The organism is Streptomyces sp. NPDC001970 (assembly GCF_053594115.1).
This window is the reverse complement of the sequence record NZ_JBSFDW010000039.1, coordinates 1-81835: the sequence shown is the minus strand read 5'-3', so window position 1 is coordinate 81835 and position 81835 is coordinate 1. Positions and strand designations below refer to the sequence as shown.

The following is an 81835-nucleotide window of genomic DNA, read 5'->3' as shown; positions in this document are numbered from 1 at the left end:
AAGACTGCCTCGACTGCGCCGGTGGCCTCTACCTCGACACCCCCGCCTGACCGACCCCAACACCCCTCCACGAACTTCCGCGGAGCAGCACTAGTCCTCGGTCCGGCGTGCTAGGCCGCGCAGACGCTGCCGCGCCATGGGTATCCGCCCCGCAGCGAGGTCTGCCTCCACGCGAGCGAGGGTGCCCGGCCCACAAGCCAGCACCTTCCGAGAGCAGTACCCCCAACGCCGTTCGATCAACGTGGCGGAGCGTCCGGGACGCATGGGTCGAGGTCATACGATCGGCGGATGACTGATGGGGTAGTTGCCGAGTTGAAGGACGCCGAGTACCGCCGCGTCTGGGATCGCTTCTATGAGGAGTTCCGCTTCCGTCCGAGCGTGTATCCGGCCCACTGGCCAGCCATCATGGAGCCTGTGGACTCGGCCACCTGGAGCTTGAGGTCCCTCCCCGATGAGCCAGGCTATGAGCGTCTCGACCTTTTGGTCGAGGTCGTCAAACTAGGGTTGGCCTCGTCTGTCGGTCCCCATGGCCGATTGTTCGCCCTGGACTGGCAGCACCCGGCGTATCAGTTTTCGCCGCAGGACGTGGGTGGCCCCGAACAGCCGGATTGGCCACAGAGCCCCTATCCCAACGGCGACTACTTCATCTTTCTGTCCGAGGACTTCCGCGTCGGAAGCTTCGGACACCCCTGGGAAAACTCGCTGTGCCTCTTCGGGAAGCAACTGCTGGACGTCGTTTCAACCGACGTTGAGCAGATTCTCGGTGCACCTGTCCGACGTTCAGGACGACGTCTCTCCTCTCCGTAGGGAAGGTCCCTCAGCCTCGAGGATCAGTTGCTGAGGCTGACGGGTGCGACGCCTCCTGGTGAGGTGAGTCCCTGGGCGGTCAGCCTGCCTTGCCGTCCTGGGCGGTGTCGCCGCCGATCGACAACCGGTGTCGGGACTCACCGATAAAGCCATGCACCTGCAGGAACTCGAAGGCTGCGCAGAGATCTTTTAGTTCAGAGAAGGCAACGACCCGGACGTGGTGATCAGGCCCATCGAGGAGACCGGCGGCTGCCAACGCGTGGTCAAGACCTGGACGGCACAGGGCGAGGTCGAGGGACCGTAACCCTGAGCGTTCCGGAGCGCACGTGCGGTGCGGGAGCATGTGCGCCATGCCCAACACCTTGTGGACCCTTCTGGTGGCCGCCGTCACCGCCGTCGTGACCGCCATCGCAACCGGCCTGCTCGTCACCCCTCGGCTGGACGCCCGCAAGAAGCGGATCGGGGAGGCCCACGTCGCTCGCGACACCTTCAGCACCCACCTGATGACGGTCCTTTGGGCGTGCACACTCCTGCAGCAGCTCCCGGCCGACGATCCGGACTGGACGCCCGTGCTGCGGGAACGCCTGAAAGGCGAGCGGGAACGGTGGCTGCAGCAGATCGACGACGCCACTCGATGGATGTTCGACCACACCCCGGCGTACGCCGGCAGCTGGCCCGCCCGCCAGCTGATCGACTTCGCCGTCGCCTACGCGACCAACGCCCGGATGCTCGTGCTGTCGGAGCGCGAGGAGGCCACCGAGCTGGAGCTGCTGCTCGCACTGACCACCCCGGTCCAGCGCCAGTTCTTCACCTTCTGGTGGACCCGAGCGCGCCACTACTCCGCCGACCACCGGGCGTTCGCCGAGACCATCGCCCACCTCGCTCCGGAGCCGACCCCCGCACCGTAGGACCGGCCGCGCCCGGCACCCGGAAGCTACTGAATGCCCGTAATTATCCTGTGCGTTCGTTCCGGTCGCCCGGACTGCGCCCAAAGCGCCGTCGACTGCTGACGTGTCGCTCCGGCCGCGAACCGTCCGTCAAACGTCAGGATGTCCCTGACGAATTGCTACCGTCAGGGATAGCCTGACGACATGAGTGATGAAGAGAGCCTCGCCCCGCGGGTGGGCGTTACCACGTCCGAGTCGAGACCGGCGACGCTGCCTTCGCTCGACGAGGCGTACGTCGCCCACGCCGACGCCCTCAGCCGCCTCGCCGCCGACGCATTGCGTGACATCCCGCTGGAGCTACGCGCGCTCGACCGTGAGCACGGCGGCTTCCTGAGCGCGGCCCTGCACCTGCGTTACCTGGCCGACGTCCTGGTGGAGAAGGCCGTCATCGTCGAGAAAGAACGCGGCGCCAGCTGGACCGACATCGGCAACGCCGCGGGGATGACCAAGCAGTCCGCCCACGAGAAGTGGGGCACCGCGGTCGGAGCCTGGCCGGTGCTCAACCAACGCCGCCACCCCACCGAGTTCGGCTCCGCCCACCTCGCCCGCCGTATCGACGAGTGGTACGCCGAGCTGCACCCGGACGAGGAACACGCCATCACAGCCGGGCTCACGTCGACCGACCCCACGCGCGGTGTCGCCGAGGCCCAGACCGCCGCCGCCCACCGGGTCGCTGCCCGGCTGCTGTACGCCCGGCTGGACGAGCTGAAGAAGGAGAACACCGCGGCATTCAACGCCGCATTCGAGGCCACCCACGCCGCCGCCCGCCAGCGCTGGGCCGACACCCACACTGCCCAGGCCGAGGTCTACGAAGCCGTACAGTTCCTCGCCCTTGGCGGTGGTGCCGTCCTCGGCGATGGACTCGGTGAGCCCGGCGAGCCTCAAAACACACAGGTCAGTGCACCTGCCGCACAGGGACGGACGGTCCTGGACCACTCCGGATCGGCGCGCCATTGAGACCAGAAGTGAGACCGGACCGTCTCGCGCTCTCGCAGGGCCTCGGGGTCGGGGTGGGGAGCGCGCGTCGGGTTTCCGGACTGTCCGGACCAGGACCGGCTGCTCGCCGTACCGCCGCCGTCGCAGATGCGGCCGCCCGCGTGAGCGGACCGCACCACTCAGCCATGGCGGGTGGGGAGCAGCTGCTGCCGCGATGTGGCCCAGGCCGTCGTGGTCTCCGCGTCGGTGCACGTTTCGCCGGGGCTCAGGCGCGTGTCGTTCCAGCTCCGCTCACCGCAGAGGCGTCGGCGCGCCTAGCTCTCCTTGAGGAGCACGGCGAACCGCTCCAGGTACAGCGGCCAGCCCTCGTCCGAGCCCACCGCACCGGACACCGCCTCCCAGCCGGGGCCGTGCCGGTCGATGTGCCGGTGCTCCAGCTCCACCCGGGTACGGTCCGGGGTTTCGGCCACGAAGCGGACCTCGACCTCGCTGGCGTTCTCGGGATCCTGCTCGATCTGCCAGGTCGGACCGATGTCCCAGCTGAACACCATACGGTCCGGCGGCTCGTAGGCGAGCACCCGGGCCCAGCGGCACTCGCTGCCGTCGACCCCGCGGTCGTAGATGTGGCCGCCGACCCGGCCTTCGAAGACGGTCTCGGCGATGGGCGTGCCCAGCATGTTGTGCTCCGGCGGCTTGAAGTCGCCGAACCGCTGCGTGAACGCGGTGAAGGCCCGCTCGACCGGCGCGTCGACGACGATCTGTCGGCGCACCACGGCGGCTGGTGCCTGGCTCATGACTGCTCCTTGCGTTGTTCGCTCTCTTCGGCGACGTCCTGGTAGCCGGCCAACGCCCTGTTCCAGAAGGTGTCCAGCTGGTCGCGCAGGGCGGCCACGCCCGCCGGGTTGAGCCGGTAGATCCGGCGCGTGCCGGAACTCCGCTCCGCCACCAGACCGGCGTTTTTGAGCACCTTCAGATGCTGGGAGACCGCGGGCCGGCTGACCGGCAGCTCCTCGGCGAGCTCCCCGACCGCTCGCGGCCCCTCGGCCAGGCATTCCATGATTGCCCGGCGGGTGGGGTCCCCGAGGGCGCTCCAGGGGTCGTCACTTTCGTAAGTCGCCACGAACGGTAAGTCTAGACTTACGGATAACGCAAGGCAACCTGAACAGAGGGCTTTAGACAGAGACCAGCCACAGACAGTCGCCGAGACCGTGATGCCACCCACGCCCTGCTGCGGGAGAGCGCCACGGTCACCACAGAAGCGCTCGCGCGCACGCCGCCCAAGCGCCCCACCCCGCAGGTGTAACCCGCAGGCCGAGAACGTCAGGCAGCCGTGCCGAAGCCGGCGGCGGCCAGGTCCTGGTCGCGCAGCGGGGTGACGTCGACGTCGAGCTTGGGGTCGTACACCTCGGGCTGGATGCCGCCGGCCCGGCGACCGAGCTCTTGCCGGCGGCGCCGGAACTCCAACCATTCTCGGGCGACGTGAAGGGTGAGCTCGTCCATCGGGCGGGTGCGGCCGTCGATGGACAGGCGCCGATTGCCGATGTCGAGGTCGTCGAGCTGGAGGCGGCGGATCGCCGCAGATCGTGCCGCGTGGACGGCGGCGAGTGCGAGGATCAGCCGGTCGGCAGGATGGGTGACGGCGGCGACAGAACCGTTCATGTGCCCAGGGTCCAGAGGCGGGATGACGCCTTCCTCGCGCGGGCCGACCCGGATGCGGCTGGTTGGGTTCTTGAAGATGGTGCCGTTCTTCTTGGCCCGGCCGAACAGCGACCGCAGGGCGATGATCGTGGTCTGCCGCTGCGAGCCCTGCACGTTTTCGAGGTGGGCGAGCACGTCGTCGCGGGCAACCTTCCGCAGGTGGTCGTAAAGGTCGTGGTGGGCGTAGTACACGGCCATCTCGTGCAGCTCGTCCGGCAGCTGGCCGGTGTCGATCACGGCGCTGAGACGTTGTGCGGTGCGGCCGCGGTGCTCGTGCTGACGGCGCGCGAGCGTGCTCAGCAGCTTCGCGAGGGCGTCAGCGGCCGTCTGCACGCCGGTGGTCTCGCCGTCCGGGCCTGTGCGTACGGGCTGGACGAGGGGCTCCCAGACGGAGTCGCTGACGTAGGCGAAGGCCGCCTCGGTGAGCCAGCCGAGATCGAGGCGGAAGTCCCGGGCGAGAGGCAGGCCCTGGCGCAGGCATCCGACCAGCAGAGACCGGTCCCGCCCGGGACCGGCGGCCCACTGGTCACCGAGCGCTGTGAAGGCGCGCTGCGCGGCCGCGGTCCAATCGCCGGGTGAACAGCGGTCGTCTGTGTGGTCGTCGGCGGTGCGGATGGTGGAGCGGATCCGGGCATGCAGGTGGTAGCGCCACAGCCCGAAAGGGTTCTCCAGGACCGCTTGGGCTTGTAGAGGTCGCGGCAGACAGCCGGGCAAGCGTAAATCCATGGATAAGAAAACTGGCCACGAATTTCGCTGATCGTCCTGTCCTTTCCCGGCCGAGCGCGGCGAAGGGGTGAGGACATGATCTGCGATGACATACCTGCGCTGCGAGCAGTGCAAGCACGAGCACGCCCACGCGGCCGAGGGCGGCTCCGCGCGCTGCGAGAACTGCCCGAAGTGCGCGGCCGAACGCCGCGCCAAGGCTCAGTAGGTGAACGCGCCGACGCCCCGGCCGGAGGGATGGCCGGGGCGCCGTGTGCGCAATGCGTGACTCGAACCAACGGGCGCTGGGGGCCGCCCATGCCCGCCATGAGCCCGACGTGTCACCCGTCCCTCTTCGACAAGCTCACCGCGACGATCGCGCCAGCGGCAGCGATGACGACTGCGGCGATCAAGTGGAGGGGAGCCCCTGCACGACACGCTGACTCTTCGTGGAAAGCCGCGATGACGGCAGATCCGCACGAGGCGACCTCGACGCTGGAGTCGGTGGTGATGATGAAGCTCACCGGCAGCAGAGCGACGACGAGAGCCGCGGCGCCCGCGACTATGGCAACGATCTTGGCGCGGGTGCGAGGCGGCATCTGGGGTCCCCCTGTAGCGATCGGTGCCACCGGCGAGGGTGGTTGCGGCGATGCTATGCGAAAGCCGGCGCGGTATGCGGCGATCTGCGCCAAGGCTCAGTAGGTGAACGCGCCGACGCCCCGGCCGGGGGGATGGCCGGGGCGTTGTGTGCGCAATCCGTGACTCGAACCAGCGGGCGCTGGGAGCCGCCCCTGCCCGCCATGAGCCCGCCGTGTCATCCGTCCTTCTTCCACAAGCTCACCGCGGCGATCGCGCCAGCGGCAGCGATGACGACTGCGGCGATCAAGTAGAGGCCAGTCGCTGCACCACATGCTTGGTCGAACGCCACGATGAGGGCAGGTCCGCCGCACGAGACGGTCACGACGCCGTAGTTGCTGGTGTGGGTGAGGCTCACCGGCAGCAGAGCGACGACGAGAGCCGCGGCGCCGGCGGCTATGGCAACGATCTTGGCGCGGGTGCGAGGCGGCATCTGGGGTCCCCCTGTAGCGATCGGTGCCACCGGCGAGGGTGGTTGCGGCGATGCTATGCGAAAGCCGGCGCGGTATGCGGCGATCTGCGCCAAGGCTCAGCAGGTGAACGCGCCGACGCCGCGGCCGGGGGAGATGACCGGGGCGTTGTGTGCGCAATCCGTGACTCGAACCTGCGGGCGCGGAGGAACGCTGACCTACTGCACGTACGCAACGTAGCGGACTGGTGACTACGCGTGTGCGGTGAAGTGGAGAGCGGCATCCCTGCGCCAGCCGGCCGGGACCTTCAGAACGGCGTGTGGATGGCGTCGGTGATGGTCATGCCGACCGAGTAGGACAGCCACCGGCCGCGTTGGGCGAGCCAGGCCACGAACTCGTGGGTGCCACCGCCGGAGTCGGTACGGATCAGTGTCTGCCGTCCGCGCCGATACTTCTTGGGGAGCTGGGCGAGGGCCTGTTGGGCGGTGGTGATGTGGTCGGCGGCGGTGTTGCTGCCCGCGTTCCCGGGCCGCAGCAGGCCGGCGACCGGTTCCCCGCTCCCGCCGCTGCCGTGGTCGACGAATCCCATGAGGGGGTGATGTCCGAAGGTCTTCTTCCAGGGCGCGGTGGCGTCCTGCTTGTCGGAGTGGGCCAGCACGAGCACTCCGTCCAGGTCCACGATCACCTGCCCGCCCGCGTCCGGCGCCGATGGACCGGCCTACTTCCAGACGCGCTCACGTACTTCGCTCCGGGCCGAGCTGATCGCGGCCAGGGCCTTCGGTCCGGCCGAGGCGAGGGTGTCGATGAGGCGGGAGACCGTCGGGTCTGAGGCCACCGGACCGAACACGGCCGGCTCGGCCCGCAGCATGCCCACGTCGGCCAGGCAGTCCCCGCCAAGTGCGACCGCCAGGGCCACGTCCAGCAGGATCTTGCCCGGATCGTGCACCGCCCGAGGGCGTCGCCAGGGCGCGAGCGCCGTCGAGATCGCCCGGTCCAGCCCGGTCTTGTGGACGGTCTCGACCAGCAGTACACCCCCGGCCTGGGACACCACGGCCCGACCGCCGCCCTCGATGCGGACTCGCGGGTAGGACCCGATACGCCTACTCACCTGGAATGCGCCTCCGACCGGGGCGGGAACAGGGGACCTAGACAATCCTCATTGTCGCTGGTCAGAGGCCCTTTCTGTTTTCCTGACCACCCGTCGGACAGCCTGCTTCATGAGAGCGCGAGGCCAGGGTGGAGGAAGCGTCCGCGGGGAACCCGGTCCCACTCCTTACCGGGGGAGCGGTGGCCCCGGAGCCGTCGAGGCGTAGTGGTCAGGCGGACTCGCGGATTTCGAGTTCTGGGCGGGCGGCCGACAGGTTCAGGGGAGCCTCTCCGTGCAGGAGGTTCTCGATCGCGGCGGCGGCCGGATCCACGCTCCGCCCCCACCTCACCACGACCTACCTCGACCTCTCCCCCGCCGCAGACTCCGCGTCCCCGACGACATCGCCGTCATCGGCTCCGACAACCTCCCCCTTGTGCGCCGTGTCACATCGCTTGGTGTCACGTTTCGGCGGGCCCGCGGTGTCTTGGAGGCATGACTGAACACAGCTCACCAAACAACAAGGTTGTCGTGATCGGCGGTGGCTACGCCGGAACGCTCGCGGCCAACCGGCTGCGGATGCGTTCTGGCGTGGACATCACGTTGGTCAATCCCCGCCCGACGTTCGTCGACCGAATCCGGCTGCACCAGTTCGTCGCTGGCACCGGCGAGGCCGAGGTGGACTACGGCACGCTGCTCGGCGAGGAGGTCCGGTTGGTCGTCGACAGCGCCACGCGCATCGACACCGCCGCCCGCACGGTGGAGCTGGCGTCGGGGCGCGCGCTGGACTACGACTACGTCGTCTACGCGGTCGGCAGCACCGGGGCGACACCGTCAACGCCCGGCGCGGCCGATTTCGCTTTCTCCATCAGCGAGTTCGAGCTCGCCCAGCGGCTGCGCACCAGGCTGGACGAGGTGCCGCTCGACGCTCAGGTCACAGTCGTCGGCGGCGGGTTGACCGGCATCGAGCCCGCCGCCGAACTGGCCGAGCAAGGACGCACGGTCACGCTGATATGTGGCACAACCCTGGCGCCGACGTTCAGCGCGCCGGGTCGCCGGTCCATCGCCAAGTGGCTGTCCCGGCAAGGTGTCGCCGTGCTCGAGAATGACGGGGTGGCCGAGGTCCGGCCGGACGCGGTCGTCCTCGCGAGCGGTGTGGTGCGGTCGAGCGCACTCACCATCTGGGCGGCCGGGTTCGGCGTGCCCGAACTGGCCCGAGCCAGTGGGTTGAGCACCGACGTGCTCGGCCGGCTGCTCACCGACGAGACGCTGACCAGTGTCGACGACGACCGTGTCGTCGCGGCGGGCGACGCCGCGGCGCCGTCGGGCCAGCCGCTGCGGATGAGCTCCTACGCTGCCGGGCCACTGGGTGCGCAGGCCGTCAACACCGTGCTGAGTCGCATCGCCGGGACTGAGCCGGAGGTGCTCAGCATGGCCTTCTCGGGGGCGTGCGTCAGCCTGGGCCGGCGCAGCGCCGTCCGCCAACTCGCCGGCAAGGACGACAGCCCGGTGAACGTCTACATCGGCGGCCGCGCCGGCGCGGCAATCAAGGAGCTGACCTGCAAGTTCGGGGTGGGGAAGATTCGCCGCGAGGCCCGCAAGCCGGGTTCCCTGATCTGGCCCAGGGGCGGCCGCCGTCCCGAGCAGCCGGCTACCGCACCGCGGGGAGTCACGTCGCCGTGACCACCGACGAGCATGCCGAGCGGTTCACCCTGTTGCGGCCACTGCTGTTCACGATCGCCTACGAGATACTCGGCTCGGCAACCGAATCCGACGACGTGCTGCAGGACAGCTATCTGCGGTGGGCCGAAGTGGACCTCGCGACGGTGCGAGACACCAAGTCGTATCTGGCGCGGCTGGTGACCCGCCAGGCTCTCAACGCGTTGCGGGCGAGCGCACGCCGGCGCGAGGACTATGTCGGCCCGTGGCTGCCCGAGCCCGTGCTGCTCGACGAGAACGACGCGTCGGCCGACGTGGTGCTAGCCGAGTCCGTGTCCATGGCGATGCTTGTGGTGCTTGAAACACTCACACCCGACGAGCGTGTGGTGTTCGTGCTACGCGAGGTGTTCGGCTTCACCCATAACGACATCGCTGCCGCGGTGGGCAAATCCGTGGCGACGGTGCGGCAGGCGGCGCACCGCGCCCGCAAGCACGTGCAGGCGCGGCGCAGGCGCTTCGAACCCGCCGACACCGCGACGACCGCACGGATCACCGAGCAATTCATGACCGCGGCCACCACGGGTGACATGCAAGGGCTGCTCGCGCTGCTCGCGAAGGACGCCACCTTCACAGCCGACGGCGGCGGCAAAACCCCCGCGGCACGCCAGCCGGTGGTGGGCGCGGAGATGGTGGCCGCACGCCTCGTGAACCTCTTCCACAAGGGGCGGGCAGTACCGGGCCTGCGGATCGAGATGGTCAACTGCAACAACGCGCCCGCGCTGGTCGCCTACCGCAGCGACCACCTGGAGGGCGTATTCCTGATCGAGATCACCAACGACGAGATCACCAACATCTACGTCATTCGCAACCCGGACAAGCTCCTCACGTTGACGGTGCCACGCCAGCTCAGCCGGTAGCAGGAGCCGGCATCCCGTGGTCTCCGCGCCCCTTTCACCTGTCCGGCGACGCGGAAGAAATCGCACCATCACAAGATGGATGGACAGACGATGACGCAAGCACCGGAGTCGCCGCTGCAGATCCGGCGGGACGGGTTCCACCCGGTCGCCGAACTGGCGCGCGCACGCGATGACGAGGGCGTGGTGCGGGTGGCGACGCCTTACGGCATGCCCGGATACCGGGTCTGCCGTTATGAGGATGTTCGCCGGGTGCTGTCGGATCCGACCCGGTTCAGCCGTGCACAAGCGCCGTTTCCTGGGGAACCGCCGGCCATGTCGCCTTCGGTCACGGTGTCCACCACTGCCTCGGAGCGCCGCTGGCACGAATGGAGATGCGGATCGCCATCCCCGCCCTGCTGCGCCGCCTCCCCCGAACCTCGCCTGGCCGATCCGTACGAGCAAGTCGACTTCCGAGTCTTCAGCACCGTGTACGGCGTGCACTCACTGCGGGTGACCTGGCGAGTGGACGGCCATCTGAAGCCCCAACCAGCAATCGATTTGACAGGGAAACCGAGATGCAAACTCAAACGACCAACAGCCGACAGCGCGCAACCGGCGAGGAGTCAGCCGCCGCCGCACAAACCGACTGGAACCGGATCCGCCCCATCGCCTTCTGGTTCACCACCTTCGTCATCGTCTTCGAGTTGATAGCCGGATCAGCGTGGAACCTTCTGACGATCGACTGGATCGAAGCCCAGTTGGACCACCTCGGATACCCGGACTACTTCGCCTACATTCTGGGCGTGTGTCAGTTCGGTGCGGCCGTCACAATTACCGTGCCCGGGTTCCGGCTGATCAAGGAATGGGCGTACGCGGGTATCTTTTTCATGTGGTCAGGTGCCGTGGTGTCGCATCTGGCACTTGACGACGGTCTTGTGTCGTGGGGGCCGCCGCTGATGTTCCTGGCGTTCGCCGTCGCGTCGTGGGCACTGAGGCCGGCCGACCATCGACTCCTGGAGACGCGGCTCCGCCGGGACCGCCCTGCCGACGTCGGCCAGGACAGGACGGGCCGGCCGGAAACCCGTCCTAGCGCTTGGGCCGTTTCGATCGGGCTCGTCGTCGTCCTGTCTGCCGTCTCGCTCCTCGCGCTGCCCGCCGCAGAGGACATCACGGGCGAGTGGGCAGTCGAGCGCGGCTGGGTCGACGAACAGCGGCCTTGATCGTCTCTCGCCGACACCGGTGTGACGACGCAGCCGGCCAGCGTACGGCCCGCTCCCCGGCGACCCCCAGCGCTAGGAGTTGGGAAGGCGACACCCCCTGGCCCGGCCAGGGACCTCCGGCTGGTCCGGACGCTGCTCCAGGGTGCCCCTGGGAAGGTGACGCCGCGCCGATCACCGTGCACCGCCCCTCGGCCTCCGGGGGTCGGCAGGTGACCGTGCACCGGGCCGGGCACGACGAGATCCTCGGCCTGGCCCACTCCGACCACGACCTGATCGTCTGCCTCGAAGCCGCCGGCATCCTCGACGCCGCGAGAGTGATCGACGACCCGGCCTGGGTCGAATGGCGCGGCGGCTGCACCCACGAATGGAGCGCGGCCTGACACCCCTCACCAAGATCCTCAAGCCAGTTGCCAACAACTCCCGGAGCAGCCCGCCCGGGCCGGTGCACTCCGCGACCGCATCGCCGCGACCGTACGGACCCTGGCCACCCGCTACGAGGGTTGACCCTGGGCAGAGAGTTCTCCCGACCGGTGCACCGGCCGGCCGCACCCTCGCCCCCCAAGGCCCGCACACGGGTGTAGGTCCCAATGTGCTTCTTCACCTGAGAAGTGCAGCTTTCTTGACGACGACAAGACTCTGGACAAGTCGCATCGACTCAGGTCGACGGCACTCCTCATTGCTTGATCACACTTCGGACGGCCACGCTCGTGAAAGCGCGAGGTTAAGTCCACTGCTCGCCGAGCGCGTTGAAGGCTCGCTCGACGGCCTGCGCCCAGTCGTGCGGGGACCAGCGGTCATCGGCGTGGTCGCCGGCGTTGCGGATGGTGGAGCGGATCAGCCCATGGAGGTGGTACGGCCACAGGCCGAACGGGTCCTCGCGGATGAAGGGGCGCTCGATCAGCCGCATCGCGGGTGCCCGGTGGCTCGGGCTCGCGGCCCGGGTCGCCAGAGCCAGGTCGAAGCTGTCGAGCAGCGCGATCGAGCGCAGGACGTGCCGTTCGTCGGTGGTGAGGTCGCTGAGCGTGCGGGCGATCAGGGCGGGGAAGTCGTGGTCGAAGTCGGCCGGGCGCAGGCGCGACCGGTTGCCACGGCCGGTGCTGAAACGTGACCAGCGTCACGGTCCCGCTATATCGGTGAAGGGGGTGCCCCGGTCGGGATCTCGCCATTCGGCGCTGCGTTTTTACCCGCCAGAAGCACTCTGGACGTGCGGTCTTTCCCGCAGCGCTGACGGTCGCGATGATCGCGGACTCCGCTGTTCGGCGGTGAGGTGAAGGTGATGCCGCCGGGCGCTGCGCCGACCCGACGGCCCGGCCGTGGCCGATATCGCGCTGATCGCGCTCGGTGTCATCGGCCCCCTCGGCGACCTTCGTCGCCTGCTGTGAAACCGGGCATTCACGGTGTCGAGCGCCGTGATGAGCGGTGAGCGGCTGTTGGCTGGTTTTCGCCGATTCGTCAGGCCTTCCTCGTGCGGTCGAGGTGCTCGGCGGGGCTGGAGTTCCCCGTGGTGCGTAGTTGGCCGAAAGTGCACCTGAGGTGTACTGGTCAAGTCGCGGGAAGCCCTGCATGCTCTCTCTCGGCTCACCGCCGCCTCTGCACCCCCCAACCGCACGGGGCACAACTGGATATCCCGCGCACGACCCCCACATCAGGGACAGGACTGAGCGGATTGAGCGTCGGTACGGACCCCACTTCATCCGAGGAGAGTTCGTGGCTAGACGCGGAAATACCAGCTTCGGCAGACGACGGAGAACGGCGCTCGGCGCACTGACCACCGCGGTCATGGCGCTTCCCTTCGCGATCGGGGCCCAGCCGGCCCTGGCGCAGACCGACGACCCGCCCGCGCCCAGTGCCTTCACGGCCAAGAGCGAGGGCGAACTGCTCGACCAGTTCGCCAAGAGGGCCGACGGGGCCAAGGTCGCCTTCTGGGTCACGATGAAGGACTCGGCCGACCTGAGTGCGGCGAAGAAGGCGAAGTCCAAGACGGCCAAGGCGCGCGCGGTTCGCGCCGCCGAGACCGCTTTCGCCAAGGAGTCCCAGGCCGGGGTCATCGCCGACGCCAAGGCGGCAGGGGCGAAGTACAAGTCCTTCTGGATCTCCAACACGGTCAAGATCACCGGCACCGAGGCGCTCGCCGAGAAGCTCGCGGCGCGCTCCGACGTGGCGGCCCTGGAGGCCGACACCCCCGTCGAGATCCCCGACCCGATCGCCTCGGACACCGAGCCCCCGGTCAGCGGCGTCGAGTGGAACGTCGACCGGATCAACGCCCCGAAGGTCTGGCACGAGCTGGGTATCAAGGGCGAGGACATCGTTGTTGCCAACATCGACACCGGCGCCCAGTACGACCATCCGGCGCTCAAGGCCAAGTACCGCGGCCTGAAGCCGGACGGGACGTACGACCACAACTACAACTTCTTCGACCCGGCCAACGTCTGCGCGGGCGACACCCCCTGCGACAACCACGGGCACGGCACCCACACGATGGGCACCATGGTCGGCGACGACGGCGGCGCCAACCAGATCGGTGTGGCCCCGGCGGCCAAGTGGATCGCGGCCAAGGGCTGTGAGTCCGGCAGCTGCTCCCGTGACTCGCTGCTCGCCTCGGGCCAGTGGGTAGTCGCGCCCACCGACCTCACCGGCGCCAACCCCAGGCCGGAACTCGCCCCGGACGTCGTCAACAACTCCTGGGGCGCCAACGTCATCGACACCTGGTACAAGGACACCGTCCAGTCCTGGCGGAACGCGGGCATCTTCCCCGCCTTCTCCAACGGCAACGCGGGCCCGGGCTGCAACACCGCAGGCTCGCCGGGCGCGTACGTGAACTCGTACGCCAGCGGTGCCTTCGACGTGAACAACAACATCGCCTCCTTCTCCTCGCGCGGCACCGGTGAGAGCGGGACGATCAAGCCGAACATCGCGGCCCCCGGCGTCAACGTGCGCTCCTCCGTGGCCGGTGGCGGCTACGGATCCAACTCCGGCACCTCGATGGCCTCCCCGCACACCGCCGCCGCCGTCGCCCTGATGTGGTCGGCCTCGCCGGCCATCCGCGGCGACATCGCGGAGACGGAGAAGCTGCTCAACCAGACCGCCATCGACGTCGACGCCACCACCTGCGGCGGCACCGCGGCCAACAACAACGTCTTCGGCGAAGGCCGCCTGGACGCGTTCGCCGCGGTCAGCGCCACCCCGCGCGGCGCGCTCGGCGCCCTGGCGGGCAAGGTCACCTCGGGCGGCAACGCGCTGGCCGACGCCGCCGTCGCCCTCGACGGCCCGATGAAGACGACCAAGACCACCGGCAGCGACGGTTCCTTCACCTGGCCCAAGCTGATGGTCGGCGACTACAAGGTCACCGTCACCAAGTTCGGCTACCTCACCGGCACCGGTGACCTCACCGTCACCGAAGGACAGACCACCTCCCGGGACTTCACCGTGGACCCGGCTCCGTCGGCCGTCCTCAAGGGCAAGGTGTCCAGTGACGGGGGCCCGGAGGCGGGCGCGTCCCTGGTCGTCCAGGGCACCCCGGTCACGGCCACCGCGGCGGCTGACGGCGCGTACGAGATGACGCTGCCGGTCGGCACGTACAACGTGGCCGTCACCCCCACCGGCAAGTGCGCCTCGGCCACCAGCGTCACCGTCGAACTGGCCGCCGACAAGACGCAGGACATCCAACTGCCCAACCGCGCCGACGCGTTCGGCCACACCTGCCGTCTCTCGTCGGGCGGCGACTTCCCGACCGGTGAGACCAAGCTGACCCTGTCCAGCACCACCACCGCCCAGGCCAGGATCGACTTCCCGTTCCCGGTGCCGCTGTACGGCAAGGCGTACCGGGCGGCGACCGCCACCACCGAAGGCTCGCTGAACTTCGGGACCACCAGCACCAGCAGCCTCAACGGCAGCCTGCCCAGCACGTCGACACCGAACGGCTCGCTCTACCCGTTCTGGGACAACATGACGGTGGACGCGGAAGCCGGCATCTACTGGGCGGCCCGGGGCACCGCGCCGCACCGCCAGATCGTCGTCGAGTGGCGCAACGTGTACTTCTCCAGCGCCAGCGCCAACCGCGTCACCTTCGCCGCCGTGATCTCCGAGGACGGCTCGGTGTCCTACCACTACAAGGACATCGGCACCGGGACGTACGAGGGCGGTGAGGGCGCCACCATCGGTGTGGAGAACGAGACCGGCACCGAGGCCTTCCTGTACTCCTTGAACCAGAAGACCGTCACCGACGGCATGAGCATCGCCTTCCGCACCACCAAGAGCGGTGTGGTCACCGGCACGGTCACCGACGCCAACGACGGCATGGCCGTCGGGGGCGGCACCGTCACCGTCGCCAAGGACGGCGCAACCGTGGGCAGTGGCACCACCGCCGCCGACGGCCAGTACCTGGTGTCCGTCCCGGCGGGCACCGACGCTGCCGACCACGCGGTGTCCCTCACCGCCGCCCACTACTCCACAGTGAGCGCCACCCGCTCGGTGAAGGCGGGCGGCATCGAGGTCGCTGACGCGGTCCTCACGACCGGTGTGGTCTCGGCCGACACCGAGAAGTACGAGCTGGTCCTGCCGGCCGAGCAGTCCCGCATCCGCTCCCTGACCCTCGCCAACGCGGGTTCGGCGGCGCCCTACCAGGTCGCGGAGAAGGACGGCGCGGGCTGGGTGGAGTCCTCCGTGGCGAGCGGCTCCCTGAAGGCAGGCGCCAGCCAGAAGGTGACGCTCACCTTCGACACCACCGGCGCCACGCCGGGCTCGGTGCTCACCGGCACCCTCTTCGTGACCTCGGAGTCCGGTCGCAATCCGGTCGTCGAGATCCCGCTGAAGGTCGTCGTCCCCGCCTACCAGGCGGCGCTCGAAGCCGGAGCGGCCGCCCAGCAGGTGGACGCGCTGGGTGACACCTGGGCCGGCGACCAGGCGTACGCCGCTGGCTCGTACGGCTACCTCGGCAACAGCACCGCGCTGACCACCGGCAAGTCCATCGCGGGCACCGACGAGCAGCAGCTGTACCGCACCGCCCGCCAGGGCGCGTACGAGTACCGCTTCGACAACCTGCCCGACGGCGTCTACCAGGTCGAGCTGGGCTTCGCCGAGCTGACGGCCAAGGACCCGGCCAAGCGGGTCTTCGATGTGATGGCCGAGGGCACGGAGCGTGTCTCCAACCTCGACCTCGTGCTGGAGGCCGGCACCCTCACCGCCCACGACCGCACCTTCACGGTGACGGTCACCGACGGCCAGCTGAACCTGCGACTGGTCGCCGTCACGGGCAAGACCCTGGTCAACAAGGTCCGTATCTCGCACCGCCCGGACCTGAGCAGCTGACCGGAGCCCTGAGGGGCTGAGCACCACGCCAAGAGGGGCGGCGGTAACGGGCACGGTCCCGGACCGCCGCCTCACTGCGGCACCTCGGATGAGGGTTGCACCCACAGTTGCCTGCAGAGTTGTCTGCAGAGGGGCCCAAAGTTGTACCGGAGGTGTGGACCCCCATTTCGTGATCTTGAACGTCTTGCCTGGTCAGCCCTTGCGGGCAAGCCTTACTCGCACGACGACACCTCTAATTCGTTAGTAATTAGAGGTTCTGGATCTCTGATGGGCCAGGGGCGGTGTTGTCCAGCCGAGGGCAGGACGTGTGTGGTCCGGTCGGTGCCGTGGTGCCCCCTACGACACCTCCGACCGTGCGAGGTCTTTGTAAAGACTGGTGGCGCTGGGCGCCGGCCGGTCCTCGCACGTTCTGCCCCGGGGGCCCGTCGGGTTCGGGATCCTCGTTGGATGAGCTGCCGCACGGTGACGCGTTTTTCCTCACGAGCTTCGAGCTCTGGACGCGGCGTGCGCCCGTGCGGCCTTGCGGTGCCGCGCACGGCTGATGAGGTGGCGGGCCTTGGAGCCCTGGAATTAGTGCGCCGTGCGGCCCCGCGTGCTCGTCCTCGAGAACGGCACCGGAGAAGGGGCGGGATCCATGGACGTGTTCTGCGGGATCGACTGGGCGGAGGGACATCACGACGTCGCGCTCGTCGATGACACCGGCAAGCTGCTGGCCAAGTGCCGGATCAACGACGACCTGGACGGCTACCGGCTGCTGCTGGACATGCTGGCCGAGCACGGCGACACCGCTGAGACGCCGATCCCGGTGGCTATCGAGACCAGCCGCGGCCTGCTGGTCGCCACGCTGCGGCAGGGCCCCCGCAAGATCTACGCGGTCAACCCGATGGCTGCCTCCCGCTACCGCGACCGGCACGGAGTCAGCCGCAAGAAGTCGGACCCGGGCGACGCCCTGGTGCTCGCGAACATCATCCGCACCGATGCGCCGGTGCACCGCCCGTTGCCCGCCGACACAGACCTGGCCCAGGCCGTCGCTGTCCTGGCCCGCGCACAGCAGGACGCGGTCTGGAACCGGCTGCAGGTCGCCAATCAACTGCGGTCCCTGCTGAGGGAGTACTTCCCGGCGATGATCGAGGCGTTCAGGGACAAGCCGGGAACCCTGACCCGGCCCGATGCCCGCCGCATTCTCGCCGTCGCACCCACACCTGCTCTGGCGGCCAAGCTGCAGATGTGGAAGCTGACCGCCATGCTCCGGCGAGCCGGCCGCCGCCGGGGCATCGAAACGGACGCCGAACGAATCCAGCAGCTCTTCCGTCAGGAGGCCCCTCGGCAGCTGCCCCTCGTCGAAGACGCAATGGGCAAGCAGGCACGGGCCCTGCTCCTACAGCTCGACGCCGCCTGCGAGGCGGTCGATGACCTGGCGCGGGCCACCGAGGAGGCCTTTCGCTCACACCCGGACGCGGCGATCATGCTGAGCTTCCCCGGGATCGGCCCCCAGGTCGGTGCCCGCATCCTGGGCGAGATCGGCGACGACAGGAGCCGGTTCGCCACGGCCGGAGGGCTGAAGGCGTACGCCGGATCCGCCCCGATCACGCGGGCCTCGGGCAAACGACGCTACGTTGGACGCCGGTTCGTCAAGAACAACCGGCTCAACCACGTCGGCCACCTGTGGGCTTTCGCTTCCCTCAGCGGTTCATCCGGCGCGGACGCCCACTACCGGCGCCGCCGGGCAGGAGGGGACTGGCACATGCAAGCCCTGCGGCACCTGTTCAATCGGATGCTCGGCCAGCTCCACCACTGCCTCCTGGCACGCGTCCCCTTCGATGAAGCGGTCGCGTTTCCCCCTCCTGCTGCAGCAGGGTGATCACTGAGGCATCGGCCCATGACAGGCTGTCCCTTCTGAGCACGGAGGGGGAGCCATGGCAGAAGTCGGTGGATGGATCTGGGAGCGCAACCTGCGGTCGTTCCTGGAGTTGCTGTCGCACTACGTGGGCTACGGGTTCGATGCCACCGACTGGGAGACGGTGGCCCTGGCGGTCGAGGCGACCGACGACGAGCGGCCCGACGGCTGGTACTCGTATCCCTTGGTCGGCGAGCATCGACAGGTCGAGGTTCGGCTTGCCCGCGCGGTCGGCGGCGATGAGGTCAGGCTGGCCGTGAAGGGAACTCTGACGCCCGAACTGGAAGTCCGGGCGGACACCCTGCTGGCCGCCTTTGCAGCTGGATGACCAAGGTCAACTTGACCGGTTAGCCGCATGAGGTGTCCTTCTCCGCGACAGTCGGAGGAAGAGGATCTATGTTCTGACGGCCCGGCGCGGCCTTGCCCATGCCGAAAGCCTCATCCGCCCAGGTGGGAGCCGGGGTGCGGGATGCGCGGTTCTCGAGCACGGACGCTCGAATCCGTACTCTCGCGCGGCTGGCGATCACCCCGCCATGATGGCTGGTCGTGCTGCTGCGACTGGCTTACCTGACCGTGACAAACGCGTTCGCCGTGCTGCGCCTGCTGCCCATGAGCGAGCGGGACAAGGACACGGAGATCCTCGCCCTCCGGCATCAGATCACGGTGCTGGAGCGCCAACTCGATGGCGAGAAGGTTCGGTTCTCCCCGAGCGATCGCGCGTTCCTGGCGGCGTTGCTGTACCGCCTGCCCTCGGAGGTGCTGCGCAGGATACGGCTGGTGGTGCGTCCGGACATGGTGCTGCGCTGGCACCGCGATCTGGTCGCACGCCGCCACGCTGCGCGCTCCCGGCCCAAGCCACAACTCCCACCGGCCCCATCAAGGCATCGTCAACGCCCGCCCGCGACACCCCTTGCCGATGCCGGTCAGCGATCCGGAGCAGATCACCCACCTCGACATACGACGACGCCAACGACTCGGCGGCATCCTCCACGAGTACCAACACGCCGCCTGAACCGGACGAATGAGGTTTTCGGCAGGCGCAGGGTCCCCTTCGACAACAACACCAGTGAGCAGGCCATCCGTATGGCCAAGGTGCAGCAGAAGATCTCCGGCGGTTGGCGCACGATGCCCGGCGCCGAACGCTTCTTCGCCGTGCGCGGCTACCTGTCCACCGCCGCGAAACAGGGGAAGAACCTGTTCGATGTGAGCCTCTTCGACGGCCGAGGAGCCTGGATCCCCGTTCCAGCCTCACCACCAAACCAGTCACGCCGCCGATTGCAGTCAGGTTCCGTCCGAGGGAGGTCCGTTCATGCTGCCGAGGTCGCTGGCGGAGGCGAGCAAGCGTTCGCGAAGCCAGCGGTGTGCCGGGTCGGTCGTATGACGGGGATGCCAGTACATCGTCTCGTGGATGTCGGGCAGGGGGAGTGGCGGTGGCAGGAGGCGGATGCCGGTTGCCGCGGCGGCGAGCTGACGAGCCGCCCGCTCGAGGACGAGGCTGGCCAGAGATGTTCCTCGGATCAGGAAGGGCACGAGGAGGAAACTCTCCACAGTGAACTCGATCCGACGTGGGATGCCGAGCTGGGCGAGGCGCTGGTCGGCGAAGTCGAGTTGCCGGTCCGGTCCGATGCTGTACACGAGGTGCGGGAGACGCAGGTATTCGTCCAGCGTCATCTGCTGCGCCGAGCCGACCGGATTGGCGGCGTCGACCGCGCACAGCCATTGGTCGCTGAACAGTGGATACGACGGGAAGTCGGTGTCGCCGAGGAGCTCCTTTGGTTCGATGACGAGATCGGCCTCGTCGGTGTGCAGCAGTTGCCGTGGATCTCTCGATCTGGGGAGGACGTGAATCGTCACGCCTGGGGCTTCGGCGGCCGCCGCCCGGACGAAGGGGCTCAGCAATACCAACGTCGCGTAGTCGGACGCGCTGATGGAGAAGGTGCGCATGTCCGTGCTCGGGTCGAATTCGGGACGCTGCTCGATGGTCCGCTCGATCAGGTCGAGGATCTCCCGTACGGGTTGCACCAGCCGCTCCGCCTCGGCGGTGAGGGTGAATTCCCTGCCCCGCCGCACCAGGAGCGGGTCCCCGAACATCTTCCTGAGGCGGGCGAGTGACGAGCTGGTCGCGGGCTGACTGAGGCCGAGTCGTCGGCCCGCGCGGCTGACGTTGCGCTCGGCCAGCAAGGCATCCAGCGCCACGAGCAGATTCAGATCCACGTTCCGCAGGTTCATAATCCCTGACCAGCCCATATATTCGTGGTGGAAATACTGCAGATTCATTATATCTATTTGACGGATAAGTTGCGCAGTCATAGCGTCCGGATCGAGCGGTGCGGCTTTCACGGCCGAAACTGCGGCAGGTTTTCCCCTCCTTCGCGGTGGCAATTGTGCCGCCGCCGGTTTGGAGAGATCCGATGACCGAATCAGGAAATACCCCCGGCGACCTGTGCGGGGATGATGACGTGGGGGCCGACGTCGCACCGTGGGCGTTGGAGACGAAGGCGGATCCCGATACGTTCCGGGCGGCGATGGGCCGTGTGGTCGGCAGCGTGACCGTGGTCACCACGCGTCATGATGGTCGTCCCTGGGGCATGACCGTCAGCGCGTTCAGTTCGGTGTGCCTGGAGCCGCCGACGGTGCTGGTGTGTGTCAACCATCGCAGTGTCACCGCTGCGGACATCCACCGCGAGAGCCGTTTCGCGGTCAATCTGCTCAGCCAGGACCAAGTCTTCGTGTCACAGCTGTGCTCACGTCCCGGGGCTGTGAAATTCGTCGATGACTACGTCGTCGCAGGTAGCGAGCTGCCGGCCGAAGTGGCTTCGCCGGTGTTGCGGGATTCCCTGGTGACCTTCGACTGCGAGGCAGCCGAGGCACGGCCCGTGGGCAGCCACTTGGTCGTCTTGGGCAGGGTGCGCGCCGTCCTGGCGCCCGACTCCCGCTGGCCACTGCTGTTCGGGCAGGGGCGCTACCAACGCAGCGTGGACATCGAGGAGGTTGCGGCGATGACAGAGGCCATGGCATGAAGCTGACCGGTCTGCCGGCCCGCCTGTACGAGGCCTACAACCATCACGACCCGCTCGCCGCATCGCGACTCTATGACACCGGGGCCAGGCACGAGGAGATCGCGCAGGGCGGCTCTCGGCAGGGACCGGAGGCCATCGCCGACGGGCTGCGTCATTTCTTTCACTGGTTTCCCGACGCCCGCTGGGAACCGCAGACCCAGATCACCGATCCGGGCGGAGCGGTCGCGATCGCCTATCTGCTCACTGCGACGCTGCAGGCGCCGATGGGCCCCCTGGTCGCCCGAGGCCAGCGTCTGTCGCTGCGGGGCGTGCACGTGTTGCACCTGAGGGGAGATCTGATCCGCGGCAGCGAGGACTACTGGGACGCCGCCACCTTCCACCGTCAAATGAACCACCCCACCACGGGAGACACACTGTGAGGACCGGCAAGGAATACCTGGAGTCGCTGCGCGACGGCCGCAAGGTCTACGTCGGCGGCGAGCTCATCGAAGACGTCACCACGCACCCCAAGACCCGCGGATACGCCCAGGCGATCGCGGAGTACTACGACTTGCACCTGGACCCCGAGCACCAGGACATCACCACCTTCATCGACGAGAACGGCAAGCGCGAGTCGATGCACTGGTTCCTGCCGCGGTCGAAGGAGGACGCCGTCCGCCGCCGCAAGTACGCCGAGTTCCTGTTCCGGCACTTCAAGGGAGGCATCTTCACCCGTCCGCCGGCCGGAATGAACGTCGTCATGTTCACCCAGGTCGACGACCAGGAGCCGTGGGCCGAGAACTCCCGCTTCACCGGCCCCCGCCGCGACCTGACGGGCAACATCCAGCGCCAGTGGGAAGAGGTCACCTCGAAAGACCTCGCGATCTCGCCCATGTTCGTCGACGTGCAGTACGACCGCGGCCGCGAGGACGCGCTGGCCGAAACCCCCATGCTGAGCATCATCGAGGAGAACGACGAGGGCATCGTCGTCCGTGGCTGGAAGGCCATCGGCACCTCGATCCCCTTCGTCAACAACCTCCTGGTCGGCAACCTGTGGCGGCCGGGCCAGACGCCCGAACAGACCATTTACGCGATGGTGCCGGTGGCCACCCCGGGTGTGAGCGTGGTCGCCCGGGAATCGCGGGCCCAGCCCGACGCCGACCCCTACGACCGTCCGCTGGCCACCATCGGTGACGAGCTCGACGGGATGGTCTACTTCGACGACGTACTGATCCCCTGGTCGCAGGTCCAGCACATCGGCAACCCCGACCACTCCAAGTGGTACCCGCAGCGGCAGTTCGACTGGGTGCACCTGGAAACCCAGATCCGGCAGTGCATACACGCCGAACTCATGGTCGGTCTCGCGCTGCTGACCACTCAGGCCCTGGGTACCAGCCGCCAGCCGGTGGTACAGGCACAGCTCGCCGAACTCATCCGGTTCCGCGAGACCTGCCGCGCGTTCATGCTTGCGGCCGAGGAGACCGGTTTCGAGACCCCGGGTGGACTGTTCAAGCCGAACAACATCTACATCGACTTCGGCCGGGCCCACTACCTCGAGAACCAGCACGACATGGTCAACAAGCTGATCGACTTCTGCGGCCGCAGTGTGGTCATCCAGCCGACCAAGCGCGAGCTGGACGACCCCTACATCGGCCCCAAGCTCGAGCAGGCGCTGCGCGGTGCCGAGATCAGCGCCCGGGACCGGATCAAGATCTTCCGGCAGATCAGCGAGCGTTTCCTCACCGAGTGGGGCACGCGCCACGAGATGTTCGAGAAGTTCAACGGCACACCGCTGTACCTGATCAACATGCTCACCCTGCAGCGCACCGAGTACCAGGTCGACGGGCCGCTCACCCAACTGGCCCGCGACGTACTCGACTTCGGCGACACTGCGGAACTGGGCAAGCGGGCGCAGGAGGCGGAGAAGGCTTCGCACTACGCCAGCGTCCGCTTCCAGCCCGACTACGCCCGCGGCCAGGACGTCCACGAGGGCTACATCGGCAACCAGAGGAAGGAAGAGACTGGTCGGCTGTAAGACGCCGTGCCTCACCGACCGCTCCGGCCCGGGGTATCCGAGCCCCGGGCCGGACGCCCCAGCACCATCCGGAATGTTCTCGACTTTGTTGCAGGGGAGCTCATGGCAACAGACCGCAAGGTAATCGACGTGGCCGGGGAAATTGCCGCGGCCCAGCATCCGTCCGACCTGGCCGCTGACGAGGCTGCGGCATGAGGGACAAGGTGGTCGCCACGGCCGGGGAGGCGGTGGCCGATGTGCCGGATGGTGCGTCGCTGGCGGTGGGTGGTTTCGGGCTGAGTGGTGTGCCGAACGTGTTGATCAAGGCGCTGTACGAGCGGGGCGTGTCGGGCCTGTCGGTGGTCTCCAACAACTGCGGGGCGATGGAGTCGGGTCTGGCGGTGCTGCTGGCAGCGGGGCGGATCGCACGGGTGACCGGGTCCTACATCGGGGCGAACAAGGAGTTCGCGCGGCAGTATCTGGCCGGGGAGCTGGAGGTGGAGATGGTTCCGCAGGGCACGCTGGCCGAGCGACTGCGGGCCGGCGGGGCGGGCATTGCGGCTTTCTACACCCCGGCCGGGGTGGGCACGCAGGTTGCCGAGGGCGGGCTGCCCTGGCGCTACGACGGCTCCGGCGGGGTGGTGCTGGCCTCGCCGCCGAAGGAGGTGCGGGAGTTCGACGGCACCGAGTACGTGCTGGAGCGCGGTATCCGGACCGACTTCGCGCTGGTGCGGGCAGCGAGGGGCGACCGGCACGGGAATCTGGTGTTCAGCAGGTCCTCCCGGAACTTCAACCCGCTGGCGGCGATGGCGGGCGGGGTCACGGTCGCGGAGGTGGAGGAGCTGGTCGAGCCGGGTGAGCTGGATCCGGACGCGGTGCATCTGCCGGGGATCTTCGTACAGCGGGTCGTCGCCCTCACTCCTGAACAGGCGGCGGACAAGAAGATCGAGAAGAGGACGGTTCGCTGACCATGGCGTGGACGCGTGAAGAAATGGCGGCCCGTGCGGTGCGCGAGTTGAAGGACGGCCAGTACGTCAATCTGGGCATCGGGCTGCCGACCTTGATCCCCAACTGTCTGCCGGCGGGGGTGGAGGTGGTGCTGGAGTCGGAGAACGGCATCCTGGGCACCGGCCCCTACCCCACCGAGGAGCAGGTGGACCCCGACCTGATCAACGCCGGGAAGGAAACCGTGACGGTCCTGCCGGGCGCCTCCTTCTTCGACTCCGCGTTGTCCTTCAGCATGATCCGCGGTGGGCACATCGATGTCGCCGTGCTGGGCGCCATGCAGGTCTCCGAACACGGTGACCTGGCCAACTGGGCGATCCCCGGCAAGATGATCACAGGGATCGGCGGGGCGATGGACCTCGTCCATGGCGCCCGCACGGTCATCGTGGTGATGACGCACACCGCGAAGGACGGCTCGCCGAAGATCCTAAAGGAGTGTGGGCTGCCGCTGACCGGCAAGGGATGCGTCGACCGCATCATCTCCGACCTGGGCGTGCTCGACGTCACCGGCGACGGTCTGGTCCTCGTCGAGACCGCACCCGGCGTGACCGTCGACGAGATCACCGCCAAGACCGACGCCACTCTCACCGTCGCGGAGGACCTGCGGTGAAGACCGTCTGCATCGTCGATGCCGCACGCACCCCGATCGTCCGCTGCAACGGCGGCCTCGCAAGCGTCCGCCCCCTCGATCTCACCGCCCACGGTATCCGCTGACTCCTGGCGCATACGCCCGAGTTGGACTCGTCCCCGGATCGAGGACCTCTACTCCGGCAACGCCAACGGGGCGGGGGAGGAGAACCGCAACGTCGGCCGGCGTGTTCGGCTGATCGGATCTCCCGCAACACCGACCCTGACGGTTGTGACTTTGACTGAGGAGAGCTCATGGCAACCGATTTCACCGAGGAAACCGCCACCGATGCGGTGATCGAAAGCTTCCACGCGACCCCGGACCCACGCCTGCGAGAGGTCATGACCTCCCTTACCCGGCACCTTCACGCCTTCGTGCGGGACATACGGCCGAGCACCTCCGAGTGGCAGCAGGCGATCGACTTTCTGACCGCGACCGGCCAGATGTGTGATGACATTCGTCAGGAGTTCATCCTGCTCTCCGATGTCCTCGGCGTCTCGATGCTGGTGGAAGCCATCAACGACCGCAATACGCCCGCGGCGACCCCGGCGACCGTGCTCGGCCCCTTCCACGTTGTCGAATCCCCACCTCGCAGACTGGGGGACACCATCGACCTGATCGGCGGGGGCAAGCCGTGTGTGGTGACCGGACGCGTCCTCTCGCAGGACGGCTCACCGCTGCCGGGCGCGCTTGTCGACGTCTGGCAGGCCAACGAAGAGGGCTTCTACGACGTCCAGCAACCCGGCGTGCAGCCGCTCGGGAATGGGCGGGGGTTGTTCACCACCGATGAGCAGGGAGCCTTCTGGTTCCGCACGGTCGTTCCGAGCTACTACCCGATTCCGACCGACGGCCCGGTCGGGCGCATGCTCGACCGCACTGGTCGGCACCCCAACAGGCCCGCGCACATTCACTTCATCGCCGGCGCCGCGGGCCATACTCCGGTGACCACGCACGTCTTCGTCAAGGGCAGCCCGTATATCGAATCCGACGCGGTATTCGGTGTGAAAGAGACGCTGATCACAGACTTTGCACACACCGATGATCCGCAGCGGGCACGCAAGTTCGAGGTAACGAACCCGTTCGCCCACGCACAGGTGGACATCGTGCTGGAATCCGCATCCGGGGCGTGAGCGTGAGGAAGCAGGGTGCCGTGGGCGCGAAATTGCAATTCACCTACCAGGCGCTGCCGATGCGCGTGAGATTCGGTGTAGGCAGCATCTCGTTTCTGCGGGAGGAGATGGATGTTCTCGGGCTGAAACGAGTGCTCGTGCTCTGCACACCCGGGCAGCAGGACAGTGCCCGGATGATCGCAAAGACACTGGGCGACAGGACGGCGGGAATCCATGCGGGTGCCCGAATGCACGTGCCCGTCGACGTTGCCCAGCGGGCGCGCGAGGTCGCCTCCCGAGTTGGAGCCGACGGGTGTGTGGCCGTCGGCGGGGGTTCCACCATCGGCTTGGGTAAGGCGATCGCGCTGGAGTCCGGCCTACCGATCATCGCCGTTCCCACGACCTACGCGGGTTCAGAGATGACTTCGGTGTGGGGGCTGACCGAGAACGGAGAAAAGCGCACCGGCAGGGGTGCTCGGGTGCTGCCCCGCAGCGTGATCTACGACCCCGAACTCACCCTGCAACTGCCCCCCACCCTGTCGGTCACCAGCGGCATGAATGCCATCGCCCACGCCGTCGAAGCCCTCTACGCACCGAACGCCTCGCCCGTCATCTCGCTGATGGCCGAAGAAGGAGCCCGGGCGATGGTCCAGGGCCTTCCACGGGTCGCAGCCGAACCCACCGATGAGGAGGGTCGCACCGCCATGCTCTACGGAGCGTGGCTGTGCGGAGCGTGCCTGGGTGCCACCACGATGTCACTCCACCACAAGCTCTGCCACATTCTTGGCGGTGCCTTCGGCCTACCTCACGCCGATGCGCACACGGTCGTGCTCCCGCACGTGCTCGCCTTCAACGCACCGGCCGCCCCAGCCATGGCAGCCGCGCTTGGACGAGCACTCGACACCAACTCGCCGGCACGCGAACTCCACGCACTCGGCACGGCGTTGGGAGCCCCGCGATCGTTGGGTGAACTGGGCCTGCGGGAGACTGACCTGGACCTGGCCGTAGAGCTTGCCACGCGCAATCCGTACGCCAACCCCCGTCCCGTCACTCCCGAAGGCGTCCGCCACATCCTCATGGCCGCGCTCAGCGGCCGGCCACCAGCCGAATCAGGTGCCTGACGGTGGCGATGGCAGGGCCTCGCATGGTTGACGATGATGAGCCTTCGACCTGTGGCGTCCAAGGCCACCCCACCCCGCGGCCGCGTTCCCAGCACCAAGACCCCGAGGCAATCGTGACATCTAACCAACTGTCGCCGCAGAGCACCGGCCAGGTGTGGCGCAAACAAGCCGACGTCCCGGTCGACTGGACCGGTTGTGTCCTGACGATGGGCGTCTTCGACGGCTTCCACCGCGGTCATACCAAACTGGTCAGCCGCACATGCCAGCACGCCGCACGCACCGGCCTCCCATCCGTGCTGCTGACTTTCGACCCTCACCCCCTGACAGTGATCTGCCCGGACCGTGCGCCACGGATGTTGCTGACGATCCGCGAACGCATCACACTTGCTCACCATCTCGGTATTGACGTCGTCTTCGTCCTCCCCTTCACCGATCTGCTCGCGCACACCACGGCCGAGGAGTTCGCTTCGAAGGACATCGCCGAAAGGTTGCGTGCATCCGTCGTGGTCGTGGGTGACAACTTCCGCTTCGGGAAAGGCGGTCGCGGCGATGTCGACACGCTCAAACGCACTGGTGCAAGGAACGGATTCACCGTCGAAGCCGTCGGAGCCGTCGAATACGATGGCCAGACTTGCTCTTCCACCCTGGTGCGCAACCATCTCGACATCGGCGACAGAGCAAGCGCTGAGAAACTACTCGGCCGCCCTGTCACATGGGAGACGCCTGCGTGACGCCCACAGCCGCAGAACGACCGGGATGATCACAGGTGAGGGCGCGGGATGGTGTCCCACGTGATGGTCTAGAGGCAATGCCGTGACTCTGTTGGTGATGTTGGCGGGGTGCTGACGACCGGGCCGGTGGGTGCGTGTCTGGTGGGAGCGAGGCGTTGTCGGCGGTGGGGGTGGTCGCGGTGTCGCTGCGGCCGGAGAGCTATCAGCGGATCCCGATCTGGACGGTGCGGACGGCGCGGGCCGCGTGTCCGAGGGGCACGCTGTGGATTCCCGGTTCTGAGCTGTGGTCGATGAAGGCGTTGAGGTGCGGCTCCGTAGATTGAGTGAGACAAGTGGGTTCCCGCTGATCTGCGCCTTTTATCAGGGAATACTCTGCTGAGTGCTTCTTTGGTCAAGGATTTGATGCCTTGTGGCCTGCGATCCCGTTGATTGACGAGAAACGCGCATCTATCGTGAGAAACCCAAGGGCTTCGCCAGGTATCAGAAGTCACGGTCGTGCCGGGGGGTTAGCTTGCGCAGCTTCGGCTGAGCCCCAGCGGACGAAGTCCACGCTGCCTTCTCCAGCGTCGATGGCTATCGCGTACTGGGCGTAGCGCCATTCGTTGCGGGAGCGGGACTCGGTGAGGACAGCCTGGCAGGCTACGTCGGTGGCAACGTTTGCCCATCTCTCCCGCGTGGGCTGGTTCCATTCGGGCTTCTTGCCCCATACGTACATCACGGCCTCGTCGGGGGCGAAGCCGACGGACATGTTGTGGTGGTCGAGCCACTCGGGGTTGTGGGTGCGGGAGTTGCCCTGCCATTCAGAGATAATGGAATTCACGCTTTTCTCGGCCACGCGGATCTCGTTCGTGTCCGTGCTGGGGATCTGTGCCTGCTCCAGCCCGGTGTCGGTGGGTTGCCACCATGAAATCGAAGCGGGACGCCAGGGCCGCGAAGCGGTTCCTGGCCAAGCTGATGAAGAAGCAGCGGCGGGTTCCGCGGGTGCCTGGTCACCGACAAGCTCCGCTCCTGGGGCGCCGCCCACCGCGAGCTGATGCGCTCGGTCGAGCGCCCCTCGCACAAGGGCCTGAACAACCGGGCCGAGAACAGCCACCAGCCCACCCGGCAACGCGAACGCGCCATGAAGGGTCCGCACCGTCGGCGCGGCCCAGCGGTTCCTGTCCGCGTTCAGCGGCATCTCGCCCACTTCCAGCCCCGCCGCCACCTGATGACAGCCCCCGGACACCGAGCCGGGATGACCAACCACTTTGCGATCTGGGACCAGATCACCGGCGCTGTCGGCCGGTCCACCACGGCCTGAACACAGGCCCGGACCGCAAGCCCACCACGCCCCGACGCACCGTCAGACACCCGCACACCCAACAACGTGACAGCGTCGTCAGGCGGGCTGAACGCTCACCATGTCGAGATCCGCGAGGGGGATCTCATGCCCATGCGTGTCGGAGATGAGGCCGACGTGCACGGAGTGCCCGGACGAGCGTTGGCGGCGCAGGACGGCGGGTCCGGACGGGTGTGGGCAGTGGCGGTCCCCCCACTGTTGCAGGGCGGCAAGAATGACGAGTAGCTCCTCGCCCGCTGGGGTGAGGTGGTAGCTGACGCGGGTTCTGCTACCAGGCTCTTGGTAGGTCTGGTTTCGCAGGACACCGGCGTCCGCAAGCTTCTTCAGGCGGGTGGTGAGGAGATTGGGTGCGACTCCCAGCACCGACTGGATTTCGGCGAAGCGGTGCCTGCCACTGAAGATCTCGCGGATGATCAGCAGGCTCCAGCGCTCGCCAAGCACCTGCAAACTACGCTGGATGGAGCACCGCGATTCTTCGGATGCCATGTCTTCCTTCCTTATTGCCGGCCGACCGGGCCTCCGGATCAGAGGCTGACCGGGGTCCGGCCGGCACCGGTCACACTATCTCGGACAGCCGATGTCCCGGCCGGCCGAGGCCGGGAGTGCGTACGGCGGGCGACCAGCGCGGCCGCCCGGCCGACGACGCGCCCACCCCGGCGCCGGCCGAGGCTGTCATCCTGCACGGCATCCCGTGATCACAACGGATAGTCCTGGAACACTCCGGGTGCGGTGTCGCAGGCGTCCTTCTCAGTTGGTCTCTGCGACCTGCTTGCCGAGATCCAGTTCGATGCCGTCCGGCTTCTGCAGGCCAAGCTCGAAGAGGCGCCGTACGCGGTGTTCGTTCTCCGGCCGTCCTGCCGTGCGGAAATAGGCAGAGAGGGCGGTTCCGAACTCTTCGTCCGGAATCGGGGTACTCGCGTCGATGAGGGCTTTGGTCTCGGCTACGGCGACCTTGTCGAACCCTGCGATGCGGCGGGCGAAGGCATCGACGAAATCATCCAGCTCGCCCTCGGGAAGGACGCGGTTGACGTAGCCGTACTCGGCCGCCAGCTCCGCCGTGAAGTCGTCGGCTCCGAGCAGGATCTCCATCGCGCGGCCTCGGCCCACCAGCCTGCTCAGGCGCCCCGTCGGGTTGCCGCCGGGCACGGCCCCGACGCCGACCTCGAACTGCCCCAGGATGGCGTGGAGTCCGGCGAAACGGATGTCCGTGGCCAGCGCGAACTCGCTTCCCGCTCCCCGGGCTCGCCCCTTGATCGCGGAGATCGTGACGGCCGGGACCTTGCTGAGGCGGATGAGGTTGTCCGAGTACGGATGGAGTCCTGTGGGGCCTGGCTTCATGGCGGCCACACGGGCGCCGTCCGCCAGGAAGTCGAAGTGCGCCATGAAGAAGTCGGGGTTGGCGCTCTGGAAGACGACCACGGTCAAGTCAGGCGCCTGCTCGATGCGGTCCACCAGAGCGGCAAGCTGCTCGATGGTATCCACGTCGATGAGGTTGATCGGGCCGTTGGAGAAGGTCACCTTCCAGTAGGACGGCGACACTTCGTTCACATGGAACTGCTGTGCATCTGTCATGGGCAGGAGGCTAGCTGACTACAACATTAGAATCTAGCTCCTGCAGACGACGACGTTGGGGACACGGCGCCTTCGGAAGGGGCTCCGGCTCTGCCGTGCATACGTAGCCGCCTACGACGAAGTCGGCAGGTCGAAATCCGCAGTTGGGCGGATCAGGGGTTCCGGGCAACCTTCCCGCACCCGCCGCCACACCGACGAGCATCTGACTTGCAAAGCTGAATCCAGTACTGCATGCTTCTCCTGGTCCTGCGGATGGCGATCACGCGATCACCTCCTGAATGCAGGTCAAGTCCCTTGACGGCCGAGCCCAGAGCTCCCACCCCTCCCTGTTCCCCGCCTCACTGGAGTCACTGTGAGCCAGTCACCCGTTTCGCTGCCGCTCGCCACCGAGGCCTATCTGGCCGCACTGCGTGAGGAGGTGGCGGCGGTCGAGCAGTTGCTGAGCACCACCGACCCGGGCGTCCCGGTGCCCACCTGCGGCAGCTGGACCATGCACGAACTGGGCGCCCATATGGGCCAGGTGTACCGCTCTGTGGCAGCCGTGCTGCGGACCGGGGAGCAGCCCAGCGAGCAGTTCGCCCCGGCGCCCGGGGAGCAGATCGCCGACTGGTACGCCGAGGGTGCGGCCTCGCTGCTGGCCACCCTGGAGAAGACCGACCCCACCGCACCGACCTGGGCGTTCGGCCTCGAGGATGCGGTGGCGGCGCTCTGGTTCCGCCGCGTGGCCCAGGACACGGCCGTCCACCTGGTCGACGCCCAGCTGGCCACAGGGGCCCCGGTGCACGTCGATCCGCTGATCGCAGCCGACGGCGTGGACGAGGTGTTCACCCTGATGGTGCCCATGGTCTGGTCCGGCAGCGAGCCGAAGCCGCTGCCGGCGCCCGTGGCGCTGCGCACCACCGACTCCGGGCACGGCTGGCTGATCCAGCCGGGCGACATCCCGAAGGCCCGGCCGGCGGACTCGGGGCCCGCTGCGGCCACGGTGGAGGCCACCGCCGCCGAGCTGCTGCTCGCCCTGTGGAAGCGGCAGCCCGTCAGCCCGGAGTGGATCAGCGGTGACATCACCGCGGCCAACGCCCTGCTGACGGCCCCGCTGACGCCCTGACTTTCCATTACCCAGCGACCCTTCATCACCCGGCCCAAGCCGCGGACGGGGCGCACTGCACACCGGACGGCACACTCATCCGGGCCGAACAGCAGCCTCACTGCTCAAAACGCGGTGGCACTCCGATGCCCCGCACGCGCTCCCGTCTTCGGCGTGACGCCTCTCCATACAAACCGCACAACCTCAGGAGGTCTTGCCGTGTCCGACATGCTCCCGCCGCACTCTCGACGGAGATTTCTCTCCACCTCGGCCGCCGCGATAGCCGCAGCAACCGCCGGAACCCTCGGTCTGCTCCCCACCCAGTCGGCTGCAGCGGCGGAAGCAGGATCCCGCCGCGGACGGCCGGCGGGCGGCCGTGTGAAGGGCCCCGGCAGCGTCTCGCGGGCTCCGCACCTCCCGCCAGGGTTCACCAAGACGTTCACCAGCCGGTTCATCACCGCCAATGGACTGCGCCAACACGTGGTCATCGGAGGCGACGGGCCGGCGCTGCTGCTCTTGCACGGCTGGCCCCAGACCTGGTACGCCTGGCGCCTGCTGATGCCCACGCTGGCCAAGGACTTCACGGTCATCGCCGTCGACCAGCGCGGCATCGGCCTGACCGACAAGCCCGAGGGCGGATACGACACCCGCACCATCGCCAACGACCTGGTCGCGCTGATGGACGCACTCGGCCACCAGCGGTTCGCCGTGGCCGGCCACGACACCGGAATGCCGATGGCCTACGCCCTGGCCGCGGACCACCCCGAACGGATCGACCGCCTGATCGTCGCCGAGGCTCCCCTCCCGGGCATCAGCGACTCGCCGCCGCTGTTCGGCAACGCCTGGCTCAACGACAGGGTGTGGCACATCGGCTTCAACCGGCTCACCGAAGTGAACGAGCAACTCGTCAGGGGACGCGAAGACATCTTCTTCGGCTACGAGTTCGACATCAACGCCGTGAAGAAGCTGCCCGATCACGCTGTCAGGCACTACATCCGTACGCTTGCCTCCGACCGCAACGCCCTGCACGCCAGCTTCAACTTCTACCGCGCGTTCGACACCATCGTCGCCGAGAACACCGAACGCATGAAGCACCGGCTGACCATGCCCGTCCTGGCGATCGGCGGAGCGGCAAGCCTCGGTGAGGGGGCGGCGATCACAATGAGAGCTGTCGCGGACGACGTGCAGAGCCTCGTCATCCCCGACTGCGGCCACTGGGTCGCCGAGGAGGCCCCTGAGGAAATGCTGGCGGCGCTGACCGCGTTCCTGGCCCCGTACCGCGACCGAGGGTGAGGCGCGCGGCCGCGGCCGAGCACCGGCGCGTAGCCGGCCTCCCGGGATCGCGCCCGGGTGCGGCTCGTCGGCATCCACTGCCATTGGCCGCCTGTCGCACCGCCCATCGCTACACTGGGGCTTTCTCGGCGCGTGCGGGATCGAGCCGGTGACGGCGCTGAGGCCGCAACGGCAATGGAGCGGCGTTTGCAGTGGACGAACAGGCCGCAGTCCGGGCGGCGTCCGCGTTCCGGGGCACGGCGGCTTCGATGGCGCGGACCAGGACGGTGCGGTCCTCGCCGGCGGTGTCCGAGCAGCGCTCGGCCAGTTGCCCACGGTGGGGCGGACCTGGCGGCCAGACGGTGGGCCTGGTCGCCGCAATACGCCGGGGCGGGGTCGACTCCGTCGAAGACGCCGCCCAGCTGCGCCACGCTGCACACCGCCGCGCCGCCGGGCACTTCGGTGCCCGGCGGCGCGAGGGAGTCGGGGCGCCATCGCCTTCCTGCGAGGTGGTCATGGGGCCGCCCTGCCGGGCGGCCGGCCGGTCAGGGCCGTGCCTGTGCCTCCGTGAACGCGGCGGTGAGCTCCGCCGTGGTGACGATGGCATGGGCGTAGGTGGGGCCGTTGAGCTCGTGCGCGGCGTGCATCCGCTCGGGGGCGAGGGCGGCGGTGGCGTCGCGGACGAGGGTGACGTGGTAGCCGAGTTCCATGGCGTATCGGGCGGTGGCCTCGACACAGGTGTCCGCGAGCAGGCCGACGACGGCCACGTGGGTGATGCCGTGCTGCCTGAGCTGGAAGTCCAGGTCGGTGTTGGCGAACCCGCTCGCCCCCCAGTGCTCTGAGGCGACGACGTCGCCCGCCTGCGGCTGGAAGTCGGGATGGAACTCCCCGCCCCAGGTGCCCCGGGCGAAGCTGTGGTGCTCCTTCTGATGCCGCTGCCCGGACGCCAGGTGGGCCCAGGTCTCGTAGTCGCCGGGCTGCCAACGGCGATGCGGGACGAACACCACGCGTACGCCGGTCTCGCGGGCGGAGCCGACCATGGCGCGCAGATTGTCCAGCAGGCCGACCTCCTTCGCGATGGGCTCCACACGCGGCCAGACCTCGCCGCCCTCGGAGATGAAGTCGTTGTAGGGGTCGACCAGCAGAACCGCAGTGCGGCGGGGGTCATACGTCTCGGACACGGGTTCCCTCCGGAATTCGGATGATGAGCGGCACGGTCCCGGCGGGCCCCGCGCTGCGCATCCCGGCAGGGCGCCACAACGCCGCTGGCTGGCGCCACCACGCTCCCGCCACGAGCGAGGGCCTCTGCCGCGACAGCGGGCAGGTCTCCGATCCCACTGAGCAGCAATACCCTCAGCCGGCCGCAGCAGCACTCTGCCTGAAGTGTGACACCGCGCCGGAAGAAGACGAACTACAAGAACGTGTAGTTGAAGACTGCCGCGTCGCCGTCCGGTGTGGGCGGGCCGTTCGACTCGTCGCCCGTCCGTGCTCGGGGCGTTCCCTCCGCCGCTCCTGCTGCACATACACCAGCTGTGGAGGGTTGGCAAGCTCATGCGCACCGATGCCCTACAGAACTTTGTAGTACTGGGGCGATCCGGGGCATTCCGGCGGCGCGAGGGTTGATGAGTAGCGCCCCGCAAAGGGCGACAGTGCATCAATGATCGACCCCGCGGAGGGGAGCATCCCCATGACCCATACCCAGTCCGTGTCGCAGGCGACGAGTGGCGGCGTTCCGGACCGCGTTCCTGTGATCGACATCTCCGCCACCGGACCCGGTGACACGCCTGTCCTTCAGCTCATGGAGCTGGCCCGGAGGCATGGCCCGGTCTTCATCCAGCGCCTGCACGGCCGCGACACGCTCTTCGTCAGCGGACTGGACCTGGTCACGGAGCTCGCCGACGAGCAGCGCTTCGCCAAGGCCGTGACCCCGGCGCTGGTGAACGTGCGGGAGTTCGCCGGCGACGGCCTGTTCACCGCCTACAACCACGAGCCGAACTGGGCCAAGGCGCACGACATCCTCATGCCCGCCTTCGCCCTGGGATCGATGCGCACCTACCACCCGGTGATGGTCAAGGTCGCGCGCCGGCTCATCGACACGTGGGAGCGCCACGCCGCCGCCGGGGCCCCCGTGGACGTGCCGGGCGACACGACCCGGATGACACTGGACACCATCGGCTTGGCCGGCTTCGGCTTCGACTTCGGCTCGTTCGAGCGGGATGAGCCTCATCCGTTCGTCGGCGCGATGGTGCGCTGCCTGGACTGGTCGATGAACCGGCTCGCCCGCGTTCCCGGCGTGGACTACCGCGAGCGCGACGAGGCGTTCCGCGCCGATGCCGCGCACCTGGCCGCCGTGGTCGACGAGGTGATCGCCGCCCGGACTGCCGAGGCGCCCGGCGCCGAGCACAGCGACCTGCTGGCGCTCATGCTTCAAGCGGTCCACCCCTCCGATGGCACCACCCTGGACCGGGAGAACATCCGCCACCAGGTGATCACCTTCCTCATCGCCGGACATGAGACCACCTCCGGCACCCTGGCCTTCGCTCTCTACCATCTGGCCAAGCACCCGGCGGCCCTGCGGCTGGTGCAGCGGGAGGTGGACGAGCTGTGGGGGGACACCCCCGATCCGGAGCCCACCTTCGAAGACGTCGGCCGCCTGCGGCTGACCCGTCAGGTGCTCAACGAGACGCTGCGGCTGTGGCCGGCGGCACCCGGCTTCGGGCGGCAGGCCCGCCAGGACACCGTCCTTGGTGGACGGATCGCGCTGCGCGCCGGCCAGGACGTCCAGGTCATCACCCCGATGCTGCACCGCGACCCGGCGTGGGGCGACAACCCGGAGGCCTTCGATCCCTTCCGCTTCTCCCCGGAGGCCGAAGCGGCACGCTCCCCGCACGCGTTCAAGCCGTTCGGTAGCGGTGAACGGGCCTGCATCGGGCGGCAGTTCGCGCTGCACGAGGCCACCATGCTGCTCGCCATGCTGGTCCACCGCTACCGGCTGATCGACCACGCCGACTACCAGCTGCAGGTGAAGCAGTCCCTCACCATCAAGCCGAACGACTTTACCCTCACCCTCCTCCCACGCGCCGCGGACGACCGGGCCGCGAACCGGGCCGCGCTCCCCGCCGCTGACCCGGCGCAGGAAGCCGTCACCGAGGAGGGCGGCCCGGACCTGCCCACCAGGGTGCGTCAGGGCACCGGCGCGCTGCTGCTGCACGGCTCCAACTACGGCACCTGCCGCGACTTCGCCGCCCGGCTCGGCGACGCCGCCGCCGAACTCGGCTGCGACACCGCCATCGCCCCGCTCGACGCGTACGCCCAGGGCCTGCCCACCGACCGGCCCGTGGTGATCGCCGCCGCCTCCTACAACGGTCAGCCGACCGACGACGCCGCCGCATTCGTCGGCTGGCTTAAGAACGCAGCCCCGGGCGCCGCCGACGGAGTCACCTACGCCGTCCTCGGCGTCGGCGACCGCAACTGGTCCGCCACCTACCAGCGCATCCCCACCTTCATCGACGAGCGCCTCGCGGCCCTCGGCGCCACCCGCATCCTGCCCCGCGCCGAGGCCGACGCCTCGGCCGACCTGACCGGCAGCGTCAAGGAGTTCACCGCCGTGCTGCGGACCGCCCTGCTGGAGCACTACGGCGACCCGGACAGCACCGGCGCGGCGCCCTCGGCGCCAGGACAGGACGGCCCGGCGTACACCGTCACGGAGATCACCGGCGGCCCGCTCGCCCCCCTGGCCGTGCGCCACGGCATGGCGGCGATGACCGTCACCTCCGTCGGCCACCTCAGCCGCCCGGACTACCCGCGCGTCAAGCGGCTCGTCCGCCTGGCCCTGCCCGAGGGCGCCACCTACCGCACCGCCGACCACCTCACGGTGCTCCCCGCCAACGGCCCGGCCCTCGTCCAGCGCGTCGCCGACCTGCTGCGGGCCGACCTGGACACCGTTGTGAGCGTCGTTGCCGGCCGTCCGCGCGGCGACGGCCTCGCCATCGACCGGCCGCTGACCGTAGGGGAACTGCTGACGTACCACGTCGAGCTGCAGGACCGTCCGAACGCGGACCAGCTGAACGCCCTGGCCGAGCTCAATCCCTGCCCGCCCGAGCAGAAGGCCCTGCGGGCTCTCGCGCAGGACGCGGCGGCCCGGGCCGCCGACCACCGCACCCTGCTGGACGTCATCGAGGACCACCCGGCCCTGCGCGAGACCATCAGCTGGTCCATGCTGCTGGAGCTGCTTCCGCCGCGACGGCCCCGGCACTACTCGATCTCGTCCTCGCCCGCCGAGGACCCGCACCACGCCGACCTGATGGTCTCCCTGCTCGAGGCGCCCGCCCGCTCGGGACGCGGCACCCACCGGGGCACCGGCTCCGGCTACCTGAACACCGTGCGCATTGGTGACACCGTGCTCGCCCGTGTCCAGCCCTGCCGGGAGGCCTTCCGCATCCGCCACGACGACGTCACACCGGTCATCATGATCGCTGCCGGGACGGGCCTCGCCCCCTTCCGCGGAGCCATTGCCGACCGCCGGGCACTCGTCGCCGCCGACACCCCGCTCGCGCCCGCACTGTGCTACTTCGGCTGCGACGCCCCCGACGCCGACTACCTGCACGCAGCAGAGCTGCACGAGGCCGAGCACGCCGGGGCGGTGTCCATGCGCCCGGCCTTCAGCACGGTCCCCGTCGAGGGCCGGCGCTTCGTCCAGGACCGCATCACCGCGGAAGCGGACGAGGTCTGGGAGCTCCTTCAGGCCGGCGCGGAGGTCTACGTCTGCGGAGACGGCGCCCGCATGGCCCCCGGCGTCCGGGAAGCCTTCCAGGCCATGTACCTGAAGCACACTCCCGGCGCCCAGGACGCGGAGGCCCACGAGTGGCTCCAGCGGCTGATCGCCCAGGGCCGCTACGTCGAGGACGTCTACGGCGGCTGACCCCCTTGTCCCCGCGCGGGAAGGCCGCCTGACCTTCCCCGCGCGGCCCACCGCCGCCGGCCGAAGACCCCCCCCACCAAGAGACTCGAGGTCCATGCCATGGACACCATGCTTGCCGGGCGCCTCCACCTGGACACCCTGAAATTCGCTGTCGAAGAGGTCCCCGTTCCCGCCCCCGGCCCCGGAGAGGTGCTGATCGAGGTCAGGGCCGCCGGTGTGTGCCTGTCCGACGTCCACCTGATCGACGGCAGCCTCAAGCCCTTCCACCCCGTCGACGCTGTCACCCTGGGCCACGAGGTCGCCGGCGTCATCCGCACACTCGGCCCGGGCCTGCTCGGCGACTGGGCCCCGGGCATGCGCGTCGCCCTCCAGGCCGGCCAGCCCTGCGGCCACTGCGCCAACTGCACGCGCCGCCTGCGCCCGTGTCCGAAGGCCCTGACCCGCGGCGTGGACTACGACGGCGGCTGGGCCCAGTACGCCCTCGCCCGCGAGGACACCCTCGCGATCCTGCCCGACCAGCTGCCGTTCGACCAGGCCGCCATCATTCCCGACGCCGTCTCCACCCCCTACGCGGCCATCGTCGAGACCGGCCAGGTCCGCCCCGCCCAGGCCGTGGGCATCTGGGGCGCAGGCGGTCTGGGCGCCCATGGCATCCGGCTCGCCCGGCTGGCAGGCGCCGCGCCGATCATCGCCGTCGACCCGCTGCCCAGTGCCCGCGAACGGGCGCTCGCCTTCGGCGCGGATCTTGCCCTCGACCCGGCCGACCCCGGCTTCGCCGAGGCCGTCCGCCAGGCCACGTCGGGCCTCGGCGTGGCCGCGGCCTTCGACTTCGCCGGCGTTCCCGCCGTCCGCGAACAGGCCGCCACCGTCCTCGCCCGGGGCGGAGTGCTCATCCTGGCCGGCCTCACCCCGAAGCCGCTCACCCTCACGGACAGCACCCGATTCAGCTTCCTCCGCAACGAGGTCCGCGGCCACTACGGCTCCGGGCCTCAGCATGTCGAAGAGCTGATCCGTCTGGCCTCCACCGGCCGCCTCGACCTGGCCGCCTCCATCACCGCCCACATCCCCCTCGCCGACGCGGCCGACGCCGTCACCAGGCTGGAACGCAAGGAGGGAGCCCCGATCCGCCTCGTGCTGATCCCCTGAGGACGGCACCGACCGCTGCGGCACCGCAGCACGGTGACCATTTCGCCGACCTCGCGAGCCTTCGGCGTATGCGGCCGTCGCCGCGAAGTCCGGCCCCAGCCGGCCTGGGCGCTCTCCGACCGGTCCGGTCGGAAAGCGAACAACCACCTCTGACCCGAGGGAAGTCACCCGCATGCGCCACAAGCGCACCGCCCGCCATCTGGTGGGCCACCTGCTCAGCGAGCGCCATACCGTCCGCCGTGTGGTGGGCCATCTGGTCATCGCGCTGCTGATGTGCCTCGGCATGGGCCTGGCCTACCTCGGCGCTTTCCACGCGCCGCAGGCCCACGCGCACGATCTCAAGGTCGCTGTGGTCGGCACCTCGGAACGCAACCGACTGCTGGCCCAGGCGATCAAGGACGAGGCCGGTGACGCGGTGGACGTCACCACCGTGCCCGACCGGGCCGCAGCGAGGCACCAGATCATGGACCGGGATCTGGTCGGCGCATACGTACCCAGCTCCAAGCGCCCCGAGCTGCTGGTCGCCAAGGCCAACTCCAGCACCTCCGCCACCGCGGCCGAGGAGATCTTCACGGCGGTGGCCGCCAGGCAGGACGACCCGCTGAAGGTCACCGACCTGTCCCGGCTGGCCAGCGGTGACCCCGACAATCAGGGCCTGTTCTTCGTGCTGATCGCGCTGACCATCGGAGCCAACGCCGGCGCCGTGGCCATCAGCACGGCCGGTGCCGCGCTCAGGGTATGGACCCGGGCAGCCATCGGCATCACCGCCGCGCTGGCGCTCAGCGTCATCGGGGCGGTGCTGGCCGGTCCGGCTTTCCGCATCGTCGACCACAACCTGGGGGGAGTGTGGGCCATAGCCTGGCTGTACACGGCGGGAACCATCACCTTCGGTATCGGCCTGCACACCTTCCTCAAGCGCTTGACGAGGCTGGTCCTCCTGGTGCTGTTCATCATGCTCAACTTCACCACCTCCGGCGGCGTCCTCGGCCCCGAGTTGCAGAACGGCTTCTTCGGCGCGCTGCACGCCTTCTGGAACGGAGCCGGCTTCGTCGAAGGCGCTCGCAGCCTGCTCTACTTCGACTCGGCGGGACTGGGCGGCCGGATACTCTCCCTGGCGCTCTGGCTGGTCGCGGGCCTACTGCTCGTGGCCACGGCCGCGGCGGCCGAGCGGCGCAGGCACCCTGCCCCGCCGGCCGTCTCCCCGACCGAGGCGAACATCGAGGAGGAGATGAGCGAGGCCGCGGCCGTGTGACCCTCCGTCAGGGAGGCTCCACAGCCCGGTCGCTTGGGACGCCTGTGGGGGCGGGCTTGTCCGGGTGTGGGAACCACCGCGGCGATCGAGGACATTCGATGTGGGCTGCACACCGTCCGCGCACCTGTCCGGAAGATCCTCGGCGACGTATGCGCAGATCCGGACGGTGGCCTGCCGGGCCGCGTTCGAGAGCGGCGCCGTGGATCCGGGTTCGTCGATCCCACAAACCGGGGCCTGGAATTTCCGAATTTTCGCCGTAGCTTCGCTCATATCGTTGTGAAAAGCTCGAAGTGCCGGACGAACAGGGTCGGCAGCCGCAACCGTCGGAATCGAGGACTCCCTCGGCGCCGACCACCACTGCGGCAGGCGTGGACCGCGGCCCTGGGCCACCGCAGCCATGACCGGTGAGCGGCGCATAGCAAACCGCCGGGCAACCGGCAGAGGGCATCGAGGGCGACGTGATCAACGAATCCGATGAATCGACCGAGCTGCGGCAGGAGATGGCGGTCTGGCGCAATCGGTTCCTGCGACTGCTCGACCGGTCGCCGGTGCCCACCGCAATAAGCCGCCCCGACGGTTTACTGATGATAGCCAACCCGGAATTTGCCGAGTTGTGGGGATCGACCCCCGGACAGATACGGGACAGCAATCTGCTCGATCTGCTGGTCTCCACAGACGAGGATTCGTTGCTCAAGCTCACGGAGGGGCTTCGGCACGGGCGCCGCTCCCGTTACCCGATCCATGTTGAGTGGAATGCGCAGGGATCGACCCGAACCGGCCAGCTCACCGTGGAAGCCGTCAGCGATGAGGTCATTTCCTCGACACTCCTGCTCGCATTCCTGCACGTCGATCCGGTGGCGCACGGCAAGGAACCGATTCCCGCGCACACCTTGTCCCCGCTGGAAGTCCGTATCCTGACGCTGGTCGCGTCCGGAGCCACGTCCGCGCTGATCGCCCGGTCGGTCGGCCTTACAGCGGACGGCGTGAATTACCACCTCTCCCGGTTGTGCCGCGCACTCAAGGTGCCGAACAGGACGGCACTGGTCGCCAAGGCGTACGTCCTCGGATTTCTGCGTCCGACGTCCTGGCCCCCTGCCTCGCAAGAATGCCGGTGAAACCAGGCGAACCGCCGGCCCATAGACCGGCACCCAGTCGCCTGCGAGCGGGTGACGGCGGCGCGCCTGATCGCGGAGCGCTGCGCGCCGGCGCCGCCTGCGCGGGTACGGCGGAGGGGCGGACCGACGTCGGCCGGTCCGCCCCTCCGCCGCCGCCGTACCCGATATGACAGCCGTTCACTGAGTTTCAACGAATCTCAGTGATTCACCCGTTACCGGGTGAAGGTCCCCGTCTCATTCGATCCCTGGGGGATCGATGCGGGGTAGACGTTTCACGGCCACCTGCCCCGCGGGGCGGGGTCTTACGGTCGGCTCGACGTCCGTTTTCTGTCTCCGGGCCACTCCCGGCGACGTGCCGCTTCACGAGCGCGGCGAGGTTGAGTGCTGCGTTCTCGTCCCGGTCGATGACGAGTCCGCAGTGTGCGCACACCTACGTCCGTACCCGCAGAGGCAGTTTGGGTTTCACTGGTTACGCGCGGCATTGGCCCTGCGCCATCGGTTCGACGGCTTCTGCCCGGTGCGCCGGTTGGGGCCCTGCTTACGGGAGAGCGCCCGCGACAGGCGGCCGAGCTTACGCCGGGCCGTGTCGTAGTGGCGCGGGTTCTCGGCGGCCGGGCGGCCGTCGGAGAACACCGCCAGGGTCTTGATACCGAGGTCGACGCCGATGACCCCATCCGGCCTGGACGGCGTGCGGTCGGCCCGCTCGACCTCGACCGTGAAGGAAACGAACCAGCGCCCGGCCAGGCGGCGCACCGTCGCGGACTTGATCACCGCGCTGCCGACCGTGATCCGGCGGTGAAGCTTACCGGTGGACTCATGGGTGCGGATGGTGCCCAACACCGGCAGCGTCACATGCCGCCGGTCCTCCTCCAGCCGGATCGTGCCAGTGGTGAACCTAAACGACGGCGTCACCTTGGCCTTCGTCCTGAAACGGGGGAAGCCCATCCGCGGGCCCTTGCGCTTGCCGCTCCTGGAGTCCGACCAGTTCTTCAACGCACGGGCGAGCTGATCAAGACCGGTGGCGTAGGCCTACTTCGAACACTCCGCCCACCACGGCGCAACCTCCCCCTTGGCCAGGTTGAAGGCTTTGCGCAGGGAATACATCGACCACGACACAGGTGGCGTCAGCGCATCCTCAGCGATCCCGTACGAGCGCTCCGCCTCCCGCTGAGCCAGCTTCGCCTTCACCCGGGCAAGTCCCCAGTTGAACGCCACCCGCGCCGCCCCGGCATGCCGCAGCAGCGCCCCGACCTGACCAGGAGTCGGGTCCAGCGCAAACCGGTAGGCATGCGTAATGATCACCCGATCAGCCTACCGGCCCCCACCGACAACGCCCCTGAACCGAAAGGGGAGTTGAGAAACGTTGAGATCCGCTGATGAAACCCGCAGCAGTTGTGAGCCCCCTGACCCCACCGCCTCGCCGGCGCGTCATCGTGGGCGGTGTCGCCGCCCGATTCCGGGACGGCGCCACCCGTCGGCGGAGGGTTGGTCCGATCAGGTCATCCACGTCGGATCAAACCGCTGGCACAGGGCTGCGGTTCACCGGAGTCGAGCTTGCGCGCCAGACGGAGCGGGACAGGAATATCAGCGCGACGCAGGCGGCTACGTGGTTGGCGCTGCTGAGCAAGGTGTCGGGCAGCCTGCCGAGCAGGGCGAGCAGGACCAGCGTGATGGTGTAACCCACAGCCGCGGGCCGCGGGAGCACGCCCGTGCGCGCCATGGAGACTCCAAACAGCAAGGTTCCGATGATGAAGGTCGCGCCCCCACTGAGGATCGCCCACATCGACGGTCCGTCGGCCACGGCCTTGAAGACGTCCGGTTCGACGAAGAACAGCACCACGTTGTAGGTGAACGAGGCCCCGGCGAACAGCCCGAGGCCGATGATGTTGACAGCGGCGGCGACCACCCCGAAGCGGCCGGAGGCGTCCGCCTGGCGGAGATGGAAGGCGATGAGAGCCGGTACGCCGAAGGCCGCGACTCCGAGGCCGACGATGAAACTGGTCGCGGCGGTCTCCCCGGTGAACGCCTCAATCGCGCCGGGAACGCCCAGCGACAGGCCGAAGAGGACGCCGCAGACCGCGCCGAAGCGCGACAGGCATTCGAGTTTGCGATCCATGGGAGTGTCTTTCCTTTTCTTGTGACGTCGGCGAATCCCGCGTGTGTGAGCGGGTTACCGGTTCGAAAGGTGTCGCAGGCTGTGGTACGACGCGAAATCTGGATGAGAAGCACCATCCAGAGAGATGCCGCTGGGCCGGCGCGCACCCGCGGACCGGGTCCCTGCGGAGCCCTGGGTCCTGACCGGGTTACGTGTGGCGGCCGGTGGGGGAGTGGCGGATGCCTCTCCTTCTGCGCGGCGGTCCACTAATGAATTCGTGACCACTAGCAACCATGAGGCACCGATGAACCGATGTCAAGTAGTTGGTGAATCGGTGTCCAGTAGTGTGACGGTCACTTCACTGATGCCCAACTACACGTTCCTGTTAGGTTCTTTTCTCTTGGCGCGGTGTCGCACTCCAGGCGAGTACCACTGCGGCCGGCGGAGGCCACTGCTGCCGCGCAGCGGGCGCAGTTGTCGTCGGGGTCAGCGGGCCGGGTCGACGTACTCGGTGTCGGCGGGCGAGTGCGCCGTGGCCCGCAGCAGCATGTCCGGGAGGTCTGATGCGGGCACGACGGCCTCCAGGAGCACCAGGTCACCCAGATCGGCGGCGTGGGCCAGTGCCGTGGTCAGCTCGGCCGGTGTGCTTGCCCGCATGGTGGTCGCCGAGTCGCCTCCCATGGCCGCCGGGAGCAGGGTCCAGTTCCACTGGGGAATGTCGTTGTAGCGTTGCTCCCTGCCGTGAAGTGCGTTCTCGATGGTGTAGCGGCCGTTGTTGATCAGCAGCACGATCGGCGTGCAGCCTTCCCGCAGCAGGGTGCCGATCTCTTGAGCGGTCACCTGCGCGGATCCGTCCCCGATGAGCAGGATCGTGCGCCGCCCGGGCGCCGCGAGCTGGGCGCCGAGGGTTGCCGGGAGGGCGTACCCGATGGAGGCCCACAGTGGCTGGCCGATGAATGTCGCCCGGGCCGGCAGCCGCATCGCCTGCGCCCCGAAGAGCGAGGTGCCCAGGTCGGCGAGCACGATGTCGCCCGGCTGCAGGAACTCCTGGATCGCCGGCCACAACTGTGCCTGGCGCAGACTGTCCGTAGTGTCGGAGGCCGCGTCGCCGGCCAGGTCACCGGCCGCAACCGGCGGAAGATCCGAGCGTGCCCACGACCGGCCGGACTCGGCCACCAGCGCGGTCAGCGCACGGACCGCGTCGCGCATCGGCAGGGGTGCGAACACCCGGTCGCCGAGGTAGGTGGCGAAGGGCTGTATGTCGATGGTCCGGTCCGGGTCGATACGGTGAGTGAACCCGGTGGTGCTGTCGCTGAACCGCACACCGACCGACAGCAGCACGTCAGCCTCCTCGACGGCGGTGAGCACCCGCTTCGCGCTGAAGACGCCGCTGTAGGTGCCGACGAAGCTCGGGGCGCTCTCGTCGAGCACGCCTTTGCCCATGGACAGCGTCGCGTTCGGGATCTGGCCGGCGGCGACCAGGTCGGCCAACTCGGCCCGGACACCGAACCGGTCGACGAGGAAGTCGGCAAGCACACCCAGTGTGCCGGCCTCGGCCAGCATGGTGCGGGCGGCGTCGGTGAACCGGGCCAGCACCTGGGCCGAGGCCTCCGGCTCCGGCACGATCAAGGGTTCCGTCGGCGGCTCGGCCGGGCTCGCCGCCACGTCCGTGGGCAGCGCCAGGTAGCCGGGGCGGCGTTCCCTTTGACTGGTTGCCAGCACCCGGTCGATCTCGGCGATCGCGTTGCCCGCACTCAGGTACGCCTGGGCCACGGTGACCTCGGCGTGCGCCCGGACGAAGTGCCGGTAGTCGCCGTCACCGAGGGTGTGGTGAAGCAGGGCTCCGGCCTGTTGCGCAGCCGTGGACGGTGCGCCGACGATGTGGATCATCGGTACGTATTCGGCGTGGGCGCCGGCGATCCCGTTGATCGCGCTGAGCTCGCCCACCCCGTAGGTGGTCACCAGGGCGCCGGCCCCGTTGATGCGGGCGTAGCCGTCGGCCGCGTAGGCCGCGTTGAGCTCGTTGGCGTTGCCGACCCAGCTGATCCGGTCGTGGTCGATGACGTGATCGAGGAAGCCCATGTTGTAGTCGCCCGGCACGCCGAACAGGTGCCGAACACCGATCTCGGCCAGTCTGGCAAGTAGGTAGTCGCCAACGGTGTAGTCGCCCGACATGTCTGGCCTCGATTTCCGGCGGGTGCGCCTGTCTCGCACTGTTTCATCCGACGCTTTGAGCTTTTCACCACGGCATCGGGCGAAGCTACGGCGAAAGTCTGGAATTGCTAGGCTCGACTTTGTGGAATCGACGAACCCTGATCTGGCGGCGCCGCTCTCGGACGCGGCCCGGCAGGCCGTCGCCCGGATCTGCGCACGCATCGCCGAGGACCTGCCGGCGACCAGTCACGAGATCGTCCGGCGAATCCGGGCCGAGATCCCCGAGTACGCCGTCGTGCCTGCGGAGGAACAGCGCCAGTTCGTGCTGTACCAGGGCCGCATGCTGCTGGTCGGCATCGCCGAGCAGAGCCCGCCGCAGGACGAGCCCATCACGCGCGCCCGGGAACTCGGCCGGCGGCGCGCTCAGCAGGGCCTGTCCATCGAACTGCTGCTCGGTGCCTACCACATCAACTACCGCGAGGTCTGGAACATGATCCTGCGGAAGGCCACGACCGACGAACCCGAGCACGTCGGCGAGCTGGCGTATCTGGTCGCCCCCATCTGGACCTGGTTCCGGGTCCTCATGGGCAACGCCTCCGAGGCCTACGGCGAGGAACTCCGGCGCGCCCAGGTCACCCGGGCCACGCTCGCCCACCGGCTGTTCGCCGCGCTCACCGCCGACCCCCTCGAGTGGGAGCCGGCGGCCACCCTGGCCCAGGCGCTCGGCTACGAACCGGACGGCGAGTTCCAGGCGCTGTGCCTGCCGGCCGAGGACTGGCCGGACGACCGCACCGAACAACTACGGCACCGGCTGACCACCCTGCCCGGCGTACTCCACTGCGCAACCGCCGGCACCCGGCTCCTGGTACTGGGCCAGCGGCACGACCCGGACACGGTCGTCGCTACCGCCAAGGCGATCTCGCCGCCGGCGCGCGGCACCGCGGTCGGCGTCGGCCTGCCCCGGCCCGGCCTGGCCGGGGCGGTGGACAGCATCACCGACGCGACCCAGGCGCTGTCCCGGACGAGCGGGCAGCACCGCGTTGTACGCTTCGCCGACGCCTGGCTCGCCGCCGGCCTCGGCGGGCAGGCCACCCGCCTCGCCCCGCTGTTCACCAAGGCCGCGGCCACCGCGCGCACGGACGACCACCTGGCCGAGGCCGTCGTCGCATTCGCCGACCACGGCCTGTCGGTGGCCGCGGCGGCCCGCGCGCTGCACCTGCACCCGAACTCTCTGGCATACCGGCTCAGCCGGTGGCACGAACTCACCGGATTCGATCCGCGCACCGGCGACGGACTTGTCGCGTCCCTGGTCGCGCTTCGCCTCTATCCGGCCGGCTGACGTCATGGGTCGTGCCTGCCTCAGCCTCAGTGAGTTTCAGCGAATCTCAGTGATTCACCTGATTTCTCCCAGGATGCCCCGGCCTTCAGGCCGGGGAGGAATGGGTCCTTGGAGCGGAGCCGCGAAGCGGCGGAGTTCCCTGCGTACCTGTCGTGACCTGTGCTTTCGGCTGTTGCCAGTGGTGGCGGTTAGGTTGTTCGGGTGAAGGTCGTGGTGCAGGTGAAGCTGCTGCCGTCGCCGGAGGTGGCGGCGGCTTTGGCGGCGACCCTTGGCGGCGTCTTCGGCGGAGCCGACTCCGACCCCGGCGGATTGCGGCGACTCAGGCCCACCGCCTTCGCTGCCGGGTGCGACCCACCGTAGGCAACTGGCCGAGCGTTGCTGGGGCACAGCCGGCGAGGACCGTGCCGTCGTGTTCCGCGCCACCGACGCCTGCCGTATCCCGGAACGCGGACGCCGGCCGGACTGCGGTCTGTTTGTCCGCCGCAATCGCGACCCCGTTGCCGGTGTGGCCGTAAGGCCGTCACCGGAGTGATCCTGCACGCGTCGAGGAGACCCCGGTGTTGCGAGGGCCGGTGCAGTATCCGGCGGCCGACGAGCTGCCGCGGGTGTCCGGAGAAGGACGCTACGCGCTGGTGGTCGCCCGTGATGCGAGCGCGTCGTCGATAAGGGCGAGCAGGCATTTGCGGAACAGATCCAGCAGCTCGTCGCGGGCGATCTCCCGGCTCTCCAGCCAGTCGATCATGAGCATATGGCACATGAGGACCCAGCCCCGCACGGCCATGCGCAGCTTGGGTGTCTCCACCGCACCCACCGACGTGATGGTGGCCAGGATGCTGTCCTCGTGGCCGCGGGCCTGGGCGGCGATGATCGCGCGTACCTCTTCGTCGGCGGAGGCCATACCGGCGTACGCCGCTCGTACGAGGGTGGCGTTGGCCTCGTAGGCGGCGATGTACGCATCCAGGCGGGCGGTGAGCTGCTCTTCGAAGGGCAGACCAGGATCGGGATCGGGGACTTCGCTCAGGCGGTGGGCGGCCTCCTGGACGACCGCGCGGAACAGGTCGCGTTTCGTCGCGAAGTAGCGGTACATCAGCCCCCGCGAGACGCCGGCCAGCTTGGAGATCTCCTCGATGGAGACCTCCTCGAAGGGCTGCTCGGCGAACAGGCGGGCACCGGTCTGCAGCAACTGCTCCCGGCGGGTGGCCGGGTCCAGGCGGGTGCGTGCACCGGTGCGTTCGGGACTCATGCCACTCATCTTAGTAGACGGAAATTCATTAGCTGCCCGACGTGGACACGCTCCAGTAGCTCGCCGCTCTGAGGGACCGCGTCGAGCAGGCCTGATCTGACCGTGGTCGCCTTCCGGAGTGACGACCCCGACTTCTTCATGGCGCACTCGGCCTCCTGGCGGACGGGGCTCGTGTGGCGCCGTGAAGCCAGGTCCACGGGTCGTCATCCGTACTCGGGCAACCTCATCCGCCTCGGCCATGTCCCGGCCGTCACGATCTCCGCGATCAAGAGCCGCGCCCGGGAGCGGGAAGCGGGTTCGCGCTGCGTGGTCGGTCGGTGCCGCAGTTGTTCTGCGCGGTCGTCCGGCCAGTCCTCGCCCGGCAGGCACAGCGCCTGGAACTCGCCGTCCGCTTCGTAGCCGAGCGCCTGGGCCGGGGTGGCCGCCGGCTCCAACCGGATGGGATCGGCGGTGAGCTCGGCGAACAGCCGGTGAGCGAGAGTGGCCCGGGTGACCTGGGCGCGCCGGAGCTCCTCGCCGTAAGCCTCGGACGCGTTCCCCATGAGGACGCGGAACCAGGTCCAGAGGAAGACGACCAGATACGCCAGCTCGCCGACGTGCTCGGGCTCGTCGGCCGTGGCCTGCCGCAGGATCATGTGCCAGGCCTCGCGGAAGGTGACGTGATAGGCCCCGGGCAACTGCTCGATGGACAGGCCCTGCTGGGCGCGCCGCCGGCCGTACAGGTCCGGGCCATGGCCTGCCGGGCCGCGTCCGGGAGCGGCGCCGATAGATTCCGGGCTCGGGGATTCCACGAATTAGAGCCCGCCAATTCCGGCTTTTCGCCGTAGATCTGCTTGTTTCGCGGTGAAAAGCTCGAAGCATCGGACAAACAGGGCGCTTCCTCTCTTCCCGCAAGGAGCTCCGCCATGAAGAGCTGCACCGTTCCCCTGCCTCCCCGCGGCATCGCGAACCGGGCTCCGGCGCCGCCGTGGCGCGATGTCGGCACCGTGATCGGTGCCGAGTTCCTCACCGACCCGGGCGCCGCCGCGGCGACGCTGCCGTACGGCCTGAGGCCGGACCCGCAGTCCGCCGGGCGCGGCGTGGCGATGTTCATCAACCGGCAGTACTCCTCAAGCGGTCAGGAGTACTTGGAGCCGGCACGTGCGGGCTGCCGTGCGCCGCACCTGCTCGCGCGACGCCGCCTTCTGCGAATGTGGGCGGTCCCGGTCGACCCCTCACTCCCAAGGTCGGCATCTGGCATCAATTCTAGGTGACACCTTTAATCCACAGATGCCTGAGTATCGTCCTTGAACTGCTCATACCTGAGATAGAGGATGATATGGAACATCCTGAGTTGGATGTCATCCAGGCGGGAGGCTGTGGCTTCGCCCCGCGCCCTCGTCGGATTCCTGCTCTCTCCGTTGCCGCCGTGACACCGCTGCTCAACGGGAGCAGGCCGCAGCAGTCGAGGACTGCGACACCACCAGACAACAGCCGATGAGCGGCGCGCCCGCGACGGCCAAGCACCGGTCCACATCACGGGGACAGGAAGGGACGATCAATGGACAGCCCGGCAGGAGCGGGATTCACCACAGCTCAGGCGGCTTTCCAGACAGCAGGCGCGGCGATAGCCCTGCTTGACGCGGAAGGGACGGTGGTCGGGTGGACGCAGGCCGCCCAGCAGCTTGTCGGTTACTCGGCCGCCGAAGTGGTCGGCCGGCCCGGTGCCTTCCTGCTGGCGGCTACCGAAGACCGGGCGAAAGCACCGACGGTTGTGGAGGAGAGCAGTGCCCGGGGCCGTTGGTCCGGCTTTGTGAACGTCCTCCATCGCGACGGGCGCAGGCTGGATGTGCGGTTGTGCGTGTCGTCTTTGTACGGGCAGGACGGCCGGGCCCGGTGGGTCGTATCGGCGATTGACAAGGTCACGTTTCCCTCGTGGGGTGCGGACGGATCGCTGGTGCACTCGATCCCGGCTGCATTGAACCTCCAGAGCCATGTGCCGATCGGCGTCGTGATACGCGACACGCAGCTGCGCTGCACCTGGGTCAACGACACGCAGGGCCTCAAGGACGGCATCCCTCTCCACAGACGGCTCGGTTGCACGCTGTCGGAGGCGGTGCCCGGCCCGGAGGCGGAGACGATCGAGGCGCTGATGCGGCAGGTGCTCGAGAGCGGTGTCCCGGCCATCCATACGGAATACCGGGCCTTCCTGCCCGTCCATGGACGCGGGAAGCGCACGTTGGCGGCCTCCCTCTTCCGTCTTGACGACGCTCATGGCCGTGCGCTGGGCGTCTGCGCCGTGAGCATGGATGTCACCGACAGCCGGCGGGCTCGTGAGCGCCTCGCGATCCTGGGCGAGGCCAGCAAGAACATCGGAACCACCCTGGACGTCATGCGCACAGGGCAGGAACTGGCCGACCTCGCGGTGCCGTTGCTCGCGGACTTCGTCTCCGTCGACCTGGCGGAATCGGTCCCGCTCGGCGAAGAGCCCCTCGCCCGTCTCGGGCCGCAGGGAGGGGACATCCCCGCCTTCCGCCGAGCGGGCCTTGCCTCGATCCATCGGGAGGTACCGGAGTCCCTGTTCGCGCGGGGAGAGCCGGTCTTCGTCTCTCCGGTCTCGCCCTTCAACGACGTCCTGCGCTCCGGAAAGTCGCACTTCGAGCCGATGCTGGACACTTCCCCGGGCACCTGGGTGGACCGGCAACACCCCGCGCGGGTGCGGAAGATCCACGACAACGGAATGCACTCCCTGATGGTCGTCCCGATCCATGCGCGGGGCGCCGTACTGGGCGTGGCAGCGTTCGTACGCACGGAAAACGACATGCCGTTCGAGGAGGACGACCTGCTCCTGGCCGAGGAACTCGTCAGCTGGGCCGCATTGTCCTTGGACAACGCCCGCCGCTACGCGCGCGAACGCGCCGCGGCCCTCGCTCTCCAGCGCCACCTGCTGCCCCACCGCGCCACTGGCGGGTCCGCCGCCGACGTGGCCTGGCGCTACCTGCCGGCCGACGACCACCACAGCGTCGGGGGCGACTGGTTCGATGTGATCCCGCTGTCCGGCGCCCGGGTGGCCCTGGTCGTCGGCGACGTGGTCGGACATGGCATCAACGCGGCGGCGACCATGGGCCAACTCCGCACCGCCGTGCGCACGCTGGCCGACATGGATGTACGTCCCGATGAACTGCTCGCCCACCTTGACGAGCTGGTCCTCCGACTGGCCGACGAAGACGCCGATCCCCGTGGCCAGGCGGTCGCGGCCACGGGAGCCACGTGCCTGTACGCCGTCTACGACCCGGTCACCCGGCAGTGCACCTTCGCCCGGGCCGGCCATCCGCCGCCCGCGATCGTCGACCCGCACGGCGGTGTCACCTTTCCCGACCTGCCCACCGGAGCCCCACTGGGCATCGGCACGGTCCCGTTCGAATCCGTCACCCTGGAACTGCCCGAGAACAGCGTGATCGCCCTCTACACCGACGGCCTGATCGAGGACCGCGACCACGACATCGACGTCGGGATGGACCGCCTGGCCACCGCGCTGGCACATCCCGGGCTCCCGCTGGAAGACCTCTGCTCTTCCGCGATCGACACACTGCCCACCCGGGCACCGAGCGACGATGTCACCCTCCTCCTCGCCCGGACCCGCCAACTCGGCCCGAGCCAGGCCGCCTCCTGGCAGCTGCCGGCCGACCCGGCCGTCGTCAGCCGCGCCCGCGCCCTCGCCACGAGCCAACTGGACCGGTGGGGACTGGAGCACCTGGCCGATGCCACCGAACTGATCGTCAGCGAACTGGTCACCAACGCCCTCCTCCACGGCAGCGGCCCCATCGGCCTGCGCCTCATCCGGCACGAGATGCTGACCTGCGAGGTCTCCGACACCAGCGACAGCTACCCGCGCCTGCGCCGCCCCGGCACCACCGACGAGAACGGCCGCGGCCTCCTCCTCGTCTCGAAGCTGTCCCGCCGATGGGGAACCCGCTGCACAGGCGACGGCAAACTCATCTGGGCCGAACAGCAACTCGCACCCGGCTCATGAGGTCAACCGCCCAAACACAGGGACAGGCTCTCGCGCTCGGTGCGAGCGATGACATCCCGCGGCCGTCCCGGCCCGAGGCGGAGAACCCGTATCACCGTGCCTCATGGCGGTGAACCGGGTCCAGTCGTTGGAGCCGCCACCTGTGACCACCAGGCCGAACGTCGGCCCCGGCCGTCGCAGGCCACAAGAATCTTGCTGGTCAGCGACTCAGGGCGCCTTCGGCGCGCTCCGGGGGTGAGGTAGATCCGCTTGTGTGCGCCGGTCGCTACTTCGAGCCCTGTCCTGGTGATGGGAGGTTCGGGATCAAGGGGCCGGGTCGCCTGTTCCGGTCGAAACCGATGGCTGTGAGGGTCTGTCCAGTGAACGGCCCTGCCTCATATTCGGTGGTGACGGAGTGTGCCGCTATCCGAGGAGGATGCGGTGGCGAAGGAGGGTGAAGCCTGCTCGTCCGTGCATCTGGCGCGCGATCCGCTTGGTCTTGGTGTTGACGCCCTCGGTGGGGCCGTTGCTGTACGGGAGTGTGAGCGCGGCGATCATGGCGTCGCGATCCCGCTCCAGGCCCCGCGTGAAGGCGTGCAGATGGGGCAGGTCGATTGCGCGGACCTGGATGATCCAGCGCGCGAGCCCATCGGCATTTCCTGCGCGAGGCGTCAGGAGCTCGGCGAAGTCCCTGACGCAGGAGGCAAGTTGGGTCATTTCGGGGCAGGCAGTGGTGAGCCGGGCCAGGGGATCGTGATGTTCGGTCTTGAGTTTGTCGGGCCTGGTCAGCAGCATGCGGGCGAGTCGGCGTGCGGAGATGTGGCTGCGGTCGGTGTCTGCGCAGCCTTGGTTGATGTACTTGTGCAGGAGGTTGAGGCAGCCCTCGTGGCCGAGTGCCTTGATCTCTTCGAAGAGGTGCTTGACGGGGACGGCGGGGTCATCGGCCCGGCGTTTGCGCAGGTGCTCGCGGTAGGGGTCGACAAGGCTGGCACGGCATTTGGGGACGCGGAGCATGCGCTCGGGCCGGTCGGCGCGGGCGTAGCGTTTGACGGTGTTCAGGGCCAGCTGCAGTCGGCGGGCGCATCCGAGCAGGCCCACGCCCTGGTCGAGCAGGCCGTGGACCTGGTGCCGGCGTTCCTGGGTGGTCTGGGCCCGGGGCCCGTCGTAGATGGGTGCGTCCAGTACGGTGGCCCAGCAGCTGCTGTGCGCCTTCACCTCGCTCAGGGCGGCTTCGCACAGGTTGTGCCACAGATGCCACCGGTCGGCGACCTGCACCGCGTCGGGCAGGGCGCGGCGGATGGCCTCGGCGTAGGTGGCTGAGCCGTCGCGGCATACGACCCCAATGCCCGGACGGTCGCGCAGCCACGCCTCCAGCGTGTCGGCGGTGCGGTCGGGCAGCACGTCGATTCGCTCATGGGTCTCGGCGTCGATCACCACGGTGGCATAGCGGTGCCACCGGCGCAGAGCAAAGTCGTCGACGCCGATCACGCGGGGCACCCGCCCGGTGGGTAACGGGATGCGCAACAGGGTGCGCAGGGCCGTGTGACGAGACAGGCCACCGCGAGTATCGCCAGCAACCGCGCCCCCGCCCGGCCCGCTAACTCCTTGACCACGGCCTTGACCTGCCTGGTCAGACGAGCGGTGCGGCGCTGGTAACGCTCGAGCACCCCGGGCACCTGCTCGCGGAAGGTGTGGCGGCAGCCGCGCGTGGGACACACCAGACGCCGCACCCGCACACGGACCACCACCCGGCGCCCGTCGACCGGAACGTCGGCCACGATCCGCCAGTGATATCCGTGCACCCGCCCCGAAGACGCCCCGCACACCGGACAGACCGCGGCCTCCTGCGGCGTCCGCGCCCGCACCACGATCCGCTCACCCTCGTCGGCCACATCCTCCATGACCAGCGGGGAAAGCCCCGAAAACACCGTCCGCACAAGCTCGTTGACATCCTTCACATGAAAGTCAACGACCCTCACGACTCTCCGTCACCACCGAATGTGAGACAGGGCCGTTGACCGTACAGACCCCTGCGGGGTCGTTGCCCACGCAGACCGGAACGCTTCCCGCAACGTCGCCTGCAAGGGCGAGGCTGTGTGGACTGCGGGGCGTGAGTCACGCGTCTCTGCCACCCCATAGCGGTGTCTGGATGGAGGAGCTCACCCAGCAGCCAGTTGGGCGCTACCTCCAAGCCCGGCCCTTCAGGACTCCGTTGGGAAAGGCACGAACCGCTGGCCGTGGGGGCCACTTTGACTCACGGATCCGCAGGTCAAGTGATCCACTCCCAGCCAGAGTGCGAGCCAGGATGTCCGCCCCGTCCTTTTGCCAACGGAGTCCTTCAGGGCCGGGTCAAGTCGACGATCTGACCGTCCGGGCCTCGCAGCAAACGGGTGCGGAACTCGCTGAGCACGGAGAAGTCGAAGCCAGGGTGTCTTATCCGGCGGGAGCGGGCGACAGCTCACCCAGCGCACGCATGAGGGCGATCTGCCCCTGATCCCGCTTGGCGGCCATTTCCTCGATGGGCCGGTCGCCGAGGTAGGCATCGGCCTGCTCCCTCAGCAGCTCGACGGTGGTCTCGTCAAAGGTCGGGTTTCCCAGGAACTTCCAGCTCTGCTCCATCGCGGGGGCCAGATGCGAGAGGAAGTGGGCGAACCCGCCGGAACCGCCGCCGAGATGGAAGCTCTTGAACGGGCCGGCGACCGCCCAACGCGGACCGATCGAGGAGGTGACGAGCTCGTCGAGTTCCTGCTCGGTCACCACTCCCTCGGCTACGAGGTGGACACACTCGCGGAAGAAGGCCGCCTGCAGACGGTTGGCGACGAAACCGCGAACTTCCTCGTGCAGGACCTGAGGTTTCTTGCCCAGCGCGCTGTAGAAGGCGCATGCCTGCTCAACGGTCTCCTCAGAGGTGAGCCTGCCCGGAACGATCTCGACAAGGGGCACGAGGTGTGGCGGGTTGAAGGGGTGGCCGACGATGAGGCGCTCGGGCTGCTTGAGGACTGTGGCGATCTCGCTGGCCGGAAGACCCGAGGTCGAGGTGGCGAAGAGCGCATGGGCAGGGGCGTTTTCCTCGATGGTGGCCCACATCTGGTGCTTGACTTCCAGGCGCTCTGGGCCGTTCTCCTGCACCACGTCGGCGTGGGTCACCGCGGTGGCCAGGTCGGCCTCGAAACGCAGACGCGCAGTCAGATCGTCGGTTCGCATACCCAGCTCTTCCAGCGTGGGTGCGATGTCGGCCAGGCCTGAGCGCACCTGGCTCTCGGCCGTGGGCGCGGGGTCGCTGATGGTGACCTCGAATCCGCGGGCGAGACACAGTGCTGCCCAGGAGGTGCCGATGACGCCGGCGCCGACGATGGTGATGTTGCGGAAGGATTCCGCCTTCGCAGTGCTCATGGTGTGCGATGCCTTTCGGATGGTGCGCGTCGCTGCGCGACGAAGTGTGAAGTTTGAAATCCGGTGCGGAGGCCACGATGCATGTGCCGCTCCGGACAATTCCTGACGCAGGGCAGGCCCGTGATGGGCACATGACTGGAGCGACCACGGTTCGGGGAGCTGTCACGAGGATCATTGAGGGCTGTCGTGGGTCCCTGGTGCGTCCGACGATTCGTGACCGGAAATCGCAGATAAGCACGGACTGCGATTTTTCCGAGCTACGCGCCTGCTCGCCGGGGAGGTGCCGGCCTGTATTCGGCCGACACCTCCCAGGGTCACTGCGCCGTCTCCTGCATACGCCGGCTCGCGTCGATGACGGCATCGCCGTGGTCGTTCTCGACCTCGACCCCGAGCACGGTGCAGACCCGCCCGAAAGACCAGTAGAATCCGGTCACTTGCATGATCTCGAGGATCTCGCGCGGAGTGAAGCGTTCCTTGACGGCGGAGAATATCTCGTCGGAAACGGTCGGGGCGGCGACGACCGCGGCGACGAAACGGATGATCGCACGGTCGTCGTCGGGGAGCTCCGGGGCGTTGAAGTCCTTGCGCTCGATCGCATTCCGTATGGTGTCCGAAACGCCGAGGGATGCTGCCATCGGCACGTGCTGGACGAACTCGTACTCGCAGTCCGTTGCGCTGGCCGCGGTCAGAATGGTCAGTTCGCGGTTTCGCGGGGAGAGTGCCAGCCGGGTGAACTGCGCCTGACCCTGCCGGAGAAAGATCTCAATGGTGGCCTGGGAGTGCGACAGCATGTCGAATGCGGCGTGCTGCGGCAGTTGGTCGAGGAAGTCGCGCAGCTCCTTGGGGAAATCGTTCCGGTCGGGGTAGGGAAGACGAGACACAAAGGCTCCTTCTGGGAATGTGGCGGCGAAGTACCGGTGTGCGGCGGCAGCGGACAGGCCAATGATCGATTTCCGGGCCCATAACCGCCGCATTTCTGCCGCCTCCACAGCCTCGAGGACCAGACCGTTCGGAACGGTGGGGCCACCCTCACTGAACTGTGGGTCGATTGTCTACATTTGCCAGCTTAGGTATCGGATGTGGCGACTCGGTGATGTCCGACTACATATTCTTGTAGGCCCTCTCCGTCCGGCCGGGTTTCGTACTCCGATCACAGTGCTGTTGCGGCCGGACGAGGATGTGGCTTTTCAGCTGGACCGGAGATCTACTGCGAACCGACGTCACCGGACACGGCGCCCGAGGGCCCGCATTCCGCGTCATTCGGGGGTTCTGGAGGCGCCGGCGGAGTGGAGTCGCAGGCCAGGGGAGTGGGGCGCCAAGCAGGCCGAACACGGCCGGCCGACCGTGGCGACCGGGCATCCGCCCGGCACATGCCCGCGGGAGCAAGAAGCTCGCGCCACCGCGACGGGAAGGCTCGGCGGTCCCGCGAGCCGCGGTCTCCTTGCCCAGATCAGTGTGCGGGGACTCGCAAGATGCCGCTCGTAGGCGTTGCCAAGGTGAACCTTCGGCGGAGTGGAAAACCGGGCACGGCGACGGTCGGCCTCGCGTTCGTGAGGGTCAAGGTCGACGGCAGCCTCCCGGCCGGCCAACTGCGGCACCGGCGCAGCCGGGGACAGGGTTCCGGGCTTGCCGCTCACACCGGTCGAGGGCGGCATGGTCAGAGCGCACCACCGGCCGTGCAGCCCCTGCACTCGACGCTTCCATACGTCGTATGGTAAAAATTGACCCGCTTCCATACGATGTATGGAATGTGGGTGGAGTGTCGCCCGATCGGCGGCCTCTGTTTCGAACGGTGGCCGCCGGCCGACCCCACGAGGGGTGAGTCGCGCCGATGCGGCTTCGACAGTAGGTAGCGCATCGCATCACTTGCACGAGCAATCGCTGGGATTGCGCCCACCTGAAGGGAAAACCATGAGGAAGCTCACGAAGCGCATTTCTCTCGCTGCCGCCTCCGCCGCGGTAGCGGGTGGAGCCGTTCTCGGTGCCGGGGGCACTGCCGCGGCCGCGACTCCTGTATCCGACCATGGCCAGCGCTCAGTCGGCAGTGTCAAGTCCGACGACTCCCGTTCCGGCCGCAGTGGCGACTACCGGCACGACCGCGAGGACAACTGCCGCGCCCGCGAGCACAGCGATCGCTATGTCGACTGGGACCGGTGCGGCCGCCACGGTCACGTCTACCAGTGGGACGACGAGGACTGCGGCTGGAAGCACGACAGGGACTGCAGGGACTACCGCAACTGGAATGACGGGAACTTCGGAAACCACCGGGACGACCGGGACGACCGGGCTGACCGGGACGACCGGGGACCAGCGGGCTGACCTGGACCAGCGTGACGACCGGGATGACTCGAACCGGTCCGAGCATGCCGGGAGCCGCAACCGGTGAGACAGGTACCGGCCCTGCTCCGCGCGTCCTCTGAACTCGCCTGAAGCGGCCGGTAGGCGGGAGCGGGCTCAACAGCCCCTCCCGCCTACCGGCCGCCCGTGCGACGGCGCAGGTCGTAACCGACCTGGCCCACCGAAGTGAAGGACGGCCACGCGTCGCAGCCGCGCGCACGGCTCTGGCTGCCACCCCTCCCGCCGGCGCGCACAGCCGGCTCGATGAACCGTGCGGAGTGGGGCCGCGCCGCAGGGACGGCCGTCTTCATCCTCGCGGGCGAGCGCCGCAGCGACTCCGTCAACGCGCCCAGCAGGGCGTCGAGGAAGGGGTGCAGTTCCTCCTCGTCGAAGGACTGGAACCGGTGGCCGAACCCGGACAGGGCGATGGTGTCCAGGGTGAGCCGGGTGTGGTCGTCGGTGATGTTGACCGGCTGCCCCTGCTTGCGCTGCCGCCGTGGCGATCGGCAGGCGCGCCCTGGGGCACCCGATCCGGCGACGGACGGCACCGCCCCCATACGACCGGAGTGATTGTGCGGGGCATCGGACCGTCCAGGCCGGACAGGGCGTCCCGGGGCGTGAGGGAAACCGCCCCCGCATTCCCGGACCACGGACACGATCCGTGCCGCCCGGACGCGGAGCGAACGCGGTGGACCAGAACGCCCAACACCGTTCGGGGCGTCCGGCTGAGCATGGGCCCTGGCACAGGACTCACTCCCGCTCAGTCTCCACGAACGGTGAGTTCTCCCCTCTGGGAGCAGGACGGCGAACAGCGCGGGCCGCGATTCGCGGCCGCGCCGGATGTCGGCCGGTACGGCCGGCGGGATTCGCCGCGCGGCCGCCGCTGCGGGCGTCCCCCCGACGGGTTCACCAACCTTCGCGGGCCGGGCAGCGGGTCGGCCATGGGAGTCCGTCTTTGATTCCCGGGGACGCGGCTCGTCGAGCCTGCCACCGGGGTGCGGGCCCTCTGTGTCGGCGGGCCCACGACGGCCGGCAACGGGGTGGATGCCCGGGACATCCGTTGGCCGGCGGTGACTCTCCGATACCAGGTTGTGGGGGACCCGGATCGGCATGCGTGGACGTTTCCCGGTGCGGCCTTGCGCCCTGGATCGGAATGCGTCGCCCTGCCGCTGACGCTCCATCGCGGGTCTTGTGTCGCAGCATCCTCGGTTGATAGCTTCCCCTATCGGATAGGGATTCCTATCCGATTGGTACTCCTATCCTGCATAGTCGATAATCATGATGAGAAACAGGTGGGACGCATGGCAGAACGCGTGACCAAGAGACGACGGGAGACGAACGAGCGCCTCCTCAACGCGGCCGAGCAGGCGTTCGCCGAGCATGGGTTTCACGGGGTCTCGATCGCAGAGCTGTGCACACGGGCCGGCTATACGACCGGTGCGTTCTACTCGAACTACGGCTCCAAGGACGAACTCTTCCTTGCCCTGTTCACTCGGCGCTCCGAGATCGTCGTCAAACAGCTCGGTGAGGCGGTGGACCAGGCCGTCGTCTCCGAGCACCCGATCGCCACGTTCATCGAGCTGGCAAGTGTCGTGGACGATGAGACGCGCAGCTGGTTCCTCATCTCCACCGAGTTCACTCTCCACGCCATCCGCAATCCCGAGGCGGCCGAAGCGCTCGCTCGCCATGACGCGGCGATCCGGGCGGCACTCGCGGAGCTGATCGCACCGCTCCTCACCACCACACCGAGCAAGGTGACCGGGACGGATCTCGACATGCTGATGCGCTTCGTCGTCGCCGTCCGGGAAGGCGGACTCGCACAGAGCCTGGTGGAGCCGGCGGCACTCCCGCACGGCGAGCTGGAACGCCGTTTCCTGCCCGCGCTGTTGGGGGGCATCTGATGACCACCGGTATCGAGCAGTGGTGGTCCGAAGGGGATCTGGTCCCGCTCACCGTCGCCGGAGTCCGGCGCGAGGTGTTCGTCCGCCGCATCGGCAGCGGCCCCGTGATGACCCTGCTCCACGGATTCCCCAGTTCGTCGCACGACTGGGCCCGGGCGGTACCCGCTCTCGCCGCCCACCACACCCTCCTCATGCCGGACTTCCTCGGCTTCGGCGCCAGCGAGAAGCCGGCCGATCACGACTACTCGATCCACGAGCAGGCCGACCTGGTGGCCGCGCTGTGGCAGCACGAGGCGGTGGCCTCGACGCGTCTCGTGGCGCACGACTACGGCGCCACTGTGGCGCAGGAGCTGCTCGCGCGCAGGGCCGACGGGTCATTGAAGAGCCGGATCACGAACCTGACGCTGCTGAACTCCGGCGTCTACCCGGAACTCCATCGACAGCGACCGGCCCAGACGGCGCTGCTCGACCCGGAAACCGGCCCCAAGCTCAGCGCATCGCTGAACGCCGAGCTCATGGCCACCGCACTCGCACCGACGTTCGCCGCGCACTACGACGCGAGCGCCGACATGGCCGAGATGTGGAAGAGCGTGAACCGCGGTGACGGCCACCTGAACTACCACCGGCTCATCCGCTACATCGCCGACCGGGTTGCCCACCGCGACCGATGGGTGGAAGCCATGGAGGCCGGCGACCTGCCCACGACGTTCATCTGGGGCCTGCGCGACCCCGTCTCGGGTGCCCACATCGCCGAGCGGATCGGCGAACGCATGCCGGACGCGACGCTCCATGCCCTTGCGGACGTCGGACACTGGCCCCCATTGGAGGCGCCGCAACGCGTCGCCTCCCTGATTCTCGATGCGGGAGGAAGCGACTGACGTCCGCATGGGTCGATGTCACCGCGCCCAAGGCCTGACCACGTCTGCGCACATGGGGTCTCGCACACCGAGGCCGCCGTACACAGAAGTCTCCGTATATCGAAGTCTCCGCACATCGAGAGGAACGAAGACCATGACGACCACGCAGCGTTACGCCCCCGAGATGCTCGACCTGATCCGGGCCAACGTCGGCCCGATCCCCGACGACTTCGATCTGCCGCTCCCGCCCGTGGGGCTCTCGGTCGACGAGGAGCGCGAGGTGCGCAAGCGGGAACTCGCGGCCGCCTTCCGGGTCTTCGGGAAGCTGGGCTTCTCCGAGGGGGTCGCCGGGCACATCACCGCCCGTGACCCCGAGTTCCCCGACACGTTCTGGGTCAACCCGTTCGGGATGAGCTTCAATCAGATCAAGGTCTCCGACCTGATCCGTGTCGACCATGAGGGCAACCTGCTGCACGGCAGGCGCCCGGTGAACCGTGCTGCCTTCTGCATCCACGCCGAGGTCCACGGGGCACGCCCCGACGCTGTTGCGGCCGCGCACGCGCATTCCCTGCACGGCAAGGCGTTCTCGGCGCTCGGGATACCGCTGGCCCCGCTCACGCAGGACGCCTGCGCCTTCTTCGAGGACCAGGGCCTCTACGCCGACTACCGGGGAGTCGTGAGCGACTTTGAAGAGGGGCGTCGCATCGGCGAGGCGCTCGGTTCGGCGAAGGCCGTGATCCTGAAGAACCACGGCCTGCTGACCGTCGGTCAGTCGGTTGCCGCCGCCGCGTGGTGGTTCATCACGATGGAACGGTCGTGCCAGGCGCAGCTCCTGGCCATGGCCGCCGGCACCCCGGATGAGATCGACCGGGAGACCGCGGAGCAGGTCCGCGCACAGATCGGCGGGCCGCTCGCGGGCTGGTTCCAGTTCCGTCCGCTGTGGGACCAGATCGTCGCCTCGTCACCAGACCTGTTCGACTGAGGCCCGACCGAGCGAGAACCGACCAGCCGAGCGAGAACCGATCGGGAGGAGGCACGAATCCGCGTGTCGAACTTTGGCGACTACCAGTTCGATATCTACCTCAACGGGCTCTCCGGCGTCATGCCGAAGATGCCGATGACCTACGCCGAGCTGGAGGAGCGAGGTTCCCAGGCATTGGACCCCTGGCTCCTCTCCTACGTCGCCGGCGGGGCGGGCGACGAGTACACTCAGGACCTCAACGTCTCGGCGTTCGACGACTGGGGGCTGATCCCGAGGATGCTCGTCGACGGAGCCCGGCGAGACCTGTCCATCGAGCTGTGCGGGCTGTCCCTCCCGTCCCCACTGTTGATGGCCCCCGTGGGGGTGATCGGCCTGTGCGCGCAGGACGGTCATGGTGACCTGGCCGTGGCGCGGGCCTCGGCGCGGACCGGTGTTCCAATGATCGCCTCCACGCTCACGGTCGACCCCATGGAGGCTGTCGCCGCTGAGTTCGGTGACACCCCGGGCTTCTTCCAGCTCTACCCCCCGAACGACCGGGAACTCGCCGAAAGCCTGGTGCACCGGGCCGAGAAGGCGGGTTTCAAGGGGATCGTCGTCACGCTGGACACCTGGATCCCCGGGTGGCGGCCTCGCGACCTCAGCCGCTCGAACTTCCCCCAACTGCGAGGGCTGGCCCTTGAGAACTACTTCAGCGACCCGGTCTTCACGTCCCGGTTGGCCAAGTACCCGGCAGAGGACCTCCAAGCCGCAGTGGGAGCCTGGGCGATGACCTTCGGCAACCCGCGCCTGACGTGGGACGATCTCGCCTGGTTCCGTTCCATGACCGACCTGCCGCTGATCCTCAAGGGAATCATGCATCCTGAGGACGTCCGACGGGCCATCGACGGCGGTGCCGATGCGATCTACTGCTCGAACCACGGTGGACGCCAGGCCAACGGCGGCCTTGCCTCACTCGACATGCTGCCGGATGTCGTCGATGCGGCCGGCGATACTCCGGTGATCTTCGATTCGGGCGTGCGCTCCGGCGACCACATCGTGAAAGCCCTGGCGCTGGGCGCGCGGGCGGTGGCGGTGGGGCGGCCCTACGTCTACGGTCTCGCGCTGGGGGGCGAGGACGGGATCGTCCACGTGCTGCGTTCCCTCCTCGCGGAGGCCGACCTCCTCATGGCGGTCGACGGCTACCCGAAGATCGCAGACCTCAGCCCCTCCGCTTTGCGGCGACGCCCGTAGTACGTCGACGGGACACTCGACGACCCCGCTCTGCGGAGCATCGAAGCACATCGGGTTCTCAGCAGCGTTCCCGGACCGTGAGCCGGGCAGTTGCAATCCGGGGCGACCGAACCGGACTGCGCATCCGGCAGCGTGCAACGGCGACAGCAGGGTCTTCTGCTGCTCGGGTCGGCTGACGCCACCGAGCTGTTCAGGAGGCCCTGTTCCGATGCCCCGGCCGGCCGCGATCAACCGGTCGGGACACCCGCGCGACGGAAGGGGCAACAGCCCTTCAGCCGTCCCGTTCCGTCATGGGACTGTTCTCGGCGTCCTGTCCGTCCCACAGGGACGTTACGCGTGCGGCGGCGTCACGGACCAGGATGCCGTACCGGTCCTGGAGCTCGTCGGACAGCCGGTAGGTCGGCACAGAAATACTGAGGGAAGCGGCCGGCGCCCCGGCCGGGTCCAGGATCGCCGCGGCGACGGCGCTCACATCGTCGCGCCACATCCCGGTGTTGATGGCGTAGCCGCGCTTGCGGACCGCCGACAGAGTGTCTCTCAGCGCCTCGATGTCCGTCACGGTCATGGCGGTGTACCTGGTCAGCGGGTAGCGGGCGATCGCATCCGCCGGCAGGTGGGCGAGGATTGCCAGTCCGGAGGCCGACGCGTGGAGGGGGGCGCGACCGCCGACCCAGGAGACGTTCCGGACGGCGTGGGTGCTGTCGATCTTGTCCAGCAGGATCACACTGTCACCGTCCACGATCGTCAGGTGGATCGTCTCGCGGGTCTGTCCGGCGAGATCCGCCATTGCCGGCGCCGCGGCCTCGCGGAGCATGCCCTCGTGGCGCAGCACGTGCCCGGCCAGTTTCAGGGGCCTGGCCGTCAGCATCCACCGGGTATGGCCGCCGCGGTCCAGCGGCCGGATCCACCCCAATTCGGCCAGCGTGGTCAGGCTGCGCTGCACGGTGCTCTTGGGCAGATCCAACTCCCGTGCCAGCGCGCCCACACCGACCGGCTGGGCCTCGGCCAGCGCTTCGAGCACGGAGAAGGTCGTGAAAACGCTGCGCATCCGTTGACGCCTCCTGACTCCCCATCTACTGTATGGGCCGCATAGTAGCACAGGCGTGCCACGATGCGGCACGAATTTTCCATGGGAATCTCGGGAGGTGCGATGACGGGTCCCCTCGACGGCGTGCGGGTTCTGGACGTCAGTCAAGTGATGGCCGGTGCCTACTGCGCGGCGCTCCTCGCCGACCTGGGCGCCGACGTGATCAAAGTCGAGCGTCCGACCGGCGACGAACTGCGTGGCTGGGGAGCCGACTTCCCTGGCGGCCAGTCGCCGGCGTACATGGCGGTGAACCGGAACAAGCGCGGGATCGCCCTGGACCTTCGGGACGAGCGGGGCGCCGACGCGCTGCGCAGGCTCAGCGAGGGAGCCGATGTCCTCGTCGAGAACTTCAGGCCCGGGGCCATGGAGCGGCTCGGCTGCGACTATCCCAGCCTCGCCGCACGGAACCCCGCACTGGTCTACTGCTCGATCTCGGGATTCGGCCAAGACGGCCCGCTGGCCGGCCGGGGCGGGTACGACCTCATCGCCCAGGGCATGTCCGGGATCATGAGCGTCACCGGTGAGCCCGGCGGCGAGCTGGTCAAGGCGGGTGTACCGGTCTGTGACCTGGCTGCGGGGATCCTGGCCGCCAACGGTGTGCTCGCCGCCTATGTCCACCGCCTGCGCACCGGCGAGGGGCAGTACGTGGACACCTCACTACTGGAGGCCGGCATCTCCCTGATGGTGTGGGAGAGCGCCGTCCTGTTCGCCACCGGACACGTAGCCGGCCCGCTCGGTTCGCAGATGCGGCTCGCGGCCCCCTACGAGGCGTTCCGGACCGCCGACGGCTGGCTGACCGTCGGCACACCCAATCAGCGGATGTGGGAACACCTCGTGAAGGCCCTGGAACGGCCGGGGCTGGGGACGGACCCGCGATTCGCCGACCCGGCGTCCCGCCTGGCCAACCGCCCGTCACTGACGAAGGAACTGCAGAAGAAGTTCCTGGAGCACACCACCGGGCAGTGGATGGACATCCTCCTGCCGCACGGCATTCCCGCCGGACCCGTGTACGACATCGGTCAGGTCTACTCCGATCCCCAGGTCCGGGCCCGGCAGATGCTCGTCGAGGTCGCACACCCCACGGCAGGGCCGGTCAAGCACATCGGAGTGCCCGTCAAATTCTCCCGCACCCCGGCAGCCATCCACCGTCCGGCCCCGTTGCTGGGCGAGCACACCACCGACGTACTGACCGAGGCGGGCTTCGGCCCGTCCGAGATCGAGGCCCTGCTCGCCGCGGGCGTGGCCAAGGAGGAGAAGTGAGCGCGGTCCAGCTGCGATACCACACCCCGCACGTCGCGGTGATCACACTGAGCAACCCGCCCGTCAACACCCTCTCCTGGGAGAGCCGGGCGCACCTGAAGACGGCCATCGACCGGCTGGAGAAGGACCGAGAGGTTCGTGCGGTCGTCCTCACCGGAGCCGGAGGTGTGTTCACCGCCGGCGCGGACCTGCTCCAGGACCAGCGGATGAGCCCTACCGAACTGCCGGACTTCGTAGCGGACTTCGAGCGGATCGTCTACGGCCTGGAGAGATTCCGTGCCCCGGTGATCGCCGCGGTCAACGGGCCGGCCGTCGGCGGCGGGCTCGAGCTGGCCCTGGCCTGCGACATCCGCGTCGCGTCGAGCGAGGCGTCCTTCGTCGCGGCCGGGGTCAACGTGGGCCTCATGGCCAACTTCTGGCGACTGGCCAGGATCGTGGGACTGGGGCCGGCCAAGGAGATCCTCCTCACCGGCGAACGCTACGGAGCCGAGCGGGCCGCGGCCTGGGGACTGGTCACCGAGGTGTGCGCACCCGAGGCGCTCATGCATGTGGCGCTGGCGAAGGCGGAGCGGATCGCGACTCGCGCCCCCCTGTCCGTCGAGGCCACCAAGCGCTGCGTGAACGACGCCCCGGAGATGAGCCGGGACGAGGCGCACCGGCGGCAGGTCGACGAACTGTCCGAGTTGTTCCTGAAGGACGACCACAAGGAGGCACTGCGTGCCTTCTTCGCCAAGTCGTCCGGCGAATACCACCGGCACTGATCCAGAGGAGAAGATGTTGCACAGCTCTGTCCTGACCACCGTGGTGTTGCCGCTCGCCCTGGCGGTCATCATGCTCGGCCTCGGACTGTCCCTCACCTTCGCGGACTTCGCCCGCGTGATCAGCGTGCCGCGCGCCGTGGGCACGGCACTGGCCTGCCAACTGCTGTTGATGCCCGCGCTGTGCCTGGCCCTGCTCGCACTGACCGGCGCCGACACCGACACCGCTGTCGGGATGCTGCTCCTGGCCGCATCGCCCGGCGGAACGCTCGCGGCCGTCTACAGCCACTTCGCCCGCGGTGACATCGCGTTGAACATCACCCTCACCGCGGTCAACTCGCTGCTCGCCGTGGTCACGCTGCCGCTCGTCATGTGGGGCGTGACCCGCCACTACCTCGGCCACGCCCACAACATCGGCCTCCAACCGCACGGCGTCCTCACACTGATCGCCACCGTCGTGCTGCCCGTCGCCCTGGGCATGACGCTGCGGCGCCATCGTCCGGGCCTGGCGCAGTCCCTCAAGCGTGCCGTACGGATCGTCGCGCTTGTCGTGTTGGTGGTGGTCGTCGTGGGTGCGATCCTGCACAACTCCCGCGAGCTGGGCCGGTCCTTGAGCTCCGTCCTTCCGCTCACGGCGGCGTTCAGCGTTCTGAACCTGGTCATAGGCTACTGGGTGCCCCGTCTCGTCCGCGTCGAGCGGCCCCAAGCCGTCGCCTCGTCGATGGAGATCGGCATTCACAACGGCGCCCTCGCCGTCGCCATCGCGCTCAGCCCCGCGTTGCTGAACATGCCGGCTGCCGCAGTGGCACCCGCCATCTACATCCCGGTCTCCCTCCTCACCGCGGCCGTGGCCGTCCTCCTGCTCGCCCGGCGGACCCGCTCACTCCCCACGGTGGAGCCGGTGAGCAGCACCTGACGTCCCCACGGCCCGGCACACGTCTTCATGGCACCGCCACTTGTCGGGCCTGGGACGGATCCATCCACGGCTGATCCATCGCTCGGGCATGGGCTGCTGACCTCGGCGCTCTGCCGGTCATCGAAGGCACCGTCGTCTTCTGCAGGGCTCGTCCCGGCCGTCTGCACCTGGCTGCGGCCGGCTCGCCGGCCGGCCGCCGACCGGCGTCGCCCACGGGAGAAGCCCAGCCCGCTCAACCGGCTCACTCCTGCCCGCGTCTGACGCGCCAAGACGACGGTGTCCCACGTGTTGTCCGGTCGGCGCCCTGTCGCGGTGGCGACCAGGCGCAAGGCAAGGTCCAGTGTGTCGTCGACGAACTCGGGTTCCGGCAGAACTTCTTCGCGCGCGGCCTGTCTGCCGTCGCCCGCGGGCTGCGGCAGGCACTGGGTCGCGCGGGGGATTCGTGGTTCTCCTGGAAGACGCCGCGCTGCTGCTGTGCATGGGCGTTGTCCTGGTCTTCGACGTCGCGGACTGCATGGTGCTGTTTTGCGTGCCGGGCTGTCGGATGAGTGGGCTCGACTGCGGCGGGACCCGCGGCGTGCTGGTGGTGTTCGGTGTCGTGGTGCTGACTGCATGATGGGCCGCGGTCATCGGTGGCGCCGGGGTGTGGTTCATGGCGGGGTCGGCGGGGCGGCCGCTGTCCGGGTCCGTTCCCGCTGTCGGGAGGCGGAGGCGTGCGCCCTTCGGGGGGTGTGACGTTCGGCGGGGCGCCGGCCGGGCGGTGGTGTGTCCGTGTCACTGGGCTCGCAGGCGGCGGTTGACGGTGTTGTTCACGCGGTCGGGCGCTGCCGCGGCGCGTCGGGGGCGTCGGTGCTTCGTGGCGCCGTGCGTGCGCAGCGGGGGCTCATCGGGTCGTCGGCCTGGTGGGGGCGGGTTGTGCGGGGGCGGGTCACGCGGACGCGGGGAGGGCGAGGGCCTCGGCGCGGCGGTGGCGGCCGTTGCCGGGCGCGTTTAGGGCGGTCGGGCGCTCGGCGGCTGGCTGTCCACGGTGGCGGCCGGTTCCGAGGTCCGTGACCGGGCGAAGGCGGCGGAGGGTCCTGGTGGTGCGGGTCGACTGCTTCATGGTGTTCTCCAGGTGGGGTGTTCCGGGCGGGTCGGGCTCAGATTCCGCGGGGGTCCTCGATGGCGCGGATGGTCCAGAGCTGGTCGAAGTGCCAGCGGTCGAAGGCGTAGGCGTGCTCGTCGGCCTGGGTGACGGCGGCCCAGCGTCCCTCGTTCCAGTGGTAGACGCGGTGGCCGTCGTAGCGGAGCTGGTGACCGTTGTCGCCGGAGCGCCAGTAGGAGTGGCCCGACCGGTCCCGCTCGCCGTGCCATTCACGGTGCCCGTCCGAGATGGACCACCCCTGGCCGATGCGGAAGAGGTCGGCGCGCTCCGCCACGGTGACGACGGCGGTGGCGGGGTGAGCGCTGTGCTGAGCCGCGGGCAGGGCGGTCGCCGAAGCGGGGCCGGCGACGGCGACGAACGCGCTGCCGGTCATCGTCACGGTGGCGGCTGCGAGGGCGACGCGGGTCATCAGCTTCTTCATGGTTCTGTCTCCTTGCTTCGCCCGACTTGTCGAGGGGGCGGCGAACGATCGACGCGTTGTGCCGTGGGGCTCGTGGCCGATACGGCTGAGCAACGTCATGCGTTGACGCTATCAGATCGTTGAGGCATGTCAATGAATGAACGGATGTGACTGTCGACTCACCGGAACGAAGCTGCCCGGAATGTCGTAAATTCCCAGAAGGGGGTAGCACGACAAGGGGCCACGGGAATGCCCATGGCCCCAAGTTGCCTGGTGGCGGGTCGGCCAGGCGCAGACGGCGTCGCTCTTGGATGTCCTCACCCGGACGAGGAGCTTCCGGAGTGTCGACAGCTCCTCGGGGGTGACGTCGGCGAAGAACTCCTGCTCCATGGCGGTGACGGCTTCCTGGGCCTTCGCCAGGACGCGGCTGCCTTCTTCGGTGAGCGCCACGATGTGACGGCGCCGGCCGGCCGGATCGCGCCGGCGCTCGACGACGCGCGTGACCTCCAGGTCGTTCAGGATCCCGCACAGGATGCTGGGATCCACCTCCAGGGCCCCCGCCACGCCCTTCTGGCTCGTGTGTCCCCACTTGCCCAGCAGCATCAGCGTCGCGCCTTCGCGGGGTGTCAGTCCGCACAGCGTGAAGGCGTGCTCCATGCGAGCGCAGGCGATGGCGCCATGCCGGGCGAGCAGAAAGCCGAGCCGGTCGAGCGGGGTCGGCCTCAAAGATGCCGCTCAGGTCCACATCCATTGCCACCCCACATAAAGCCGTCGCCCGCCTGGCGCACGTCGGCACACCCACCCGTCGGCGGGTAGGACCGCACCATCACAGCCACACACCTCCGCCGCGGCGGAACACCCCCGCATCGGCGGGGAGGACGAGGGCGCTGGCGAACACGAAGGGCCTCTTCGGCGGAACACCCCCGCCGACGCGGAGGGCGGGCCGGCCGTTCAGCGGGTGTCACGCCCAGTGCCGACAGCCGCCGCTGCTCCTCTCTCACCGGCACCCCGAGGTGTGCGAGTACACCGTGCAGCATGTCGCCGGCGAGGCGAGTCGTAACCGTGCCGCACCACGCCCTTGAGATCACCCTGACCAGACCCGCCAGCCAGAGAGAACTCGACCACGCCAGCCGCCTCACGGCGCTCGCCGCCAACCACGACAGCACCCGCCTGCTGACCCTGACCCCGGGCAAAGACACCCCGCCGCGCCCTCAACCGACTGCGCCGCACGCTCCACGAAACGCTTCCCATCGACATCCTGGCCACCCACTACCCGGACACTCACGGCCAGATCATTTTCAACGTCGCCTTCACCCCCGCCGCTGACGACGCCGTCCGCTGTGCCGCATCCCACCACGGCCAAGACGTCGAGACCTTCGTCGAGCAAGCCCTCACCGACGCACTGCAGCGCATCGACCGCCAGGAGGTCGAACGCCTCACTCACGCCCTGCAGGCCGTGCTGTCCACCACCACCCGAGACCGCCTCCTCGCCGCCGCAGCCCGAGCACTTGCCACCCCGGAAGCCACCACGTGCTGAACCTCACTGACGAACAGACCGCCGCCGCCGACCGCTTCCACGCCGGAGACCACCTCGTCCTCCAGGCCGGCGCCGGCACCGGCAAGACTTCGACCCTCACGCTGCTCGCCCTCGGCATCAAACGCCGTGGCCGCTACCTCGCCTACAATCGGGCCATCGCCCAAGAGGCTGCTGCCCGCTTCCCGCCCACGGTCACCTGCAAAACCGCCCACGCCCTCGCCTACGCGGCCCTCGGGCACCGCTACCGCGCCCGCCTGAGCGCCCCGCGTCAGCCGGCCTGGAAGACCGGGCAGGCCCTTGGCATCACCAAACCCGTCCGTATCGCAGACCGTGACCTCACCCCGCGCCAGCCGGCGACGCCCTCTCCTACGCCACCCTGCGCACTGTGATCCGCTTCTGCCACTGCGCCGACCTCACCCTGAGCCGGCACCACGTCCCGCGCATGCGCGGCCTAGATGACACCGCCCTGCACGCCCAACTCGCCTACACAGTCCTGCCGTTTGCCCAGCGAGCCTGGACCGATCTTTAAGACCCCGACGGGGGAGTGGCCCGCTTCGAACACGACCACTACCTCAAGATCTGGGCTCTGACGAACCCGGTCATCGAAGCCGACTTCCTCCTCCTCGACGAAGCCCAGGACACCAACCCCGTCGTCGAAGACGTCTTCAACGCCCAGCGCAGCCACGCCCAGCTGGTCATGGTCGGCGACTCCGCCCAGGCCATCTACCACTGACGTGGCGCCCGCGATGTCATGACCGGCTTCGACGGCACCACCCTCACCCTCTCCCAGTCATTCCGCTTCGGCCCCCACCTCGCCGCCGAAGCCAACCGCTGGCTCGCCATCGCCCAGGCCCCCATCCGCCTCCACGGAAGCACAAGCCTCACGACCGAACTCGGCCCTCTCGAACAGCCTCACGCGGTCCTGTGCCGCACCAACGTCGGCGCCATGACCCACGTCATGCAATTCCTCGAAGCCGGCCACCGCGTCGCACTCGTCGGCGGCGGAGACAGCCTGCGCACCCTCGCCCTCGCCGCCCGCGACCTCAAAAGCGGCCGCCGCACCAGCCATCCGGAACTCGTGCTCTTCGCCACCTGGGGTGACCTCCAGGACTACGCCGAACACGACCCAGCCGGAGGAGACCTGCAGCCTTTCGTCGACCTCATCGACAAGCACGGCACGGACGCCATCCTGACCGCTGTCGACCGACTCAGTGACGAACCACAGGCCGACGTCATCGTCTCCACCGCCCACAAAGCCAAAGGCCGCGAATGGCCCACGGTGAAGATCGCCGACGACTTCACTCCACCCAAGGAGACCGACCAGACAGACGACACCGGCCAGCCCTTGCCAGGACCTATCGACGACGCCGAAGCCCGCCTTGCTTACGTCGCCGTCACCCGCGCGCGGCGCAGCTCGACCGCGGCGGCCTGTCATGGATCGACCACCATCCCAGCGGCGCAGGCCATGCCACGCCCGCGCTGGCACCTCATAGGTGTGCTGCATCGGCGAGGTAGCTCTCGACGAGGATCGCGCCGGGGGGAAGCCTGTCGACATGCGTGGCCGGGATGCCCCGGGCGGCAGCCCGATCGCCCTGATGGCGCCGATGGCGGTGGGCATGGCGAGGAGTTCGAGACTCACTGCATGGCCTCGAAGATGAGATCACCCAGTGGCCATCGGTACACCACTGCGGCGGACGTGACCCGGCGGTGAATCTAGGCCATCTGACCGAGGTCGTACACACGGAGTATCCATATGGTGAGCGCGGCCGGGAGACATGTCGAACCCCTTGTTGGAGGGCGACATGGCCATCACAGAAGGGTTCGCGGTGCGCAACGAGGCTCGCTTATACGACGGATCGGTGGACGGCTTCGGCTGACAGGGATTCTCCGATCGTCTCGTCGGCGCCGGCGTGAGGCCTGAAATGCGGCTGGACGCTTGTTGGAGGTGCCACTGCCGACCGGCCCTCGCAACGAGCCCACGCCGCTGAGGGACCACCCGAGCGCGCACGATGCCTCGCCCATCGCGATACCCGTGACGGGGCGTGCGCTCAGTGCTGCCGCATGACGACAAGCCATGACGAGCGACCCCGCTGTTGGGTCGTGTCGCAGTTGTGAACCGTCAGCGCTCGTGCGGCTTCATCGCCCGATTGTTTGCACTCCCGCACTGCTTTTTGGATGAAAGGTGTTTCCTTGATGACCTGGACCCGCCTGACGGCGGCGATATCGACGGGGCTGATGCTGGCCGCCGGAGGCGTGCAGACCGTCTCCGCGTCGCCTACCGCAGCCACTGGGGCTGTTGCTTACCCCGGCACCGAAGCGAAGGCGTCTTCCGTGACCGTGCGCTTGGTGACCGGTGACCGGGTGACCGTGACGACGCTGCCCGGGGGACGGCGCACCGCGTCGGTCCAGCCGGGGCCCGGGCGCGAGCACATCCCCTTCCGGACACTGGAAGACGACGACAATTCGCTGACCGTGTTGCCTGCTGATGCCGAGGCGCTGGTAACAGCCGGCACTCTGGACCGCCGCCTATTCAACGTAACAGCCCTGATAGCACAGGGGTATGACGAGGACCACTCCTCCGCGTTGCCACTGATTGTCTACTCGGCCCCGTCCCGGGACGGGGGCAGGATCACCGCGCAGGCAGCCAGGGCTGCCGAGGCCAGAGCCGACAGACTGGTTGCGCTCAACGACTCCTCGGCACGGGCTCGTTCCCTCACGAGCATCGGCGCGCGGTCGCTGCGCGTCGCCGGCGGCGAGTTGGGCACCTTCTGGAAGACGCTGAACCCGGGCGGAAAGTCTGATGCCGCCCGTGCCGCGGTCACCCCCAGGGTTTCGCTGGACGGCAGGGTGAAGGCGGTGCTGGACCGCAGCACCGCGCAGATCAACGCGCCGAGCGCCTGGAAGGCCGGCTACGAGGGCCAGGGTGTGAAGGTGGCCGTGCTGGACACCGGTGTCGACGCGAACCACCCCGACCTGGCCGGGCGCATCGCCGAGGCGAAGGACTTCTCCGGCAGCGCGAACACCGGTGATCACTTCGGTCACGGTACGCACGTCGCCTCGATCGTCGCCGGTACCGGCGCGGCGTCGTCGGGCTCCCGGCGCGGTGTTGCGCCCAAGGCCGACCTGCTGATCGGCAAGGTGCTGGACGACAACGGCTACGGTTCGGAGTCGGGCATCATCGACGGCATGGAGTGGGCGGCCGGCGGGCACGCCAAGGTCGTCAACATGAGCCTCGGCGCGGACATCCAGACCGATGGCACGGACTCGATGAGCCAGGCCGTCAACGCCCTGACCGAGTCCACCGGCACGCTCTTCGTCGTGGCGGCGGGCAACTCCGGCCCTGGCCCGTCCACGGTCGGTTCGCCGGGTGCGGCCGACGCCGCGCTGACCGTCGGGGCCGTCGACCGCGACGACACCCTCGCCTCCTTCTCCAGCCGCGGCCCGCGCTTCGGCGACGGAGCGGTCAAGCCCGACGTCACCGCCCCCGGTGTTGGCATCGTCGCCGCCCGCGCAGCCGGCACCACCCTGGGCGACCCGGTCGACGACAACTACGTGTCGCTGTCCGGGACCTCCATGGCCACCCCGCATGTCGCCGGCGCCGCGGCACTGCTGGCCCAGCAGCACCCCAACTGGGGCGCGCAGCAGCTGAAGGACGCCCTGGTCAGCACCTCCCGGACGGTGTCCGGCACCAAGGTGACCGAGCAGGGCGGCGGCCGCATCGACCTGGCCACCGCCATCGGCCCGGTCACCGCCACCGGCTCGGTCACCCTCGCCCCGCTCCACATCGGCGACACGCAGGGAGCGCGGCAGGCGGCCACCGTCCGCTACACCAATACCGGCGACAAGCCGGTGACGCTCTCCCTGGCCGTCAACCTGGCCACTGAGGCCGGGCGTCCGCTTGCCGGCGGGGTCGTCGGCGTCGGCTCCGGCACGGTGCAGGTGGGCCCCGGCGCCACGGCCGAGGTGCCGCTGCGCACCGACGCGACGAACGCCGTCCGCGGCAAGTACTACGGCTACCTCACCGCGAAGTTTGCCGACGGCACCGTACTCGCCCACACCACCGTCTCCCTCGTGGTGCACGCCCCGCAGCACCGGCTGACCGTGGTCTACCGCGACCGCGACGGCAAGGTTGTGCCGGGTTGGCTGCCGACCATCTGGGGTCCCGACGGTGTCGAGGGCTACACGGACCTCGACGCGGGGGTCGCCGTCGTGGAAGAGGGCACGTACTACGTCAGCACCAGTTTCAACGACACCGCCGATGACGGCGTCGGCGAAATAGGCAATGTCGTTGTCCCGGAGGTGAAGGTCACCAAGGACACGACGGTGACGCTGAACGCCGCCGAGGCCACCGAGGTGAAGATCCGCACGCCTCGCCCCGCCGAGCGGTACGGCCAGCTCATCCCCATGTACTACCGTCAGATCGACGGTCAGGAACGGCTCGAGGGTATCTCGCTCTGGTATAGCGATCGGTTCTACACCAATCCCACCGCCCCGGTCACCGACGGCGCCTTCGAGTTCACCGTGCGCACGCAGCTGAAGGCCCCCCAACTGCGGGCGAGGGTCTCCGGCATCTCACAGGAGTTCACCCCCTACTATGAGAATTTCTCCCCGGCCTTCCGCGACCAGGGCGCGCGGCTGACCGCCGTGGCCGCCGGCACGGCACAGGCGCCCGACTTCCGCGGTGCGCGCGGCAAGCTGGCCGTCGTTCAGGACGACAACTCCGCCGGCTACGACCAGCGTGCGCTCGCGCAGACCGCCGCGGCCGCGGGGGCCAAGGCGCTGCTGGTGGTGTGGCCCAAGGGTGTCGGCGCCCAGGCCGAATGGCTGCCAACCGGTGACCGGATGGCCCTGCCCGTGATGCGATTCTCCTGGGCCGACGGGACAGCTCTGCTGAAGCGCATGGCGAGGGGGACCACGACGGTGGAGTTCTCCGGCACGGTGCGCAGCCCGTACATGTACGACGTCATGCAGATCTCGAAGGGCTTTATCCCCAAGAGCCTCACCTTCTCGCAACGCAAAAGCGCGGAGGTTCGCGCCACCTACAGCCGCACGGGTGGCTCGGAATGGGCGAGCGAGCAGCGTTTCGCGTGGCGTCCCTACCAGGACACTGCCATCGGCCAGACGAGCCGCTACGTTCCGGTGGGACAGGAACGTGTGGAGTACGTGAACGCCGGGGACGACACGCAGTGGCAGCACGCCGTGCAATACGTGGCCGTTGATACCTTCGGAAATCCGCTGTCAGGCGGCATGCACGACGAGGCGCACACCTACCAGCCCGGCCGGCACGCCACGGAGCGGTGGTTCGGAGCAGTGGTCCGCCCCTCCATCCCGCGCGGTGAGCACCTGCCGTCGGTACGCAACGGCAACACCCTGTCGGTGTATGTGCCGGAGTTCAACGACTCCGGCACCGGCCACTGGTCGTTCGCGGAGAAGAACAGCTTCGACAGGGCGGGCGACACGAACGCGGCGGAGCTCTACCGCAACGGGCAGCAGATCGCCAGGTCCGACAACGGCGCCTGGGGCAACTTCGAGGTCCCCGCGGGCAACGCCGCATACCGACTGGACCTGACGACCGCCCGCGTCTCGGACGACTGGCACTTCGGCACCAGCGCCAGCACCTCGTGGACGTTCCACTCGGACACCACCGCCGCCCCGGAGAAGCTGCCGCTGCTCCAGGTCGACTACGCCGTACCGGTCGACGCGCAGAACGCGGTCGGCTCTGCGCGCAGGCACAACCTCGGCCTGAGCGTCCGCATGCAGGACGGCATGGCCGCGCCGCGCGGGGTGACGCTGAAGGTCGAGACGTCCTACGACGACGGCAAGACCTGGACCACGGCCCGCACTGCCGGAAAGGGCAGCGGGCAGTTCACCGCCACCGTCGAGCGGCCCTCGAGCGTGAGAGGCGACGCCTACGTGACGCTGCGCGTGACCGCGACCGACGCGGCCGGCAACAGCGTCCGGCAGACCGTGAACCGCGCCTACCTCCACGGCGGTACCGCGTGAGCCGCCGGAAACCGGTAGAAACGGGCCAAGCCCGTTGAACCACGGCGGGTGTCAGGGCGTGCGAACCCTGGCACCCGCCGCACCGTTTCCGGGTGCGGTCCAGAGCGCGTCCGGATGGGCTCGCACCGGCACGGCGTGGGTGCCGCCGTGGGGGGTGCTGGCAGCATCTCCCTGGTCCGGGGGCCGGCTCGTACCGTGGAGGGCATGGACAACCGCAGCGAGGTACGAGAGTTCCTGGTCTCCCGCCGCGGCAAGGTCACGCCCGATCAGGTCGGCCTTGCCGTACACGGTGGCACCCGCCGGGTTCCGGGCCTTCGCCGTAGCGAGGTGGCCGAGCTGGCGGGAGTCTCGGTCGAGTACTACACCCAGCTGGAACGCGGCAGCTTGCGCGGTGCTTCTGAGAGCGTGCTGGACGCTGTCGCCCGTGCGCTGCGGCTGAACGAGGACGAGCGAGCACACTTGTTCGATTTGGCGCGGGCGGCCAATGCGGGCGCAGCAGTGCGGCGTCGCCCCGCGGCGCGGCGCGTGCGCCCGGCCATTCAGCAGATCCTCGACGGCCAGCTGTCACCCGCCTGGGTGGGTAACGGTCGCAGCGACATCGTGGCGATCAACCGTCTGGCGCGGGCGCTGTACTCGCCCCTGTTCGACGATCCCGTCCGGCCGGTCAACCACGCGCGGTTTCGCTTTCTGAACCCGCGGGCTGGCGATTTCTACCGCGACTGGGATCTCGCGGCCCGCGACATCGTGGCGGTGCTGCGTGCCGAGGCCGGCAAGAACCCCTACGACCAGGAGCTGACCGGCCTGATCGGGGAGCTGTGCACGCGCAGTAAGGAGTTCGGCAGGCTGTGGGCCGCGCATGACGTGCGTCATCACCGCAGCGGGATCAAGCGGCTGCACCATCCGGTGGTCGGTGATCTGGACCTGTCCTACGAAGGGCTGGAGCTGCCGTCCGATCCGGGACTGGTGCTGTTCGTGTACACCGCCGAGCCGGCCTCCAGCTCTCAGCAGGCGCTCGACCTGCTGGCCAGCTGGGCCGCGACTCTTGCCCGGCAGGAACAGGGCGAGCAGGAGCAGCGCCAGTCCTAGCGGTCGGGGCTCCACGCTCCGCGTAGGCCGGCCGGGCCGCCGGACGCCCGTACGTCTGCCGGGGGCAGCGGTCCTTGCCTGGGCCGTTCAGCATGCGCACGCACGGTGGCGCACGGACCGGAAATCCCGGGCACCCGGTCGCCACCTGCGGACGGCAGGCACCAACGGACACGTGCACGCGGGCACGTGCCATCAGAAAGGCTTCACCATGTCCATCGAGATCCCTCAGGTCACGTTGAACAACGGCGTGCAGATGCCGATCCTCGGGTTCGGCGCCTTCCAGACCCCTCCCGAGCAGGTCGTCGGCGACGCCCTGGCCACCGCGCACATGCAGCGGTGGATCAACCGCTGACCCCCTACCCGCCGGTCGGCCCAGCGGCAGCGCAACGACCCGGCGACCAACAGCCGATCCCGATACAGAACCACCAGTACCAAGGAGCAACATCGATGAAGGCCATTGTCCTGTACGGCGCCGGCGACGTCCGCGTCGAGGAGGTTCCCGACCCGACGATCCAGCAGCCCACGGACGCGATCGTGCGCGTCGTCGCGGGCTGCGTGTGCGGCAGCGACCTGTGGCCCTACCAGACCCTGCCCGCCTCCGGCAGCGGCCGGAGGATGGGGCACGAGTTCCTCGGCGTGATCGAGGAGACCGGCTCCCAGGTGAGCGGGCTGCGGCGCGGCCAGTTCGTCGTCGCCCCGTTCGTGTGGTCCGACAACACCTGCGACTTCTGCCGCGAAGGGCTGCAGTCCTCCTGCCGCCACGGCGGCACCTGGGGCACCTGGGGACATGACCTCGACGGCGGGCAGGGCGAGGCCGTGCGGGTGCCGCTGGCCGACGGCACGCTCGTGCCGCTGCCCGTGGAGGAGGACTCCGCTCTCATCCCGTCGCTGCTGACGCTGTCGGACGTGCTGTGCACCGGATACCACAGCGCCGTCACCGGCGGCGTGCGACAGGGCAGCACTGTCACCGTCATCGGCGACGGCGCGGTCGGCCTGTCCGCCGTCATCTCCGCCAAGCGCCTGGGCGCCGAGCGGATCATCCTCATGGGCCGGCACACCGACCGCACCGACCTGGGCCGCGAGTTCGGAGCCACCGACGTGGTCGCCGCCCGTGGCGAGGAGGGCATCGCCGCGGTGCTGGAACTCACCGGCGGCGACGGGACGCACGCGGTGCTGGAGTGCGTGGGAACCCGCGACTCCCTGCAGACCTCTTTCTCGATCGCCCGCCCCGGCGGCACCGTCTCGTGTGTCGGGGCTCCCCAGTACGAGGACGTCACCATGGACTTCGGGCTGTTCACGAAGAACATCCACCTCACCGGCGGCGTCGCGCCCGCCCGGAAGTACATCCCCGAACTGCTGCCCGACGTACTCTCCGGCGCCATCGAGCCCGGCAAGGTCTTCGACCGCACCGTCGGCCTCGACGAGGTGCCCAAGGCCTACCGGGCGATGAACGACCGCGAGGCCCTGAAGGTCCTCATCCGCCCCTGACCCCCTCCGTGGACAAGCCATGAGCACCGCCCCTGCGAGCCGGCCGTGCCCACGGCCAGGGTCGGCCCGGCCAGTCGCCGTTGAAGGCGCCGACGGCTCCGGGCGAGGAGGTCCGTGCCGCCCACGGGAGACCGGCCACGATCAGCCGGTCGTTGCTGATGAAGCGCCGCCCGACGAACTTCCACCCGCCCGAGGCGCGGGTGATGGGGGCCGAACCGGCGTATGCCTTCAGAGCGCGGACGTCGGTGAAGCGGTCGCGGTCGTCTGTGATCTCGGCGAGCACCCGGGCGCCGAGCCGACGCCGAGGCCGGGGGAGCTGAGCAGCGCGTCAGCGTCCGCGCTTGCGCTTTCGAGCCGTACGGTCCTCCGCGTCTCATACCCCTGACCACCCGCTTCGGCGGCTGACGATGCGTGCGGGCCGCACACCACTGAACCACCGCTGAACCACGGACCCTCCCGCCCGCGTCCAGGGTCCGCCGCCACCCATTGGAGAGAAAATGACCACACACGACTTCGGCCCTCTCGTCCTGGGCACCAACACCTTCGGATGGACAACGGATCGCGAACAGAGCTTCGCTGTGCTCGACGCGTTCGTCGAAGCGGGCGGCACGCTGATCGACACCGCGGACATCTACTCCGCGTACATCCCGGGCAACCTCGGCGGCGAATCCGAGACCATCATCGGCGAGTGGACGGCCTCGCGCGGTCTGCGCGACCGGGTGCAGGTCGCCACGAAGGTCGGCATGTGGCAGGAGCACCCCGGGCTGTCCGCTGCCACCGTGCGCGAGGCGGTCGAGGAATCGCTGCGGCGGTTGCAGAGCGACCACATCGACGTGCTCTACGCACATGCCGACGACCCCTCGCGCACACCGGACGAGATCTCGGCGGCCTTCGACACGCTGGTGCGCGAAGGAAAGGTCCGCGCACTCGGACTGTCGAACTTCTCGGCCCCCCGCCTGCGCGCCGTGGTCGAGGCGGCCCGCGCCGCGGGCCACGCCCCCTTCGAGATCAGCCAGGATCACTACAACCTCGTCGAGCGCGATTTCGAGACCACGCTCGCGCCGGTCCTCAGTGAGCTGGGCATGGTCGAGCTGCCCTACTTCGCCCTGGCCAGCGGCTTCCTGACCGGCAAGTACCGCGACGGCGCGCAAGAGACCTCGCCCCGTGTCGAAACGGCTGCCTCCTACCTCCAGAACCCACGCAACCGCGACCTGCTCGACGCACTGGACAGCATCGCAGCCGACCGGGGCGTAAGCGTCGCCGCCGTCGCGCTCGCCTGGTTGCGCCAGCAGCCCACGGTGGCGGCGCCGATCGCCAGCGCGCGCACGCCCGAGCAACTCGCCTCACTCGTTGAGTCCTTCACACTCATCCTCGGCGAGGACGAGCTCAAAGCTCTGGCCTGACCCCCTGCTCCACGAAACGAAGGATTCGATGCGTTACTCACTTCTCGACGTCGCATGGGTGGGCCCGGGGGAGACTCCCGCCGACGCGCTGCGCGGTGCCGTTCCCCTCGCGCAGGCCGCGGAGCGCTCCGGCTATGAGCGGGTCTGGTACGCCGAACACCACAACATGCCGCAGATCGCCTCGGCGGCCACCAGCGTCCTGATCGCCCATGTTGCCGCCCACACCGAACGGATCAGGGTCGGCGCCGGCGGTGTGATGCTGCCCAACCACACCCCGCTGGTGATCGCCGAGCACTACGGCACCCTGGCCGCTCTCCATCCTGGCCGCATCGACCTCGGCCTGGGCCGGGCCGCCGGTTCGGACCAGAACACCGCCCGCGCCCTGCGCGTGACACCGGCCTCCGCCGCCGCCTTCCCCCAGGATGTCCTCGAACTGCGGGGTTTCCTCACCGGCGAGCCGGCCCTGGCCGGCGTACGCGCCGTCCCGGGCCACGGCTCGAACATACCCCTGTACATCCTGGGCTCCTCGCTCTTCGGCGCGCAGCTCGCCGCGGCGCTGGGACTGCCGTACGCCTTCGCGTCGCATTTCGCACCGGCAGCACTGGACGCGGCGGCACGGACCTACCGTTCGACGTATCAGCCCTCCCCGGAGCACCCCGAGCCGTATCTGATCGTCTCGGCGAACGTCGTCGCGGCCGAGACGGAAGAGGAGGCCGCCGAGCAGCACCAGGTGTCCCTGCGCTATCGGGCACGGATGCTGCTGCCCCGGGGTCCGCAGCTCACCGACGCCGACATCGACAGCGCACTGGACTCGCCGATGGGCCAGCAGATCAAGGCCATGCACGCGCACACCGCGGTCGGCACCCCGCTGCAGGTCCAGGCACAGCTCGCCGAGCTGGCCGAGCGGGCGGAAGCCGACGAGCTGATGCTCGCTCCCGCCGCCGTCGACCGCAGGGACCGCATCCGCAGCGTCGAGCTGGTCCCCGCCCCGGTTCGGCTCCCGTCCTCCTGACGCCACCAGGGAACGTGAGCGCCAACGCCCCCCCACGAATGAAGGCCGTTCTGGGCTTCGGCGGCCCGGAAGTCATCCGCGTCCCGACGTCGAAAAGCCCGGCCCCCGGGCCCGGCGAGGTCCTCATCCGTGTGGGGCGGCCGGCGTTGGGCTGCCCCGCGCTGCGCAGAGTCCGGTGATCTTGTTTCAGGCGGGCTGAGGGGCGGCAGCGGCGTCATGGTTCTGGTCGAGGCCGTTGAGGAAGGCGTCCAGCTCGGGCAGACCGGCCTCGCGTACCTGCTTGATCCAGGAGTCGAGGTCCGTGCCGCGGCGCTCGGCCATGAGATGGGCGAAGCCGCGCACGAGCTGGGCCAGTGTGGCCATCTCGGGGCAGGCGGTGAGGAGTTCACCGAGATGGATGCGAGCCTTGTCGGGCAGGTTTTCGGGGCGGGTCGCGATCCAGGAGGCGGCGCGGCGAGGGCGTGATCCGGTCGCCTTCCAGGCGGCCCTGGTTGATGTATTTGTAGAGCAGGTTGAGGCTGCCCGTGTATCCGAGGTCACGGAATCTCCTCGAGCAGGCCGGCCTCGCGATCTCCCACAGCCCGTCCGGAACAATGCCAGCCATCCGATGATCCGTAAGTGCGTTGTGGCAAACCGGATTTCGTTCGAGGTGTGCGGCGCGGGTGATCATCTGGACAGAGGTACGGGTGCGGCCGTGGACATGAAAGAACGG

Annotated in this window: 67 protein-coding genes and 10 pseudogenes; 47 read left to right on the top strand and 30 right to left on the bottom strand. The window is 68.8% G+C overall.

Annotated elements, in window-relative coordinates; all coding sequences use genetic code 11:
* Nucleotides 1-111: 111 nt before the first annotated feature.
* Nucleotides 112-201 (bottom strand): annotated as a pseudogene (locus ACWCP0_RS34345) (DUF6584 family protein); the annotation flags it as partial.
* Between the two features lie 87 nt (nucleotides 202-288).
* Between ACWCP0_RS34345 and ACWCP0_RS34340 the strand changes: the two are divergent.
* Nucleotides 289-807, top strand: coding sequence for a DUF2716 domain-containing protein (locus ACWCP0_RS34340; protein WP_451082665.1), 519 nt, complete (start codon nucleotides 289-291; stop codon nucleotides 805-807).
* Between the two features lie 79 nt (nucleotides 808-886).
* On the opposite strand, the gene ACWCP0_RS34335 is transcribed toward ACWCP0_RS34340, so the two are convergent.
* Complete coding sequence (locus ACWCP0_RS34335; protein ID WP_451082664.1) at nucleotides 887-1159, bottom strand: hypothetical protein; 273 nt, start codon at nucleotides 1157-1159, stop codon at nucleotides 887-889.
* Between ACWCP0_RS34335 and ACWCP0_RS34330 the strand changes: the two genes are divergently transcribed.
* Both ACWCP0_RS34330 and ACWCP0_RS34325 read left to right on the top strand, forming a co-directional pair.
* A complete protein-coding gene (locus tag ACWCP0_RS34330) occupies nucleotides 1158-1715 on the top strand; it encodes a hypothetical protein (RefSeq protein WP_451082663.1) in 558 nt (185 codons plus the stop codon). The genes ACWCP0_RS34335 and ACWCP0_RS34330 overlap by 2 nt on opposite strands.
* A 183-nt stretch (nucleotides 1716-1898) precedes the next feature.
* Nucleotides 1899-2711 (top strand): hypothetical protein, encoded by an 813-nt coding sequence (locus tag ACWCP0_RS34325; protein ID WP_451082662.1) that lies wholly within the window; start codon nucleotides 1899-1901, stop codon nucleotides 2709-2711.
* A 293-nt stretch (nucleotides 2712-3004) separates the two neighbouring features.
* Here ACWCP0_RS34325 and ACWCP0_RS34320 read toward each other — a convergent pair whose 3' ends face one another.
* The 6 genes and pseudogenes from ACWCP0_RS34320 to ACWCP0_RS34295 all read right to left on the bottom strand — a co-directional run.
* Complete coding sequence (locus tag ACWCP0_RS34320; RefSeq protein WP_451082661.1) at nucleotides 3005-3484, bottom strand: SRPBCC family protein; 480 nt, start codon at nucleotides 3482-3484, stop codon at nucleotides 3005-3007.
* Nucleotides 3481-3810 (bottom strand): ArsR/SmtB family transcription factor, encoded by a 330-nt coding sequence (locus tag ACWCP0_RS34315; RefSeq protein WP_451082660.1) that lies wholly within the window; start codon nucleotides 3808-3810, stop codon nucleotides 3481-3483. The genes ACWCP0_RS34320 and ACWCP0_RS34315 overlap by 4 nt, the downstream gene beginning before the upstream one ends.
* 200 nt (nucleotides 3811-4010) lie before the next feature.
* On the bottom strand, nucleotides 4011-5102 hold the full coding sequence (locus tag ACWCP0_RS34310) for a hypothetical protein (protein WP_451082659.1): 1092 nt from the start codon (nucleotides 5100-5102) through the stop codon (nucleotides 4011-4013).
* Nucleotides 5103-5431: 329 nt separating this feature from the next.
* Nucleotides 5432-5689 carry a hypothetical protein gene (locus tag ACWCP0_RS34305; protein ID WP_451082658.1) on the bottom strand — a complete coding sequence of 86 codons (258 nt, stop codon included), beginning with the start codon at nucleotides 5687-5689 and terminating at the stop codon, nucleotides 5432-5434.
* 215 nt (nucleotides 5690-5904) lie between these two features.
* Entirely contained in the window at nucleotides 5905-6159 is a 255-nt protein-coding gene (locus ACWCP0_RS34300) for a hypothetical protein (RefSeq protein ID WP_451082657.1), read from the bottom strand.
* Between the two features lie 296 nt (nucleotides 6160-6455).
* Nucleotides 6456-7244, bottom strand: a pseudogene (locus ACWCP0_RS34295) (IS1380 family transposase); the annotation flags it as partial.
* 471 nt (nucleotides 7245-7715) lie between these two features.
* Between ACWCP0_RS34295 and ACWCP0_RS34290 the strand changes: the two are divergent.
* From ACWCP0_RS34290 to ACWCP0_RS34275, 4 genes are all read left to right on the top strand, one after another.
* A complete protein-coding gene (locus tag ACWCP0_RS34290; protein WP_451082656.1) occupies nucleotides 7716-8903 on the top strand; it encodes an NAD(P)/FAD-dependent oxidoreductase in 1188 nt (395 codons plus the stop codon).
* Nucleotides 8900-9796 carry an RNA polymerase sigma-70 factor gene (locus ACWCP0_RS34285; RefSeq protein ID WP_451082655.1) on the top strand — a complete coding sequence of 299 codons (897 nt, stop codon included), beginning with the start codon at nucleotides 8900-8902 and terminating at the stop codon, nucleotides 9794-9796. Before ACWCP0_RS34290 ends, ACWCP0_RS34285 begins: the two co-directional genes overlap by 4 nt.
* Nucleotides 9797-10350: 554 nt before the next feature.
* Nucleotides 10351-10995 carry a DoxX family protein gene (locus ACWCP0_RS34280; protein ID WP_451082654.1) on the top strand — a complete coding sequence of 215 codons (645 nt, stop codon included), beginning with the start codon at nucleotides 10351-10353 and terminating at the stop codon, nucleotides 10993-10995.
* 209 nt (nucleotides 10996-11204) lie between these two features.
* The gene (locus ACWCP0_RS34275) at nucleotides 11205-11375 is read left to right on the top strand and encodes a hypothetical protein (RefSeq protein ID WP_451082653.1); all 171 of its coding nucleotides are present in this window, start codon (nucleotides 11205-11207) and stop codon (nucleotides 11373-11375) included.
* 341 nt (nucleotides 11376-11716) lie between these two features.
* On the opposite strand, the gene ACWCP0_RS34270 is transcribed toward ACWCP0_RS34275, so the two are convergent.
* Nucleotides 11717-11902, bottom strand: a complete 186-nt coding sequence (locus ACWCP0_RS34270) for a hypothetical protein (RefSeq protein ID WP_451082652.1) — start codon at nucleotides 11900-11902, stop codon at nucleotides 11717-11719.
* 800 nt (nucleotides 11903-12702) lie between these two features.
* On the opposite strand from ACWCP0_RS34270, the gene ACWCP0_RS34265 reads away from it, so the two are divergent.
* The 4 genes and pseudogenes from ACWCP0_RS34265 to ACWCP0_RS34250 all read left to right on the top strand — a co-directional run.
* Entirely contained in the window at nucleotides 12703-16302 is a 3600-nt protein-coding gene (locus ACWCP0_RS34265) for a S8 family serine peptidase (protein WP_451082651.1), read from the top strand.
* 634 nt (nucleotides 16303-16936) lie between these two features.
* Complete coding sequence (locus ACWCP0_RS34260; protein WP_451082650.1) at nucleotides 16937-18163, top strand: IS110 family transposase; 1227 nt, start codon at nucleotides 16937-16939, stop codon at nucleotides 18161-18163.
* 55 nt (nucleotides 18164-18218) lie between these two features.
* Complete coding sequence (locus ACWCP0_RS34255) at nucleotides 18219-18527, top strand: hypothetical protein (protein ID WP_451082649.1); 309 nt, start codon at nucleotides 18219-18221, stop codon at nucleotides 18525-18527.
* 680 nt (nucleotides 18528-19207) lie between these two features.
* Nucleotides 19208-19327 (top strand): annotated as a pseudogene (locus tag ACWCP0_RS34250) (IS66 family transposase); the annotation flags it as partial.
* Nucleotides 19328-19480: 153 nt separating this feature from the next.
* Here ACWCP0_RS34250 and ACWCP0_RS34245 read toward each other — a convergent pair.
* Entirely contained in the window at nucleotides 19481-20476 is a 996-nt protein-coding gene (locus tag ACWCP0_RS34245; RefSeq protein ID WP_451082648.1) for a LysR family transcriptional regulator, read from the bottom strand.
* Nucleotides 20477-20610: 134 nt separating this feature from the next.
* Here ACWCP0_RS34245 and ACWCP0_RS34240 point away from each other — a divergent pair, with 134 nt between their 5' ends.
* The 9 genes and pseudogenes from ACWCP0_RS34240 to ACWCP0_RS34200 all read left to right on the top strand — a co-directional run bounded on the left by ACWCP0_RS34240 (nucleotide 20611) and on the right by ACWCP0_RS34200 (nucleotide 27806).
* Nucleotides 20611-21219 carry a flavin reductase family protein gene (locus ACWCP0_RS34240; protein WP_451082647.1) on the top strand — a complete coding sequence of 203 codons (609 nt, stop codon included), beginning with the start codon at nucleotides 20611-20613 and terminating at the stop codon, nucleotides 21217-21219.
* Complete coding sequence (locus ACWCP0_RS34235) at nucleotides 21216-21638, top strand: nuclear transport factor 2 family protein (protein WP_451082646.1); 423 nt, start codon at nucleotides 21216-21218, stop codon at nucleotides 21636-21638. The genes ACWCP0_RS34240 and ACWCP0_RS34235 overlap by 4 nt, the downstream gene beginning before the upstream one ends.
* Nucleotides 21635-23233: a 4-hydroxyphenylacetate 3-hydroxylase family protein gene (locus ACWCP0_RS34230; RefSeq protein WP_451082645.1), complete on the top strand. Its 1599-nt coding sequence runs from the start codon at nucleotides 21635-21637 to the stop codon at nucleotides 23231-23233. Before ACWCP0_RS34235 ends, ACWCP0_RS34230 begins: the two co-directional genes overlap by 4 nt.
* Nucleotides 23234-23424: 191 nt before the next feature.
* Nucleotides 23425-24180 carry a CoA transferase subunit A gene (locus ACWCP0_RS34225; protein WP_451082644.1) on the top strand — a complete coding sequence of 252 codons (756 nt, stop codon included), beginning with the start codon at nucleotides 23425-23427 and terminating at the stop codon, nucleotides 24178-24180.
* A gap of 2 nt (nucleotides 24181-24182) precedes the next feature.
* Complete coding sequence (locus tag ACWCP0_RS34220; RefSeq protein ID WP_451082643.1) at nucleotides 24183-24827, top strand: CoA transferase subunit B; 645 nt, start codon at nucleotides 24183-24185, stop codon at nucleotides 24825-24827.
* Nucleotides 24824-25076, top strand: a pseudogene (locus ACWCP0_RS34215) (thiolase family protein); the annotation flags it as partial. The gene ACWCP0_RS34220 and the pseudogene ACWCP0_RS34215, both read left to right, overlap by 4 nt.
* A gap of 23 nt (nucleotides 25077-25099) precedes the next feature.
* Nucleotides 25100-25975, top strand: coding sequence for a dioxygenase family protein (locus tag ACWCP0_RS34210; RefSeq protein ID WP_451082642.1), 876 nt, complete (start codon nucleotides 25100-25102; stop codon nucleotides 25973-25975).
* A gap of 59 nt (nucleotides 25976-26034) precedes the next feature.
* Entirely contained in the window at nucleotides 26035-27075 is a 1041-nt protein-coding gene (locus ACWCP0_RS34205; RefSeq protein ID WP_451082669.1) for a maleylacetate reductase, read from the top strand.
* Between the two features lie 23 nt (nucleotides 27076-27098).
* Nucleotides 27099-27806 (top strand): hypothetical protein, encoded by a 708-nt coding sequence (locus tag ACWCP0_RS34200; RefSeq protein WP_451082641.1) that lies wholly within the window; start codon nucleotides 27099-27101, stop codon nucleotides 27804-27806.
* Nucleotides 27807-28293: 487 nt separating this feature from the next.
* Here ACWCP0_RS34200 and ACWCP0_RS34195 read toward each other — a convergent pair whose 3' ends face one another.
* A complete protein-coding gene (locus ACWCP0_RS34195) occupies nucleotides 28294-28626 on the bottom strand; it encodes a hypothetical protein (protein ID WP_451082640.1) in 333 nt (110 codons plus the stop codon).
* A 95-nt stretch (nucleotides 28627-28721) separates the two neighbouring features.
* On the opposite strand from ACWCP0_RS34195, the pseudogene ACWCP0_RS34190 reads away from it, so the two are divergent.
* Nucleotides 28722-29106 (top strand): annotated as a pseudogene (locus ACWCP0_RS34190) (DDE-type integrase/transposase/recombinase); the annotation flags it as partial.
* 78 nt (nucleotides 29107-29184) lie between these two features.
* On the opposite strand, the gene ACWCP0_RS34185 reads toward ACWCP0_RS34190, so the two are convergent.
* A complete protein-coding gene (locus ACWCP0_RS34185) occupies nucleotides 29185-29631 on the bottom strand; it encodes a winged helix-turn-helix transcriptional regulator (RefSeq protein ID WP_451082639.1) in 447 nt (148 codons plus the stop codon).
* Between the two features lie 261 nt (nucleotides 29632-29892).
* The gene (locus ACWCP0_RS34180; RefSeq protein WP_451082638.1) at nucleotides 29893-30717 is read right to left on the bottom strand and encodes an enoyl-CoA hydratase/isomerase family protein; all 825 of its coding nucleotides are present in this window, start codon (nucleotides 30715-30717) and stop codon (nucleotides 29893-29895) included.
* A gap of 352 nt (nucleotides 30718-31069) precedes the next feature.
* Between ACWCP0_RS34180 and ACWCP0_RS34175 the strand changes: the two genes are divergently transcribed.
* Both ACWCP0_RS34175 and ACWCP0_RS34170 read left to right on the top strand, forming a co-directional pair.
* Nucleotides 31070-31822, top strand: a complete 753-nt coding sequence (locus ACWCP0_RS34175; RefSeq protein ID WP_451082637.1) for a maleylpyruvate isomerase family mycothiol-dependent enzyme — start codon at nucleotides 31070-31072, stop codon at nucleotides 31820-31822.
* A 207-nt stretch (nucleotides 31823-32029) separates the two neighbouring features.
* The gene (locus tag ACWCP0_RS34170) at nucleotides 32030-33094 is read left to right on the top strand and encodes an alpha/beta fold hydrolase (protein WP_451082668.1); all 1065 of its coding nucleotides are present in this window, start codon (nucleotides 32030-32032) and stop codon (nucleotides 33092-33094) included.
* Between the two features lie 524 nt (nucleotides 33095-33618).
* On the opposite strand, the gene ACWCP0_RS34165 is transcribed toward ACWCP0_RS34170, so the two are convergent.
* Nucleotides 33619-34254: an isochorismatase family cysteine hydrolase gene (locus ACWCP0_RS34165; RefSeq protein ID WP_451082636.1), complete on the bottom strand. Its 636-nt coding sequence runs from the start codon at nucleotides 34252-34254 to the stop codon at nucleotides 33619-33621.
* A gap of 506 nt (nucleotides 34255-34760) precedes the next feature.
* Between ACWCP0_RS34165 and ACWCP0_RS34160 the strand changes: the two genes are divergently transcribed.
* From ACWCP0_RS34160 to ACWCP0_RS34145, 4 genes are all read left to right on the top strand, one after another.
* Nucleotides 34761-37994: a bifunctional cytochrome P450/NADPH--P450 reductase gene (locus ACWCP0_RS34160; RefSeq protein WP_451082635.1), complete on the top strand. Its 3234-nt coding sequence runs from the start codon at nucleotides 34761-34763 to the stop codon at nucleotides 37992-37994.
* A gap of 99 nt (nucleotides 37995-38093) precedes the next feature.
* The gene (locus tag ACWCP0_RS34155) at nucleotides 38094-39140 is read left to right on the top strand and encodes a zinc-binding dehydrogenase (RefSeq protein WP_451082634.1); all 1047 of its coding nucleotides are present in this window, start codon (nucleotides 38094-38096) and stop codon (nucleotides 39138-39140) included.
* A 172-nt stretch (nucleotides 39141-39312) separates the two neighbouring features.
* Nucleotides 39313-40392 carry a hypothetical protein gene (locus tag ACWCP0_RS34150; RefSeq protein ID WP_451082633.1) on the top strand — a complete coding sequence of 360 codons (1080 nt, stop codon included), beginning with the start codon at nucleotides 39313-39315 and terminating at the stop codon, nucleotides 40390-40392.
* A 458-nt stretch (nucleotides 40393-40850) separates the two neighbouring features.
* Nucleotides 40851-41507: a LuxR C-terminal-related transcriptional regulator gene (locus ACWCP0_RS34145; RefSeq protein WP_451082632.1), complete on the top strand. Its 657-nt coding sequence runs from the start codon at nucleotides 40851-40853 to the stop codon at nucleotides 41505-41507.
* Nucleotides 41508-41969: 462 nt separating this feature from the next.
* Here ACWCP0_RS34145 and ACWCP0_RS34140 read toward each other — a convergent pair.
* The 4 genes and pseudogenes from ACWCP0_RS34140 to ACWCP0_RS34125 all read right to left on the bottom strand — a co-directional run.
* Nucleotides 41970-42506, bottom strand: a pseudogene (locus ACWCP0_RS34140) (transposase); the annotation flags it as partial.
* A gap of 30 nt (nucleotides 42507-42536) precedes the next feature.
* Nucleotides 42537-42809, bottom strand: a complete 273-nt coding sequence (locus ACWCP0_RS34135) for a helix-turn-helix domain-containing protein (RefSeq protein WP_451082631.1) — start codon at nucleotides 42807-42809, stop codon at nucleotides 42537-42539.
* 211 nt (nucleotides 42810-43020) lie between these two features.
* Nucleotides 43021-43623 carry a hypothetical protein gene (locus tag ACWCP0_RS34130; protein ID WP_451082630.1) on the bottom strand — a complete coding sequence of 201 codons (603 nt, stop codon included), beginning with the start codon at nucleotides 43621-43623 and terminating at the stop codon, nucleotides 43021-43023.
* 465 nt (nucleotides 43624-44088) lie between these two features.
* The gene (locus ACWCP0_RS34125) at nucleotides 44089-45777 is read right to left on the bottom strand and encodes an alpha-keto acid decarboxylase family protein (RefSeq protein WP_451082629.1); all 1689 of its coding nucleotides are present in this window, start codon (nucleotides 45775-45777) and stop codon (nucleotides 44089-44091) included.
* Nucleotides 45778-45898: 121 nt separating this feature from the next.
* Here ACWCP0_RS34125 and ACWCP0_RS34120 point away from each other — a divergent pair, with 121 nt between their 5' ends.
* Entirely contained in the window at nucleotides 45899-47095 is a 1197-nt protein-coding gene (locus ACWCP0_RS34120) for a PucR family transcriptional regulator (protein WP_451082628.1), read from the top strand.
* A gap of 622 nt (nucleotides 47096-47717) precedes the next feature.
* Here the strand turns inward: ACWCP0_RS34120 and ACWCP0_RS34115 are convergent.
* Together ACWCP0_RS34115 and ACWCP0_RS34110 are read right to left on the bottom strand one after the other, a co-directional pair.
* The gene (locus ACWCP0_RS34115; protein WP_451082627.1) at nucleotides 47718-48338 is read right to left on the bottom strand and encodes a TetR/AcrR family transcriptional regulator; all 621 of its coding nucleotides are present in this window, start codon (nucleotides 48336-48338) and stop codon (nucleotides 47718-47720) included.
* A gap of 203 nt (nucleotides 48339-48541) precedes the next feature.
* The gene (locus ACWCP0_RS34110) at nucleotides 48542-49129 is read right to left on the bottom strand and encodes a hypothetical protein (protein ID WP_451082626.1); all 588 of its coding nucleotides are present in this window, start codon (nucleotides 49127-49129) and stop codon (nucleotides 48542-48544) included.
* Between the two features lie 114 nt (nucleotides 49130-49243).
* Here ACWCP0_RS34110 and ACWCP0_RS34105 point away from each other — a divergent pair, with 114 nt between their 5' ends.
* On the top strand, nucleotides 49244-49591 hold the full coding sequence (locus ACWCP0_RS34105; RefSeq protein ID WP_451082625.1) for a hypothetical protein: 348 nt from the start codon (nucleotides 49244-49246) through the stop codon (nucleotides 49589-49591).
* Nucleotides 49592-49878: 287 nt separating this feature from the next.
* Entirely contained in the window at nucleotides 49879-52350 is a 2472-nt protein-coding gene (locus ACWCP0_RS34100; RefSeq protein ID WP_451082624.1) for a SpoIIE family protein phosphatase, read from the top strand.
* Nucleotides 52351-52752: 402 nt separating this feature from the next.
* Here ACWCP0_RS34100 and ACWCP0_RS34095 read toward each other — a convergent pair.
* The 3 genes and pseudogenes from ACWCP0_RS34095 to ACWCP0_RS34085 all read right to left on the bottom strand — a co-directional run bounded on the left by ACWCP0_RS34095 (nucleotide 52753) and on the right by ACWCP0_RS34085 (nucleotide 56711).
* Nucleotides 52753-54230: pseudogene (locus ACWCP0_RS34095) on the bottom strand (ISL3 family transposase).
* A gap of 532 nt (nucleotides 54231-54762) precedes the next feature.
* Entirely contained in the window at nucleotides 54763-55722 is a 960-nt protein-coding gene (locus tag ACWCP0_RS34090) for a 3-hydroxyacyl-CoA dehydrogenase family protein (RefSeq protein ID WP_451082623.1), read from the bottom strand.
* Between the two features lie 314 nt (nucleotides 55723-56036).
* Nucleotides 56037-56711, bottom strand: coding sequence for a carboxymuconolactone decarboxylase family protein (locus ACWCP0_RS34085; protein ID WP_451082622.1), 675 nt, complete (start codon nucleotides 56709-56711; stop codon nucleotides 56037-56039).
* Nucleotides 56712-57633: 922 nt separating this feature from the next.
* Here ACWCP0_RS34085 and ACWCP0_RS34080 point away from each other — a divergent pair.
* Nucleotides 57634-58041 carry a hypothetical protein gene (locus tag ACWCP0_RS34080; RefSeq protein ID WP_451082621.1) on the top strand — a complete coding sequence of 136 codons (408 nt, stop codon included), beginning with the start codon at nucleotides 57634-57636 and terminating at the stop codon, nucleotides 58039-58041.
* A 152-nt stretch (nucleotides 58042-58193) separates the two neighbouring features.
* Here ACWCP0_RS34080 and ACWCP0_RS34075 read toward each other — a convergent pair whose 3' ends face one another.
* Entirely contained in the window at nucleotides 58194-58616 is a 423-nt protein-coding gene (locus ACWCP0_RS34075) for a hypothetical protein (RefSeq protein ID WP_451082620.1), read from the bottom strand.
* On the opposite strand from ACWCP0_RS34075, the pseudogene ACWCP0_RS34070 reads away from it, so the two are divergent.
* The 5 genes and pseudogenes from ACWCP0_RS34070 to ACWCP0_RS34050 form a co-directional block, all read left to right on the top strand.
* Nucleotides 58547-58839: pseudogene (locus ACWCP0_RS34070) on the top strand (transposase); the annotation flags it as partial. The gene ACWCP0_RS34075 and the pseudogene ACWCP0_RS34070 overlap by 70 nt on opposite strands.
* 521 nt (nucleotides 58840-59360) lie before the next feature.
* Nucleotides 59361-59960: a TetR/AcrR family transcriptional regulator gene (locus tag ACWCP0_RS34065; protein ID WP_451082619.1), complete on the top strand. Its 600-nt coding sequence runs from the start codon at nucleotides 59361-59363 to the stop codon at nucleotides 59958-59960.
* Nucleotides 59960-60838: an alpha/beta fold hydrolase gene (locus ACWCP0_RS34060; RefSeq protein WP_451082618.1), complete on the top strand. Its 879-nt coding sequence runs from the start codon at nucleotides 59960-59962 to the stop codon at nucleotides 60836-60838. Before ACWCP0_RS34065 ends, ACWCP0_RS34060 begins: the two co-directional genes overlap by 1 nt.
* A 133-nt stretch (nucleotides 60839-60971) precedes the next feature.
* Nucleotides 60972-61799 carry a class II aldolase/adducin family protein gene (locus ACWCP0_RS34055; protein ID WP_451082617.1) on the top strand — a complete coding sequence of 276 codons (828 nt, stop codon included), beginning with the start codon at nucleotides 60972-60974 and terminating at the stop codon, nucleotides 61797-61799.
* A gap of 120 nt (nucleotides 61800-61919) precedes the next feature.
* A complete protein-coding gene (locus ACWCP0_RS34050; RefSeq protein WP_451082667.1) occupies nucleotides 61920-63029 on the top strand; it encodes an alpha-hydroxy-acid oxidizing protein in 1110 nt (369 codons plus the stop codon).
* Nucleotides 63030-63300: 271 nt separating this feature from the next.
* Here ACWCP0_RS34050 and ACWCP0_RS34045 read toward each other — a convergent pair whose 3' ends face one another.
* Entirely contained in the window at nucleotides 63301-64077 is a 777-nt protein-coding gene (locus tag ACWCP0_RS34045) for an IclR family transcriptional regulator (protein WP_451082616.1), read from the bottom strand.
* An 81-nt stretch (nucleotides 64078-64158) separates the two neighbouring features.
* Here ACWCP0_RS34045 and ACWCP0_RS34040 point away from each other — a divergent pair, with 81 nt between their 5' ends.
* The 4 genes from ACWCP0_RS34040 (at nucleotide 64159) to ACWCP0_RS34025 (ending at nucleotide 67666) form a co-directional block, all read left to right on the top strand.
* Nucleotides 64159-65376 (top strand): CaiB/BaiF CoA transferase family protein, encoded by a 1218-nt coding sequence (locus ACWCP0_RS34040; protein WP_451082615.1) that lies wholly within the window; start codon nucleotides 64159-64161, stop codon nucleotides 65374-65376.
* Nucleotides 65373-66137: an enoyl-CoA hydratase/isomerase family protein gene (locus ACWCP0_RS34035; protein ID WP_451082614.1), complete on the top strand. Its 765-nt coding sequence runs from the start codon at nucleotides 65373-65375 to the stop codon at nucleotides 66135-66137. Before ACWCP0_RS34040 ends, ACWCP0_RS34035 begins: the two co-directional genes overlap by 4 nt.
* 13 nt (nucleotides 66138-66150) lie before the next feature.
* Nucleotides 66151-67050 (top strand): bile acid:sodium symporter family protein, encoded by a 900-nt coding sequence (locus ACWCP0_RS34030; RefSeq protein WP_451082613.1) that lies wholly within the window; start codon nucleotides 66151-66153, stop codon nucleotides 67048-67050.
* Between the two features lie 442 nt (nucleotides 67051-67492).
* Nucleotides 67493-67666: a hypothetical protein gene (locus ACWCP0_RS34025; protein WP_451082612.1), complete on the top strand. Its 174-nt coding sequence runs from the start codon at nucleotides 67493-67495 to the stop codon at nucleotides 67664-67666.
* A gap of 523 nt (nucleotides 67667-68189) precedes the next feature.
* Here ACWCP0_RS34025 and ACWCP0_RS34020 read toward each other — a convergent pair.
* Together ACWCP0_RS34020 and ACWCP0_RS34015 are read right to left on the bottom strand one after the other, a co-directional pair.
* Nucleotides 68190-68615 (bottom strand): hypothetical protein, encoded by a 426-nt coding sequence (locus tag ACWCP0_RS34020; RefSeq protein WP_451082611.1) that lies wholly within the window; start codon nucleotides 68613-68615, stop codon nucleotides 68190-68192.
* A gap of 129 nt (nucleotides 68616-68744) precedes the next feature.
* Complete coding sequence (locus ACWCP0_RS34015; RefSeq protein ID WP_451082610.1) at nucleotides 68745-69197, bottom strand: MarR family winged helix-turn-helix transcriptional regulator; 453 nt, start codon at nucleotides 69195-69197, stop codon at nucleotides 68745-68747.
* Between the two features lie 930 nt (nucleotides 69198-70127).
* Between ACWCP0_RS34015 and ACWCP0_RS34010 the strand changes: the two are divergent.
* From ACWCP0_RS34010 to ACWCP0_RS33990, 5 genes and pseudogenes are all read left to right on the top strand, one after another.
* Nucleotides 70128-71646, top strand: a pseudogene (locus tag ACWCP0_RS34010) (UvrD-helicase domain-containing protein).
* 816 nt (nucleotides 71647-72462) lie between these two features.
* Nucleotides 72463-76134 (top strand): S8 family serine peptidase, encoded by a 3672-nt coding sequence (locus tag ACWCP0_RS34005; RefSeq protein WP_451082609.1) that lies wholly within the window; start codon nucleotides 72463-72465, stop codon nucleotides 76132-76134.
* 204 nt (nucleotides 76135-76338) lie between these two features.
* Nucleotides 76339-77220 carry a helix-turn-helix domain-containing protein gene (locus tag ACWCP0_RS34000; protein WP_451082608.1) on the top strand — a complete coding sequence of 294 codons (882 nt, stop codon included), beginning with the start codon at nucleotides 76339-76341 and terminating at the stop codon, nucleotides 77218-77220.
* A gap of 208 nt (nucleotides 77221-77428) precedes the next feature.
* On the top strand, nucleotides 77429-77572 hold the full coding sequence (locus tag ACWCP0_RS33995) for a hypothetical protein (RefSeq protein ID WP_451082607.1): 144 nt from the start codon (nucleotides 77429-77431) through the stop codon (nucleotides 77570-77572).
* A gap of 95 nt (nucleotides 77573-77667) precedes the next feature.
* A complete protein-coding gene (locus tag ACWCP0_RS33990) occupies nucleotides 77668-78708 on the top strand; it encodes a zinc-dependent alcohol dehydrogenase family protein (protein ID WP_451082606.1) in 1041 nt (346 codons plus the stop codon).
* Nucleotides 78709-78778: 70 nt separating this feature from the next.
* Here the strand turns inward: ACWCP0_RS33990 and ACWCP0_RS33985 are convergent.
* Nucleotides 78779-79047: pseudogene (locus ACWCP0_RS33985) on the bottom strand (transposase); the annotation flags it as partial.
* A gap of 158 nt (nucleotides 79048-79205) precedes the next feature.
* On the opposite strand from ACWCP0_RS33985, the gene ACWCP0_RS33980 reads away from it, so the two are divergent.
* Both ACWCP0_RS33980 and ACWCP0_RS33975 read left to right on the top strand, forming a co-directional pair.
* Nucleotides 79206-80111 carry an aldo/keto reductase gene (locus ACWCP0_RS33980; protein WP_451082605.1) on the top strand — a complete coding sequence of 302 codons (906 nt, stop codon included), beginning with the start codon at nucleotides 79206-79208 and terminating at the stop codon, nucleotides 80109-80111.
* Nucleotides 80112-80139: 28 nt separating this feature from the next.
* Nucleotides 80140-81123 carry an LLM class flavin-dependent oxidoreductase gene (locus ACWCP0_RS33975; protein ID WP_451082604.1) on the top strand — a complete coding sequence of 328 codons (984 nt, stop codon included), beginning with the start codon at nucleotides 80140-80142 and terminating at the stop codon, nucleotides 81121-81123.
* Between the two features lie 186 nt (nucleotides 81124-81309).
* On the opposite strand, the gene ACWCP0_RS33970 is transcribed toward ACWCP0_RS33975, so the two are convergent.
* Both ACWCP0_RS33970 and ACWCP0_RS33965 read right to left on the bottom strand, forming a co-directional pair.
* Nucleotides 81310-81540, bottom strand: coding sequence for a hypothetical protein (locus tag ACWCP0_RS33970; RefSeq protein WP_451082666.1), 231 nt, complete (start codon nucleotides 81538-81540; stop codon nucleotides 81310-81312).
* Nucleotides 81509-81835 (bottom strand): hypothetical protein (locus tag ACWCP0_RS33965; RefSeq protein ID WP_451082670.1); only part of this gene is annotated, 327 nt, incomplete at its 5' end. The genes ACWCP0_RS33970 and ACWCP0_RS33965, both read right to left, overlap by 32 nt.

Coding starts and splice junctions, on each gene's coding strand:
- ACWCP0_RS34330 (WP_451082663.1), top strand. CDS start 1,158: ATGCCCAACACCTTGTGGACCCTTCTGGTGGCCGCCGTCACCGCCGTC.
- ACWCP0_RS34105 (WP_451082625.1), top strand. CDS start 49,244: ATGAAGAGCTGCACCGTTCCCCTGCCTCCCCGCGGCATCGCGAACCGG.
- ACWCP0_RS34115 (WP_451082627.1), bottom strand. CDS start 48,338: ATGAGTCCCGAACGCACCGGTGCACGCACCCGCCTGGACCCGGCCACC.
- ACWCP0_RS34030 (WP_451082613.1), top strand. CDS start 66,151: ATGTTGCACAGCTCTGTCCTGACCACCGTGGTGTTGCCGCTCGCCCTG.
- ACWCP0_RS34300 (WP_451082657.1), bottom strand. CDS start 6,159: ATGCCGCCTCGCACCCGCGCCAAGATCGTTGCCATAGCCGCCGGCGCC.
- ACWCP0_RS34325 (WP_451082662.1), top strand. CDS start 1,899: ATGAGTGATGAAGAGAGCCTCGCCCCGCGGGTGGGCGTTACCACGTCC.
- ACWCP0_RS34220 (WP_451082643.1), top strand. CDS start 24,183: ATGGCGTGGACGCGTGAAGAAATGGCGGCCCGTGCGGTGCGCGAGTTG.
- ACWCP0_RS33990 (WP_451082606.1), top strand. CDS start 77,668: ATGAAGGCCATTGTCCTGTACGGCGCCGGCGACGTCCGCGTCGAGGAG.
- ACWCP0_RS33980 (WP_451082605.1), top strand. CDS start 79,206: ATGACCACACACGACTTCGGCCCTCTCGTCCTGGGCACCAACACCTTC.
- ACWCP0_RS34225 (WP_451082644.1), top strand. CDS start 23,425: ATGAGGGACAAGGTGGTCGCCACGGCCGGGGAGGCGGTGGCCGATGTG.
- ACWCP0_RS34185 (WP_451082639.1), bottom strand. CDS start 29,631: ATGGCATCCGAAGAATCGCGGTGCTCCATCCAGCGTAGTTTGCAGGTG.
- ACWCP0_RS34065 (WP_451082619.1), top strand. CDS start 59,361: ATGGCAGAACGCGTGACCAAGAGACGACGGGAGACGAACGAGCGCCTC.
- ACWCP0_RS34240 (WP_451082647.1), top strand. CDS start 20,611: ATGACCGAATCAGGAAATACCCCCGGCGACCTGTGCGGGGATGATGAC.
- ACWCP0_RS34020 (WP_451082611.1), bottom strand. CDS start 68,615: ATGAAGAAGCTGATGACCCGCGTCGCCCTCGCAGCCGCCACCGTGACG.
- ACWCP0_RS34340 (WP_451082665.1), top strand. CDS start 289: ATGACTGATGGGGTAGTTGCCGAGTTGAAGGACGCCGAGTACCGCCGC.
- ACWCP0_RS34245 (WP_451082648.1), bottom strand. CDS start 20,476: ATGAATCTGCAGTATTTCCACCACGAATATATGGGCTGGTCAGGGATT.
- ACWCP0_RS34260 (WP_451082650.1), top strand. CDS start 16,937: ATGGACGTGTTCTGCGGGATCGACTGGGCGGAGGGACATCACGACGTC.
- ACWCP0_RS33995 (WP_451082607.1), top strand. CDS start 77,429: ATGTCCATCGAGATCCCTCAGGTCACGTTGAACAACGGCGTGCAGATG.
- ACWCP0_RS34170 (WP_451082668.1), top strand. CDS start 32,030: ATGCTCCCGCCGCACTCTCGACGGAGATTTCTCTCCACCTCGGCCGCC.
- ACWCP0_RS34000 (WP_451082608.1), top strand. CDS start 76,339: ATGGACAACCGCAGCGAGGTACGAGAGTTCCTGGTCTCCCGCCGCGGC.
- ACWCP0_RS34270 (WP_451082652.1), bottom strand. CDS start 11,902: ATGCGGCTGATCGAGCGCCCCTTCATCCGCGAGGACCCGTTCGGCCTG.
- ACWCP0_RS34280 (WP_451082654.1), top strand. CDS start 10,351: ATGCAAACTCAAACGACCAACAGCCGACAGCGCGCAACCGGCGAGGAG.
- ACWCP0_RS33975 (WP_451082604.1), top strand. CDS start 80,140: ATGCGTTACTCACTTCTCGACGTCGCATGGGTGGGCCCGGGGGAGACT.
- ACWCP0_RS34040 (WP_451082615.1), top strand. CDS start 64,159: ATGGGAATCTCGGGAGGTGCGATGACGGGTCCCCTCGACGGCGTGCGG.
- ACWCP0_RS34320 (WP_451082661.1), bottom strand. CDS start 3,484: ATGAGCCAGGCACCAGCCGCCGTGGTGCGCCGACAGATCGTCGTCGAC.
- ACWCP0_RS34305 (WP_451082658.1), bottom strand. CDS start 5,689: ATGCCGCCTCGCACCCGCGCCAAGATCGTTGCCATAGTCGCGGGCGCC.
- ACWCP0_RS34180 (WP_451082638.1), bottom strand. CDS start 30,717: ATGACAGATGCACAGCAGTTCCATGTGAACGAAGTGTCGCCGTCCTAC.
- ACWCP0_RS34050 (WP_451082667.1), top strand. CDS start 61,920: ATGCCGAAGATGCCGATGACCTACGCCGAGCTGGAGGAGCGAGGTTCC.
- ACWCP0_RS34200 (WP_451082641.1), top strand. CDS start 27,099: ATGGTTGACGATGATGAGCCTTCGACCTGTGGCGTCCAAGGCCACCCC.
- ACWCP0_RS34335 (WP_451082664.1), bottom strand. CDS start 1,159: ATGGCGCACATGCTCCCGCACCGCACGTGCGCTCCGGAACGCTCAGGG.
- ACWCP0_RS34100 (WP_451082624.1), top strand. CDS start 49,879: ATGGACAGCCCGGCAGGAGCGGGATTCACCACAGCTCAGGCGGCTTTC.
- ACWCP0_RS34235 (WP_451082646.1), top strand. CDS start 21,216: ATGAAGCTGACCGGTCTGCCGGCCCGCCTGTACGAGGCCTACAACCAT.
- ACWCP0_RS34210 (WP_451082642.1), top strand. CDS start 25,100: ATGGCAACCGATTTCACCGAGGAAACCGCCACCGATGCGGTGATCGAA.
- ACWCP0_RS34290 (WP_451082656.1), top strand. CDS start 7,716: ATGACTGAACACAGCTCACCAAACAACAAGGTTGTCGTGATCGGCGGT.
- ACWCP0_RS34080 (WP_451082621.1), top strand. CDS start 57,634: ATGAGGAAGCTCACGAAGCGCATTTCTCTCGCTGCCGCCTCCGCCGCG.
- ACWCP0_RS34060 (WP_451082618.1), top strand. CDS start 59,960: ATGACCACCGGTATCGAGCAGTGGTGGTCCGAAGGGGATCTGGTCCCG.
- ACWCP0_RS34055 (WP_451082617.1), top strand. CDS start 60,972: ATGACGACCACGCAGCGTTACGCCCCCGAGATGCTCGACCTGATCCGG.
- ACWCP0_RS34155 (WP_451082634.1), top strand. CDS start 38,094: ATGGACACCATGCTTGCCGGGCGCCTCCACCTGGACACCCTGAAATTC.
- ACWCP0_RS34205 (WP_451082669.1), top strand. CDS start 26,035: ATGCGCGTGAGATTCGGTGTAGGCAGCATCTCGTTTCTGCGGGAGGAG.
- ACWCP0_RS34015 (WP_451082610.1), bottom strand. CDS start 69,197: ATGCTGCTGGGCAAGTGGGGACACACGAGCCAGAAGGGCGTGGCGGGG.
- ACWCP0_RS34130 (WP_451082630.1), bottom strand. CDS start 43,623: ATGGATCGCAAACTCGAATGCCTGTCGCGCTTCGGCGCGGTCTGCGGC.
- ACWCP0_RS34090 (WP_451082623.1), bottom strand. CDS start 55,722: ATGAGCACTGCGAAGGCGGAATCCTTCCGCAACATCACCATCGTCGGC.
- ACWCP0_RS34150 (WP_451082633.1), top strand. CDS start 39,313: ATGCGCCACAAGCGCACCGCCCGCCATCTGGTGGGCCACCTGCTCAGC.
- ACWCP0_RS34075 (WP_451082620.1), bottom strand. CDS start 58,616: ATGGGGGCGGTGCCGTCCGTCGCCGGATCGGGTGCCCCAGGGCGCGCC.
- ACWCP0_RS34160 (WP_451082635.1), top strand. CDS start 34,761: ATGACCCATACCCAGTCCGTGTCGCAGGCGACGAGTGGCGGCGTTCCG.
- ACWCP0_RS34125 (WP_451082629.1), bottom strand. CDS start 45,777: ATGTCGGGCGACTACACCGTTGGCGACTACCTACTTGCCAGACTGGCC.
- ACWCP0_RS34045 (WP_451082616.1), bottom strand. CDS start 64,077: ATGCGCAGCGTTTTCACGACCTTCTCCGTGCTCGAAGCGCTGGCCGAG.
- ACWCP0_RS34255 (WP_451082649.1), top strand. CDS start 18,219: ATGGCAGAAGTCGGTGGATGGATCTGGGAGCGCAACCTGCGGTCGTTC.